Origin of the sequence: Gracilibacillus xinjiangensis (assembly GCF_042651765.1) — a bacterium.
In the GTDB taxonomy this organism is placed as follows: Bacteria; Bacillota; Bacilli; order Bacillales; family Amphibacillaceae; genus Gracilibacillus; species Gracilibacillus xinjiangensis.
In genome coordinates this window covers 115,343-230,685 of the sequence record NZ_JBHSDT010000001.1, presented here as the reverse complement: position 1 = coordinate 230,685, position 115,343 = coordinate 115,343, and the positions used below count along the sequence as shown (strand labels likewise).

The following is a 115,343-nucleotide window of genomic DNA, read 5'->3' as shown; positions in this document are numbered from 1 at the left end:
TTTATATTATCTGATGATCATGCAGTTTTTTTATATGCTTATGGGAATGGAGAGAATTCTCCAGTTAAACATATCTATTCAGATAACCAAGGAGAAACTTGGGATGAGGTTACCATTACAGAAAAAGGGCTAGGTCTCAGGTTTCGTAAAATTAAAATGCTCACAGATGATTTCTGGTATGTAGTTATTTCTGGTAGCAGAAAAATGTCCCAGGAAGGGGCATTGATTTTTTTCTCAAAGGATCAAGGTCAAAACTGGCAATCTATTAATATGCCTGCAACAACTAGATTAGTAGCAGATGGTGGATTTGTTGATGAAACAACAGCCTTCATGTCCTATGGAATGATTAATCCACAAGAGCCAGAATTATACGTAACCAATAATGCTGGTGAAACATGGAAAGAAGCGGTTTTTCACATGCCTTCTAAATATGATAGAGTGTTTGTTATGCCAAATACTCCGTATAAAGAAAAAGATCACCTGGCCATGTTAGTAGATCAAGGACCTAATGGTGATTATATGGGGGGATTAATCCAAGGAAAGTTTATTTCAACAGATAATGGTTTAACTTGGACATTTGCTGAGGAGGTTGAACCTGAAATTGAAGAAATCGGCTAGAATATTCGGTTATATCAGCTTCTTATCAGCAATTGGCTGCTTCTGCCTTCAGGCAGGAAGTTTATTCATTCAAAATAAGTATCAAGTAGAGTATATTGATGACCGGCTCTTCTATTTAATAAATATTATTTTTATTTTTTTACTGGGATTTGGGATGATATTGCTCACCCAAATAGGAAAAAAAGTATTCATTATATTCATTAGCTTTCTAGTAATCTTCTTTGGTTATAATATCTTATCATTGACAACAATTAACAATCAGATGAACACTTATCTTAGTGTTTCGCCTAATTGGAACAACGTTTTTGTTATAAAGTCCATACAACACCGGAAGGGATTACAATTTTTCATCAAGGTATGGAACAATTTTTTGGCTGGGAACAGGTTAAGCAGTATGGGACACTTGCGGTCGTCTTATCTGAAAACGATGAAGACAAATGGGCAATCGGTTTAGGGAAGCGCCACCAGGTAGAATCAGCAGGAAAAGAGCAAAAGAAAAGTAAGATTGTTTTGTATAAAGCAGAGTTGGAACAGGCAGAAGAGATTCATCTTCAGTATCAAGGAGAGGCTTATTAAATGCTTCTCTCTACATCCTGGGTAAATGTCATAGTCATTGGAGGCTTTTCTCATAGAATAATATGATAAACTACTAATAAAAAGAGGAGGATCCCACTTGGTTATAGATATTCAAGAAAAGGTCCGTAAAACGAATCGAATCCTGAGAAAGCAATCGATTCGAACAATCCTAGAACAACTAGATGATTACGTGATGGGGTTAAGCAAACAAGATCGCCGTAAGAAATATGACAAAATGAAACAAAATGCCTACAACTTTTATCGCGGCAGTGCTTATTTATTTTATTATGACGTTACAAAGATCCCTTTTGCTTTCCATACAGAGCCATCAGCTCCTACTTGGATTATGGGGGATATGCATTTTGACAATTTCAGCAGTTTTCAAGACGAAGATGGACAATTAGTTTTCGATGTGGATGATTTTGATGAAGGTTATTTAGGTTCATACTTATATGATTTACTGCGAATGGTTGTTAGTATCCGCTTGTTGACAGAACAACAAGGGTTTTCTGATTCTGCCATTCGGGATGAGCTAGTTACAGCGTTCTTAAAAGCTTACTGCAAGCAAATTAAAAGATTTGCCAATAGGGAAGAAGATCCTAGAACGACTTCTTTCACTGTGGAGAATACAAAAGGACCGGTTAAGAAAGTGTTAAAAAAACTAGAGGAACGAAAAGCGACACATGAATTAGAGAAACAAACGATCTTAAACAATGAAGGAAAGCGGGTATTTAATCGTGCGAAAGAAAAATTAGAAGAAGTTACTCAGAAAGAATATAAAGACATTAGCGGAAATTGGTCTCAATATATTGCCTCCATTCCAAAAGAAATGGTCCGGGATGAGGCACATTATCAAATTAAAGATATCGTGAGGAAACTGGGGTCAGGTGTTGCTTCAACTGGATTGAAACGCTACTATGTACTGATCGAAGGAACCAATAATAATGAAACACTTGATGATATAATATTGGAAGTAAAAGAAGCGAGACCGGCAATTCCAGCATATTTCGTTGAATATAATCAATCATTCTGGGAGCAATATGCACATCAAGGAAAACGTGTCATTCATACACAAAAAGCGATGCATCACAAGGCAGATGAATATTTAGGATATTTAACAATAGGAAATCGGGAATTTTATGTCCGGGAACGATGTGCCTATGATAAAGATATTGACCCAAAACATTTAAATGGTGTAAAGCCAATCAAACAAGCAGTAAAAGTTATGGGAAAAATTGCAGCAAAGATTCACGCAAGGGCAGATCAGGATATAAATGAAGAGTTACTAAGCTATCACAGTGAGGATGCAATTAATGAAGTGATTGAGCGAGATCGTACACAGTTTATTCAGGAGCTTGTCTCATGGTCCCGTTTTTACAAACATCAGGTGGAACGAGATTACGAGTTATTTTTAGAATGGTTAGAAACGGACTTTTATAAAAAGAACTAAAGGAGAGAACACCATGTCACAAGAACATAAAGCGGAGGCGCCCTCCTCTGTTCGTTGTAAAGTTATAACAGTAAGTGACACTAGAATCGAGCAGACAGATAAAAGTGGTAAATTAATGATAGATTATTTAGAAAAGAATCATCATTCAGTGACGGCATATGAAATTGTCAAAGATCAAAAGGCGGATATAGAACGTGCTATCAAGCATGGGATTGATCAATCAGATGTTGATGCCATCCTTTTAAATGGGGGAACCGGTATTGCGAAACGGGATGTGACAATAGAAGTGGTTGAAGTCTTGCTTGATAAAAAAATGCCCGGATTTGGTGAGATATTTCGCATCTTAAGTTACCGGGACGATATTGGGTCAGCAGCAATCTTATCACGAGCAACGGCAGGAGTTATTCATAATAAAGCAATCTTTGCAACACCTGGCTCTTCAGGTGCAGTCAAATTAGCGATGGAGCGCCTTATCATTCCAGAGTTAGGGCATGTAATGAGGGAAATCAATAAAGACCTGTAATGGAACAAAAATAAATCACTCAACATGGAATTGAGTGATTTATTCTTCTCTTCGATATGTTCCACTTTTACCACCAGTTTTCTCAACCAGATAGGTTCTCCCTATAACCATCCCTTTATCTACTGCTTTACACATATCATAAACAGTTAACGCAGTAACTGATGCAGCGGTTAAAGCTTCCATCTCTACACCGGTACTTCCCTTAGTCTTCGCTTCCACAGTAATAATTAATTCATAATTATCGTTCATAACATTCCAGTCATAATGAATATTTACGCCACTTAGGGGCAGCGGGTGACACATAGGGATAATATTAGATGTTTGTTTAGCTGCCATAATTCCCGCAACCTGTGCAACTGATAACACATCACCTTTGCCAATTTTCCGGTCAATTATCTTTGTATAAACCTCATAACTAACAATAATACTTGATCTAGCAATGGCTGTTCTGCTTGTAATAGCTTTATTCGTAATATCAACCATTTTCGCTCGACCTTGTTCATTTATATGTGAAAAATCTGTCAATTTATTCACCAGCCTTTATCATTCATTATACTATAATCAAGTATTAAAGAAAAATACGTCTGGTAAGGTTTTGATCATAAGCAATTTATTGCTCAGATTATCTCACTATTGAAATGTGGTACACTAATTAAAAAAAGTAAACATTATACGTAAATGTGCCTAAATAAACGTCAAAAATTTGTCATTTTCTCACAATGCAAACGCTACCAAACCATGTTACAATCAAGTTATTACAAATATGAAATAAAGTTGAGGAGATTACTATGAGTGATCATTTATATAGATGGCGGAATAAAGAAATACGTAAGCAAGTAGCTGTAATTGATGAAAAAGAGTCACCAACAATAATCTTGAAAAATGCTTATTATTTAAATGTCTTCTTAAGAAAATGGCTGGAAGCACATATATGGATATACAATGATCGTATTGTTTATGTTGGTAGGAAACTTCCAGAAAATTTAGTTGGCGTTAGTGTGATCGATTGCAGTGGCCAATATATTGTCCCAGGCTACATCGAGCCACACGCACACCCGTTTCAATTGTATAACCCTTATGAATTAGCTATGTATGCCGGGCAGACAGGAACAACAACCATGATGAATGACAATTTACCATGGCTTTATTTAACAAAGAGGGAGAAAGCGTTTTCATTAATGGAGGACTTAATGAAGCTGCCTGTATCCATGTATTGGTGGGCAAGGTTTGATTCCCAATCTTCAATAAATGAAGAACAAGAAATCTTCAACGATGAAGAAGTGCATGCATGGCTTCAGCACGATGCTGTAGTACAAGGCGGAGAGCTTACAGCATGGCCGCAAGTCCTTAAAGATGATGATCGAATTCTTTATTGGATGCAAGAAGCGAAAAGGTTAAGGAAGCCTGTAGAGGGGCACTTTCCTGGAGCATCTGAGAAAACCCTTGTAAAGTTGAAATTGCTAGGTGCAAGTTCTGATCATGAATCATTATCAGGGGAGGAAGTATTTCACCGATTGTCAATGGGATATCGAGTTGGATTACGCAATTCATCAGTAAGACCGGATTTAAGTAAATTACTAAAGGAATTACAGGAACTGGGGGTAACATCATACGATCACTTGTCCATGACAACAGATGGGTCTACACCATCATTTTATAAAGGTGGCATTATAAACCAATGTGTTCAAATTGCAATTGACAGTGGAGTTCCTGAAATTGAAGCATATATGATGGCAACATATAATGCTGCAGAGCAGTTTCATTTGGAGGAACGATTAGGAGCGATCGCGCCTGGAAGGGTTGCCCATCTAAATATATTAGAATCAATTGATAATGCAACACCGGTTTCCGTTATTGCTAAAGGGAAATGGTTAAAACGAGATGGAAAGCTAGTTGATCATAATGTGAAAATTGAATGGGAAAAGTACGGCCTGGGAAAACTTGAGTTAAAATGGCAATTATCTGAACGTGACTTGCAATTCTCCATGCCACTAGGGCTGAAGATGGAGAATGATGTTATTATGAAACCATATCCCATCGCAATAGATGCAAACACAGAGAAAATATTCGGGTCTAGTGATGAATCATTTCTCATGCTTGGTGATCGTGAAGGAGAATGGCGGGTTAATACAATCATTAAAGGATTCACGAAGACATTAGGCGGTTTAGCCAGTTCCTATTCGTTAACCGGAGACATTGTCCTTATTGGAAAGAGTAAATCTGATTTGATGTTAGCTTTTACACGGATGAAAGAAATCGGCGGCGGTATTGTCCTTGTTCATGAAGGTAAGGTGATCTTTGAATTGCCTTTAAATATTGCTGGAATGATGTTTGATGGTAAAATGAACGTACTTATCGATAAAGATCTGGAGTTGAAGGATATACTTATCAAACATGGCTATAAATATAATGATCCGCCATACAGTTTATTATTCTTATCATCAATGCACCTGCCTTTTGTACGTATTACGCCACTTGGCATTATAGATGTTAAGAAAAAAGATATACTATTTCCTGCGATAATGCGTTAAAGTTTGTTATAATAAAGTAGGTATTTCGACATGTATGGTCACATACATGTCGAAATTATTTTTAGAGAGAAGGTGTAGTCGGATGAAGTGTAAAATCCTTATTGTTTTGATATTCTCAATATTTTTAATTGCCTGTTCAGATAAAGAAGAACCAACTGATCAAGCAAAGGAAGAACCCGTTAATTTGCCAGTCGAAGATGAGGGGCTTGGAGAAGAGGCAAAAGAAGAGCCAAAATCTGAGGAAATAGCACCATTAACAGGTATGGAAGCAAACGGAGAATTAACCAATCGCATTGTTGCGGTAATGGTGAATAATCATCCATATGCTAGACCGCAAACAAGCTTATCAAAAGCAGACATTGTCTTTGAAATTTTAGCAGAAGGTAATATTACCAGATTTATGGCATTATTTCATAGTGAAATTCCCGATAGAGTAGGACCAGTAAGAAGTGCTAGGCCTTATTATTTTAATCTTGCAGATGATTATGGTGCAATGTATGTATATCATGGAGCGATCTATTTTATTGAGGATATGATTAAAGCTGGTGCCGCTGATGGATTAAATGGAATGTATTATGACAATGATAACGTATTATTTGAACGTTCACCAGATAGAGTAGCACCACATAATTCTTATGCCATGTTTGATGGTATTTTTCAAAGGGCAAAGGAAAATGATTATAAGATTGAGCAGACTTATGAGCCAATGCTCTTCAGTGACGTTGAAGCAGATGGAAACATTGCGGAAGAAGTACGTTTTAGCTATGGTAACTATACGGTAAGCTATGTATACGATAAAGACATCGAACAGTATATCCGTTACAGTGATGGAGAACAAACGGTTGAATATGCGGACAGTTCACTGATTAAAATTAGTAATGTGTTAATTCTGGAGGCTGCTCATCAAGTAGTTGATGATGTTGGTCGACGCGAAATTGACTTAGAATCTGGAGGGAATGCTTTATTACTCCAAAATGGTAAAGTACAAAACGTGCAATGGGAGCGAATTGATGGTAGAATTATTCCAACAATAGATGGTGAACCTGTTCCTTTCGTTCCAGGAAAAACGTGGATGAATGTGATTCCAATGAACCCAGGTATTGAAGGTGTAGAATTCACTAATTAGAGCGGATTAAAAGGGGAGTGTGTCCCATGCAAATTGATAAACTGCGTGGCAAACAACTGGATCAATTATTTGATGCAATTTTAACATTGAAAGACAGGGAAGAATGCTATCGCTTTTTTGATGATATTGCTACAATGAATGAGATCCAATCATTAGCACAACGATTACAAGTTGCAAAAATGCTGGATGAAGGAAGTACATACACAGCCATAGCGAATGAATCCAGTGCTTCCACAACAACAATATCCCGTGTCAAGAGGTGTTTAACTTATGGGAATGATGGATACCGCATTGTGCTCGATCGATTAAAGGAAAATGACGATAAGGAATAAAGGAGAGGGAAAATGATTCGTTTTGGTGTAATTGGCACAAATTGGATAACAGATCGGTTTTTAGCAAGTGCTAGCGACATTGCTGGATTTGAACTTACAGCTGTCTATTCAAGAACGGATGAGAAGGCGGAGGAATTTGCCGCGAAGTATAATGTAGAGACAACTTTCACTGATTTGGAAGCATTCGCCCACAGTGACTTACTGGATGCTGTCTATATTGCAAGCCCTACAGCATTACATGCAGAGCATGCGATTACATGTATGAATGGTGGCAAGCATGTGATTGTCGAAAAACCTTTTGCTTCTAACGTAAAAGAAGTCACTGCAATGATTGAAACGGCCAAAGCTAACAATGTTACATTAATGGAAGCGATGAAAACAACGCATGTTCCTAACTTTGATCAGGTAAAGGCGAACATGTATAAAATTGGTCCAGTGCACCGTTATGTAGCAACCTTCTGTCAATATTCTTCCCGTTACGATAAGTATAAAGAAGGTGTTGTGTTAAATGCTTTTAAACCAGAGTTATCGAATGGGTCATTAATGGACATTGGTGTTTATTGTTTATATCCTATGGTTGCATTGTTTGGGGCACCGGAGAAAGTACAAGCAAGCGGATATATGCTTGAATCAGGGGTGGATGGACAAGGCTCTGTAATTGCTCATTATCCTGAACTTAGTGGAACAGCAATGTTTTCTAAGATAACTAATTCCGTGTTACCATCTGAAATACAGGGAGAAAAAGGATCGATCGTGATTGATAAATTTGCTGATATGGCAGATGTGAAAATTGTCTACAATGATGGAACAGAAGAAAATATCTCTGTGGAGCAAAAGGAAAACACGATGTACTATGAAGCACTATCTTTTATCGAGTCAGTGAAAAATGGGGAAATGGAAAATAACATAAATACATGGGAGTGTTCCATTGAAACGATGAGAGTGCTTGATCAGGCAAGAGAGCAGATAGGATTAGTTTTCCCAGCTGATAAAAAGTAATAAAAAAACAGTCTGCTGAGGCAGGCTGTTTTTTATTACTTACAAGACAATTTTCACAATAAGCTGCAATGTTACATATATTCAGATAGAAGAGGATTTCCTACCACTAACGACATATAACTGCATCCACTGAGGGAACCCTCTTTATTCCACGATAACTCCATCTAATACTTCTTCTAGTTTCATTCCTCGAGAAGCCTTTAATAGCAGAACCGTTTGTTCGTCTAATAGGGGGAGGATCTCTTTATTTATTTCCTTCTTATCAGCAAACCTTCTTACATCAATCTTTTTATTTTTCTTCTTTACACCGTCGGCAATCTGTTCCCCTAATTCACCATATGTAAACACATAGTTTACATCATGTTTTGCAATAAAATGGCCAATCTCCTGATGAAATTCTATTTCTTTTGTACCAAGTTCTAACATATCTCCAAGCACTAAAATCTTTTTAGAGAAGTTAACTAATTGATCAACTAATGTGATAGCAGCTCGCATGGAAGTCGGACTTGCATTATAGGCATCATTTATAATCAGTGAGCCGTTTAGCCCTTTATGTGTTTCCATTCTCATTGCAGTGATGCGTAAACTCTCTAATTGTTGCTGAATAACTTTATCCGGAACATTCATATAGTTGGCAATTGCAATGGCAAATAACGCATTTTTGACATTATGCAATCCTAAAACCGGCAACTGAATGGTAGTATCAGGTAATATATTTGCCCTGAAGGAAGTGCCGTTCTCGTTCACTAAGATAGACTCTGGATAAAGAGTTGACTTCGAATCCATGCCGATCGAGCTTTTCGTAAACGGATTATAAAGATTTTGTACTTTACCTAGTAATAATGGTTCATCCCCATCAAATAAAAACAGTCCATTGGGTTTCAGACCTTTGATAATCTCGAACTTAGCTGTAGCAATATTATCTCGGGAACCTAGCTCTTCCATATGAGCTTCGCCAATGTTTGTTATAACAGCAATATCAGGTTTGGCTATGTAAGATAATTTTTCGATTTGTCCAAGTGCACTCATACCCATTTCCAGGACCATAATCTCTGTTGATTCCTCTAACGAAAGCAGTGTTAAAGGCAAACCAAGCTGACTGTTATAGTTCCCTACCGTTTTTTGTACTTTGTATGTTCCTGACAGTACTTGTGCAATCATATCTTTTGTAGTAGTTTTCCCATTACTTCCTGTGATGCCGATAATAGTTACGCCGAGTTCTTCTCGATAGTTTCTTGCTAATTCCTGCATTGCTTGTAATGGATCATCTACAAATAATAATGGAATATTTTCAGGGGGATCCGGTACATCTTTCTTCCAAAAAGCTGCACCAGCACCTGCTTGATATGCCTTTTCAACAAATTGGTGCCCATCTGCATTTGTTCCAGGCAATGGAACGAACAATTGATTATCACTAATAGATCTAGTATCAATGGAAACTCCGGTAATTCGGTTATTTCCTGTTTTAGGATCGGAAAGAACAGCATTTGACATAATTGCAATTTGGTTTAGGGTACGTGTTATCATTTTCTCGCCTCCGATCAATCAAACGTATAGCGTATTTTCGTTTTTTCTTCATGTCTTTCGATAGCCAATTCTACTAATTTATTAATTAATGAAGGATAATCTAATCCACTATGTTCCCAGAGAAGTGGGAACATACTGACAGGAGTGAAACCTGGCATTGTATTCACTTCATTAATTAAGATTTCGTTATTCTCAGTTAAAAAGAAATCCATTCTGGCTAAACCTGAACAATCAAGTGCTTTATAGGCTTTAATCGCCATATCCTGAATAGCTTTGTAAGTATCATCACTTACATCTGCTGGAATAATAAGTGCTGTGTTGCCATCTTCATACTTGGATTGGTAATCATAAAATTCTGTTTTTGGCACAATTTCACCGACTACTGAACATTCCGGCACTTCATTTCCAATGACACCAATCTCTATTTCTCTTGCTGTAACACCTTCTTCCACAATGATTCTGCGATCATATTGCAGTGCTTCAATTATTGCTTCGACTAATTTCATGCGATCACTTGCTTTATTAATTCCTACACTTGAACCAAGATTTGCCGGTTTTATGAAACAAGGGTAATTCAGTGTCGTCTCAATATTATGAATGACTCTCTCTTGATTGTCTTCCCATTCTTTCCGGATGAAACCAACGTAGCGTACTTGCGCTAATCCTGCTTGTGCAAAAATTGCTTTCATCGCAATTTTGTCCATCCCTGCTGAGGATGCCAGCACACCATTGCCGACATAAGGTAAGTTCAATAGTTCCAATAACCCTTGTACTGTTCCATCCTCGCCATTCGGACCGTGAAGTAAAGGGAATACCACTTCATTACCTTTTTCTGTAAGGGAAAGTGGTGATACGGATTCATTCGCTTGCTTATATTCTAATAGTTTGGCATCATCTACTTTTCCTTCTAGTAAGGCACCTTTATGCCAAGTTCCCGATCCATCTATATAGATTGGCTGAACTTCATATTTTGACTGGTCAACTGCATTCATAACAGCTTTAGCAGTTTGCAATGATACTTTATGTTCGGCAGATTTGCCGCCAAATAGTAAATGAATTTTAGTTCTCATAAATGAAAAACCTCCAAAATTAATATCTATATATGTGTTGAATATTATTTTCTATCCTATGAAAAGACTAGATGTCCTATACTTCTTTACAACACAATAATAAGTATACATCTAAAATGTTTAAATTCACAATAATGCCTCAAAAATTAATTAGATTGTTTGATTTTCAGTAAACCTTCGTCATCATATTAAATGGAATTTTTAAAAAATGAGAAACAAAAGACGCTGCACATCATTTATGTTAGAATAAAAGCGAATATACGTTCCTGTATTTGTTATTATAAAAATGATTTGTTATCATTCTGTATTCACTCAGATTTTTGCTATAATGAAACAATGGATAGAGAATCGTCATTATTGGAGGATTAAGATTGTGTATAATATGGAAGAATGGAAACATGTATTTAAATTAGACCCTGCAAAAGATCTGCCGGATGATATCCTTGATCAGATTTGCGAATCGGGAACAGATGCAATTATTGTTGGCGGGACAGATAATGTAACATTGGATGGTGTATTACAATTACTAAGCTATATCAGGAGATATACCGTTCCTGTTATATTGGAAATCTCAAACATAGAATCAGTGACGCCAGGGTTCGATTATTATTTCGTACCAGTGGTTTTAAATAGTAATCATAAGAAATGGCTGATGGATATTCAACATGAAGCAATTGTTGAATATGGTGATGTAATTAACTGGGAGGAAATGTTTGCGGAAGGCTACTGTATTATGAATCCAGAATCCAAAGTGTACGAACTTGCTGACTGCAAACTGCCAACAGAGGATGAAGCAATTGCCTATGCTAGAATGGCTGAGCATTTATTCCGCTTACCATTTTTTTATGTAGAATATAGTGGGAAATTTGGTGATCCGAAAGTAGTCAAACAGATGAAGAATGAGCTGAAACAAACGAAACTAATATATGGCGGCGGCATCAGCAATAAACAACAAGCTGAAGAAATGAGCGAATATGCGGATATTATTGTTGTGGGAAATGCTATTTATGAAAACCCGAAAGAAGCACTAAAAACAGTGAAAGCAGTAAAGAAATAATAAGGTGGTGTTACATTGAGTCCGATGATGCATGACTTACTAAAAGGATTAAACAGTGAACAGCAAGAAGCTGTTAGACATACAGAAGGGCCACTGCTGATTATGGCAGGGGCAGGTAGTGGTAAAACGCGTGTTTTAACACACCGAATTGCTTATTTGCTAGATGAAAAGGAAGTATCGCCTAGAAGCATATTGGCTATCACTTTTACCAATAAAGCAGCACGAGAAATGAAGGATCGAATTTCGAATCTGGTTGGACCATCTGGTAATGATATGTGGGTATCAACCTTTCACTCGATGTGTGTCCGTATTTTAAGAAGAGATATCGACCGAATTGGTTATAGCCGTAATTTTACGATACTGGACAGTGGTGACCAATTAACAGTTATTAAAAATATTGTGAAGGAGAAGAACCTTGATCCGAAGAAATTTGAACCCCGTGCTTTCTTGGGCGCAATTAGCAGTGCAAAAAATGAGTTAACAACACCAGAGAAATTTGCCGAAACAGTAGGAGACTTTTATAGCAGACAAGTTTCAGAAGTTTATACAGAATACCAGAAACGTCTTCGTAAAAATCAGGCACTTGACTTTGATGATTTGATTATGCAGACAATTCATTTATTTCAACGTGTACCAGAAGTATTGGAATATTATCAAAGGCGTTTTCAATATATACATGTTGATGAGTATCAAGATACAAACCATGCACAATACTCTTTAGTTAAACAACTGGCATCAAGATTTCAAAACCTTTGTGTTGTTGGTGATTCCGATCAGTCAATCTATGCATGGCGTGGTGCAGATATTACTAATATTCTATCATTTGAAAAAGATTATCCAAATGCTCGTGTGGTTTTCCTTGAGCAAAACTATCGCTCAACGAAATCAATCTTAGACGCTGCGAATAAAGTGATTGGTAATAATTCGGGGAGAAAGCCGAAAAACTTGTGGACCGAAAACAAAGAAGGGAATAAAATTCATTATTATCAAGCAGATACAGAACGAGAAGAGGGTTTGTTTGTAGCTGATCGTATTTCGAAATTAGTGAGAGAGGACAAATACAAACATCGTGATATTGCGATATTATACCGTACGAATGCTCAATCACGTGCAATAGAAGAAACTTTTATGAAATCCAATATTCCTTATCAAATGGTTGGTGGGACAAAGTTCTATGATCGTAAAGAGATTAAAGACCTGCTCGCCTATTTACGTTTAATTGTTAACCCGGAAGATGATATTAGTTTTGCCCGAGTTGTCAATGAGCCGAAACGAGGAATAGGAAAGACTTCATTAGATAAATTAACAGCATATGCGGCAGCTAACGATATTTCTTTGTATACTGCAGTTCAGGAAGTTGATTTTGTAGGTGTCAGTGCAAAAGCAGCAAAGGCATTAATGGATTTCGGACAGATGATTCAAAATTGGGAGAAACAACAAGAGTTTTTAACTGCAACTGACATGGTGGAACAAGTGATTGAAAAGACAGGTTATGAAGAAATGCTTATTAATGAGCGCAGCATCGAAGCACAAACGCGACTGGAGAATATTGAAGAATTCAAAACTGTTACAAAGCATTTTGAAGAAACAACAGAGGATAAAACATTAGTTAATTTCTTAACAGATTTAGCATTAATTTCTGATATTGACCGAATGGATGAGGATCCGCAGGCTGACGATAAAGTAACAATGATGACATTACATGCTGCCAAAGGGCTTGAATTTCCTGTTGTATTCCTAATTGGTATGGAGGAGAACGTTTTTCCTCATAGTCGATCGATGATGGACGAGGAAGAGATGCAGGAGGAACGTCGTCTGGCATATGTTGGGATTACAAGAGCTGAAGAGCTCTTGCACGTTTCCCATGCAAAAATGCGGACATTATTTGGTCGAACGAATATGAACCCTGTTAGTCGTTTTATTAACGAAATTCCTCCAGAATTAATAGAAGGGAAAGAAGAAGTTGAACAGTCTCTCTTTAACCGGACAAAAGTAGATATTCATGAGCAGGATCTACCTTTTGGGCAGCCAAAACGCAAACCAAAACGTACAGTCGTACAACAGAAAACAACTGGCGGTGAGAAAGAAGTTTGGAATGTTGGCGACAAAGCAAATCATAATAAATGGGGACAAGGTACTGTTGTCAAAGTAAGTGGAGAGGGAGAAGCAATGGAATTAGATATTGCGTTTCCTGCACCTACTGGTATTAAGCGACTATTAGCGAAATTTGCTCCTATCACTAAAGCATAAGGAAGGAGGCTGGCATTGATGAATGAACAAGAAGCAAGACAGAAACTCGAAAGTTTACGGGAAATTTTAAATCGATATAACTATGAATATCATGTACTAGATAAACCTAGTGTACCTGATGCAGAATATGATCAAAAAATGCAAGAATTAAGACGGATAGAAGAAGCTTTTCCTGAGCTCATTACTGCTGATTCCCCTTCGCAAAGAGTCGGAGGTACGCCGTTGGATAATTTTGAGAAGGTCACTCATCGTGTACCAATGTTAAGTCTCGGCAATGCATTTAATGAGTCGGATTTGCGGGATTTTGATAGACGTGTACGGGAAAGTTTAGATATCGATGAAGTGGTATATGTCTGCGAACTGAAAATTGACGGATTAGCAATTTCTCTTCGTTATGAAGATGGTTATTTTGTTCAAGGCGCAACACGTGGTGATGGAACGACGGGTGAAGATATTACGAGCAACTTAAAAACAATTCGCAGTATCCCGTTGAAAATTAATGATACTAGCCCGATTGAAGTCCGTGGAGAAGCTTATATGCCGCAAAGTTCCTTTTTAGCATTAAATGAAGAGAGAGAGAAGAACGAAGAGGAGCCTTTTGCTAACCCGAGAAATGCAGCTGCAGGGTCATTGAGGCAGTTGGATCCTAAGATTGCTGCTAAAAGGAACTTGAGTATTTTCCTGTATGCTGTCGGAGAGTGGGAATCAGGTGAACTGACAACACATAGTGAAAGGTTAACCTATTTACAAACACTTGGTTTCAAAACAAATCCAGAGTGGAGAAAATGCCAAGGGATTGATGCAGTAATCGAATATGTAAATAAGTGGAGCGAGAATAGAGCTTCCTTGAGCTATGATATTGATGGTATTGTTGTTAAAGTCGATAATCTAGAAGCACAAGAACAACTAGGGTATACCGCCAAAAGTCCCCGTTGGGCGATTGCTTATAAATTCCCGGCAGAAGAAGCTGTGACGAAATTAGTCGATATTGAATTAAGTGTCGGAAGAACAGGGGTTGTCACACCAACGGCTATCTTAGAGCCAATCAAAGTAGCAGGAACAACTGTTCAAAGAGCATCACTGCATAATGAAGACTTAATTAAAGAAAAAGATATTCGTATATCAGACACTGTTGTCATTAAAAAAGCTGGTGATATTATCCCGGAAGTGGTTCGTGTTGTAGAAGATATGCGGGAAGAAACAGCAGTGCCTTTCGCTATGCCAACAAATTGCCCATCATGTGGAAGTGAACTTGTCCGTTTAGATGAGGAAGTTGCTTTAAGGTGTATTAATCCTAATTGTCCAGCACAGCTTAAGGAAGGGTTAATTCACTTTGTGTCAAGGCTTGCTATGAATATTGATGGTCTTGGCGAAAAGGTAATTGAGCAATTATTCCGAGAAGGTTTGATTAATACAATCGCTGACTTGTACCGATTGCGAAAAGAAGAACTGTTAAAATTAGAGCGCATGGGCGAAAAGTCTGTAAAAAATTTATTAGAGGCAATTGAAAGTTCCAAACAAAATTCGCTGGAACGGTTATTATTTGGACTCGGTATCCGATATGTTGGTTCCAAAGCAGCAAAAACATTAGCAGCGCATTTTGGAACAATGGATAAATTACAAACAGCAACTTTTGATCAACTTATTGCAATCGACGAAATTGGTGACAAAATGGCTGATTCCATTGTTCGTTACTTTAATGAAGATAAAGTAAAGCTGTTGCTGGATGAGTTACGGGAATTAGGCTTAAATTTCACCTATAATGGTCCAAGAGTGTCTGACATACCTGAGGATACTGTTTTTAACGGGAAAACGATCGTTCTAACAGGCAAACTATCTATTTACACAAGACAGGATGCAAAACAAAAAATCGAAGCACTTGGAGGGAAAGTGACAGGGAGTGTCAGCAAAAATACTGATCTTCTTATTGCAGGGGAAGATGCTGGGTCGAAGCTAGATAAAGCGAAAAAGCTAGAAGTAGAAGTGTGGGATGAGGAAAAATTGCAGACTGTGTTAGAGGGGGAAGAGTAAGATGAAGCAAGTACGTTACGGTCTGCTAGTATTGATCTTGTTGTTAACAGCTTGTGCACCGCAGTTTGGGCAATCACCAGAAGAGACGGTTATCGATGAGACACAGGATGAAGCCCAACAAGAAACTGCGATCATACCAAAGTATAACTTATCAGAAGAAAGTTATCGTGTCCTGATTGATTCGAATCTGAGTCAGGCAAGAGGTGTTATTACAAACCAAATTGCAAACCGAGTGGATATTGATGAGTTGGAGGAAGGATTACGTAGACATTCGACAGATGTTTATAATCCCGAGACTTACTATTTCCAGGAAGGACAGTATTTGACGAAGGACATTCTATATAGCTGGCTTGAGCGATATGACGAAGATTCTGACCCTCTTGGATTAAATCCTGAAATAAATGAATCAGGCGATCCCGTGGAAAATGAAAAAGAAAACCCTAAATATTTATCTCACATTCTAGAACAAAATTACCTGACTAAGTCAGATGGTGAGGTCATGGAACTTTCAGGGATTTCAATAGGAATTGCGATGAAATCAGTTTATCGTTTTCAAACAGAGATCGGTGGCCCTTATTATTATGAGGAGATTCCAGAGGATGAAATGATGAAAGAAGCGAATGAGTTAGCTGGAGAGATTGTCCAGAGGATACGTGAAACAGAAGGGTTGGAAGATGTTCCCATCATGTTAGCCGTATATCGAGAAGCATCACAAAGTTCACTGGTCCCAGGGAGCTTTGTCGCTAAAACTAATATAGCGGGAGATAGTTCTTCAGTAGGTGATTGGCAAAAGATTGATGAAGAATATGTGTTATTCACATCTTCAAAAGGTGAGAATAATTATCCGGAAACATGGGCAACAATCGTCGACTTTGAAGCAGATATTTCATCCTATTTCCCGAATTATGTTAGTGTAATAGGAAAAGGCTTCTTTCGTGAAGGACAATTATATAACTTAGAGATTGATATTCCTGTTGCATTTTACGGCAAAGCAGAGTTAATTGGGTTTACCCAGTATGTATATGGGCTTGTTGTAGCTGCTTTTCCTAATAACTATAAATTGGAAATTAATATTACTTCAGGTGATAAAGTGGAAGCTTTAATTGTCAGGGATGCTGGAGAGGAAGAAGGATTTGTCCATATTTATCATTAAGATACAAAATCTATTTCAAAAAAACGATAAATAATGATAAAATAAACGTTATGGATTTTACTTACCGCATATAGTGAAAATTTTTGGAGGTGACAAGGAATGGCAGATATCTCAAAAGAACAAGTAAAACATGTAGCGAATTTAGCACGTCTCGCACTAACAGATGAAGAAGTAGAAAAAATGGCAAAACAACTTGGTGACATCATCAATTATGCAGAACTTTTAAATGAATTAGATACAGAGAATGTTAAACCAACAACACACGTATTAGATCTAAAAAATGTGATGCGTAGAGATGAACCAAGAGAATGGATTACCAAAGAAGATGCATTGAAAAATGCACCAGATCAAAAAGACGGACAATTCCGAGTGCCGTCAATTCTTGAATAAGGAGGAATGACCGTGTCACTTTTCGATTATACATTGAAAGAATTACAAGAAAAGCTACATAATAAAGAAATAACTGTTAGTGATCTTGTCGAAGCCTCTTATGCCCGCATTAACGAGGTAGATAATGAAGTACAAGCATTTCTAACATTAAATGAAGAAGAAGCTAAAAAACAAGCAAAAGAACTCGATGAACAACTAGGTTCAGATACATCCATTTTATATGGTGCTCCAATTGGAATTAAAGATAATATCGTAACAAAGGGTTTGCGTACAACTTGTGCAAGTCAAATCCTTGATAATTTAAATGATCCTTTATATGATGCGACAGTTATTGAGAAGTTAAAAGCGGAAAAAACAATAACAATTGGGAAATTGAACATGGATGAGTTCGCAATGGGTTCAACTAATGAGAACTCTGGATACAAAGAGACACGCAACCCGTGGAATACAGAGTATGTACCTGGTGGTTCGAGTGGTGGTTCTGCAGCTGCTGTTGCTGCAGGAGAAGTATTCTTCTCATTAGGTTCTGATACAGGCGGGTCAATCCGTCAGCCTGCATCTTTCTGTGGAGTGGTTGGATTAAAACCAACATATGGCCTTGTCTCTCGTTTTGGTTTAGTAGCATTTGCATCATCACTTGATCAAATTGGTCCAGTTACAAGAACAGTAGAAGATAATGCTCACTTACTGCAAGCTATTGTCGGACATGACAAAATGGATTCTACTTCTGCGAATGTAGAAATCCCTAACTATAGTGACGCATTTAATCAGGATGTGAAAGGTTTACGTATTGCAGTACCGAAGGAATACTTAGCTGAAGGGGTAGACCCGGAAGTAAAAGAAGCTGTTCTTCGAGCATTGAAGAAATATGAAGAATTAGGTGCAACATGGGAAGAAGTTTCCCTGCCACACTCTAAATATGCTGTTGCAGCATATTACTTACTTTCCTCATCTGAAGCAAGTGCCAACTTAGCAAGATTTGATGGGGTACGTTATGGTGTGCGTACAGAAAAACGTGTGGACATGCTAGACATGTTCAAACATTCTCGTGCAGAAGGTTTTGGAGATGAAGTAAAACGTCGTATCATGCTTGGTACTTTTGCATTAAGCTCCGGATACTACGACGCCTACTACAAGAAAGCTCAAAAAGTCCGTACATTAATTAAAAATGACTTTGAAAAAATCTTTGAAGATTATGATGTCGTTGTTGGTCCAACATCACCAACTACTGCATACAAACTAGGTGAAAAAATTGATGATCCATTAACAATGTATGTTGATGATATTTTAACAATTCCGGTAAACCTTGCAGGTGTGCCTGGTATATCTGTCCCATGCGGATTCTCTAGTGAAGGTCTTCCAATTGGTTTGCAAATTATCGGGAAACACTTTGATGAGTCTACTGTATACCGCACTGCATATGCATTTGAGCAAGCAACAGACTATCATAAAAAACGTCCTAATCTAGGGGGTGACATGTAATGTCAAACTTCGAAACAGTTATCGGTCTTGAGGTGCACGTGGAGTTAAAGACAAATTCAAAAATCTTCAGTCCTGCACCAAACGCTTTCGGTTCTGAACCAAACTCTAATGTAAACCCAATTGATTTAGGCTATCCAGGTGTCTTACCTGTTCTTAACGAGGAAGCAGTTAATTTTGCAATGAAAGCAGCAATGGCAATCAATTGTGAGATCGCAACAAATACGAAATTCGATCGTAAAAACTACTTCTATCCAGATAATCCAAAAGCATATCAAATTTCTCAATTCGATCAGCCGATAGGAGAGAATGGTTATATTGATATTGAAGTAAACGGTGAGACAAAGCGTATTGGTATCACTCGCCTTCATTTAGAAGAAGATGCAGGTAAGCTGACTCACAATGATGATGGATATTCCTTAGTGGATTACAATCGCCAGGGCACACCGCTTGTGGAAATTGTATCAGAGCCGGATATCCGTACACCGGAAGAAGCATATGCTTATCTTGAGAAATTGAAGAATATTATTCAATATACAGGTGTTTCTGATTGTAAGATGGAAGAAGGATCACTACGTTGTGATGCAAACATTTCCATTCGTCCGATTGGTCAAGAAGAATTCGGTACAAAAACAGAATTGAAAAACCTGAATTCCTTCTCTTTTGTGCAAAAAGGTTTAGAGTTTGAGGAGAAACGTCAACGTGAAGTTTTATTAAATGGTGGAGAAATCCTGCAGGAAACACGTCGTTATGATGAGAAAACGAAAGAAACTATCTTAATGCGTGTTAAAGAAGGTTCAGATGATTATCGTTACTTCCCTGAACCAGACTTAGTACCATTGTACATTGATGATGCATGGAAAGAAAGAATTCGTGCAGAGATTCCGGAATTGCCAGACGCCCGTCTTGCACGCTATGTAAAAGATTTAGATCTTCCAGCATATGATGCAGGCGTATTAACTAGCACGAAAGAAATGTCAGATTTCTTTGAAGCAACAATTGCGGCTGGAGCTGATGCGAAACAAGCTTCTAACTGGTTAATGGGTGAAGTTTCTGCCTATATGAATAAACAACAAGTTGAAATCAATGACTTGAAGATGACACCAGACGGTTTAGCAAAAATGATCAAATTAATTGCTGACGGAACTATATCATCAAAAATGGCGAAGAAAGTATTCGCAGAGCTTGTTGAAAATGGTGGAGACCCAGAAAAAATTGTAAAAGAAAAAGGATTAGTCCAGATCTCCGATGAAGGTCAACTTCGTGAAATCATTAGCGGTATCCTTGATGCCAATGAACAATCTATTATTGACTATAAGAACGGTAAGGATAAAGCACTTGGTTTCTTAGTTGGTCAAACAATGAAAGCAACCAAAGGACAAGCTAACCCACCAATGGTTAACAAAATTATATTAGAAGAAATTGAAAAACGATAAATTGAATGGGGGCTACGCAGTAACTGCGTAGCCACTTTCTATTTGTGTGGCAACATTTATGAATAAAAAAGTTTTTATTTGCAAAAATCTCCAAAACGATTATGATGTAAGATAGAATGATAAACAAGAGGAGAATGACAATGAGAAGAGCTCGAATTATTTATAACCCAACTTCAGGACGTGAAGGCTTTAAAAAAGAATTGGCTGATGTTTTGAGGCGTTTTGAAGAGGCTGGTTATGAAACTTCTGCTCATGCTACCACTTGTGAGGGTGATGCAACTAAAGCAGCGAAAATAGCTGTTGAGAGAAAATTCGATATCGTTGTTGCAGCAGGTGGTGATGGAACGATAAATGAAGTGATTCATGGTATTGCGGAACAGAAATATCGTCCAAAACTAGGTATTATCCCTGGTGGTACAACAAATGATTTTGCCAGAGCTTTAGGTATTCCCCGTGAGATTAATAAGGCAGTTAATATCATTTTGGAGCATAATGTTCGTTCATTAGATATAGGCAAAGTTAATGATCATTATTTTATGAATATAGCTGGTGGTGGGAAATTAACAGAGCTTACTTATGAGGTTCCTAGTAAATTAAAAACAATGATTGGTCAACTTGCCTATTACTTAAAAGGGATCGAAATGCTGCCATCCTTAAAACCGACAAAAGTAATGATTGAATATGATGGGAAACTTTTTGAGGAAGAAATTATGCTATTTCTCGTCTCAAATACAAATTCTGTTGGTGGTTTTGAGAAAATTGCACCAGAAGCGAAAATGAACGATGGCTTATTTGACTTGGTTATCTTAAAGAAAACAAACCTTGCGGAATTCATTCGGATTGCTTCATTAGCGACTAGAGGAGCCCATTTGGAGGATAAAAATGTTTTCTATACGAAAGCAAATCGCATTAAGGTTCATACAGAAGATAAGATGCAATTAAATCTTGATGGAGAATATGGTGGCTTGTTGCCAGCTGAATTTGTTAATTTGTATAAACATATAGAGTTTTTTGTTTCTAAGGAATTTTGTGAACGACAGGATGAATTAGAATAACTTACTAAATATTATTTCCCCAGCATATTCGGAGTTGGGGATTTTTGTTGTTCCTGGAATCCTGGAAAATCTCTTCCTTTCTATGTTTATACCTTTAAATCTGTCATCGTCAAACTCTTGAGAGGAAATATAAAGATATGGTTATAAATCGAAAGCGGTTTTTCCTAAAGGCAGTTACTTTAAACTCCAGGCGGGTGTAAGGATATTACGGTTTTTTGATGCAGTTAAAAGCAGAAATAATTCATTATTTCCCAGGAAATGATTTATTTAGACATGTAATTTCCCAATTATCATACACTATGATAAAATTTGGACAGCATATGATAATAAGAAATGTCGATTAACATAGATTAAAAACAGAACATAATAAGAAGGACGTTGATATTATGGCAAAAACTGCGCCACCAGTAAAGAAGAATGATATGATTGAACTTACGTTTGAAGACATTACCCATGAAGGGGCAGGAGTAGGAAAAATAAATGGATATCCACTTTTTGTACCATACGGTCTTCCGGGCGAAAAAGCTAAAGTAAAAGTAATTAATGTGAAGAAAAACTTCGGTTTCGGAAAATTAATGGAAACGTTGCACGAAAGTGAAGAACGCGTTACCCCGCCATGTAATGTTTATTACAAATGCGGTGGCTGTCAGCTGCAGCATATGAGTTATAAAATGCAGTTAGAGATGAAACAGAATCAAGTAAAGAATGCTTTAAAAAAGATTGGCCACATTGAAGGGATTCCAGTCCATGAAACAATTGGTATGGATGATCCTTGGCGTTATCGGAATAAAGTGCAAATTCCAGTTCGTTCAAAGGATGGAGAATTAATTACAGGTTTTTATCGTAAGAGAAGCCATGACATTATCGATGATATGGAACGTTGCATTATTACAGGGGAAATTAATGATCGGTTGGTAGGGGCCGTTAGAGAAATAGCAAACCGTCTTGGAATATCTGCATATGATGAGTCCAGCCATCAAGGTATTTTACGTCATATCATGGTTCGTACTGGCCAGGTAACGAAAGAGACAATGATCGTTATTATAACAAGGAAAGAGAAAGTGCCGGAATTGAATAGGCTCGTTGATGAGATAACGAAGACCTACCCTGAAGTGAAGTCTATTGTACAAAATGTTAATCCCGAACGTACGAATGTTATCTTAGGGAAAAAATCGAAATTATTATGGGGTGACGAATACATTTATGATAAAATTGGCGATATCCGTTTTGCGATTTCGGCAAAATCATTTTATCAAGTAAATCCACTCCAAACCAAGCAATTGTATGATAAAGCATTGGAGTACGCTTCCTTAACAGGAGAAGAAACAGTGATTGATGCTTATTGCGGAATTGGGACAATTTCATTATTTTTAGCTCAAAAAGCGAAAAAAGTTTACGGTGTAGAGGTTGTACCTGAAGCAATATCGGATGCAAAGGCGAACGCTAAGTTAAATGGAATTGATAACGCAGAGTTCTTTGTTGGAGAAGCAGAAAAAGTCATGCCATGGTGGAAAGCACAAGGGCTAAGACCAGATGTGATTGTTGTAGACCCACCGAGAAAAGGTTGTGAGGAAAGCTTTTTACAAGCAATGATAGAAATGAAGCCCAAACGGATTGTCTATGTTTCATGTAATCCATCGACATTGTCTAGGGATTTGCGAATATTAGAAGATGGTGGTTATGAGACGAATGAAGTGCAGCCTGTTGATATGTTTCCTCAAACGACACACGTGGAAGCAGTTGCTCGAATTCAACTGAAAGAATCAAAATAAAATATGCGAAACAGGTGCAGAAGGATCTTGTTAGTAAAGTAGGATGTATAGCATAAAAAATTTTTCAACGGTGATAGAAAACTTGTCCTTCTATCCCTGAAAAGGGAGGTATATTAATGCTCAATAACGATATATTAATAAGATTAAGGTACGCACTGGATATTAAAGATAAAGAGATGGTAAAGGTTTTTGAACTTGGTGGTTTAGAAGTAACAAAAGATGAAGTACAGAAAATGCTCACAAAGCCGACAGACGTATCTGACTATGAGGCTGACAAAGATTTTAATCCAGCTGATAGCGAAGAAATCATTCATGTCAATAATAGACAGTTAGAATTATTTTTGAACGGACTTATTATTCTGAAAAGAGGAAAACAAGAACCAAAACCGGGACAACCCGAAAGACCGCCACTTTCTGATGAACCAGTGAATAATATTCTTATTAAGAAATTGAAAATAGCGTTAAAATTAACTAGTGAAGATATTGTAGCAATATTAGAAGAAGTCGGTGTCGCTATTACAAAGAGTGAATTAAGTGCACTGTTAAGGAAAAAAGATCATAAGAATTTCAAAGAGTGTGGAGATAAATATGCTCGGAACTTTTTGAAGGGACTGGCTGTCAGGTATAGGGGATAAAAGCGGAGAAAATATATGTTGTCAGCTGTATACATCTATCGCTCCATAAAAGATTGAACTATCGCATTCAACACACTGTGATGTATTATTATAGAAAATTGTTAAGAAGAAGCAGGTATCAACGGAGATCCACCTGCTTCTTCTATTATTTTTAGTTTATTTGTTAATGGTTTATCAGGTGTGGTGACCATTAACGTTAGATAAGTTTATGAACAGCTAATTTCCCTCTGTTTAAATATGAATAAGTCACCTTAATTACAATAAATATTCCTGAGAGTTTTAATAAGGTCACCTATGAAGAATATGGTATATGGCGGAATTTTATTATAGGAAAAGTTTACTATAAAAATTCATTACTATTAGTGTGATATTTTTAAATATAAATTAGTTGAAAGATGCTATAATATAAGAATGACCATATGATTGAAAGGTATGGACTTATATTATTAGAGTCTAATGAAAATTAGGGGATCAAATAATTCTGCACACCAATCAAACGGTAAAAAATGTACAATTCTATTAAAAGGGTTGCCCTTTCTTATCTAAAATCACAGGACCAAGTGTCCTAGAACTTAGAAGAATAAGAGGTTTTAGTTTCAGTGTCACCTAAAAGAAGTAACATACATAGGAGGAGGGCCAATGGAGAAGATTCTCGTTAAAACTGGTACAGAAGGACTGGATAAAGTTTTGTATGGAGGAATTCCTAGAGGGAATACTGTCCTGCTGGAGGGGTTACCTGGAACTGGTAAAACTATTTTAGGTATGCAGTTTCTCTATTATGGAGCGGTAAAATACGGAGAAGCCGGTATATATATAACATTTGAGGAGTTTCCGGATCAGATTCATGAAGATATGAAGCAATTCGGCTGGGATATTAGAAAGTTAGAATTGGAAAATAAAATACGTGTTGTGACGTTAACTCCAGAAATTTTAATGGACCAAATCCATAAACCTGAAGGGATATTTGACCAGATGGTTAAAGATATGGATTGCAAAAGAGTTGTTATTGATAGCATAAGCCTTTTCCAATATTATTATTCGAATGTAGAAACTCAGCGTAAAGTCATTTATTCATTAAGAAACACGTTACGAAAATTCTCTTTAACTTCTTTGCTGCTAAAAGAGTTTACTCAAATAGAAGAAGAAAATGTTTCTTTCATAAATTATCTAGTAGACGGTGTTATCAGTTTAGATTTAAAACCGCAATTTAATAATTATCGGAAACGGATACTTGAAGTAACAAAAATGAGAGGCAGTAAAATTCAAGAAGGAGAACATCTTTATCGAATATCTGATCACGGAATTCATCTCATACCTGCACTATCAATGGTAGAGGATGAATTTGCCACAACACCTGATTATGTTGTTCCGATTGGCATACCGAAAATTGACCAAATCATTGGTGGTGGTATACACATTGGATCTTCTTACACAATTGATACGAATAGTAAATCAAATTACAGGTATTTAATTGCTACGATACAAGCAGAGCGAATACTGGCAGGAGAAAAGTTACTTATATTCCTGTCGAGCTTAACGACTATTTCAGAGCTTGAAATAACGCTCGAACAATATGATATTAATCTAGAGGAAATTGTTATAGAAGGAAGAATCATGTTTATCGAACATTATAATCGCCAAGTGCCTGAAAAGTATAAAAAGGCAATAATAAACGTTGCAGATATGGATAATCGACGATACAGACAAGTCTTGGAGGAGGAAATTTTCTCTGTTATTGCACAGGATATTGAAGAAGGCGAAAAATGGTTTGCTTATTATGATTTAAATACAATCATCTCCCAACGAGGTACTGATTTTGTCAAAAAGTATTTTGGAGAAGAAGTAGCAAAAGTAAGTTCCATTGGAATGACCATGTTGGCGTTAACTAATTTTAAAGAACTCGGAGATGAAGTATCTAGTTTTATTGAAAGGTCTAGTAATGGTGTCATTCGGACATGGGTTGATGGTAATTATCAGTATTTGCAAGTGACAAAGACTGCAAATGGAAGAATATCTGAACCCCTGCTTGTTGAGAAAATTGATGAAAAGCCGTATATACGGCTTGTATAGGAGGAAACTTGATGGATAATCCTCAATATATGCTCCCTTTACGATTGGAATGTACGTTGTATTTTGAAAATAATCCTTATGCTTATGAGACAGTTAATGGGCTTTCGATGCGTTTAGGAAGAAATCCCTCTGATCTAGTTACAATATTACAGCAACTGGTTTCACTAAACATTTTAGAGATCATAGGTGAGGGAGACTTTGCAATCTACCATTATAAGCAACCAAACTTCATAAGTGAGGCTGATTTAACATGGGAAAAAGTTTAAATCATATTCAGTCAATACAGGATGCTTACTCAAAATTAATAAATCTTGTTATCGTTATAACTGATCAAGAAGGCGAAACGATTACAGAATATTCTGGCAGAGACAAGCTAGTTGATTATTTATTAGAACATGAAGATATTGTTAAGAGAAGAAAAGAGTTGATTGACGAATTTAAAAGTATTTCCACTCCCATCATTTACGATTTTGAACCTGGGATCAAAGGAATATTAGCTCCGATAGTAATACCAGGAGACAAAAAATACTTCGTATGGACTAGCTGTATCGTAGATAGAGATGCTAAAACGTTTATACATCAATATTATGAAAAGGCTCCTAATTACGAGGAAGTATTCCAACCGATAATTGAAGAACTTGTAGAGGTTACAAGTGAAGAAAAGCAGGACCTGCTGGAGAAAATTGAAGCAATGTGTAATTTTGTCAGCCAGCATTTTACGGCTTTGTTAACGAAGGATAATAAATCAAGGGCCTTACTGTTTAGGAACATTCTAAGTGACTTTAATTCTAAGGAATCAACATTGACTTCTATTTTGAATTATATTCAAACAAATATGAACGAAATTGATTTTATAGGAATAGCAGAGAAAAAGAAAACAGATTACTTCTCAATTACCAACTTTATTGGGGCTGCAGAATTTTCCTTATTAGATAAAGAATTTTATACTGGTGAAGGTTTACTCGGGAAAGTAGTCGCGACGGGTGAAGGGAAAATCTGGGAGGAGGTTTCAAGTGACCCAAGAGTCGCTTTTTTCGTCCTGAATCAGATCAATCCTAAGTCTGTATTTGCTTTTCCTATTTTCCGCGAGTCGGAAATAATAGGAATTTTATTCGGTGGTAGTAAGGTATTTGAAAAATTCACTGGAGATTTTCAATTAATTGGGGAAATGCTTTCAAATATTGTATCAATTAAGCTACGACAAAAGCAATTAGAGGAAAAGGTAAATCAATACTCTCTCCAATTAACAACTTTTGATGAGATACTGCAACTGATGACAAACATGAATGATGTAAAAAGGATTCTATTTGTCCTTATTGATATAAGTATTAACCTGATGAACACCCCTTTTTCCTGTGTTATTATCAAACCTGCAAGAGACTCTAAGCAAGCTACAGTTGTATCTAGAGGAATGAACGATTATCAGATTAATCGTTTAGGAAGAAATATAGCAGCGCGATATTTCTCTACAAAAGATGTAAGTATCTCAAATGAGTCAACTATCGTTGAAGATGAGGAAATTGGTGGAGAGATTCTTTTACTCCCAATTAAATTTCGTGAAGAAATTATGGGTTGTTTAGCTATAGGAGTAAAAGAAAAAAAACGACTGGAAGAGACAGAGCTATTCCTCTCACATCTAGCTATGGCAGCAGGTGTGTTAATTGCTAATCAATCTAGTAACAATGCAGCTGATATGATCATCAAGGCATTGGCTCTTAGTACTTCACAGTTTAACCAATCTATGGATCAAAGATTTAGAGAAGAAGAACTATTAATTAAAGGATTTTATAAAGATGAGTCAGATCAAGAGATAAAGAATATTATTGCAGCTTCCTCTTTAAAAGAAATAGATGATCAAATTTTGAACGAAGTTCTTCCCGATCACCCTGTTACATTTTTAGTCAAGGAATTTAAACAAATTAAAAAGTGGTTTAATAAAGGGGAAAAGGAAGCATCTGAATATAGTAAACATAGCCAATTTTTGTTCTTAATTTGGCTCTTTATCCACTCTAAAAAAGACTTAAGAAAGATAGAATCGTTAACAATGATTGACGCTAGCTTAATAAAAGATTTTATTAACTTTATTACGATAGAAGAAGTAGTGGAAGTGACTATTGATCTTTCATCAAAGACAAATAACATGACAGAAAATCGTGTAGAAGCCATTCAGCACCATAATCAAATATCAAAAAGAGAGAAAGAAGTACTTGAATTAGTAATCCAGGGGTTTAGTAATAAAGAAATTGCTTCAAAGTTATTTATAAGCGATCATACGGTGAAAAATCATCTAACACATATTTTTCAAAAGTTAAATGTTACAGATCGTGCGCAGGCAATCGCAAAAGTTTATCAGCTTTCTACCCCACCAAATAACTAAATAGATAATAGAAAAAAACCTATTCTTTTAATGAGAATAGGTTTTTTTAAATGCATAAAATTTCCTTAGAATTTGCTATTAGTAAGTCGTGTTATCAAATTCCCTCCTAAGCTTGGGAATAGGAAAATATTCCTGACTTTTAAGAATGCTATCTTTATAAGAAGAATAGGCGATTTATATTTTACATTTAGTAAAGCAAAATAATGGTATGAACAGAACATAGAAGGGATGATGAAGATGTCGATTTATAAAGATATGGAAATGATTGAAACAGCATCCGAGAATATTCAAGAAACTCCTTTGGCAAAAGAATTACAAACTGCAATTGAAATGGATCAATTATTAATTGTATATCAACCGATTTTAAATCAAAAGAAAGAAATTGTTGCTATTGAGTCATTGTTAAGATGGTATCATCCTCTGTACCAATTTATTTCACCGGAAATCATTATCAAAACTGCAGAAAAGATGAATCTAATAGATGTTTTAGGTGAATGGGTACTACGGAAATCTTGTAAACAGTTAGTTCAATGGCATCAATCAGGTTATCTTCCTCGTATCAACGTAAACGTATCTCCATTGCAATTTCTAGATGAGTCACTCGATAGTAAAATAGAAAATATTTTACATGAAACTGGACTTGATTCAAAATACCTAGAATTAGAAATCACAGAAAGTAAAAATATGTTAGAAATAGAAAATATAGTAGAGAAACTAAATCGATTAAAAAGAATAGGAGTGAGCATCGCTATCGATGATTTTGGAACAGGTTACTCCTCTTTAGAATACTTACAACAATTGCCAATCGATGGAATCAAAATAGATAAGTGCTTTTTAAAGGGCCTAGATCTCAGTGATGAAAAAACGTTTGCCATTGCTAAAACTATTATTTACTTAGCAGACCTACTAAACTTAGAGATCATTGCGGAAGGTGTGGAGACAGATATACAGTATCAATTTCTGGTTGAACAAACTTGTCAAAAGTTTCAGGGTTTTTATTTTTATCAACCGATGAATAAAGATGATACTTTGGATGCTTTTAAGAGAAATCAATTTTTATATGAGGAAGGTTGAGTTAATGTTGAATATTGACCAAGAGTACGAATGGGGAGATCCCTTAATAATTTATTTCCTGATAGGCTTCCATTATAAAGCACTATACCACCTTCCTATTAAAGATGTAGCGAGTGGAACAAGATTGGATAACACAGGAATAGATAAGAATTTAATTCAGTTAACAATGAATGGAATACTAAAGGTGTATATAACACAGGGAGAAACAGGATATTATTACAATCAACCAACTATAACGTATTTAAATTTTTATAAATAGTATTAGGAAACACTTCCTATTTATATGAGTAATAAAAGAAATAGGAAGGATAGGGAGTAGTAAAATTACAAAACAATTCCTAATATAAATGTAGTACTAATAGAGTTCAATCATAAGTTAGAGGTACCACAAAAGAGGTAATCACCGATTAAAGGTTTTTACATACAAGTTGAATTTGGTCATTTACTATAAAAAAGAATCTAATTACTGGAGGATTTCGAAGTGACAATCAAAGAAATAGAAAAGGCGAGTGTAGCAAAATATATTCGGGCAATATTAGAAGCAATTGGCGAAGACCCCAATCGTGAAGGACTTCAGGACACGCCAAATCGTGTAGCAAATATGTATATTGAGGTTTTTGCTGGAATTGGTGTTGACCCAAAAACTGCTCTAACGACAACTTTCGATGCTGAGAATTATGAGGGTATGATCGTAGTAAAGGATATAGATTATTATACATTCTGTGAGCATCATCTTATCCCATTCTTTGGAAAGGTAGATATTGGATATATACCAAATGATAAAATCGTAGGTTTAAGCAAATTTGCAAGATTAACGGAAATTGTATCGAAAAGACCTCAAGTTCAGGAAAGAATGACGAAGCAAATTGCTGATGCAATTGAGGGAGTTCTTAATCCTAAAGGGGTAATTGTGTCTGTTGAAGGTCAACATTTATGCATGTGTGCAAGAGGTGTAAAAAAAACTAGTTCAGCAACTGTGACAACTTTAAAACTAGGGATATTTAAAGAAAACTCATCAATAGTTAGAGAATTTGAGAGAAGTATCTTAACAAAGTAGGAAGGGAGAGATTATATATGCTTTACTTGTCACGCAGGATTGACTTCTCCGCCATGCATAGTTATTACATAAATGAATGGACTATGGAACAGAATGAAGCAATTTTTGACATATGCAGCAATTTAAATGGTCATGGCCATAATTATAAATTAGAGGTCATGGTTAAAGGTAATTTAAATCTGCAATCGGGAATTGTTGTGAATACCACAGATATTAAACAGATTGTCGGTAAGATAATAGAAGAAGAAATAGATGGGAAATATCTCAATAAAGAACATCCATATTTCCAAAACTATATCCCAACAACGGAAAATATCGTGTCTTATTTATGGGAAGCAATTAAGCCAAATCTAAAAAACTGTGAATTATACAGATTGAAATTATATGAAAACCCTTATTTATGTTCAGAGAAAGGTGATGGTAAGATGATTTCTCTTACTAGAAAATACCACTTTAGTGCTGCTCACCGTTTACATAGTGAGAAGCTATCCGAAGAAGAAAATAAAGAACTATTTGGTAAGTGTAATAACCCTTATGGTCATGGCCACAATTACTATTTGGAAGTAACTGTGAAAGGAGAGCCGGATCCTGTAACCGGGATGATTGTACATCTATCTCATTTAGACGAAGTGGTAGAATCCATTATTCTTAATAAATTTGATCATAAGCATATGAATTTGGATATGGATGACTTTACTGGTCTCAATCCTACCTCAGAAATAGTTACAAAAGTTATTTATGATAATCTTTTCGCGCATATACCAAACTTACATAAGATCGGTTTATGGGAGACAGAGAAAAATTATTTTGAATATTTAGGGTCGGGGGAATAGGGAGATGAATCATTCACCATTACATGAAAAAGTAGTAGTGATAATAGGTGCAAGTAGAGGAATCGGTAAAGCAACAGCTGATTTATTAAGCGATTATGGTACAAAACTTATATTGGGTTCACGGAATATGATTACGAGTGAGAAAAAATCGCCAAACATTTTATTACTTACAGTAGATGTAAGTAATGAAGATTCAGTAATTGATTTTGTAAATAAAAGTATCACACATTTCGGGAAAATTGATGTATTGATTAATGCAGCAGGTTTGGGCACTTTTTCTCCTGTTTTAGAATCTAAAACAAGCGACTTTGATCAAATGATGAACGTAAATTTAAGGGGAACGTACTTAACCTGCAAGTTTTTTGGGAGACAGATGAAAAAACAGGGCAATGGGCAAATTCTAAATCTAATATCAATTGCAGGTACAACCGCATTAGCTGGGAGTGGAGGGTATGCGGCTTCTAAATTTGGACTGTTAGGACTGACAAGGGTATTACAAACGGAATTGAGGGGGGAAGGGGTTCGAATTACTTCCATTTTACCCGGAGCTATAGATAGTTCATTCTGGGATGGAATGGATCATCAGTTTGATCGTACGAAAATGATTCCAGTCCAATCAATAGCAAAACAAATAATATTCCTAATTAATCAGCCCGGAGACTCGGTTGTAGATGAAATTGCGATTATGCCTCTTGACGGTATTTTGTAGGGAAAGGTGGGGGAAGAGAGTTGAATAGATTGTTAACAAAAATACTTTCGATATCACCAGAAAAACAAAAAAAAGTGCCAACTCAAACTCTTCCACCGTTGGCACAAATAGCTTCATTTAAGGAGGTACATAATCGGTCTTTAATCGCATGGGTAGTTTACCGTATGGCTGATTTAGCTGAAATGGATTATAAAAATAAGGAAAGTCTATTTTTTCATTCATTTTCCAATTCAACTATCGATAAAATTCCAGATGAAAAAGCTAGACAATTGTTTCAACTAGCAAGATTAGGGGTTAACTGGCTCCAAAATAACGAAGTAATAGAAGAAAGACTGAAAGATCTTCCTATATCCAGAAAATACCGTGAAACATTTACTAGAGTTCTTAGTGAATTACACAACGAATCAATTTTTGAACAAGTTTCTGTTGATACTAAGAAGATGGAATGGGAAGTATATAGAGATGTCATTTATGCTGCAACAAATGGCAGTTTTTTATTAATTGACCAGGGTGAGGTCAAACAATATAAGCAAGGGGAAATCCTTACAGAAGTTCTTATCCAAGAAAGAGGGGATGTTCCAAAAGCAAGAAATGCCGCAAAGGAGGCATTCACTAAGATAGGATTAAAGTCTTCAAAAATCTTGAGTTATAACTTAATTATTTCGGAGGCAGTAACAAATATTTTAAAACATGCTGAAAATGGAAAAATGTGTATCCTTAGTGAAGAAGATATCATTAGAGTTGTAATTAAAGATAAGGGTCCCGGTTTCCCTATGAAAATACTGCCTAAAGCAACATTAATGGCAGGGTTTTCCATGAAGGAATCATTAGGACACGGGTTTACTTTAATGATGAAAATAGCAAAACAAGTGATATTAGAAACTTCATCAAGTGGATCGACACTTATCCTGATTCTAGATGGGAAGGAGTAGTTATTAATTGATTAGTATAGACCCAAATAGGACAATTCAAAAAACATTGACAACAGTCCGTTTATTTGATGGGTTTTGGGACAGATGGATAGCGCATGGTATGGAAAAAGAAGTTATTTCTCAGGTAAAAGTGAGTGTTCGGGATATTTCTGATTGGACGAATTATTTTAATTATCATGCTCAAGCCCATACAGAAAGAGCCATGTTACACAAAGCTAGTAGAGACCCTAAGAAAGCAGAGAAGCATTTTCAATTAGCTGGTTTGTATTATAACTTGATGCAATGGATTTATCCTGATGCTAACGAAGAAAAAGTATGGTGGTATAAAAAATCGATCGATTCCTTTAAAGCAGCTGACCAATTTTCAAACTTTAATTATTTTAAAGAACAACTGACCATTAATGGTGGTGAAGTTGTTGGGAGAGTTCGACCATTGGAAAATCCTAAAGGAATTATTATTATAGTCAATCCAATCGATTCGTCAAAAGAAGAGTTATTTACTTATGAAAAGCATTTCCTGGAACTAGGTTATCTGACGATAAGTTTTGACGGACCAGGACAAGGAGAAACATATATTTTTAATCGAATAAAAGCTACTAGAGATCGGTGGGAACAATTTCTAAATGTTCTGATAGATTATGCAAGTGAAAAATTCCCTAATCTACCAATCTTTTTGTTTGGTACAAGTTCAGGTGCCAGATGGTCAATTGCTGCCAGCAGACACCCTATGATTAAAAAAGCAATTGCCGTTAGCCCCGCTATAAGTGAGGATATTTCCTTACCTGAATATTTCGTAGAAAGAACGCAATTTATTTCCGATCAGTCATCGCATATGTTACCCGATATTCATGAATTAACAAAGTGCAAACCAATCTTCGTATTTCATGGAAACAAAGACGTAATGGTGAGGGACAAGGATATTTATCAACTCTATCACCGACTTCCGTCTGGTAAGAAATTAGTCGTGTACGAAGAGGAAACTCACTGTTGCAATGGGAAACTGAAAGAGATCCGGGCGATCTCTGCGAATTGGTTAATGAGTAATGAGGAGGGAAAAACATGACTTTTGAGCAATTTAGCAGGATAGTTTCTGAAATTAGTCATATTTCTATTGACCATATTCAAGAAGAAAGCTCCTTTCGTGACGATCTAGGTATTGATTCCTTACAAATGGTGAATTTATTAGTTGAGATTTCTGAAAGAATTGAATTAGATCTTAATAAAATCAACGATTCAGACACTTTTTCAACACCTGGTAAATTATTTGAATTAATTAGCAAAGGAGATACTAAGTGACTACTTTAATTGATTACTCCATACAGAAAGAATACTTAAATGAGAAAGTAATTTGTACATTTCAACAGGATTTTACGCCAAAAGAAGTGGAACAAATGTGTAATAACTTCCTAAAGATACTGGGCGGGGGAACAAGTTTATCTGGGAAAAGAGTGGCTTTGTTAGTCCCAAATACCTTTAGCTATCTTTCCTTAATATTTGCGATAAACAAATTAGGAGGGACCGTCATACCGGTAAGTCCATTATATCGGGAGGGTGACTTATCTTCTATATTATCGTGTGCAGCCCCACATGTCATTTTCACTATTAATGAATATAATGGTGTTCCGTTTGCAGAAATTATCAAGGGTTGGTTGAAAGAATCCAAAAGTGATTGTATCTTATACGAAACAATAGATGGAACGGAATGGAAAAGCAGTCACTACAAAGGTGTATTACCTAAACTTGATAAGTTTAATCGCCACTTTATCCTGTTTACTTCAGGAAGTACTGGAACTCCTAAAGGTGTCGTTTTAAGCCAAGATGCATTATTGGAAAATATCAAAATTATTACACGGATGTTTCATGCAAAGAGAGGTGACTGTATCCTTAATATACCTCCACAGACGGTAGGGTTTGGTTTAGTAGTATTATTAGGTTCCTTCCGGTATGGGTATACAGTGGCTGTTCCGGATGCATTTGATTTTCGAAAGATTGCGGACATGATGGAACGTGTAGATGTCAAGAAAATGATAACAACGCCTTCTTTATTGAAAGCAATGTATGGCCTAACAAAGCATTTAAAACCGAAAGTATTCGAAAACATACATCAATGTTTCCTTGCTGGTGAAATGGTCTCAGAAGGAGAGGTTCAAGCATATCCACTGATGCAATACACCAAGTTTTATGGTATTTACGGCATAACGGAAGGTGGAGGAATTATGACTTGTAATCTTCGTAAGAAATTGGAATGGACAGTCGCTGAAGGTATTCAATATAAAGTAGTAAATGGTGAATTTATTATCAGGTCATCCACGCTATTTTCAGGGTATTATGACAGACCTAATTTAACGAAAGAAGTAAAAACAAATGATGGCTGGCTAATGACAGGTGACCTTGTTCAACTAACTAAGGAAAGGAAAGTAGTTATTTTAGGTCGTAAGAAAGACATGATTAAAAAGGGTGGTCAGCAAGTTATTCCAGGTGAAGTAGAAGAAGTATTATCTGAACATGATTCAGTTAAACAAACTGCAGTAATTGGCGCACCCCATTCCGTCTATGGAGAACAGATAGTAGCATATGTTGTTTTAGAAAAAGAATTAGATGCCCAAGCACTCTATCAATATTGCGCGGAAAGAATAGCTAGGTTTAAAGTGCCAGACCGGATTGAATTTCTAGATGAACTTCCAGTTATTTCAGGAAAAACTGACAAAAAGGCTCTTAGAAAGTTATTTAGTATAAAGAGCTAAAGGATGGGAAAAATGACGAAGCCAGCAAAAGATAAGAAAGTTATTACATTAAGAAAACAATTTACGATCCGTATATTTATCATTTTATTCATTGTTGCTCTCGTATCTTCAGTAAGTCAGCTAGTAATGATGCAAAAGATAATAGAGGATCAAGTTAACAGGGAAGCAGACTTTATCTCTACTTCTATCCAGCAAGGTGTGATTGGAACTGATTTAGCTGCCAGTGAAATTGAACATCAAATCGATTATAAAATGGAATCATATTCTAAATCTATTGCAGAAAAATTAAATAGCCGGCCATTTGAAGAGATTTCTGATAAGGAACTGATACAAATTCGTGATGAACTTGGTATAGCAGGAATTACCTTATTTCAAAGGACTGAAAATGACTTAATAGGTGTAAAGTCAACGGAACCTTCTGAGATCGGATTTAAGATTGGAGATTTTAATCCACAAGCATCAATCGCTTTAGACAAGTTTATGGATGGGGAAATCATAGAGGAATTAAAGCAATCGGTAAGTTTTGTAACAAATCATACAGCTATTTTATATATTACACAGTCTTCTTCTGAAGATGAAGTACCTAAGTTCTATAAATATGCTTATCATCATGTACCTGGAACTGATTATTTAATAGATCCTTATATTGAGGCAAGTGAAATAGATCAATATATCCAGAAAGTAGGCCCTGAAGCTTGGATAAGTGAAGTGAGAAATATGAACAAATATGTAGAAGAAATAGCGGTTTTAAATCCAAAAGTATTTGCTGACCCGTCCTTGGAAGGTAAAATTTACCCACCATTAAAGAAAGTTGTTAATGGCCAATATGAATTGCAAAGTGAAAGCGATAAAGAGCTCCTGGTTAATATGTTGGAAGATAGGCAACAACAAAGTTTATTAGAAGTACACCATAGTAATGATATCTATAAAACCTTTACACCAATGGACGACGGACGAGTAATTTATGTTGCACTAAATTACGATCAAATGAAGGCTCCTTTTCACCGGCAAACTATTATTTTAATTCTATCTGGTTTTATATCACTAGTAGCTTTAGTTTTATTAACAACAAGTTTTTTCAACCAGATTTATGCCAATATACAAAAAATTATTGCACAAATTTTACAACTTCAAAATGGGGACTTTACTGTACGAAGTTCCGTGAAAGATAAAGGTGAGTTAAGCAGATTATCATCGAGTGCTAACCAAATGGCAAGTACATTAAATAGAGTATTATCAGAGACCAGAAATCAAGCAAATAGAACCGAGCGCTTCGCTTACTTATTAGAATCAGAAGCGGATAACTCTGTAGAGAAAGTTTACACACTGTCTATAGAATCAACGAAAATGTCAAGAGAAATGATGACAGATGTGGAAGATTTCCTGGAGCAAGTGAAAGAAGTGCTAGAAAGCAGAAATGACGCTAAAGCGAAAGAAGTTAAAAATCGTATTGATATTATTCACCAATTATGCAAAGACAGTTCGACAAATACTACAGAAATGACAATTAATCTAGCAGACTTATTAAGATCATTACATTCTCAATCAGCATCATTGTCAGAAATATCGAAGAAATTGTTAAGAAATATGGAAGAGTTTAAATTAAGTGACGAAGAATTTTAGATAGGAGCTAATATAAATGGAGGTAACGATTAAATTATCCAGAGAGTTAAAGGGAGACAGTTGTATTTTGAGAGTGGGAGGGGTACTCGATTATTCCACAATAGAACCTTTTACAGAAGAGGTACGTTCTATCAAACAGGGGATAAAGAAAGTTTCGATAGATTTTAGGGGATTAGAATTCATTGATTCTACAGGAATCGGTGCAATTATTAATCTTGTCCATGAAGCAAATTCGAAACAATTTGAAGTGGAATTGGAGGGTATTTCTTCGGATACTAGAGAAGTGTTTGAAACCATTGGGGTGTTTCAAATTATGGAAACACTTCAAAGGGAGAGTGAATAAAATGTATAAACGCGAACTGACCCTATTAAACGAACAGGTAACGGGTGAATGGAATAAGACACTCGAACGGGAAATACAACTTGCGAGAAATATCCAAATGAAATTGTTAAACGGAGAGAAACCTGTGATAGAAAATAGTGAAGTTTCTGGCAGGTCAATTCCCGCAAGATTAATTGGGGGAGATTACTATGACTTTTACCTTCTTCAAAATGGGAAATTACGCATTGTAATCGGTGATGTCATGGGAAAGGGGATTCCTGCTGCAATGCTAATGATCCTCACTCGAGGTGCATTTAGAAGTGCAGCGGAAAGTACAAAGGGCCCTGGAGAAACATTAACTGCAATGAATAAGGCAATATATGACGATCTTCGTAAATTAAGTTCTTTTGTAACTGTACTTTGTGCAGACTGGGATCCTAAATCTTATGTATTAACTTACGCGAGTGCAGGCCATAATTTCCCATTGGTTGTCCGATCAGGAAAAGGGGTTATAGAAATACCTAAAACAAAAGGTGTTATGCTCGGTGGTTTACCTCAAACTACTTATTATGTAAATTCAATAAGTCTTAACGAGGGAGATTTAGTATTTTTCTATACGGATGGTATAACTGAGGCACAAAACCGGGAGGGTGAAATGTACCGAATTGATCGTTTACAAGAAGTTCTCCTTAAAAACTACCGGTTTGATGTTGAAGAAGTGGAAAAATCTATAATAGAATCATTGGATGTATTTACGGAGAATGTACCACAAAGAGATGATATTACCATGGTATTATTAAAAGTTGCTCAAGGTAAAACGAATATCACAAGTTACAATTCTCCTGTAATCTACCCATAAGGAGGTAAAGATTATGCAGAATATTATATCAAAGGGGAAAGACATTGAAGAAGCCATTCATCTGGGATTAGAGTTACTAGCGGTTACAAAAGAGGACGTGGACATTGAGATTTTACAACAAGGGAAAAATGGTTTTATTGGAATAGGGAAGAAAGAGGCAATTGTAAAGCTCACAAAACACCATATGCAAATGATTCAGCCAGAGAAATTCAACGAGCATAAAACAGATGATTACGATAGCTTAGAGGAATTAATTGAGAATTTTTCAAAGGGAAGTTTGCCCATCAGTTCAATGAATCCTTCCTCTGAAGAGAATGGTGAAAGGCATATAGAAAAAGAGAGAGAAGGCACAGCTAGAGTAATAGATAACAAAATTTATGTGAGAGATTCACCGAATCATTATTCGATGGTGACTATCGGCAAAGGGATTAAATTAATTAAGAATAGTTCAATTGTCAATGAACATTCAACCGTTGTTTCGGAGAAAGACCAATTAGAAATTCAAATAGAGGATGGAGATAGACAAGAAACAAAATGGGAAGTCACTATAGACAACAATGGCTTAAATGTCATTTTACAAGTAACTCCTGGTTTTGAGATGAAACGGAAAGTTAGAGACACAGGTCCAGATGACCATATTGAATTAATACTTGAGGAAACTAAAGTGGTAAACAATTCATTAACGTATGAGGACGTATTAAACAAATTAGAAGTTTTACGTGTGACTTATGGAATTAACCATAGTGAAATAACAAAAGCTGTATTTACAATGGAATCAAAAGCCTTCGAAATTGCAACAGGAAAAGCCCCCAAACCAGGAAACGATGGTTGGATAGAAATGAAAGTGGATACTAATCCTCGAAATGGATTGGTAGAAGATGATTTAGGAAATATTGATTTTAAGGAAACAAAAATGATTCCAACTGCTGATAAAGGAAGGGTTATTGCTCAAATCCATCCACCGATTCCTGGGATACCTGGAATTTCAGTAAAGAATGAACCAATACCTCCAAAACAGACAAATCCGATTAAAGTGAGGGCCGGAAGAGGTATTGTGGAAGTAGATGATAAAATTGTTGCTGCCGAATCCGGTAGACCTTCGGTTGAAAAAAGAGGGCTTTTAGTTAAAGTTGCAATTGAGCCAAAGCTAGTTCATAGAAATAATGTAAATTTAGCAACAGGCAATATTCGATTTAGTGGAGATGTGGAAGTTCTTGGTGAAGTTGAGGAAAATATGACAGTTGAAGCTGGTGGAGATATTTTCGTTCACAAATCTACAAGTACAGCTAAGTTAATTACTTCTAGTTCTATTTTAGTGAAAGGACACGTGATTGGATCTGAGTTATCAGCAGGAAAGAATAATATGTTAACAGTGGAGCTCGGGCACTTGTTAGGTAGGATGAATGTGGAAATCGAGAAAATGATAAGTGTGATTCAGCAGTTAACTCAGTCAAGCGCATTTAAATCTAATGACTTCTCTGTCAGTGGTCTACAGCCATTAATTAAAATTCTTCTAGAGAAAAAGTTTAAAAAATTTACTTCTCTTGCTAAAAACTATCAAGAAATTGTAGAGAAGGGAAAGAAATATCTGGATGATGAGAAATGGGTACAAATGGGTGTATCTATAAAACAAACTTTTCTAAGTTTATCTAAAGATGTGGTTACATTGAAAGCACTCATAACTTTATCTGAAGAAATGGGGAAATTATCCGAGTTTAGTAAAACTCCTGTCGAACCTAATGCTTATATCACCATATCAGATGCAACAAACAGTCAACTTTATTCAAATGGCGACATTACAATTATTGGTAAAGGTTGTATAAATACAAAGGTTCACGCTGGGGGTCATTTGAACGTGAAGGGAGTCGTGCGTGGAGGGGAACTCTATGGAAGGCTTGGTGCAATCATTGATGAAGTAGGTTCAAGTACTGGTACTAAAACCATTATTTCGGTTCCTCATGATCAAACAATCCATATAAGAAAAGCATTAGAAGATACTGTATTAAAAATAGGGAATGTGAGTCATGTATTGATTCAAGAAACATATGACATTCGGGCTCACTTAAATCGTAATAATCAAATCGAAATTAGATAATTGGCTGGAGGAATATATTAATGCTTAAATACAAGACGATTGATAAGGAATTTAGTTTAGAGGTTTTATTACAAGGAGACTTAGATATAGAAGGAACGGAGGTAATTACCGATTCATTACTCCCGCAACTTTTAAAATCACAGGTTGTTAACCTTAACTTTAGTGAAGTCCCTTTTGTCGATTCTTCAGGAATGGGACTGTTAATCAGCTTAATTGATACTCTGAAAGAAAATAATATCGAAGTAACGATATCGAATATTGGAAAAGATGTAAATGAAGTCTTTGACCTTTTACAAATTAAAGAAATTATAGGAAACAAAATATTTATATAAATCTAGTAGAATTCATGCTAAACAATTCAAATAATGGAAGTAAGATAAAGCCGATAACTTGTTGTAGCAATGTAATTTAAGGAGAATCATTTTTATGTTTGAAAAAATAAAGAATACAATGAACTTTAATCTTATTTTTAACAGTATTTCAGACATGGTGTTTCTAGTTTCTGTGGGACCAGATGGAGGTTTTCGATAAGTTACAGCTAATCAGAAAGCTATCCATTCACTCAATTTTCCAAGCAATTTTTCCGGGAAGACAATTGAAGAAATTATGCCGGATTATTCAGCTAAGATAGTTGATGAACACTATCGACAAGCAATTACATTAAAAAGCAGTGTTACATATGAAGAAAAAATAGAATTGCCGTTGGAATCAGATCATACAAAGAAGAGAGTGGGGTGGGTTGAGTCGAGGATTACCCCATTATTCAATGATCGAGGTGAATGTGAGCATATTGTAACAGTTACTAGAGAGATTACAGAACGAAAGAACCACGAAACTGAATTAAGATATTTAAAAGAGCAATATGAATTAATTTTTAAGTGTGCTGCAGACGCAGTTTTTACCTTTGATGAAAGAGGGAATTACTTAACTGTAAATCCTAGCTTTACAAAAATGTTTGGGTGGACGATGGATGAGATTTTGATAAACTCTGAAATTAGTATACTTGAACATAGAGGAGAATTTTCAGAAATTCTTACACAATTAAAAGAAGGGAAAATAATTGAAAATCATACTTCAAAAAGACGAACTAAAAATAATGAATTTATTCATGTATTATCATCTTACACTCCAATAATGAATGGGGGTAAGATGGTCGGTGGGATTGCAGTTTATAAAGATATCACTAAAATGGATGAATTAAGAACAAAACTTAAAAAGAGCGAAGAAAAATATAAAATTATTGTGGAAAATTCTAATGATCTTATTAAAGTTTCTGATAAAGATGGACAAATTCTATATGCTTCACCATCCCACGAAAAGATTTTGGGTTTTGAATCGAATTTCCTTATAGGTAAGTCATTCTTATCCTTTGTATACAGAGAAGACATGGAAAAAGTGAGGAACTTTGTATTGAAAATAATGGAGACCGGAATGTCGAGTGAAATAGATTACCGCCGACTAAACAAAAATGGTGAGGTGCTATGGGTTAATACAAAAGGAGGACCTGTCATAAATGTTGAGGGAACCGTCGAAAATATAGTGTTTGTTTCAAGAGATATTTCTATCCGTGTAGAAAGAGAACAAGAATTAGAAGCTATAGCTTTATATGATGAGTTAACAGGATTGGCCGGTCGAACTCTGTTTCAAGAATCATTGCAAAAAGCTATGGGCATTACTGATCGTCTAGGGAAAATGACTGCACTTTTGATTTTAGATGGCGATAATTTCAAGGCCATTAATGATAACTATGGCCATAGTGTTGGTGATGAGGTTATTAAAGAGTTTGGAAAAAGAATTCACCAAAATGTACGTGTAGCAGACACTGTTTCCAGAATGGGGGGAGATGAATTTCAAGTAGTGTTACCTGGCTTAGATAGTAAACAAGAGGCACAAAAAGTCTGTCAAAGAATCATTAATTCAATGAAACAACCAATAAGGATTGGTTCAAATACGCTAATGATTACAGTGAGCATAGGGGTATCTTATTATACTAAAAAAGGAATTAGTGAAAAGAAATTAATGAAACAAGCAGATGAAGCACTATACTTTTCAAAAAGGCAAATGAAAGGTAATTTTTCAGAATTCACAGAGAAAACAATTAATATTTAAAATATATCCTTGTTATAATATATATTAAACAGGAGAAAGTAATAAGATAGTAAAATGGAAGCCGATATTAAAGAGTTTGTTAATGGCATATTATGAATAGTTTCGTCAGGTAATCCATCTCCACCGCTTGGTAGAATACGTGCTCATAAGACAACATAATGAGAAAGATGGGGGAGTAAAATATAAACTGTGTAAGTGAGAGATATCATCACTTATTCATTTTACACAAAGCTTAAACGTGAGTTCATATTGTAGATTTAGTAAAATAAGCGTATAAGAAATATTTCAATACAAAGAGGTGACATAAATGAAAGCGGTTAAATCAAAATTGGAGAAAGATAAAATCCGAATAAATGCCGTTATCGAATTCTGCGATAATGTTTTAGAAAATGGAAAAGACCGTTATAGAGAAAATCCTGTGCCATTGTTTGCTGATGGAATAAATGTCGATACCTTTGAACATGTCAAATGGCACGTTGATAGAGGTGAAGTTGTTATTTCGAACATGGCAACACAGCAGAATTTATTCAGAACTTTATCATCCATCAGTCAATTAATTGATGAACCGAAATATAAAGAGGCTGCTAAGGATGCGATTAACTATCATTTCGACCATTTGGTTGATAAGAGCGGATTATTAGAATGGGGTGGCCATAAGTTTATTGATCTAAAAACTTTGGAGCCGGTTGGTCCAGTGGAGAAAGAATACGTTCATGAATTAAAGAATTGTTTACCATATTACGATTTAATGTATGAGGTAAATCCAAAGGCAACAGAAAAGTTTATACAAGCATTTTGGAATGCCCACATGTATGATTGGAATGATCTTGATGTGGGGAGACATGGCAAATATGGACTTGAATTAGGACCAGTATGGAAGAATGAATTAGTACATCGTCCGCCATTTCGTGAATCTCTGGGTCTTTCATTTATCAATACAGGGAATGACCTTATCTATGCAGCGGCAACTCTATATCGATTGAACGGAGATAAAGGGGCACTCCGCTGGGCTAAACATCTCGCCAAACAATTTGTTTTAGCTAGAGATGAAAATACAGGTCTTGGTGCCTATCAATTTACACAACCGAAGAAAATGGAAGAGACAGATGATGATAGTAAAACGTTAAGCAGGTATGGAGATAGAGCGAAGAGACAATTTGGTCCAGAATTCGGCGAGATAGCTTTATAAGCAAGGATGCTTCGTGAAGGTGGTGCTAATTCCATTTACGGGAAAAATGCGTTAATGCAGTTGCAAATTGCAGAAGATATTGGGGAGAATGCAAAAGACATTTTAGACTGGACGCATAAAGGACAAATTAGTTTCGCGAGATACACCTACATACCTGAAACAAATTCTTTCCGAACAATGTTTACAGATGGAACCGATCTTACTGGTTATGTATTGAAGAGAAACGGATATTATGGGGAAGCCGGCAGTGAGTTAAAAAGTTATTTTGCTCATTGTGGCTACTTATTGTCATACTCCAGAGCTTTTCACCATACTGGTGACATGGAACTTTGGGAAATGGCACGATATATCGCTAAAGGAAATGGATTAGGTGAGTTAGGATCTAAGCCAGGCAATGGCTTAGATATTAATCTCGATACAGAATGTTCAGATCCAATTGCCCTATTTGCTATTATCGATCTTTTTAAAGCTACTAAATGTGAAGAATATTTGAATTTAGGGAGAGTAATAGGTGATAACATTCTCCAACGAAGTTTTCATAAAGGTTATTTTTTAATGGATTCAACTAAAATTAATGCGAAATTTGATGCGCTGGAACCTTTTGCATTAGTTTTTTTACAGGCCGCGATTGAGGATAAACTTGAAGTAATGCCGGATTTTGTGAATGGAACAGGCTTTATTTCTGGTAATTATATGTTTCCGGATGGTACTGCTGAAACAGTTTTTGACTGGGAGATTTATCGTTTAAGAAGGGGTGAAGACATATCGGCTTTGATTAAAGGGAATGGTTTGCCTGACGGGAATTAAACGGAATCTAGAAGTAACATGATATATCGCTATGACTTACTTTCTTTTTATCTTTCCTGCACGGGATAATGATTACTTGTTTAAAGTTACTTTTCAGGGGGAACGGGAGACGTATGAAGGTAATTCCATGACTTGGTGTACCTTTAATCTTTTCATTAACAGAAGAAAGGATGGGTCTGGTGAAGGCAGTAACTTTTCAAGAGAAGAAACGTGTGGAAGTGAAAGATGTTCAAGCACCGTCTATTCAGCAAAAAGATGATATGATTGTACGAATAACAGCCAGCGGGATTTGTGGCTCTGACTTACACCTGTATAATGGAGGGTTTCCTTTGCCGGAAGGTTATATCATTGGGCACGAACCGATGGGAATTGTTGAAGAAACAGGGCCTGATGTCAAAACTTTAAAAAAAGGAGATCGGGTAGTTATTCCCTTTAATGTAAGCTGTGGTCATTGCTATTATTGCAATAATCAGATGGAAAGCCAGTGTGATAACTCCAATCCTCATGGAGAAATCGGAGGTCTTTTTGGTTACTCAAAAGCTAATGGGAATTATCCTGGTGGACAAGCAGAATATCTGCGTGTGCCTTACGCAGATTTTTCCTCATTTAAGGTTCCTGAAAGCAGTGAACTTGATGATGAAAGTGTTCTGTTCCTCTCCGATGTAATTCCAACCGCTTATTGGAGCGTAGAAAATAGTGGTGTCAAAACAGGGGATACTGTCATTGTTCTTGGGGCAGGTCCTGTCGGTCTTATGGTGCAAAAATTTGCCTGGTTAAAAGGGGCTGAACGGGTCATTGCCGTTGACCAAGTTGAACACCGACTCGAACATGCGAAGAAAGCGAATAATGTAGAAACCTATAACTTTAAAGAAAATAAAGAAATTGGCAGTCTTCTGCATGAAGAGACAAAAGGAGGCGCTGATATAGTTATTGACTGTGTTGGTATGGATGGAACAGTGCCACCTGATACTACTTTCGGTTCCGAAGGAGAAAATCAGTTTGGTACGATAAGCCCTATTATTACTGCTTCTCAAGCAGTTAGAAAATTTGGTGTCGTTCAATTAACAGGGGTATACGGAACGGAAGCTAATAATTTCCCTCTTGGCGACTTTTTTACACGAAATGTTGCACTCACAATGGGGCAGGCTCCTGTCATTCATATGATGCCAGCACTATATAAGATGGTTGAAAATAAATTGATCGATCCAACAGACATTATTACACATTCGTTGCCACTTACAGAAGCAGCGGAAGCATATCGTATTTTTGATAATAAAGAAGATGGCAACATTAAAACGATATTAAAACCATAGAGTGAAAAGGAAGAATGACTGGCGTTAGGCCTCTGACCTGACGCCATACATACCTTATAACTTAAAGTTAGAAAATGAAGGACTAAGGAGAATATAACCTAAATAATATTATCCAAAAATTACTTGCTATTCCAGACTCTATCTGATATACTAAAGAAGAATTATTTTTGTTCGGTCTCTGTTTGAGAGGAAAAAAGAAGTTTTACACTTTTCACCTTTTATCAAAATTGAGCAATGATAGTATTAAACAGTGGAAATATCCACGCAGGAGGAAACAACATATGCAACAAGGTACAGTTAAATGGTTTAACGCGGATAAAGGTTTCGGTTTTATCGAAGTAGATGGCGGCGAGGACTTATTCGTGCATTTCTCAGCTATTCAAGGTGATGGGTTTAAAACTTTAGAAGAAGGTCAAACAGTAACATTTGATACAGAAGAAGGTCAACGCGGACCTCAAGCGACTAACGTTCATAAAGCATAATGATTAAAGGGCTCTATAATAGGGTCCTTTTTCTTTTTTTGCAGTACTTATGAAATTTTAATTCCCCTGCTAAAGTTTACTAAGAAGAAGAATCTTAAAAAATGAATAGAATTTTATTAGCGTGGACTGTTTAGCGAACTTCTTTCAAATGAATACGATTAATTATCTCCGTACATCTTATAAATAAAACAAATATAAATGAGGTTAAGAAATGAATGAAAGTAATTTTGAAAATTATCAGTTAAGTAATGAAGTAAAAAGAGCACTGGATGTATTAAAGTACAATCAACCGACAAAGGTACAGAGAGAAGTCATTCCCCAAGTATTAGAGAACAAGGATTTAATTGTGAAATCACAAACTGGAAGTGGGAAGACTGCTGCTTTTGCCATCCCAATTTGTGAAAAAGTAGTCTGGGAAGATAATAAACCCCAGGCATTGGTGTTAACACCAACTAGAGAGCTTGCTGTACAAGTTCGTGAAGATATTACCAACATCGGCAGATTTAAGCGAGTAAAAGCATTGGCTATATATGGCAGGGAACCATTTTCTATCCAGAAGGATGAACTGAAACAGAAAACACATGTAGTTATTGGTACCCCTGGACGTGTAATGGATCATATTGAGCAAGGTACATTAGACTTAGAACAGATAAAATATCTTGTCATTGATGAAGCAGATGAGATGTTAAGAATGGGTTTTATTGATGAGGTAGAAGCTATCATTAAACAAGTGCCACCAAACAGAGTAACCATGCTGTACTCTGCTACTCTGCCAAAAGAAATTGAAAAACTCTGCCAAAAATATATGAAAAATCCGATTAATGTAGAGATTACAACTGAAGTTACAACAGACAATATTCTGCACAGCATGTTTAGAGTCAAAAAAGATTCAAAAATGGATTTGCTAAAAGATATCACTATTGTTGAGAATCCGGATAGTTGTATTATTTTTTGCAATACTCAGGATCAAGTGAATGAAGTGATGACTGAGTTGCAACAATCGAATTACTCTTGTGAAGCGATTCACGGTGGATTGGAACAAGAGAAGCGTTTTAGTGTAATGGAAGGCTTTAAGTCTGGCGATTTTCGATATCTTGTAGCAACAGATGTAGCAGCCCGAGGAATAGATGTAGATAATGTCTCACTTGTTATCAATTACGATGTACCAATGGAAAAGGAAAGTTATGTACACAGAACAGGAAGAACAGGACGAGCTGGTAATAAAGGGAAGGCTATTACCTTCGTAACTAATTCTGGAGAAAAGTATCTGAAATCCATTGAAAAATATATTGGATTTGAACTCCATACTAGAGAAATACCTTCAGAAGAAGAAATTAAAAAGGCTAAACCAGCCTTTGATGAAAAAATGTCAGAACGGCGGATTGTGAAAAACAATAAAACTGCAAGAATTAATCAAGATATTATGAAACTTCATTTTAATGGTGGCAAAAAGAAGAAAATCCGAGCGGTTGATCTTGTCGGTACAATCTCCAACATTGAAAATGTAACAGCAGAGGATATAGGGATTATTACAATTAAAGATAATTGGTCCTATGTTGATATTCTTAATGGAAAAGGTTCGTTAGTTTTGGAAGCAATGGAACATACGACTGTTAAAGGTAAAAAGATAAAAGTGAGTAAGGCGAAAAAATAGAGTTCCGGTCTTTTACACTATGTATTGTTGGAACTCAGATATCATTCCAAACAAAACAAATGGAGTCTCTTTATTAAAAAGGTATCTGCGTAGGATACCTTTTTTCATGTTATAGAATGAATAAAAATAGGCAGAAAACCTTTTCAACGAAAAATACGGCTTGACTAGTAAAAAATAGAAAGATAAACTAAATATTCTAATACCATAGTACCAAGCATTATGGATTATGGTACTACGGTAGTTAACTCATAACAGAAGAATACTTTACCAATTAAGTCATAATAGAAGCAGGGTCCTTATTAGGGATTACCTGCTTTTCTTCAGTTGGTTAAATATAATAATTTGATAAAAGAAGAAAGGAAGTCATCATTGATTAAAGTTGTTATAGTAGACGAGGCTATATTGCTTTCAGAACAAAAGCATTTATTTGATACATTAAGAAACTTGTCATCTAATAGAGAAGAACACAGAGAGTTAACTATAAAAGCAAAAAAAAGCACTTACTTTGTAAGGTTCGAGGATATTTTCTTTATTGAAAAGGCAGATCGGAAATCGATCATTCATACTGTTGATGGTACATATCAAACAAATAAGTCGCTTTTATATTATGAAAGAAATCTTGATAATCGGTTTATGTTAGCTCATCGCTCCTTCCTTATTAATTTAGAACTAGTCAATCAGATAGAAGCTATTGGACAATCAAATATAGCCCATTTTCGTGGATATAAATTAACTGCAAAAATTTCTAAATATAAACTAAATGATGTGGAAGAGCTTAAAAGAAAAAATACCTATAAAAAATCTTCTTATGATTAAAAGAAGGTTTTTTATTTTCTTGTACTGGTAGGACAGGTTGTTTGTCTTAAAGTATGTATTTTGGTGCTGAATGGACAAAAAGGAGTCATAAAAGGAATTGGACAAGTTAGGTATAAATACTTATGATGGTTTAGATTGTTTTTATGGTTTAGTATAAAAGTTCTGTTCTGCATAACCCTTTTGGAGTCAGTCAAAATATCTCCTTATATATATCAGAGGGGGGAATTGCAAAGTATGGGAATTATTTTATTTCAGTATAAATAATAGGGAAAGAGAAGAATCTGGGGGATGAAAAATGAAAAAAAGAAATTATTTAGTAAAATTTAAGAATTGGAAGTTAAAAACAAAGCTGTTTGTGTCATTTTTGGTAATCTTATTCGTACCAAGTATGGTAATTGGGGTAAGCTCCTACAATGAGGCACAGAATGTGCTGGGAAATTACATCCTGGATTCAGCTAAACAAAATATCAATCAACTAAATGATGAAATTAATGACATATTTACTCCTAAAATACAAGACATAAGTTATCTGGCTGATTCGGTAAATCGTGAGAAATTCGAGGAAAATGTACGAATTTCTAGAGAGTTGAAACAATACAAGGAACTTCGTCCGGAGGTATCGCTTGTCTATATAGGTACAGATAATGGTGATATAATGTTGGAACCAGCACAACAACTCCCAGGCGATTTTGATCCTAGAGACCAATCTTGGTATAAAGATGCTTTCAATAACGAAGGGAAAGCGATCATTACTGAACCTTATTTAGATATAGCAACGCAGGAAATAGTAATTACAATTGCTCAAACAATCCAGGATGGTTCCGGCGTAGTAGCGATGGATATTAGCCTTGCCGAATTAACAAGTATCACTGATAAGATTAAAGTGGGAGAAGAAGGGTATGTCTTCTTACTAGATGCAAGTAACCAATACCTTGTTCACCCAACAGAAGAAACAGGAATTGTACCAACAGACGAATGGACAACCACAGTTTTTAATGAGGATGCTGGTCATTTTAATTACTTATTTAATGGGGAGAAGAAAGAAATGGTATTTTCAACCAATGAATTGACTGGTTGGAAGATTTCAGGAACCATGTACACGAGTGAATTAGAAGAAGCTGCAGAGGAGATCTTAATTACCACTATCCTTGTAATTGCGGGAACCTTAATTATCGGTCTGTTGATTGTATGGTTTATTATTCGTTCGATATCACAGCCTCTACGATCTTTAACCAGCAGTGTGAAAAAGATTAGTGAAGGAGATTTAACGGAAACATTGACAGTTGAATCGAAGGATGAAGTCGGACAACTAGTTTCCGGTGTTAAGGAAATGCAAAACAGTCTCAGAAAGATAATTCAAAGTGTTGCCACGGCATCAGAAAACTTAACAGGTCAAAGTGAAGAATTAACGCACTCAGCGCATGAAGTTAAAACAGGAACACAGCAAATAGCAACAACTATGCAAGAATTGGCTTCTGGATCTGAAACACAAGCAAATAATGCTAGTGACCTTTCATCCGTAATGGATACATTTGCTGAACAAATGCAAGAAGCTAATTATAACGGAGAAGAGGTTTACAAATCATCAAATGATATGCTGGTTATAACAGAGGAAGGAAATCAACTAATGGAAACATCTGTTAAACAGATGGCTTCAATTGACCAGATTGTAAAATCAGCTGTTAAAAAAGTACAAAAGCTGGACCATCAATCACAAGAAATCACAAAGTTAGTATCTGTTATTAAAGATATTTCGGAACAAACAAACCTCCTGGCATTAAATGCAGCAATTGAGGCTGCACGTGCTGGTGAACATGGAAAAGGCTTTGCCGTTGTCGCTGATGAAGTTCGTAAACTTGCGGAACAGGTCGGTGAATCTGTTTCAGATATTACGAAGATCGTAGAGAATATTCAAATAGAATCAAATGGTGTTGTTGAATCCCTTCAAGGAGGATATCAAGAAGTAGAAAAAGGATCCGATAAAATTAGAACTACAGGTAAAGCTTTCACTAATATTAATCAATCAGCAGAACAAATGGTAGAAAAGATAAGAACAGTTATTGACCGTTTAGCTACGATGACATCTAATAGCCAAGAAATGAATGCAGCTATAGAAGAAATTGCCTCAGTTTCTGAGGAGTCTGCAGCTGGTGTGGAACAGACTGCTGCATCAGCACAGCAAGCTAGCGGCTCAATGGAAGAAGTAGCCGATAGTTCCGACCGACTTGCAAAATTAGCTGAAGAACTGAATGGTATGATTAGTCGATTTAAATTGTAATAGATTAGGTAAACTAAACAGGATAGTCGGTACTAAATAGCTGGCTATCCTATTTAATAATCATAAAAAATTGTTAAATATGTCTTAATAAGTCAACAAAAGACACAGCCATTCTGACTTTTTTGCTTCTCACTTACAGGATTACCAAATATGTTTAAAAAAGAAAAAATGTGAAATGCTATCTGTGTATGGAGGGAATTAGTTTTATACAGGAGGAATTATTCATGGATAAAAGAATGAATTACGGCAGTGATTTCAAGTCCATTCCAGCTACGTCTATCAGCAGCGGATCCGGGATAAGTGTTTTGCCTGATTTGTATTGTCACACCATTCAAATAGTTAATATACATTTAGTTGGAAACCCTAACAGTGGCGATTTTATCTTAGTAGACGCCGGGATGCCAAATTCTGCGGATGAAATTATATCAGTTACTGAAGAACGATTTGGAAAGAACAGTCGCCCTAAAGCGATTATATTAACACACGGACACTTTGATCATGTTGGAGCAATTATTGAGTTAATTAATCACTGGAAGGTGCCCGTATATGCCCACGAATTAGAATTACCTTTCTTAACTGGTTTAAAGCGTTATCCTGAACCAGATTCATCTGTTGAAGGTGGGATGGTTGCCAAAATGTCAAAGATGTTTCCAAACGAACCTGTTAATTTAGGAGACAATGTAGAAAAACTTCCAGCAGACGGAAGTATCCCTTATATGCCGGATTTTAGCTGGGTACACACACCGGGTCATTCTCCCGGTCATATCTCCTTATTTAGGGAAAAGGATAGATCGTTGATTGCAGGTGACGCTTTCGTTACAGTAAAGCAAGACGAACTGTATAAGGTGCTGACACAGAAACAAGAAATAAACGGACCACCAAGATATCTGACAACAGATTGGATCGCTGCGAAGAATTCAGTTAGTAAACTTGCAGCATTAAAGCCGTTAGTTGCTGCAACGGGGCATGGATTGCCAATGACAGGTGATTTATTATCAGACAGCATGGAGAAACTAGTACGTGAATTTGATAATATTGCCATTCCCGATCATGGGAAATATATTGATTAAATTAATTCACAACTCTATTAGAAGTATGTACTAAAAAGTAAAGAGTATTACTCAGTAATTTGAGACATGGATCCGGTATACAATTGGGTCCATTCTTTTTTCATTCTCGACATTTTAATGGTATAGCTTCAAAAGCCAATTGGAAATGTTTAATATATTGCGAGTTATAATTGATAGAAAGTTCCTATTGTACTCATTGTTTCTGAAAAAAGCAGATTTTGTTTAAAGAAATATATTGAGCGTTCCCTTTCATAAGTGCGGATAGTATATTATAATTACTTATAATTAAAGTACTTATGTAAAGTGGGTTTTTATGTTTTCTGGAGGTAATGATGTTGGTGACGATAAAAGAAATTGCTAAGATGGCTGATGTTTCGCGATCTACGGTTTCACGCGTTTTAAATAATTCTGGTTATGTGAGTGTTGAATCCCGGAAGCGTGTGGAAAAGGTGATTGAAAAAACAGGATATGTGCCAAGTGAACAGGCTAAATCGCTGCGAACAAAAAGGACGAAAATAATCGGTGTTATTTTACCCACAATTCAAACAGAAACTCCTAGCAGAATTGTTACAGGACTAGGGAAAGAATTATCACTACATGGTTACCAAATTTTATTGGCTAATACAAATCTGGATAAAGAAAAAGAAATGGAATATTTTGATTTATTAAAGGTCAGACAGGTAGATGGTATTGTTCTTATTGCCACTAACATTAAAAGTGAATTGATCAACAAGATTAAAGAAACACGGATTCCCTTTGTGATGGTTGGTCAGGAGGCGGAAGAAATATCCCATGTTACTAATAATGATTATCATGCAGCTAGAGATATAACCAGATTTTTAATTGAAAAAGGCCATGATAAAATAGGTTTTATTGGGGTGGATGAAACCGATCGGGCTGTAGGTTATTGGCGCAAAAAGGGATTTCTGGATGAAATGGCAGCCAATGGCTTAAAGGTCGAAGAAAGCTGGGTACAACAAGGAATTTTTGATATTGATTCTGGATATGAATCAATGAGAAAAATCTTAATGAATTCATTACAACAGCCTACTGCAACATTTGCGGTAACAGACCGTTTAGCAATTGGGGCTATGAGCTATTTAAAACAGCAACAGAAACGGATTCCAGAGGATATGGCTATTGTTGGAGTTGGTGCTTCGGAAATGTCAAAATATCTAGAACCGCCGTTAACAACCATTGATTATCAAAATGAGAAGGCAGGAGAGAAAGCTGCAAAACAATTGATCGCTTTGATTAATTCGGAACCTGTCGAGGAAAAGATTGTTATAGATTATAAACTGATTATTCGAGATAGTGTATAACAACTTTGCACGAATCTTTGAATTGTTATTGATTCTAGTATTTCCGGGAGAGTTTAAAAGATGATCTTATAAAAATGGTTCCGATTTTTCTAATGATGATCGGAACCACCTTATCTATTTTAGCATTATTTGTACCTGCCTCTTCTCATGTATTATCAATGGAAATTTTCAGAAATCAGGATCGCTGAATGAAATTTTCAAACGCAATCGAACTATTTTTACTAAATCGCTGTTTTCTTGTTACTAACCATAAGTTCCTTTTAAATTCAACATCTTTGATTTTTGCTTCGCATAATAGACCTTGTTCCAGCTCACGAGTAACGGTCAGGCTTGAGACAATACTCACTCCAAGATTGGCTTCAACAGCACTTTTAATAGCTTGTGTACTTCCGAGATCCATGTAGCTTTCAATTTTATCAAGTATTTGATACTCCTTTAAAAAGTTTTCTATGATTAAGCGCGTTCCAGATGTTGGCTCTCGCCACAACATTCTCTCATTTGCTAACTCCTCCATCGTAATCGTGTCACGATCTTTCCAAGGATGGTCAGGGGAGTGAATCAGTATCAACTCATCCTCTGCAATATTTTCAGTCTGTAATTCTTTGTCAGTGATAATTCCTTCAACCAATGCAAGATCTATACCACCATTTATTAAGGTTTCTAACACACGTGAAGTATTCTCTACTAAGAGCGATACGTTTATATCAGGCATTTTCTTTTTGAACTGGCCTAAAAGCCGAGGTAGCCAATACTCACCTATTGTCAGGCTTGCTCCTACTTTTAACGATTCATGATAACCTTTATTGTTTAACTCAACAGCCTCCTTTGAACGTTTAAAGTCATCAACAATTGACTTAGCAAACGGGTACAAAATTTTACCGTTTTCTGTTAAAGTTAATCGCCCATCTTTCCGGTCGAACAGTAATGCATTATATATACTTTCTAACTGATGTATTTGTTTGGTGACGGCTGGCTGTGACACATAGGATAGTTTGGCTGCCTGGTTAACACTGCCTACATCAACTACCAGGCAGAACATTTTCAGTGTCTCGATATTCATTTATGTTTCCTCCTTAAAATTAAAACGATGAAACATGTTGCAGTTATTTATGGGGATATATCTCATAAATTTTTCTGCCTCTACATTAGTATATATTAAGTGTAGGAGAATTCAGGAGAAAATACCATTAAAAACAAGCACCCATCACAATATTATATAAATTTAGACAGATAATGATCAGGATACTAATATTAAAGACTTTTTCCACTTGCATATTGGTTAGCTTCATTACAAAGTTTGAACCAATAATTCCGCCAAGAACTCCACCTGGAACCATATAAAAAAGCATGGACAAGTCAGAATTTCCATAGCCTGTAGTGAATGCAATTAGCACTAATGCAGACAACTGCGAGAAGAAGATAATAAAGATGGAATTAATTCCAGCTTCTTTAATAGTCATTGAGAAAAGCAGGCATAAGACGGCTATATTTAGTGGCCCGCCACCAATGCCAAGGAATGCTGATAGAAATCCTAGAGAAAAGCCTACACCTAATATCATTATCTTGTTTTCTATAATAAAAGATATTAATTTGTGTTTCTTTTTAAAATAAATATAGATTAATATTAGAACCATGCCTAATATTGCTGACTGGATAATCGCTGTTATAGTTGGGATATTAAGCGATATTGTTATCAGGTTAAAGATTGCTTTTCCCGCAATCCCTCCTAATATAGAACCTGCAGCAATTACAGAACTGGTAACCTTATTAATTTTAATGTCTTTATTTGTACTGCATTTAAATAATGAGACGGTTGCCATCGATAAAACAGTTGCAGCAGATAATATCCCTATCGTAGGTAAATCAAAATGTGCGAACAGGTCTAATACTGGTTTTATAATAACCCCGCCACCTAGACCAGCAATTGCTCCAAGAGTAGAGGCAAAAAGGCCGATAATAAAATATAATATAGACATACAATCAACTCCGGTGTTCTAATCTTTAAATTAATCGTAGCAAACAATTAGAAAAAGCGAAAATAGCGTTTTTTAATAGGGTATAACGAAAAGGTATAGGAGTAGGTTAGAAGGCAAGAGTAGAGAAAGGCGAGATCTATAATATATAGAGTTGAAATGAAAAACATGATTTACTTTATAACAATAACAAGACATACTCCATCACATTCTAGAGTATGTCTTAGACACTTCGAACATATTCATACATCCGCAACACATCGAAATCCCAAATTGCCAGTAGAACTATCTATCGTGTTAGCGCTTCTTGCAGCAACCCGGTAACGATTGCAGTAAGATTTATGGCACAGATACGAACCGCCACGCATTACCTTAGGTGTCTGAATATCTATTTTATTTGATGTTGAAACATTACTTTTAGCAAACCAATTTGAACACCATTCCCAGACATTCCCTGACATATTGTAAAGACCATAGCCGTTAGGGGGGAAACTCTTAGCAGGAGCCGTACTTAAATAGCCATCTTCTAAGGTATTATGATCAGGAAACTTCCCTTGCCATATGTTGCAGTAATGTTCTCCTTCAGGGGTTAATTCGTTACCCCATGGATAATTCTTTTGTTCAAGCCCCCCTCGAGCAGCATATTCCCACTCAGCTTCTGTTGGAAGCCGTTTACCAGCCCAGTTACAAAAAGCCATAGCATCATTCCATGATACATGAACTACAGGATGATCCAACCGATCTTCAATTGTTGTTCCTGGTCCTTCAGGTTGAAACCAATATGCACCGTCTACCGCAAACCACCACGGCGTACCTGGGACCTGGCGTTCTATCTTAATGTGAGATTTATTAAGAAATTTATAAAATACAAATGACCAGCCAAAGGCCTCTGCTTCTGTCTTGTATCCGGTTTCGATAACGAATTGTTTAAATTCTTGATTTGTAACTGTATAGGAATCAATATAGAAAGAATCAACCTTTACTCTTCTAACTGGTCCTTCTCCATCTGTCTTAAAACCTTCTTCGTCATTCGTTCCCATTAAATATTCACCACCAGAAAGGAAAACCATCTTCTCTTTTAATTTTAATAGTTTTTCGCTATGTTTATTACTTTCTGCTCTCCCTTCACTTTCTCTTATAGAACTTGGCCGATTTACAGAGCAACAGGATGAGTTTTTGAGTTCTTTATTCACTGGTACCCCCCCTTTTTTCGAACAGATTGAATTTCCAGTTAATTATACCATTTAATTAGAAGCAGGATATAAATGATGATCCATCTTCGTCTGAAGCAGGAACATTCTGTTAGCAGATTTTATCTTTCTAAGAAGGAAGATTTCTTTCTATTAAGATTGGTAGCAATACAATAGAAATTTGTTTAGTGCTCACATTTTATGAAAAACCTAGACGATCTTCTCTAATCTCTTCAAAATAAAGCGGCGTATAGTTAGGGAAGTATTTATAAATAATAGAATTAATCAATTTGAAAAAGGAGATGCATCTATGTCTAATACAATTCCTCGTGAAGAAGGGATGGACAATACCTTAAGTCTGTTACGGGAAGGTTACAAGTATATTTTAAATAGGCGCCGCAGTTTTGATTCGAATGTTTTTGAAACCCGTTTGCTAGGGAAAAAAGCTATCTGTTTGGGCGGAAAGGAAGCTGCGGAACTTTTTTATGATTCAGAGAAATTCAAAAGGGAGAGTGCAGCACCTAATCGCGTAGTGCAAACATTGATGGGCAAAAAGGCGATTCAAACATTAGATGGAGAAATGCATAAATATCGTAAGGAAATGTTTATGTCGCTTATGTCCTCCGATAACGTTGAAAGATTAAAAAAAATAGTAAAAGAACAGTGGGTGGCTTCTGCGGAGAGATGGGAACAGAAGAACCAGATTATTCTTTATGAAGAGGTTCAGCAAATATTGTGCATAGCTGCTTGCCGGTGGGCAGGAGTACAAGTGCAAGAAGATGAATTAAAAGTACTAGCAAATGATTTAGAGGCATTGTATGAGTCACCTGCAGCATTGGGACCAGATCACTGGAGAGGAAGAAATGCAAGAAACCGTGTTGAAAAGCTGGTACAAGAACTTGTCGGAATGGTAAGAGATGGAGAAATTCAGCCATCTGAACATACTGCTCTATATAAGTTTACATGGCAGCGTAATTTAGATGGGGAATTATTAGACACGGAAACAGTTGCAGTGGAAGTTATTAATATTTTGCGGCCGATTGTAGCGATTTCTGTGTATATTAATTTTACTGTTTTGGCTTTGCACCATTATCCAGAAGAAAGAAAAAAACTTGCAGCAGATGATGGAAAATATGCGCATATGTTTATTCAGGAAGTCCGCCGGTATTATCCGTTTTTTCCTTTTGTTGCGGCACGCGTAAAACAGGATTTTATTTGGAAAGACTATAAGTTTGAAGAAAATACATTAACATTTCTTGATTTATATGGAACTAACCATGATCCTGAAGTATGGGAAAACCCTGACCTGTTTAATCCTCAACGGTTTGAGGATTGGGAAGGAAGTCCCTTCGGGTTTATACCTCAAGGTGGCGGTGAATATGGAATGGGACATCGATGTGCAGGTGAGTGGGTCACTATCGAAGTGATGAAAGAGAGTCTGGATTATCTAATGAACGGAATAGATTATGATATGCCTAACCAGGACTTAATGTACAGTATGACCAGTATACCAAGTATTCCTCATAGTAAGGTCATTATCCAAAACATAAAGAGGTTATAAACCCTGCAGTTTTACACCGGGCTTGCTTAACTAATCGATTCCACGGATGATAATTCCCCTGTGGCTCGGTACTACAGGGGTTTCTGCACTTTAGGAAGATAATATCTATTTGATGAAAATAGCAGTCCGCTCGGTTTAGAACAATCGCGAAAAAGATGAATGGTTTTTTAAATTGGGCAAATACTAATGATAGGTAAAAGTCCGCTCCATTCTTCTATTTATATATAAATTCAAGGAGGCATGTTCATGGAACGTGAATTAAGCAGTCAGGGAAAAGGCACGGAGATGTTAAATGGAACAAAGAATATATATTTGAAAAATCTTAGAGACCAGGTCATTGTCATTACAGGGGCATCAAGCGGAATCGGTCTGGTAACTGCAAGAATGGCAGCTGAGAAGGGGGCGAAATTAGTAGTTGCAGCAAGGAATGAAGAGTCATTAAAGGAACTCGTTAATGAATTACAGGGAAAGGGCCATTCTGCCATCATGGTAAAAGCTGATGTTGGGATAGAGGAAGATGTCAAGAAAATTGCGGATGCGGCTTTAAAGGAATTTGGACGTTTTGATACGTGGATAAATAATGCAGGTGTAACCATCTATGGTTACGCAATGGATATAAGTACGGAGGATATGAAGCGTTTGTTTGATACGAATTATTGGGGAGTTGTATACGGCTCTAAGGAAGCAGTGAAATATTTTAAAGATAGGGAGGTTCCTGGTGCACTGATTAATGTTGGGAGTATATTTGGGGATAGAGGTACCCTTATTCAATCAGCGTATGCTCCTTCCAAATTTGCTGTGCATGGATGGACGGAAAGTTTACGAATGGAGTTAGAAAAAGAAAATCTGCCCATTTCAGTGACCCTCATCCATCCAGGCAGAATCGATACACCTTATAATGAGCATGCAACTAGCTATTTAGACCTGCAACCAGTACACAGAGGAATGATTTACCCGCCTGAAGCTGTAGCAGAGGCAATCTTGTACGCGGCAGAACATCCAAAGAGGGATATGTATATTGGTTTACAAGCAAAAGCTGTTCAATTTATTGGTGCAAATCTTCCGCGATTGACAGATAAACTGATGGAACGTTTTATACCTCCAACCCAATACGATCCTAATAGACCGTCCAAACCGCGTGAAGAAAGTAATTTATATCATGCTGGGTACGGGATGCACGAGCGAGGAACAAATATAGGTTGGAAACGGTCTGGAAGTATGTATATGAAGGCATCCAAACACCCTGCCCTTTTTAATATAATAGCAGTCGGACTAGGTGTACTGGTTTGGAACACAATAAAACGGGGTAGATAGTTTTTAGCTGGGGAAATATCGAATCTTAAGGTGAGACCAGATTTTCCTTAAAGGTTCTTATTATACTTTCTCTCGTTTTGGGGAAAAATGTAGTTAGCAATTTTAGAAAGGGGTTTTTAGTAATGAAGATCTTTGTACTACACGGAAGTATGTTTGGTCACACAGAAGTATTAGGTAATGCAATTGCAGATGGGGCTAAGCAAGTTGATGGATGTGAGGTCATTTATAAATCTGTTGAAGAAACAGAACCTGAAGAACTGAAAGATGCTGCAGGCATAATTTGGGGATCATCAGGAATCTTTGGAGAACCTAATCCTAAGATAGCAACCTTTTTTTCTAAATTAGGGCAGCTATGGTTTACTGGTGGACTTCAAGGAAAAGTAGGAGGGGTTTTTGCTACAACTTCCACTCAACATGGAGGGGTTGAAAATATCTGCCGAGCATTACAAACACCAATGCAACATCATGGTATGGTGATTGTATCGAATGCTGGACCTGTAAACGCCGACCGTGCACAGTATGGAAACCCCTACGGAGCAACTGCTGTTATACCTGTAGAAAGTTCCAAAGAGGCTCCAATGAATAAGCCGAATGACACAGAAATGCAAATTGCAAGGGAATATGGGAAGTTAGTTGCAGAAACCGCTAAAAAACTGCATCAATAATTTATATTGTGAGATACCCAATTTTAAGGCAAAGGGTGCCTTATCTTAAAGGGATAGTTTGACAATCCAAAACCGAAAGATTTATTAAAAATAGCCATAACCTTTTATTATGAGGTTAGTGGCTATTTTTATTTACATACAATGTAAGATATTTTTACCTTTATCAATTTGTGTTATATTTTGTTATAAGAAAAGCTTCCATGAAAGGAGAATTTTATTTTGATTAAAGACACAAATAAACTAATCTTCAATGTGGTTATAACTTCTCTTGTTTTAAGTATAATTTATAGTTTAGTACTCATAAACATTCCTTTCTCATCAGAAGAGGGTCTAGAATCGAGCACACCAAGTGATTTTGTGATATTCGTGATTTTTTTCCTAGTACTTTACATGTTTAACTTAGTTATCAGCGTTATCAATTACATAATTATTAACATCCGAAGGATTAGTTTAAACACAAGATTATTCATTTTTAATTTTATAGGTTTAGTGATAGTAATATTGGTTTATTTGATGTTAAGAGAATTTTCTTCTTTTATGTTATTACTTACTTTTATTTTGTTGACTGCAATATCTACTTTCAATCGTGGAGAATAAGTACGTTTAGGATTATCTTTTTAAAGTGGAGGGGATAAATTATAAAAGCGGGGAAGTTTTACTAATTGACATTAACAGAGCAAAGCTAAACTCAGTGCTCCACACCCATACTCATAGTTGATGATAGGGGATACAAAGTAGCCCGAAAGGAGAGCAACAAACTGATGGTCCTTTAGCCGAGTGATGAAATGGGATTTAGAGAGTAGTATGAATTCTGATCATATAAATTTGCGTTTACATACAATTTAACAATCGATATTTTATTTAAGTGTAGGAAAGTCGAATTAATCATAGTTGCAATTTTTATACAAATTAATTGACTTAAGTCCATGTAATAAAAAGACATCAACGTTTCTACATGATGTCTTTCTCGTGCATATTATATATAAATTCGCTTATTATATGTCTTTACGGAAGGTGGTGATTACTGCCATTGTAATGTACCACCTCTGCCATATTATTTACCACCAAATGACATCGATTTTACCACAGAGTGCCAGGCTGTTTACCACCTCAAACCTCCTATATAATTAGTGAGCACACTTATTGTGTGACACTTTTTATATAGGAGGTTTGAGGTGGTACATTACAATGGCAGTAATCATTTCTTAAGTGTTAATGCGGTCTCCATTCAGAATCTACCTAACAATACTAAAATAGAACGTGGACATAAAAATATCTTATATATAAACTCATTCATTTGTTTGTTGAATTGTAAAATTCATAAAGCTGATCTGGATCTGTTGATCTAAAAATTTCTTTTCTACCATCAAAAAGTAATAAAACCGGATAATTCTCCAAATTTAGTGTTTTGTCAAATTTATAATCATCCAATTCCTTATCACTTACATCAATAAATCTTATTGAGATTAAGGGAGTCTCTACTGATTCTTCATTATTAATTTTGTATTGGTTATCAAGAACCTTTTTTCTATACGACTCTTCCAGAGACATATTATAAAAAACTATCAATTTCTTTTTGTATTCCTGGTCATCTGTTAAGTATTCAATGGCATCTTTTTCAGAATTACAACCAGTCATTAGTATGACTAACAATAAACTAACTACTAAAAAAAAATATTTATGCATATTATCACTCCTAGAAGTATGGTAGAACGAACATACATATTCTATTCATCAATGGTATGTTTTTGAAGGTATGTGGACATATATATTCTGTTGACAATTCATTTTAATATATGTCCACATACCTGAGATAGTCACTATAATATTGTAAAATTTTAGCGTTTAATTTTAACGTATTCTCTTTTCCTAGTACGATATGCTATTTAATTAGTCTTAGCATAGATATAATCGTGTGCATAGCTATCTGTTAGAGTGACCAACTGTACTGGCATATCAGAGAAAGAGTACATTGCTGCAATTTTAACATAAATACCTGTCTGTATTTGCACATTAGCATTATCTCCTGTAACATAGGACATCCCTTCAACCATATAGTTATCTAAATCTCCTGATGAATTTGTAAGAGGAATATCAATATCGTCTAGATCCCAGCGAGCAATTTGTCCATCTTTACTGGAATTAACATTATTAAGAGGTATATTTATTGTGGTACCAATTCCTGCATAAGAAATGGAGATTGGAATAAACCTCCTATTACTAATCTCTACGATGGGTACAGTATTAACTATGGCATATGGACTTGTTGTTTTATATGACTGATAACGTGCTTTTAATGTAAAAATCCCTGACTGAGACTTTATTAAGGTTCCTCTATTGCCATAAGGGTCAGTATAATTACCGAGACTACCCCAGATTGGTTGAAAATTAATTTGCATATTATTAGCGTTATTTGTCTGTAAATTAATAGTGTTCCAGCGTATATTTGAGTAGATGTAATCTCCATATTTATATTCTTTAAGGTATGGTAAATCAGCTGAAATTCCTATCTCTCCATTTATTTTTTGGTGAAAAGCACTTTGCTGTTTTGCATTTTGCTGAATACTAGATTGCATTTCCTTTAATGAAATCCATTCATTATTGTTAAAGCGAATGAATTTTTCTTTTGAAAATTCGTTTTCTTTTGAAGGAGAGGTGATTATTAAGTCACCTTACATTTTCAATTTTGTCATATCCTAACTTTAATGAAAACGACTCACCAGTTTTTAATGTTCCTTTAGCTGAAATGAGGGTTGAGTTGGACTCTTTGTCATAATCTAGAGTATATGGAATAGATTCCTCTTGAATTACTTGATTATTAGAGTCCAGGGAAAAAGAAAGTTTATCATCGTCGATAAAATCTATTCTCAAGTTTTTGTATTCTTCTAATTTTTCAAATGTTTTATAGTCGTATTCATAAACATTATTTATGCTGATTGAATCTTTGTAACTATCTACTACATCCGCAAAACTTGTAAGCGGAAACAATGTTGTGATTGCAAAAGTGGCCAGTAAACCTAACATTAAATTTTTCATTTTTAAAAAAATCCCTCCATTTTAATAGTGAGTGAAAAAATTCCTTTTACTTTCGGTGATTAGGTTGGATAAGGTTACGTTTTCTAATTCTTAAATTCCAATTAATTCCCCCTTTTGTTCTAATATATTTATGATAACAATAGTATTTTAGTGTTTCTATAGCGAATGTTAACTTCTTTTGTCGAAATTCAAAATGAGCCTAATTGTTTTTCACAATATGTGGGTAATTATTGTTGTGATCATTCTAAATTGATTTAGGAAGATGAGAGTACTCATTTAATAGGCGAAAAGGGTGTGGGATACAAAATACAATTGGAGTAATATATTGGGCTTAAGGGAAAAGAATATTAGATAAAACAAAATTATTTGTTAAGAACTTATAATTTAGACAAAATACTAACTAAACAAGATCATTATTACTCAGTACAACTATACTAATCATTAAAAACCATATAAATTTTTTCTACCTATGTTTATATTAAAATTGGAAGGAGTAGTGTAATTTCTAATAAGTATAAGTTCGCGTTAAATACAATTTAACCATTCAAAAGCTTTACCATAATAACAGCCATAAGCCTTGTCATATAAAGGTTATGGCTATTTCTAATTTTGAGATAAAGTAAAGGAAAGTCGAATTAATCATAGTTGCAAGAATATTCGTTCTAAATCAAGCTTCTTAACAGTTTTATTATAGAACAAATCACTGCGTTTTTCTCCGCTACATGTAATGCCTTCTGAAAACTTCTTTGTGTACATCGAAGAAGCACCAATGTATCTTCCTTTCTCTAACTTGACCACATCATGTATTGCTTCCATTGTTTTCTTCATTAGGGATTGGAAGGCTCTATCAAAATGAACTTGGTAGAGCCTGCTTCAATAATCTGACCATCTATTTTTTAAAATTCACGTATAACTTAATTTAAACATTTTAGTTGCTCTTTTGTGTGATAAGGGAAGATCTCTTGGTTTGCTTTCAGGCGAATAACCAAATCAGGATTGGCTATAAATAATCGCCCAAATGCAACTAGGTCCGCTTGATTTTCTTCAATAATATCTGCCCCTTCATTAAGAGCTATATTACCAACAGCTATAAGGGTTTCCCTCCAGTATTTCCTAAATAACTTATGAAGCGATCTTTGATCATTTTTAAGTGCAACACCGTAGTTTTCTACAGAGGGATGGATAATTTTTATTCGATGCTTGGAAAGGATCTCTGTGATAGAGTGTACCATTTCTTCAGGTTGCTCCCATACATATTCCCTGTCGTCATCTTTCTTTTCAGAAACCCTGATGCTAATTCTATTTTTAGGCACAACTTTCTTTACTTCTTTAATAATTAAATCTAAAAATCGCAGTCTATTTTGTAAGGACCCTCCAAACATGTCTTCCCGAGAATTTGATGTCTCACTGATAAATTGATCAATTAGATAACCATGTGCCGCATGTATTTCAACACCGTCAAATCCGGCCTCCATCGCATTTCTTGCTGCCTGTCTATAGTCATCGATAATTTGATATATTTCCGTCTGACTTAAAGGTTTAGGTGCTTGGAACGGTTTCCTTAATCTATGCACGTGGCCGCTAGCACTTATGGCTGATGGAGCGACTGGAGTATGACCTTTTAAAATTTCCTGATGACTTACTCTGCCTGCATGCCAAAGCTGGGCAAAAATTTTCGTATTATATTGATGAACTTCTCTTGTGACTTTTTTCCAACTTAGGGTTTGACGATGTGTGAATATTCCCGGAATCCCATAGGTTCCTTTGGCTAATTCATTGATGACAATTCCTTCTGTGATGATTAAGCCGGCACCGTATCTCGCTCTTTTTCCATAATAGTCGGCAATCAAGTGATTGACTTCACCAGTTTCATTATCAGCAAATCCTCTTGTCATGGGAGCCATCACAATTCTATTATCTAATGTTAAGTTCCCGATTTTGTAATCAGAGAAAATCGAACATGTCATATTTATCACCTCAAATAGAATTTTAATTCTATCCCGATTTGTTTACAATGGAATTATTAAGCTATATACTATGAAAAACTTTAAATTTTAAAGTAATGGGAAAGTGGTGAAAGCAATGTTAGATGATATCGATCATCAAATTTTAGATTTATTAAAAAGAAATTCTAGACTTACATATACGGAAATAGGTAAACAAATAAACATGTCATCTCCTGCTGTGAAAACAAGGATAGAAAGATTAGAAGATTATGTAATAAATCGTTATACGGTAGAGGTAAATTATAAAGAACTCGATAAAGGAATCCATGGTTTTGTTTTATTTAAAACAAAGAGCTGTGAAAAGTTGACGAATTATTGTAAAGAGAACCATAATATTACAGATTTATGGAGAATTAGCGGAGAGTATAATTATATGGCTGAAGTTGTATGTACAAAGGTGGAGGAGTTGGAGCAAATTTCTAAAGATACAACGCAATATGCTTTTTCCAATATACTATCTGTTCTAGGGAATTATAATGTTGGTGATGGTTAAAAATGCAAGTTTATACGAAACCAACTTAATGATTGAATCATTAAGAATAACTTTATCAGGATTGTATTATCTTGAGTGAAAGCAAATATTTCACTTTTGGAGGAAAATGCGGATATTCTTTTTGTATTGCAATAACTCCGACAATGCTATCATTTGAAGGACAAAGTCAAAGTGCTGCCGTTTTGAGAGTAGTGTATTTCTGGCCCGGATTAAGTTCGCGTTAAATACAATTTAACCATTCAAAAGCTTTATCTTAATAATAGCCATAAGCCTTGGTATATAAAGGGTTATGGCTGTTTTTTATTTAATCAAAAAGCGAAGGAAAGTCGAATTAATCATAGATGCAGGAATGTGGATATAGCCAGCACCTTACAGTCTTAAATAAAACAAACGGATCAGTTGCAGCTAACAGATCAAATTATTGAATAATTTCGATGTTATAAAAAGGAAATTATGTTGAAGTATTGAGTGTATTGTGAAAAATTTTAAAATTCTCTCAGATAGAATTATTTTACTCTCAAATGCTAACAGGAAGATCAGTGGAAGAAGACTTGCCTACCCTCCTTCCTTTATCTGGTCCCAATAAAAAATATAAAACTGACACTTTAATACAGAAAGGGTTGTTTATATAATTTAACAAAGAAGAGAAGAGGAGAGAATAATTATGGAAATATCACCAGTAGTATTAATAGGAGATAGAGTAAAGATACAACCTATGGAAGATTGTCACGTACAGGAATTATTTGAAGTGGGAAACAATCGAGTTATATGGACATACATGCCAATGAAGGTTCAATCAATTGAAGATATGAAATACCTTGTGAATGGAGCACTTCAAGCGAGAGAGCAAGGAAGCGAATTTCCATTTGTAATCTTTGATAAGGATTCGGGAAAAATTGTAGGAAGCACTCGTTTTCTTAATATATCCATACCAAACCGTAACTTGGAAATTGGTTGGACATGGTTGTCTCCGGCTTTTTGGCGAACTAGAATAAATACCGAATGTAAGTATCTTCTTTTGAAACACTGTTTTGAGAAACTTGGAACAATTCGTGTTCAGTTGAAAACAGATAGTCGAAATGTGCGTTCTCAGCAGGCAATTGAACGATTGGGGGCGGTAAATGAAGGAGTGCTTCGGAATCACATGGTTATGCCTGATGGTTATTTAAGAGACTCTGTGTATTTCAGTGTAATCGACCAAGAATGGGGGCAAGTTAAGGCCAAATTGGAGAGTATTTTACGATAATTCATTAATTTCGAAGTATTAACTCATTAAATTAAATGATGGCAGAGTTGTCAGGGCGGCGGATACAGCCCTTGAAAAATATAATATATGAAGGAGAATTTTAACTTGATTAAAGACATAAATAATCCTATGTACTTAAACGAAAGGTTTACTGTTGTGGGCACAGAAGTAATCTCTAATTAATTTCATAAACGACATTACCAAATTATGATTGATTTCAATATGAAACTACTATGTTAATGTCTTTTCTTTTGAATTTATTACTAACAAGTGGGTATGATAGTGTTATTAAAAAATTATAGAGAAAGGATGCTTTAATGAATAATCTGTTCACTATAGGAGAAATGGCGAAACTTCATAATATGACCATGAAAACACTGAGATATTATGATCAGATTGGAATACTAGAGCCAATTCAAGTTGATGCAAGTAATGGATATAGATATTATTCAACCGAACAGTTTGAACAACTGAATACGATTCAATATTTAAAGAAATTAGGTTTTACTTTGAAGGAAATCAAGGGTCACCTAGATCATAGGGATATTAATGGTTTCTTAGAATTATTAGAGACTCAAAAAAAACTTACAGAGCAAAAAATCAAGGAACTGGAACGAGTTAACCGTAGGTTTCAAAATCGTATTAACAATATTAAATTAGCTCAAGAAACAATTGAATTAGGAGTAGTAAAAATAGTAGAAATAAACGAGAGGCGAATAGTGAGGCTGGTGGAAAATATCCATTCAGAACCCGAGATGGAGGTTTCATTGAGGCAATTGGAGAAATTGGCAAACATGAATTCCTCCATTTTTATTGGTGGTGTCGGACTTACAGTAGATGTAAAAGATGTAAAAAATCAAAAGTTTGATAAATATAACTCTATTTTCATCTTAACTGAGGAAGAAGATATCCAAAGTCCATTAGTAACAACCTTTCAAAAAGGGACATATGCTTGCATATATTACAGGGGAGATCATAATGATTCATTTCAGTATTATAAAGTCCTGCTAGATTATATTCAGAAGGAAAATCTAAAAATAATAGGGGATGCCATCGAAAGAACCATCATTGACCATTACATCTCAAAAAATAAAGAAGATTATCTTACAGAAATACAAATTCAAGTTACCTATTGACCTTCCCCTTGGGGGAAGGTTTATTATTTGTAATGTTGTTTGAAAAAGGCTTTCTACATGGGAATTTTCGAATAAATTATTTCAATAAAGGAGAGAAAAAATGACTACCATTAATAATAAGATTTGGTCACTTTCGTTTATTTTCGTAGTGATTTCCAATGCCTTAGTTTTTATGATTTTTGAAATGCTATTGCCGACTCTTCCCTTATTTGTCACGTCTTTAGGCGGAGGGGCAAGCCAGGTCGGTTTAGTAACAGGAATTTTTATGTTATCAGCAATTCTAACTCGTCCGTTTGCGGGAATGCTTGCAACGAAGTTTGATAAAAAAATCCTTTTAATTTTAGGGATTCTCATTATTGCTCTATCCACAGGTGCCTATTATCTCTCTAGTAATATATCGACGTTATTACTAATTCGGTTGGTCCATGGGGCTGGATTCGGTTTAGTAACCACTTACTTTGCGACAATTGCTGCTGAAATCATTCCTAAAGACCGCCGGGGAGAGGGGATTGGCTACTTTGGTGTTGGAGAAACAGTAGCCATCTCCGTAGGTCCAATGATTGGAATTATGACACTGGAATTATATGATTTTCAACGATTATTCTTTGGTGGAATGGCCGTTCTTTTATTATCTGTTATCATGGCTGTTTTTATCAAAAGAGCACCTGAAGGAAAAGAGTTAGATAAACAAGTAAGTGGGAAATTTAAACTATTGGAGAAACGAGTTTTGTTTCCTGCGTTGCTAATCTTTTTAATTGGAATTGCAGCAGGTGGGATTATGTCTTTCTTTTCTCTATATGCGATAGAGAGGGACTTTACTCAAGTAGGACTGTTTTTCTTATTGATTGCTGCAGCAAGTTTTATCATTCGTTTACTATCAGGAAAGTTATTTGATAAGTACGGGCCATCGGTTATTTTAATTCCAGGCTCCGTTTTGTCTATTGTAGGGTTGATTATTCTGTATATAGCAGTCAATGATAGCATGTTTTTAATCGCAGCTATCTTTTATGGATTCGGATTTGGTGCAATCTTCCCAGCCGTTCAGACGTGGTGCATGAATTTAGTAGAGGAACATGAACACGAGGGTGCGATGGCTTCCTTCTTCAATTTCTTTGACTTAGGTATTGGAGGTGGCTCCTTTATCCTTGGTTTAGTCGCCACAGTCACATCTTATCAAACCGTATATCTTGTCGCATCCATTGTGTATGGTATGGTTCTAGTTATCTATGTTGCTTATGTTGTTGTGAAAGGAAAACCGAATAAACATCATGGAAAAAGTGTGCAAGTGGATAATCAAGCAATTTAGAAAAAGGGTTAGATCGGGAGCGAAAGTTGGGGAATTAATAAGGCAAAAAATAGGTTAGCAAGATCCCAGCTAGCCTATCCACCTCTTTGTCCTTGTCTAGCCACCATGCTTTATAATAGATCATCCAGTTTTGTATCTGAATAAATGGCGATTAGAATGACAGCTTTTGTGTCTCCAACATTTTTTACCATATGTGGAACACTTGCATTCCAGCTAAATGAATCCCCTTCTTCTAGTATAAATGAGTCTTCTCCTTGCTCAGCAAGTACTTTTCCTTCTAGTACTAAATGGACTTCCTCTCCTTCGTGGGCATGGGGTTCATTTTCTCCAATTGCAAATCCAGGTGGAGATTCAGTGATCATCATTCGTAGTGGACCTTTTGAGGTTATATGCTCAATGTTTATATTTTTTAACGATGACGTTCTTCTAGCATCTTTTCGGACAACACGCATGTGCTGTTTTTTTTCTAATAGTAAGTAGGGTAGTGGCACCTTCAGAAATTCTGCTATCGTATTTAATGTGTTAATGGAGGGTGACGTATTGTTGTTTTCCACGTTACTTATAAAGCCTTTTGATAATCCTGTGGCTTCACACATTTGTGCGATCGTAATTTTTTTTCTATTTCTAATTGAACGAATTTTGGTCCCTATATCCAACCTATTCACCTCTATATGTTTTCTTTTAGGAAACTTATGTTAATAGTAGCAAAATCATTGACAGTCTACAAGTCCCTTGTTATTATATGGTGAACTAATATTCCTATAGAAAAACAAAAGGATGAGGTTTATTTTTTGTGTAATAGTTTTCTTATACGAATATTATTTTCTTATTGTGTTATTATTTACTTCATCTCTAGGGGGAATTGACCGTAAGACCTCATTAAGTAAAAGGTGAAAGTTAGGGGACAAAAATTAGTTGTTGCCAAGATATAGGTTTGTGAAGAAACAAAAATAATTTATTTCTTTAGGAGGAATTAAAATGAAAAATAAACAAGTTATTGGTGCACTATTACTAAGGGTAATTCTCGGGGTTATTTTTATAGGACACGGTGCTGAAAAATTTCAAGGTGGTATTGGAAATATTGCTGGATGGTTCGAAAGTATTGGATTACCTGGATTCTTGGCTTATATAGTTGCCAGTATCGAATTGGTTGGTGGAATTGCAATGCTACTTGGTTTTGCCACACGTATCGTAGGGGGACTATTTGTCATAGTGCTTTTAGGGGCGATCGTGAAAGTACAATTCGCTGCAGGTTTTATTGGAGGTTACGCATATGATCTTGCGTTAGTAGCAATGTCTGCCTATTTCTTACTAAACGGAAGTCAACTTTATTCTTTAGATAATTATATTTCAAAAACAAGAAACAAGTAATTTATTAATAAGGGACAGGGGACAGACAGCCTAGATGTTTCACATGAGGAAAAATAGAGGGATCGTTGCAGTAAATATTATTTTAGCTATTGGAGTTGCACTATTTACTATAGGTATCCAAAGACGCTATTTATATTGCAAAACTGAAAGGCTGGTTCAGACTCTTTTTTAAGACTATAAACAATCATTTATTATTGAGATTTTGGTAGAAGTAATATTACTTCAGATGATGCCCATTATAGTAAGAAGCGGAAGTTATTAAATTGTCTTCCGCTTCTTTTGTTTAACAAATACTAGATAATCTGACGTACCACCCAACAATAAATCATTTTTTTATAAAATTAGATGTTTTATTTAAAAACTCTTCGGAGAAAAAGACATGATAAAAATTGGAATTATTACTGGAAGTACGAGAGATTCTTTATCTCGAGATTAAACATCTATATCAACAGGTAACTTTTTAATTGGTGTATATATATGGAAGGTTGAATCAATTTTTTGGATGTTATCAAAAACTTGTATAAGTTCAATATGTGAATTACCAGTCTCTTGTTTCGAAATCTTTAGAAACCTGGCATGATCGGTTTTCAGAACATCACTAATATCAAGGAGATCACCAAAATACCGGAACTTGGCACAGAACAGCTGCGGAATTTCAACTGTGAAGAAATAGGGGTTATCTATCTGTACTTCGCGTGTTATTCCAACAAGGACCTTAAAACGTGTCGAATTGGCTTGACAATCTGAATAGATCACATAGCACGAATCATTGGCTGTTTCATCAATGTTCGCTAACAGCATTTTAGAATATGATCGGATCTTTGACTTATAATCATCTATGGCTAGATCAACTTCAAAGGCAATGCCATTCACAATAATTGGCTGGAGCTCTGTTAGGGTGAAGTCTGTAACAATATCACCATTAAAGTTTTTAATTGGTCTTTTAACCAAAGAAGGTATAGGACTCGGAGCAAGGGATTTGTTTGTCTTTCTTAGAGTACTAGGTGTTATACCATATTGCTGTTTAAAGGCCCTGGTAAATGAAGCTTGTGTACCAAAATTAAGCTGATAAGCAATATCCGTGAGAGATAAGTTATCATGTTGAATTAATTTTAGCGACTCATTTAATCTTCTTGACAATATGTAATTATTTAACGAACAACCCATTATGGCGGAAAATAGTCTATGAAAATAGTATTTGGACATGTTGAAAGTATCCGAAACAGACTCCAGTGTTAATGGTTGCTGTTGCTGGATATTTTTTTCAATATAAATCATCGCATCTTCAATTACTTCATAATGGTCCATAATGCCACCTTTTTTCTTTGTATTTTTGTAACAATTATAACACAAGTAATTAATTCAAGGAGGAAATTATAATGAAATGAGACAGCATACATGGGTTATAAATTAAATTAATAAAAGAAAACTTTCGGACAAGATGTTATTTTGTCAAAAAAATATGGTGCTATATATAGTTAATTATTAATGTGAAAATACTATATATAGTTTTATTTATTATGAAAGAAATTTGAAATGTGATATAGTGAATAGGTTGCAACAAGATTCATTCATGAATCTTGTTATTATTTAAAATAGTTAGTCCAATATAAAAATATGATCGATAATTATTGAGAATTTCTTCTTATAAATTTTATGATAGGCAGAAGGAAGAATGTAGGTTTTTCGATTTTTTCAAGAGGAGTAAAGTATGATGGAAAGCTTTTATTATGATTGCTTAAAAGGAATAAAAAAGGCAAAAGGGGATAGTTCAGAGATGATCACAATAGACGGAGTAGTAGGTGTAGGCAAAACAACATTAATGGATATAGTTGTTAAGGAGTTGGGCTATACACCTTTTGAGGAACCAGTGATTAATAATCCAATATTAGATAAATTTTATTACGATCGGAAACGTTACAGTTTCCCTTTACAGGTCTTCTTCTTAAATGAGCGTTTCAACCACATAAAACATGCCAGCAAAATTAACAAGTCAGTACTGGATCGTTCTATATACGGTGACGTGATCTTTGCCAAAATGTTAAAAGATGGTGGAGAAATGTCCGAAGAAGAATTCAATATTTACTTGAGTTTGTTTAAAAATATGATAGAACATTGTGAGCCACCAACGTTAATGATTTACCTGGAAGTATCTTTAGAAGAGGCGGTTCGTCGTATTACCAGCCGTGGGAGAAGTTACGAAATAGATACAGAAATTGCATATTGGGAAAGGCTGAACAAAGAATACAGAGATTACTTTAAAGTATATAATGCATCTCCATTACTAAAGATCAATGTGGATCGACTGGATTTTGAGAACAACCAGTCAGACAGGGACCACGTATTATCCCTTATTAAAAATAAATTGCAAGCATTAAAGTAAAAGGAGGCTGCGAGATAGAGTTTAAGATTTTTAACCCCTGTAACCAGGGGTTTTTTAAATTTCCTATACTAATAAATTTCAATGATTAGTCTCAAAGGTTGGTTAATATGTTAATATAATATTATGTTTAGTTTCTATCTCTTTAGAAGGTGATTATATGAAATCAGCTGTAAATATCTTAGGAATTCCTTTCTCAAAATTGACCTTACATGATACAGCAGCACTTCTTGAAGAACATATCAACAATGCCTCTGCTTCATTTCATCACCTTAATACAATTAATTCTGAAATTTCATTTAATAAGACAAACAGCAATTCCAAAATTTATTTACTACGCGGCAATTAAGAAGGCATAGATATACATATCGCTAAAACAATCCACTCTGTAATAGACTTAAATGAAAACGAATACAAAGTAAGCGAGGATGATTTATTTGCATTGGCTTCATATCCATTATCATTCGGAAACACTCGGTATGCCTGTTCAAATGGAAGTATTATTGCCAGAGCCTTCTGGTGAAACGATACAAAAGTATCCAACTCTTTATCTTTTACACGATATAGGTGATAGCAATACAGCATGGTTGAGAAAAACAAATATCGAGAGCTATGCAGAGGAACTTTCTCTTGCAATTGTTATGCCAGTAGGACATCAGAGTTACTATACGGATATGTTTTATGGTAAAGCATACTTCACGCATGTTACGGAAGAGTTACCTGCCATTTGTGAAAGGATGTTTCCCCTATCAACAGTTAGAGAGAATCGATTTATTGCAGGAAACGGTATTGGTGGCTATGGTGCATTAAAGGCAGGTTTGTCTGCATCACATAACTTTAGTATTTCAGCATCTTTTTCAAGTCCTATAGATATAAATGGTATTGCAGATCGAATGGATAAAGTTAACCCAGTGGATATTTTTGGTCGAAGCCCAGATTTAATAGGAAGTAACCATGATCTTTATGCCATCGCTGATGTAGCCACACAGACACATTTCTATTTAGCATGTGAATTAGAAAGTGAATTTTTCCAAGAGAATTTATTATTCACCGAACATTTGAAAGGGCTTGGTCTGCCACCAACCATGATCAAAACGGAAGTAATGGAAAACAGATGGAAACGATTGGATCTGTCAGTGGAGAAGTTCGTTAAGTGGTTAAGTGATACTTGTAACTCTACTATTGGTAGAAAGGAGGAATAGCAAATGGCATTAATGGAATCACACATCCATTCCAAAGTACTCGGAATGGAAATGCCTGTAAACGTTATTCTCCCACAGGAAAAACAGCCATATAGTAAAAACGGAAAGTTGTTGAAAGTGCTGTGGTTGCTCCATGGCGGCTCTGGTGATGAATCCGCATGGATTCGAATGAGTAATATCGAGCGTTATGCTGTTGAATATGGTATTGCTGTCATTGCTCCTGGTGGGTTAAACTCATGTTTTACTGACATGGAACATGGTGGGAAATTTTATACATACATGACAGAAGAATTACCGGTCATCCTTCAACAAATATTCCCGCTGCTCTCATCAGAACGAGAAGATAATTACATAGCGGGATATTCTAATGGTGGGTATGGGTGTTTAAGGGTAGGACTAGCTCGACCGGATCTATATGCAGCAATTGGGGCATTCTCAGCTGGTGATAAGGCAGATGTTCCTTTTGTTAATGACGGATCCAGAAAAGCCAGAGGAAGAATAGAAGTTTTTGGTGATGGCGAAATTAAAGGCACAGACCATGACATAAAGTATTTAGCCATTAAAGCAATGCAATCACATGAGAAGTTGCCTAGAATTTTTCATGCGTGTGGCAGCCTGGACCCTTGGCTAGATTTAAATGAGATAATCCGGGATTTCTTTACTGAGCATAACACCTTTGACTATACCTACTACATGGAAGACGGTTACGGACATACATGGGATTTTTGGGAGATGGAGATAGTAAGATTTCTTAAGAGCCTTCACGTCAAGATAGAAAATAACAAATATATTCGCCTATAGGCAGGGGTGGTATTAATAAATTACTTCCTCTAACGAAAAGAATAGTTGAAAGCAGGTGAGTTTTTGAGTGAAAAGAAGAAGGTAATTCAAGTCGGTACAGGGGGATTTGGATTATCATGGTTAGATATATTGCATACACATTCCGAATTAGAGGTTGTAGCTATTGTAGATATAGACAGCAACAATCAAAAGAAAGCAAAAGAGATCTTACAAAACTCAAAAGTCCAGTATTTTTCAGGTTACAATCAAGCATTTAAGCAGGTTAATGCAGCATTTGCAGTAATTGTTACACCACCTCAAACACATAAGGAAATAGCAATCAGTGCATTGGAAAATGATTTGCATGTATTCATGGAAAAGCCCATAGCCCATTCCAAAGAGGATGCTATTACATTAACCGAAATTTCTAAAAACTATTCCAAAAGAGTAATGATAAGCCAAAATTACCGCTACCGCCCGGAAATTCAAGCAATAAAAAATGCAGTTTGTGAACAATTGGTTGGACCTATTGAATATGTTGAATGGAATTTCCGTAAAGCAACAAAGTTTGGTGGATGGCGTGATCATTATGAAGAAATCGTTATTGAAGATATGAGTATTCATCATTTTGATCTTATGCGCTATTTATTTAAAAAAAATGCTAAAAGTGTTTATGCTAAAAGCATGAGACCTTCATGGAGTTGGTTTAAAGGAAATCCTGCTGTTAGTGCCACGATTATGTTTGGAGATATTTTAGTTAATTATTTTGCCAGTTGGGTAACAAGTGGTCCTGAAACTTCTTGGAATGGTGATTTTATGCTATATGGGGAAGGAGGGGTGATTGCACTAATAAATGATCAACCTTGCATTTTAAAGAGTGATGGCACGAAAGAGCAATTGCCAGTTCCCGAAATGAAAGATGCTGATCGAGTGTACTCTATTTCGGAGATGATCCTGGCAATCGATGAAGAAAGAATGCCGCTTACGGATATTTCTGATAATATTCATAGCTTCCAAATAATTAGTGCTTCATTAGAATCTATTGAAAAGAAAACAGAGATACCCCTCTGAAAGATATAATGAAGAGCAGGCGTCTACCCTGCTCTTAATCTTTCATTTGTAATTTTTTAATATGATCCGGATGGAATGGGGAATCGGGATCTTCACTTACAACACTAAATAAATTATTATCTAAATCAAAGAAATCAAAACACTTCATCCCATCATAATCTTTTATTTCACTTGTTTTTACCCCCTTATTACTTAATTTAGCGTGTGCAATCCCAATGTCATCCACAAAAAAATTATAATAGGAATTTTTTTTGCTTCCTTCAATTATAAATTCAGTGGATTGAGTTGATTCAACCTTAACTAAGGCGAGTTGGGTGGAACCGCTAGACAAGCAGAATCCTATCCCATCTTCCCAATCGGAAATTCTTTGTAATTCTAAATTTTCTTCATACCATTCTATAGACTTTTTAAGATTTGTAACAGGGATAAATATACCACCTATTGAAAACATCTCTTATTTCCCCTTTTTCTGTTAGTTTGTTGTTACAGATAAATAATTCGATAATAATAGTGTAAATTCCTTTCTTGTACAAATGAAATAAAAAAAATGATAATCCGGTAAAATTATCAGGTTCTTTTTTTAGTTGAACACACGTACGGACAAATTATAATTGACGCTTATATACGCTAGATGATATGATTACTTATATATGATGTGAGTATTGACAAACGGAGATTAAACGAAATTTATTATTATTTTTTATATGATTATTTGTACAGACAAGTTAAATGCGGTTATCTAAAGTCAGCATGTAAAATTGATTGCTAGTCACAAATATCTTATCTAGCATCATATTAACTTATATTCTATTGGAGGAAAATAACATGAGTATGGATGTTAAAAAGGCAATTCAAAATGGTAAAACAGTATTAGGTATTGAACTTGGATCTACTCGTATTAAGGCCGTTCTTATTGGAGAGGATAATGCTCCCATTGCATCAGGGAGTCATGATTGGGAGAACAGTTATGTGAATAACATTTGGACATATAGTATTGAGGAGATTTGGAAGGGGATACAAGACAGCTATCAGAAAATGGCTAGTCATGTTAAACAACAGTATGGTATTAGTTTGAAACAGATTGGTGCAATCGGTTTTAGTGCAATGATGCACGGATATATGGCATTTGATAAAAATAATGAGCTTCTTGTACCATTTCGCACATGGAGAAATAATATTACGGAACAAGCGGCAACAGAGTTAACAAAACTTTTTAATTATAATATTCCCCAAAGATGGAGTATTGCTCACTTGTATCAGGCGATATTAAATCAGGAAGACCATGTTGGGGACATTGCATTTCAAACAACGTTAGCGGGTTATGTTCACTGGAAACTTACTGGACAGAAAGTATTAGGGGTTGGAGAAGCATCCGGAGTTTTCCCTATAGATGTGAAGACGAAGAAATTTAATCAAAAAATGATGGATCAATTTAATGAATTGGTTAGCTCTCGTAATTATTCCTGGAAACTTGAAGATATTCTTCCTGAAGTATTTGTAGCAGGGGATAATGCTGGAACACTTACAGAAGAAGGCGCAAAACTTCTTGATATTACTGGAGAACTGGAAGCAGGTACTCCACTTTGTCCGCCAGAGGGGGATGCAGGAACGGGAATGGTTGCAACTAACAGTGTTGCAAAACGTACGGGCAATGTATCTGCGGGCACTTCTGCTTTTGCAATGGTTGTGCTAGAAAAGGATTTGTCTAAGGTATACCCGGAAATTGATCTTGTAACAACACCTACTGGTAATCTAGTTGCAATGGCGCATTCCAATAACTGTACCTCAGATTTAAATGCATGGATTGGATTGTTCGGTGAATTTACGAAAGCGATTGGTATGGATGTAGATATGGATCAATTGTATGGAACATTATTTAACCAGGCGCTCCAAGCAGACCCGGATGGTGGTGGATTGCTATCATATGGTTATTTATCTGGGGAACATATGACACATTTTGAAGAAGGGCGACCATTGTTTGTACGTAATTCGGATAGTAATTTCAACCTGGCTAATTTTATGAGAACACACTTAATGACAGCATTTGGTGCAATGAAGATTGGTATGGATATTCTCATTAAAGAAGAAGGTGTACAGCTTGATGAGATTTTAGGCCATGGGGGAGTATTTAAGACAGAAGGTGTTGGTCAAAGTGTCTTAGCAGGTGCGCTAAACGTTCCAGTAACTGTAATGGAAACAGCTGGAGAAGGTGGTGCATGGGGTATGGCACTCCTTGGGTCATTTATGTTAAATAAAAAAGATGAGGAAACATTAGATGATTACTTAAATGAGAAGGTATTTGCAGGTCAGGCGGTAAATACTGTTTCTCCAAATCCAAGGGACGTCGAAGGATTTGAACAATTCATTGAGCGATACAAAAAAGGGCTAGATATTGAACGAGCTGCAGTAGAAAACCTAAAATAAAAAAAGATAGGGGACTTGTCCCTATCTTTTTTTATTTACATAAAGCTTCCAGCACCACTATTCTTAATGGTGGCTAAGGTACCTGCAGAACATCTATTAATTTCTTCGATATATTTTGCGAGTGATGACAGACAAATCAATAAGGCTTCCACTTACTCAATTTCATATTTTCCATGATCTTCTCCGTAGTATTTGTTGTACCGTTGTTGGAACTTGAGGAAAATATATGAACCAATAACCCTGACGATTGCATAACCGGGGATTCCAAGTATCATACCAACAACTCCGAATAAATTACCAGCTATAAGCAGAACAAGAATAATAGTTAATGGGTGAATTTTCATAGTTTTCCCCATAATATTAGGTGAAACAAAATTCCCTTCTAAGAATTGTACAACAACCCATACAATAGCAAGCTTAATTAACATAAACGGAGAATCAACGATAGCAATAATAGCTGCGGGAATTATTGCTATCATCGGACCTAAGTATGGAATAACATTTGTAACAGCAGCAATAATGGCTAATGTAAATGCATAATCTAATCCAATAATCAAATACCCTATAAATAGTAAAATACCAATAACTGATGCGACGATAATCTGGCCCTGAATATAAGAACCAACTTGATTATCGATATTATGGAAAATTTGTTTAGTGTCTGTCCGAAACTTAGGTGGAAATACCTTTATGACATAATGTTGGAACTCTTTTCCATCCTTCAGTAAGAAGAATAATATAATTGGGAAGGTAATAAGATTCACAATAGTATTTGTTACAGTACTGGCAACATTTTGTACCCCTTGAAAACCATCGGAAATAGATGTACCGATTAATTGAGGTATATCACTAAACCTGTCCATTACCCAATTATATCCCTCATCATAATAAGGAGCTAAAAATGAATTTTGAACCCACCCTGTCATACTATTACCAAATTGTTTTAATAAGTCAGGAAAGTTTTTTACTAAATCCTTTATTTGAGCTTCGATAGAAGGAGCTGTTAGTAAAATAATTCCTGTTAAAACACCGCTGATAGCCAAAATCAGAACGATAATTCCCCAAATGCGTTTTATTCGGAATTTCTCCAGTAGATCTACTACAGGGTTTAGTAGATAGTAAGCAATAAATGCTAGAATAACAGGAGGTGCGATAGTAGATAAGATCACCTCTAAAGGATAGAAAATAAAAGAGATTTTGTTATAAATATAGATAACAATACCAATTAAAATAAAAAATGCTAGTATATAAAATATCCTTTTTCCACCTATAAATCGTAAAAATCTGCTTTCTGTTTCCAATATTCACATCCCCTTTTAAGGTAATGTATCATAATATTTTCTATATTCCCAAACATATCTACTGGTATGCAAAGGAAATTAGAATCAACCTAAGAAAGCTTTTGGGAAAAGAGATATTTATATGGAATGAAGACTCAGGTATAATTGTCCCTTAACTGTCTTTATTTTCTACTCCAATTTGGTTCATACTTAATTCGTTCAAACGATTTCATTAGGTATAATTTGTAAGGATAAAAGCTTATTATTTGTATGATAAAATCTCCCCATCAACTAAAAGTACATGGTATAAACTTTTAGTTGATAGACATAATTTACTAGAAATATTATCCTATTAGAAGTTAAGGGGGAAAACCATGCGAAAATCTATAGCAAACCGGATATTATTTATCTTAATCTTTTTGACCTTACTTTTTGCATTAAATACAGTTCTTAGTGGTGTTACTAATTCTCAAGTACAACTATCTGCTAATTTAATGTCAAATTATTTTGTTAATTTGGAGAATCAAAGAGTTACACTGGCGGAAGAACTAAGTGAAATTGAAATGTCCATTCAGTCTTATCTTCTAGATGAAAAAGCAAACAATAGTGAGAATTATGAAAGCGTATTAAATGGGATCGAGAATGCTAATTCGGCAGCGGTTGAAATCGCTCGCATAACTGAAGGTTTCTCAGTGGAAGCAATGAGCGGTAAGCTAAGGGATGCATATACTATATACTATGAGGATATGGACGCATTTCTGGAACAGGCAAATTCGATTGCAGAAGGAATTGCTTCAGACAACAAAGAAACAGCTGGTCAAAATTATGTGAGGCTCCAAACTTTAGCAGAGGAAATGAATACGTCAAAAAACCACTTTTTGGAAATGCTGGATGAGAGCATTGCTCATGAGAAAGACCTTATTCAATCGAGAGTTTCCAGATCAACTGTAATTATTTGGGGTATGGCCGTACTGTTTGTTGCATCAGCTGGGATTGCTTTTCGAATATCCCGTAAAACCATTACCATACCATTAAAAAATGTGAATAATAGTCTTCATAATATTATTAAAAAACTTGAAAATAATGAAGGGGATTTAACTGTACGAATCGATAGTAAATCTCAAGATGAGATCGGACAAATGACTAATGGAATTAACAGATTTCTGGATACATTACAAAATGCCATGATATCTATAAAATCAGGTTCTCATATTATCCATACTTCTACGGAAAACATTAGCAACCATATAGAAGGGTCAAAAAAGTCTACATCTCAAATATCATTAGCATTAAATGAATTATCTGCAAGTATGCAAGAGATTAGCAGTACGATACAGACGATAGATGATGGGGCTCAAAATATTTCCACAGATGCTAATATAATAGCAGAAGATGCAAAAGAAAATTCAATTCAAGTTAGCAGTATTGCTGAAAGGGCAGGACAAATCAGCGAGAAGTCAAATGAGAGTAAAAATCAGACAGGTACAGTTATACAAGAAATCAAACAAACAATGTTACAATCAATTGAAAACAGTCGTTCAGTTGAGAAAATAAATGATCTTACATCAAATATATTAGATATATCTGCTCAAACTGATCTCCTGGCATTAAATGCATCAATTGAAGCTGCTAGAGCAGGCGATGCTGGAAAAGGATTTGCAGTCGTTGCAGAAGAAGTTAGAAAGCTGGCTGAAAGTACGAAAAAAGCGGCGAATGATATCCAGAGTATGAACACGCTGGTGACAGAGGCAGTAGAGGAACTTGCTGCAAATTCAAATAAAATAGTGACATATATTACGGATAAAGTTCTTGACGACTATGATGAGTTTGTTAATGTTACTAATAGTTATAAACAGGATATGGAAACAATCGATCAAATGTTAGCTCGTTTTAGTACAAAGTCAGATGATTTAAGGAGAATATCTAACAATATGGCCATTGGTATACAGGAAATCACATTGGCAATTGAGGAGAGTGTGAGTGCGGTGGTAGAATCCAACGAAAATACCACAACTTTACTTCATTCAATGACAACAATTACAGATGAATCCAATCATAATAGAGAAATTGTACATGAATTAAATAATCAAGTAAATAAGATCAGAAAAGTGGAGTAACCATAAATGAAACAGTCAAAGCAGGATTCGTGTTTAATGGGTTAGATATTTTGGTAAGAGCAGAAACCATTTCTGCTCTTTTTCTAGATCATAAAAACGATCATATAATCATTAAGTTAGATTATATTACAAGTGGTAAATGTTGTTTCTATCTTAAAATTGTCTTATTTTATCGAAATAAATAGAATTTATAGTAAGAAAATACCTGAATCAATAAAAAAACTCGCCAAAAGATAGGTATAAAATCCAATAAATGGATTAATATGATAAAATGATTATTTTCTTGGAAGCGCTTACGTGATATAGTTGATTTAATTAGTATAGAAAGGAGGGGCGAGGTTTAAGTACCAATGTATAAATATAATATATAAAATATTGAAAAGGACGTGAGAGAAATGAGTAGAGAAAAGTCTGTAAAAATGTTCGTAACTAGTCTCATCATTTTGCTGTCTGTTGGTATGTCTTTTCAATCCGTTTCTGCAAGTACTCCCGATTTTAGTATGACAGGTTTTGCTACTTTTGATGGTGGAACAACTGGTGGTGAGGGTGGAGATACTGTAACTGTCTCAACCGGAGATCAAATCATTCAAGCCATACAGAATAAAGATGACAATACACCATTGAAGATTTATGTAGATGGCACAATAACACCTAACAATACTTCAGATAGTAAGATCAATATTAAAGACGTTTCAGATATTTCTATTATTGGCGTGGGAACAAATGGTGAATTAGACGGAATTGGGATAAAAGTATGGCGGGCAGAAAATGTTATCATTCGCAACCTCACGATCCATGAAGTTAGTGTTGGTGATAAGGACGCAATTAATATAGAAGGCCCATCAAGTAATATTTGGGTAGATCATAATGAACTTTATGCTGATTTAAATGTGGACAAGGATTATTATGACGGTCTATTTGATGTGAAGCGGGATGCGTATAATATTACATTCTCCTGGAACTATGTGCATGATGGCTGGAAGGCAATGTTAATGGGCTCTTCTGATAGTGATGCAGGTGATCGTAATATAACTTTCCATCACAACCATTTTCAGAATTTAAATTCACGTGTTCCTTCTTTCCGATATGGAGAAGGGCACCTATATAATAATTATTTTGAAGGAATCATCGATACAGGAATTAATGCACGAATGGGTGCAGAGCTTCTTGTTGAAAATAATGTCTTCGAAAACTCTAAAGATCCATTAGGTTACTGGTATAGTGATCAACCAGGCTATTGGAATGTATCCAATAACTTGTACTTAAATAGTACAGGAAGTCAGCCAACTACTTCGACGACAAATTATACTGTTCCATATAATTACAACCTTACTCCAGTTGGAGATGTAAAAGAAATGGTGAAACAGTATGCAGGTGTAGGTATTGTACAACCATGAATATTTTCAAAATAAATAACCAATTGTTTTAATAAGGTCGATTATAAAAGACTTGAGCCCTAAACCGGCTTGAGTTTTTTTTATTAAAAAATACGTTCCATTTTCATATGTTCTTATACCTATTTAAGTGAGAAAAATTCTTAATAGTAAATATCTTAATTTTCTTTAAATTAGTAATTTATTGTATTATTTCCCTTTTTTAAGATATTGATTTTTATTGAAATGATTGGTGCAAAGGACTGTATACTTCGTAATTAGTAATAAATACCTATTGGGTATATGAGCTTTTGTATCTTGTTGACAATAATAACAAGTATTGCTAGATTTTTATAGGTAGATCAATATGGATGGATATCCATAAAGAGGGGAAGATTGGAATTTGAAAAAGTTAATATTATTTATTTTGGCGTGCTTCTTAGGTGGCATAATGGTTGGCTGCGGCAGCCAGGATACAGAAGCGCAACCGAAAGAGGAAACAAATGAACTTTCAACAGGGGAAATGAATGAGTTGGGAGTAGAGGATCCTAAGCCTGAAGAAGAGGAGAGTGAACCTGAGTCTGATGATGGAGATAACGGGAATGTAACTACAGCAACAGGCTTTTCAGAATTAATTAGTCATATGGAAGAAGTGACAGAAGGTACTGCTGAGATCCAATTTGAAGGCACTGAGTCCTTTGAACATGATATGGAAGGTGTAATAACATCAGTTGATTCGTATGTGCTTGCAAATTTAACTGATTTCCATACAGACTTCAGTATACCGTTTAATGACGAGACAGATGGAGCAGTCCTGCTCGTTCAATATACAATAAAAAATGAAACAGACAAAGATGCTTATTATATGCCTAGTTTTTATTTGACTTATACTGGTGCTACGAAATCATTTAATAATTACAGGGAGTTACTGCCTGAAGATCAGCAAATTCCATCATTGTTATCACCATCTAACGATTATTTAATTGAAGCTGGAAAATCATATACCGGTTATTTTGCATATCCTTTTGGTAAATCAATTATCCCTGATGTTTTACAGGAAGGAATTGTCTCAATTGAGGTTCCGAGACCACATGCAACAAAAGGGGATGTTAATGATAACTTTGGTTCTGAAACTACCTTTCACCTAGGATTAACGGATGAGGCAAACAAAAAAGTAACAGAAAATCAGAGTTTTTATCAAGATAAGCTTACAACGCAAAATATGGGTGAAAAAGTAATGATTGAAGAACAACAAGGTATAGGAACAACGGAGACAATTAGTGATTTCGCGATTACCCTGGATGGTTATCAATTTACTGAATTTACTCCAAACGAAGTGGAAGCACCCCGATTTGAAAATTTTACAAATGGTATGGTAATGTTAACAGTTAAATTTATGATTGAAAATAATAGTGATTCTGATATTGGCCTAAGCTCCCTCGGTTCAAAACTTACAGTTAATGATGGCGCACAGTATATGCTGGATCAGGGAATGTTACTTGATTATGGATATGACGAAGTGATTGGTGCAGGCCAAACTGGAGAACTATTGCAAATTTATGTGCTGGATAAAGAGCAATATGAAAAGATATGGAAAGAAAAGCCGTTTGAAGTGGAATTAGGCCCGATGAAAGATCAATCAGCGAAAGATATATCTAAAGGTAAAAAAGCCGTATTTACATTAAAATAAAGTGTTGTGTTTCCTCATATAGAATAAAATCATTTGGTAAAATTACAAAAGAATGCAAATAAAATCGATCTGCGATTTTATTTGCATTTTCTATTGGTATAATTATGCCTGGTATTGTCATAATATACTATTTAGAAAATATTCTCTCACTAATTAAATGAAGAAAATGTTCCCATTTTTTTTGGAATTCTGACTCGTTTGGATCTAAACCAGTGATCATCTTTGTCACTTTTTCATACAGAAGGGGATAAATTGTCAGACTGGACATCATTAGTGTGAGTAGTGCTGGATCAAGGTCTTTTGGCACTAGACCCATCTGTTGTTTAGACTTCATATCTTCCACATATGATTGAAGAACTTTTTTTCTACTTTCTTCCCCGTTTGAACTGTTTGGAATACTTTCAATCGCTTCCCATGCAGTAAACTTGAGGAATTCCATTAAGTATTCCTTATTTACTTTAAAACGAAATTCTGCAATGTCAACAGGATCAGCAGGCATGGTTAAGTTTTCTGTCGGTACAGATGCAGCAAAATCAGCTACAGTTGCGTTAATTAGCTCCTCCTTCCCCTTGAAATAATGATAAATCAGTTGTTTATTTATCCTTGCACGCTTAGCGATAGATTCTATCCTTGCACCAGAAAATCCTTTTTCAAAAAACTCTTGCTTGGCAGCAGTTAATATTTTCCGCCTCGTCCGTTCTGCGTCACGTATTTTTCCCAATATCCTCACCCTTTTTGACATAAGTATAAATCCCATCTTAATCGAACCAATAAGTAAAATCAAATATAACTTACCTTTTGTAAAATTATAACTTGATATTTGTAAAATTATCTTATAAGATACTAGTAACATAACTTTACATTTATAAAGTTATGGAAAATATCATTTGTGTGAAAGGTGGAGGTTTTAATGAGTAAAAAGGCAGGAGGGACAAAGATCCAGCAAATTTTTGTAAACTTGCCAGTAAAAGATTTAGATCAGTCAATGAATTTTTTTGAGAAAATTGGGTTTACCTTTAATCCTCAGTTCACCAATGAATCTGCAGCATGTATGGTAATGAATGAGCATATATACTCGATGTTACAATTAGAAGATCATTTTAAGACATTTACTAACAAGCGCATTATTGATGCCGATAAAGGGACAGAAGCAATTTTTTCACTTTCAGTTAGCAGCAGGGAGGAAGTCGATGAGTTAGTAGAAAAAGCCTTTCAAGCAGGTGGAAAACCCTCTACTGAACCCCAGGATCATGGATTTATGTATCAGAGAGGTTTTCAGGATTTAGATGGCCACTTATGGGAAGTTTTCTATATGGATATGAATGCAGTTAATTAGAGCGCAAATAATTGGAAAAAGTGAGGGTGGATATAAATGATTCATAAATTAGGTCAAGTGATGTTGTATGTAAATGACCAAGATCAAGCGGTCAAATTTTGGCGTGATATAATGGATTTTATCATTGTGTCTGATCAGGAGAATGGTAGTGGAATGAGATGGGTGGAAATAGCGCCATCAAGAGAATCAGGAACTACAATCGTACTGCACGATAAAGCAATGGTTGCTGAATTGGAACCGGAAATGAATTTGGGAACACCTTCCTTAATGTTCTATTCAGACAAAATTGAGTTACTCCGTGAGAAGTTATTAGAACACAAGTTTCCGGCCGGCGAAATTACGAATTTACCTTCAGGCAAAGTATTTAATTTCGCTGATTATGAAAATAATTATTTTGCAGTAATGGAGAAATTTATTGAGAAGTGAGTTAGACCTTTTCTGAAAGTTGTGATACTTAATCAATACAAAAACATGCTAAAAACCAGTGATGCTAGAATCCATTACTGGTTTTTAGAAAATTAATCTACATTTTTTAAGAAAACATAACTTACTTTTTTGTAGTCCATCTTCGTTTCATAAAAGCGATGTGCATCTTCACGTTGTAAACCGGAGGATAGTGATACAATTCCAATGTCGTTGTCCTTCGCCCAATCCTCAATATATGCTAGCAGCTTTTTGCCATAACCCATTGATCTCTTTGGATAGTCTGTTACTAAATCACAAACCCAAATAAACTTTCCGTTGTACAGGGTTGTCATTGGCATAAATCCAATTACTGCGGCGATCTCGTTTTTAGAATATAGACCGAAAAGCCTGTAATAGTGTAATTCTTTTGCACCTTTTACTAACTTTATGTAAGAAGACTCGTCTAAATTTGTACGAAGTTGATTTACCACAGGAAAAGCTTCTAACCATTCCGCCTCTGTTACTAATTCTTTTATTTGTTCTGAGACATTTTTATTCATTCATATTTCCTCCCATTTAGTTTCCTTATAATTATAAGGAAACTCTGGTATAATCAAAAGTACCAGATGTGTATAATTTAATGGGACCAGAGGTGAGGCAATGATTGAAATTACACCATTTCTAGATCAGCAGAGTAAAATCCCGTTGTATATCCAGCTATCGGATTACTTTAAACGTGAAATAATTAAAGGGAAAATAAAAGCGAAGGAAAAATTACCTTCAAAGAGAGCACTGGCAAACCATTTAGACATTAGTTTAAATACCGTTCAATCTGCTTATGACCAGTTAAGTGCTGAAGGCTTTATCGATAAAAAAGCACGTAAAGGACATTATGTCCAAGTAATTGAAGAGCATCAAGCTCTTAAGAATTCCCGACCAATTAAGCAAAATTTACTAAATGCAAGAGAGGAATTTGATTATCATATCGATTTTAACTCAGGAAAAATAGACTTAGATCATTTCCCTTATCAATTATGGCGTAAATTAACAATTGATGCTCTTTATGAGGATCATAATAAATTATTCCAAATCGGAGATCCACAAGGAGAGTACGCATTGCGAGAGGAAATTGCAGCATATTTATACCAATCAAGAGGAGTTAACAGTAGTCCGGATCAAATAGTATTAGGCGCTGGAACACAACAGTTAGTTAATTTGTTGTCCATATTAATAGGCACCGATCACAACTATGCATTAGAAGATCCAGGCTTTCATCGTACGAAACAAGTTTTACTTGATCATCATATAAATATAGTCCCCATTTCACTTGATCAGAATGGTCTGTCTATAGAAAATTTACTTAAATCAAATGCCAAAGTCGTTTATGTGACTCCATCCCACCAATTTCCATATGGAATGATCATGCCAATTTCCAGAAGAATGGAATTGCTGAAATGGGCGAAAGAAACAGGTGGTTTTATCTTAGAGGATGATTATGATGGAGAATATCGCTACAAAGGCAAACCAATTCCTTCATTACAAGGGTTAGATACGAATGGCTCCGTTATATACTTGGGGACATTTTCGAAGTCTTTAATCCCATCCATTCGAATAAGTTATGCCGTATTGCCAACAACCCTTACAATGAAGTATCAAGATAAATTAAAGATTTATAAACAAACAGTGTCAAGACTCCATCAAGATACTCTGTATAAGTTTATGGAACAAGGTCATTGGCATCGGCACTTAAATAAAATGAGGGCATTATACCGGAAAAAACAGCAAGCTTTATTGAATGCTATCGATCAATATATGGGTGGTAATGTTAAAGTGATCGGTGAAAACTCTGGATTACATATTTTACTCCGTGTGTATAATGGATGGACAGAAGAGGAGTTAATTGAATGTGCAGCATTAAAAAGTGTCAAAATATATCCTACATCTATCTACTATGATAATTATAAAGTAAATGACGAGCCAGAAGTTTTAATAGGCTTTGGTGGATTAACAATTAATAAGATAGAAGAAGGTATTCAACTATTGCAAGAAGCCTGGGGACTGTAATGGTAGTTATAGTATAGACCATTTCCGGGAGAAATGCCGCAATATTAATAAGACGATATTGTTAGAATATTTGGGTTCATTATTTTAGAATTACTTCTTCAATTTCAATATCTTTGCGAGTAATTTTTTCCCTTCAGGGGATAAATAGACATTTTTATCATGGTACAAACGATTAGCTAAACTTTTCGACATATCATAGGATTTCTTTGGTGCCAATTAAAACCCTCCCTTTACACCATATATCATATAGTATGGTAAAATAAGGGGGATGAAAAGGACAGATAGTAGAGGGGAATAGTGGAAATTTCTACAATTTGTTATTTGACCATTACTTTCAACTATTGATAAACTAAGATAGCAATAATAAACATTGAATAGAAATGATGAAAGGCATGATATTAATATGACAAGCAATCACGATAATCAGGCATTGCCACCGAAAACGTGTACAATTGATCGACTAATAACAGTCCCTGCCGATATTGACAAGGTTTTAGAAGGAAAGAAGACGGCAACAAGAAGGAATGGCCGCTATGCTGATGTTGGTGAGATTATGACATTAGAAAAGCAACAATTTCAAATAAATAAAGTTTATCAGCAAAAACTAGGTGAAGTTACGGATGAAGATGCAATCAATGAAGGGTTTGCCAATCTCGAAGAATATAAAGAAACAATTTTATCAATGCATCCAGGCATGCCATGGTTGCCTGATATGGAAGTTTGGGTCCATGAATTCAGCCCTGTAAACGAATAATACTGTTACAAAAAACGCAAAGTATGCATGAATATCCTCGTTTAAGATAAATTTAGATGGGAGGTGAAAACATGGATACTTTTTTCTATTTTCTTTTTGTATCGGCCTATGTAATCTTACTAATTTGGGCTATCCAGTCATCTAGCAAAAGCTTGTCATATAAAAGTTTTCTCTACCTTGTCATTGCTGGATTAATTTATGATAATGCTGTACTAGTATCTGGAAGGTTTATCGGCGTCGGAGATTTATTAGAGATTCTGAATGTAGCACGATATTGGGTCCATGCTATTGTTACGCCAACGCTAGTGTTGTTTTGTTATGGGGTTTTAACATCGGCAAGGATAAAATGGTTAGAAGATAACAAAGTAAAATGGGGCTTCTTCTTCATTACATTATTATTAATTGGAACGGAGCTAGTTATGGAGGCAATCCCGTTAAAATTAAAACCAGAATGGGAAAATGATGTACTTCAGTACGTATCTGCAGCTAGTAACAATCACCCGCCATATATGATCATTGCTGTTACACTTATTCTACTAGTTGCAGGGATTATAGTGTACAAAAAAACTAAATGGAAATGGATGTTACTAGGAACAGTTTTAATGGGCTTAGGCAGTACATTATCTCCATTCTTTAAAAGTGGTGCATTGACGAATGGTTTTGAATTAATCTTAATCTTTTCGCTAGTGTTAACTAAAAAACATGTGGAACAAAAATAGGTCCTTTTTGTGAAAAAATTCCAAAAATGTATGGCTATATGGTATGATGATAGAAAATAGAGGGAGGCAGTTTTCATGAATTATACATATGGAAATAGTGATAAATGGAGAAATAAAGGTATATCTTCTCTCATCAATGTACTTATTGTTTTCGTTGCATGGATAATTATATTTGCCAGCAGTCAGTTAAGCCAAGTCTTCTTTTTAATTATATCTGCGATTCTGTTATTCTTTGTCTGTTCACGAATATACAAAGCAGTATATTTCTTTCGATTGGCAAATAAAGACTATGTTATTATCGATCAGCAATCCTTAATCTTAAATGGTCAGTTTACACCCAAAAAGCAAGTTTCCTTTGCGCAAATTAAAGAAGCTGCCGAAGTAAATGAAACGCTAGTAATTAAGTTGGAAAATGGTGGAGAGGAAGTAATATATCTTGATTGGTTAGACAAAGAGGATTCCCTTAAATTATTGGAGCAACTGCAAGGAAAAATTGGTTCATTGCATCAGAGCAGTTAGCTATTTGAGAAAGGGTGTCAGATGGTGGTAAATCAGCAATTATTGTACAGAATATATCGTACTGGACTATGGTTAGTGTTTTTCATTTATTTTTGTTTAAGTTCCTATTTGTTAATATTTCAACGTGTACGGACACTTGTCTCTAATTATTGGAATGGGATATCCATCAATCCTTATGTCTATATTCCTTCAACAGGAGCTAGTTATTTTGAAACTTTTCTCGCAAATTCTAATTTAATTCCATTTAAAAACACGTTTCGATATTTAATGGAATCAGACAATTTCTCCTTCCAATTCATCTTTAATAACATTGTTGGAAATATACTGGTTTTTCTGCCTTTAGGACTATTGCTTCCACTGCTGTTTCGGCAATATAAGAGATTTCCTTTATTATTTGCCACTGTTACCTGTCTCACAATTTTGGTGGAGATTACGCAAATCACGCTGCATATTGGCCAATTTGATGTAGATGATGTAATTTTGAATATTATTGGCGGTATGATCGGTTTTTTGCTGGCAAAGTTATTAGCAGATAAAGCGAAAGTAAAATCACAACTTATTATCGGATAATGGTTGTGATTTTACTGAAGATAACAGGCATATCACAGCCTGAATGAGCAGTTATATCAATGAACTTCTTCACCTATTTCCCCTTGATTAACTCTTCTATTTCAATTCCATTGATCGTAAGTCCTGAAATATCACAATCGGTTATTTCCATGTTTGATAAATTACAATTCTTTAATTGGGTTTTTGAGAGATCACAATCTTGAAAGGATATCGGTTTATAATTTCCTTCAGGATTATAGTTATGTTCTCCCTTCATTGGCAGAACAATATGCTTAAATTCTGTACCGTATAAATGGATATGATCCAATAACGCATGACTAAAGTTTGTGTGTTGAATGGTTGTTCCACTCAGATTTACGTCATTAATATCTAATTCGGACATGTCGACATTATGCAATTTGGTTCTTGCTAAACTAACATTATCAATACTCATTTCCTGTGCGTTTACTTCTTCCCATTTTGAACGTGAAATATCTACTTTTGCAAGGTCTGCATTTTGGATCTCTAATGCCATTTTCATAACCTCCAATTATAATTTTTTTATCATAATTATAATTCGATGTGGTGGTTGGAAATCCTCTTTTAAATGCCAACTCATAAAAAAAGATGTGAAATATTTTTACCCGTTTGTGTGTTGAATCTTTATTGAAATTCTTGTTTTACCACCTGGAGTACAGAACCAATTACCTGATGCATATCATAATATTTATATGTCGCCAATCTGCCTCCGAAAATTACACGCGTTTCTTGATCAGCTAATTTCTTATACTTTTTATACATCAGATTATTCTTCTCATCATTGATAGGATAGTATGGCTCGTCCCCTTGTTTCCATTCTTTCGGATATTCTTCGGTAATCACTGTTTTTTCTTGGGTGCCAAATTCAAAGTGTTTATGTTCAATAATCCTTGTATAAGGTGTTTCCCTGTCTGTATAATTTACAACAGCGTTACCTTGGTAGTTGTCGGTATCTTCTACTCTTGTCTTAAATTCTAGACTTCGATACTCTAAAGTGCCATATTCATAATCAAAATATTGATCAATCATACCTGTATATACAATCTTGTTTGCTGATTTCATTAATTCACTTCGATGTGTGAAAAAATCAGTATTTAACTGTACTTCAATTCCTTCTAACAGCTTATCGATAATTCCGGTATACCCACCAACTGGAATGCCCTGGAACCGATCATTGAAATAATTATTATCATATGTAAACCGAACAGGTAATCTTTTGATAATAAAGGAAGGTAATTCTTTTGCAGAACGTCCCCATTGTTTTTCTGTATATCCTTTAATTAATTTTTCATATATATCCGTTCCGACTAGCGAGATAGCCTGTTCTTCTAAATTATTTGGCACAGAAATATTTGCTGATTCTTTTTGTTCATTTATCTTTTGTTTCGCTTCTTCTGGGGTAGTAACACCCCATAATTTATTAAATGTATTCATATTAAATGGGAGATTATAGATTTCGCCATAATAATTGGCAACAGGAGAATTCGTATATCGATTGAATTCAGCAAACTGATTTACATAGTTCCATATCTCCTGATTATTGGTATGGAAAATATGTGCGCCATATTTATGAACATTAATACCTTCTATATTTTCTGTGTACACATTCCCACCGATATGGTCTCTTTTATCAATAACAAGACATTTCTTCCCTCTTTTGTTTGCTTCATAAGCAAAAATCGAGCCAAATAAACCGGCTCCAACGATTAAATAATCATATAACATAATTGATCTCCCTTACATATTAGTATTAATCTGTGATAAGCTATAATTTAAACTATTTTGTATTTATATATAAAAAATAATATAGCAATTTAATTATCTTATTGTCTAGTATAATTGTGAAGAAAGATAATGTACAACAGGACAAATGATCTATTAAAAGCGATTACTATTAACTAAAATATGCTATACTTACTATATTATGACGTGCGTTAAACATGAAAGGGATTAATATGAACACAGAAGCGTTAGACTATTTCATAAAAGTTTATGAGAAAAAGAGTGTCACGGCAGCGGCTAAAGATTTATACATTACACCACAAGGCATTAGTAAAACGATCAAACAACTTGAATTAGAGCTAGAGACAGAGTTGTTTTATCGGGGGCCACGAGGGGTAGAAGCGACAGAAGCAGGCGAATTATTACATGCCAGAGCAAAGCACCTACGCTATCTAATCGAAGATATCAAAAAGGAAATCAGCATTGTAAGTGGGCGAAAAGGGGTTCTAAATGTCTTCGTCACCTATTCAACAACATTAATGATACCTGTCGACTATATGTTTCGCTTCTCGGATATTTATCCTGATATACAAGTGAAATTAAAAGAATATCCTGATGAATATCCTTTAGATAAAGTATTTCAGGAAGACGTTGATCTGGGTTTAGTGATGGATTCAGAGAAAATAGATAACAGTGAATCCGAATTAGTAGCACAAGGTGAAGCGGTAATTGTTGTTGCTAAGACACATCCATTAGCTGCTAATGATGAAATATCTATTATAGATTTAGAGAAAGAATCTATTGTATTAAAAACTGTTGGCGAAGGTAAAGAACACCGTTTTGTTGAGGTTTGCCTAGAAAAAGGCTTCACCCCAAATGTTATTCATGAATATGGAAGTATTATTAGTGCCCATAGGCTGTGTGAGACGAATGGATATGCGGCGATTTCCATTGATTTTGTAGAAGAAGCGATAGGGAATGAAAATCTTAAAATCATCCGTCTGAAAGAGAAAATTCCCCAAAATATTTATATGATTTTAAGAAAGAGAAATATTCAGTCTAAAGCAGTATCACAGTTTCAAAATTATATAAAGGAAAAAAGCAAATCGTTTTGATGGGGTTAGTTAACCATCGAAACGATTTTTTTATTTCTAAGGAAACTTTTGCAAGTTGTGTATTTCAAGAAACCTTTCGTTACTAGCCACTAACAAATGGTTGATAGTAATTTGCTTAGTTATAAGCTACGCTATGGTAAATAGTTTAATGAAAAATCAAACGGGGGTATGGAAATGAAAGAAGAGGCATTTAACCCATATTTACCAAGTTACGAATATATTCCAGATGCTGAGCCGTATGTGTTTGGGGACAGGGTCTATATCTATGGATCACATGACCGGTTTAATGGCAAACTATTTTGTATGAATGATTACGTCTGCTGGTCTGCTTCCATAAACGACCTTGCTAATTGGCGTTATGAAGGGGTAATATATCGGAAAAAGCAAGATCCTATGAATAAATTAGGAATATACCAAATGTTTGCACCGGATTTAGCAAAAGGCCTTGATGGCAGATATTACTTATACTATACATTAGGATTCCGGAGTATTATGGGAATTGCTGTTAGTGATTCACCTGCTGGAAAGTTTGAATTTTATGGTTATGTTAGCCAAGCTGATGGAGATTTATTTTGGAATAAAAGTGGTGATCCTTTCCTGTTTGATCCAGGTGTACTGGTGGATGATGATGGCAGTGTGTATTTATATTCAGGGTTTGCACCTAGAAAGGGTCTTCCCGCATTTATAACTGGTGGAAAGAAAAAAACATTTGATGGAGGATATGTCATTCCAATAGCCAATGATATGAAAACAGTCATCGGTAAACCTGAATTACTTTTTCCAAAAGCTGGTGATGCCGGTGGAACGGGATTTGAAGGGCATGAGTTTTTTGAAGCAAGTTCCATTAGGAAAATAAAGGATATCTACTATTTTGTATATTCCTCTATTAATGGCCATGAATTGTGCTATGCAACAAGCACAAGTCCAACAGGTGGATTTGTTTATAGAGGAACAATTATAAGTAATGGTGATTTATATATTAATGGCTACCATTCAGATCAGCATGCTAATAACTACATTGGTAATAACCATGGCAGTATTGTAGAGATTAACAAGCAGTGGTATGTATTTTATCATAGACAAACGAATAGACACCATTATTCTAGACAGGGTGCAGCTGAACCAATAGAAATTAAGGAAGATGGGACAATCTCTCAAGTTGAGATGACTAGTAGTGGTTTAAATAATGGACCCTTAGTTGGAAAGGGGATATATGAAGCTAGGATTGCTTGCCATCTAACATCAAGGAAAGGTGCAGGTAGATATGGTGTATATTTCGGGAATATTACGTTCAAAGATCATCCTTATTTCACTCAGAGTGGGAAGGACAGAGAAGATAATCCTGCACAATATATTGCGAATATGAAAGATGGAGCAGTAGCTGGTTTTAAGTATTTCAAGTTAAGAGATTTAACGGAAATCTCTCTCACGTTACGAGGGAGTGCGAATGGGTATATATATGTGGCAACATCAAAGGATGGAAAACCATTTGCTCAAATTAACGTAACTCCGAGTTCGGAATTTAGTAATTTCAGTGCTGAAACTTCATTAACTAATGGAACGTATTCTCTTTATTTTACTTTTAAAGGAAAAGGTGAGCTTGATTTTAAATCTTTTTCCCTAAATTAAGGAGTAAAATTTATATGACTTCGAAAGAAAAATGTTATAAAAATTTTAAAATGAGTCTTTTGAACTGCTAATCAGTGCTGATCACAAATGGAATTGGCATGTTGTAACCCCTTGCTACACAAATATTTATGAGTAACTAGGCATATATGAGTGAACCAATAGTTACTACCCCCTAACTTTTCGTTGATAGTCATCAAAATTTAGTTGAGGTATTCTAAAAATACAATCATGAAAACACATTCAATTTTCAGATTGTTTCTTTTCGTTTTGTTATCAGTGAGCAAAAAAAGGTAAAATAACAGTTTCATTGATGCAAACGCATAAATTTTTTTATTACCACAGGGGGGGAATTAGTGAGATGGCAAAGAAAAAATGGAGCAAGAAAAAATTTCGTGCCGTATGGAGCACAGTATTGAGTATTTTGTTAGTGCTTGCAATTGGAGTAAATAGTGCATTAGTTTATTATTCCGATGTTATTACAGCTTATTTCAATAAAATTGACACGACCAGCAGTGAAGCTGTTGAAGCACGTGAGAACTCAACAGAAGTTGTTGAGAAAATAACAGATGAAGGTATCATCCTTTTGCAAAATGAAGAGAATACGTTACCACTAGCAGAAGGAACGAAAGTTAATGTATTTGGTTGGAGTTTTACGAACCCAATTTACGGTGGTGGGGGTTCAAGTGGTACAGATGCATCAACTGCCATTACACCTAAAGCAGGGTTTGAAGCAGCAGGAATTGAGATTAACGAGGAATTATACAATGCTTATACAGAAACCGATTTGGAAAGACCGGAAATAGGTATTGAAGGTCAAGACTTTACCATTCCTGAGCCTAAGCCGGAATTCTACACAGAAGAGTTAATAAACCAAGCAAAAGAATTTTCTGATACAGCTGTTATCTTTATTGCTCGTTCTGGTGGAGAAGGTGCAGATCTTCCAACAAGTTTGTATGGAGAAGATACCTATGATCCGAATGGCAGTCCACAGGGACCTACCGGACAGAGATTTGGTTTTGATGATGACCAAGACCCTGACAAGCATTATCTGGAACTTACGAACAGAGAACTTGGAATGCTTGATGCAGTAACGGCTAACTTTGATAATATCATTGTCATTCTTAACAGTGCGAATACATTTGAAATGGATTGGGTTAATGATTACGATCAAATCAAGAGTGTAGTAAACATTGCAGGACCGGGACAAAGTGGATTTGGTTCTTTAGGCAGAGTACTAGCTGGTGACTTAAATCCATCGGGCAGAACAGTAGATGTTTATGCGAAAGATGTTCTTGATGCCCCTGCGGCTGTTAACTTCGGTGATTTTGATTATGTTGTTGAGAACGCGGATGGGACTTATTCTACAGCTGCAGATGCAAAAGGTGTCCCATTAAAATATGTTGATTTGGCAGAAGGAATTTATGTAGGTTATCGCTATTATGAAACCGCTGCAGAATTAGGAACAATTAATTATGATGAAAAGATCTTATATCCATTTGGATATGGTCTAAGCTATACCACATTCGAACAAGAAGTGGTATCTGACAGTTTAGTATGGGATGATTCCAATATCTCAGTTGATGTAGAGGTTACTAATACAGGTTCAGTAGCAGGTAAAGAAGTGGTACAGCTTTATTTCACTCCTCCTTACACTGGAGAAATTGAAAAATCTTCTATTAATCTAGCGGCATTTGGTAAAACGGATGTTCTTGAACCTGGTGAGTCTGAAGTAGTTACACTTTCTTTCCAAGTAGAAGATATGGCTTCATATGATCACAATAAAATATATAGTGCTGATGGTTCTTATGTGCTCGAAGCAGGTGAATATGAACTTAAGCTGATGAGAAACTCTCATGAGGAAATTGCGGATGTAGGATCGAAAACACTTCCGGAAATTGTTTATGATACTGGACGCTCTACAGATAACCAAGTAGCAGTAAACCAGTTTGATGAGGAAGTTACAGGTGAAGGAAGTATTGACACATATCTTTCTAGAGCTGAGGGCTTTGCAAATTTAAACGAGATTGACCAAAATGAAACATTTACTGTTACAGATGAAGATGGTACTACAAAAGAAGTAAAAGGTACATTAGTAGACCAAAGTTTTGTTGATATGGTTAACAGTAAGCGTTATGATGTTCCAGCTGATACACATGATACAGCACCTGTTACAGATGCTGACAATGGGTTAACATTATCCGATTTTACAGGTGTAGCTTATGATGACGAAAGCTGGGAGCCTTTACTTGACCAGTTATCTGTTAATGACTTAGTAACAATTGTGACAAATGGTGGGTATAAAACTGCTGAGATCGCATCAGTAGGTAAGCCAGCCACAGTAGATTATGACGGACCAGCAGGTATTAATAATTTCATATCCGCAGATCCTATGTCAGGTATTGGATTCCCTGCTGAAGCAATGCTTGCGTCTACATGGAATATCGAGCTTGCTATAGAAATGGGGGAAGCAGTCGGCAAGGAAGCACTAGCATATGGTGTGACAGGCTGGTATGCTCCAGCAATGAATATTCACCGTACAGCGTTTGCTGGAAGAAACTTTGAATATTATTCAGAAGACCCTTACCTTTCCGGTAAATTTGCGGCAGCTACTACAGAAGGTTATCAAAGTCAAGGTGGTTTCGTTTATGCCAAACACTTTGCATTAAATGATCAGGAAGATAACCGTACGTTAGGTGTTTTAACGTGGGGTGATGAACAAGCGATTCGTGAAATTTATTTAAAACCGTTTGAAATTGCAGTTAAAGAAGGCGGAGCAGCAGGAATGATGTCAGCATTCAACAGTATTGGTAGTGTATGGGTTGGTGCAGATGAAAGCTTGCTTAAAGAAGTTTTACGTAATGAGTGGGGCTTTAAAGGAGTTGTCAATACAGATTTCTATATTTTAGATGCCTATCCGTATATGACTGCTGAGCTAGCTGTACGTGCTGGTAATGATATTCTTCTTACAGGTGTAGCACCATATGGTGTACCAGAGATGAATACAGATAGTAATGATACATTATGGGCAATGAGAGATGCTGCGAAAAATGTTTTATATAATGTAGCGAACAGTAACGCAATAGATGGCGGATTAAGTACTGATACACCACAGTGGGTAGTTATTACGATTGTAGTTGATATTCTTGTTGGTCTAGGTATTATCCTTGGTTTCTTCTTTACTTTCCGTAATTCGAGAAATAGAGAATAAGACGAAGAAGATAGAACGAGAAATATTAATTTAATCGCATAGGGGTACAATCATCTAATTTTGAAAAAAACAAATCAGCGGTATTCCATTGGGATGCCGCTGAAAATACAAAAGAGGACTGACATATGGAAAATGTAGTTGTAACCGAAAAAAAAATATTGAAATATAGAGAAATTATCGAAAAGATGACTTTAGAAGAAAAAGCATCCTTAATGTCAGGTAAAGATTTCTGGCAAACACAAGATATAGAGCGTTTAGGGGTTAATAATATCTTCCTTGCAGATGGGCCGCATGGAATTAGAAAGCAGGCTGAAGCAGCAGACCACCTTGGGCTGAATGAAAGTATCCCTGCGACATGTTTTCCAACGGCAGCAACAGTAGCCAATAGCTGGAATACTGAATTAGGTGAGAAAATTGGCCAATATCTAGGTGAAGAAGCTGTAGCACAAAAAGTAAATGTCTTGCTTGGACCTGGTATAAATATGAAGCGTGATCCATTGTGTGGTCGTAATTTTGAATATTTTAGTGAAGATCCTTATCATGCCGGGAAAATGGCTGCAGGTTATATTAAAGGAATCCAGTCACACGGAATCTCTGCTTGTGTAAAGCACTTTGCTGCTAATAATCAAGAGGAAAGACGTATGTCGATTGATACAATTGTTGATGAGAGAACATTGAGAGAAATTTATTTAACAGCTTTTGAGATAGCGATTAAAGAAGGGCAAACAAAAACAGTGATGTCTTCTTACAACATGCTTAATGGTGCCTATACAAATGAAAATCTTCATTTAATGAGAGAGATTTTACGTGATGAATGGAAGTTCGACGGCGTTGTTGTGACTGACTGGGGTGGCAGTAATGACCGAGTTGCAGGATTGATTGCGGGTAATGAACTGGAGATGCCAACAACTGCAGGAGAAACGAATAAAGAAATAGTAGAAGCTGTGAAAAGCGGTCAAATTAATGAAGAAGTACTTGATGAATGTGTGGATCGATTATTAGATTTAATATTCACAACAGAGGAAGTTTTTGAGAAACCATATAAAAAAGAGTTTGATATAGAAGAACACCATAGTGTAGCACAGCAAGTTGCAGAGGAATCTATTGTTCTGCTAAAAAATGAAGATAATATTTTACCATTGAAAAAAGGCAAGAAAGTAGCAACGATTGGGGATTTTGCGAAAGAAGCCAGGTATCAAGGTGCAGGTTCTTCTATCGTTAACCCAACAATGCTTGATAGTACACTAGATAGTCTGGAACTATCAGGTTTAGAGAACATTGGATTCGAACCTGGTTTTGAACGTTACGGGAAAAGAAATCGAAACAAATTAGAGAAAGCTTGTGCTCTTGCAAAAGAAGCAGATGTTGTTCTTTTGTATATAGGATTAGACGAAGTAACGGAAGCAGAAGGTCTTGACCGTCAAAATATGAAGATTCCAGAAAACCAGATTGAATTATTAGAGGCAGTCTCAAAAGTGAATCAAAATATTGTTGTTGTCTTATCATGTGGGTCTGCTGTTGAGATGCCTTGGATTGATAATGTGAAAGGTTTAGTTCACGGTTATTTAAGTGGTCAGGCTGGAGCAAAGGCAATTCTTCGTGTATTAACTGGTGAAGTTAATCCATCAGGGAAACTGGCAGAAACATATCCATTTAAATATGAAGATACTCCGGCATACCACAACTTTCCTGGAAAAGAAGTGAGTGTAGAGTACCGTGAATCAATGTTTATCGGCTATCGATATTATGATACTGCAAATGTAAATGTTTTATTCCCATTTGGTTTTGGGCTTAGTTATACATCGTTTGAGTATTCCGATATAAGTGTTCACAAAGATAAAGTGACTTTCTCTATTACAAATACCGGAGATGTTGCTGGAAGGGAAGCTGCACAGCTTTATGTTTCCTGTCAATCTGACGCTATCTTTAGACCGGAGAAAGAATTAAAAGGATTTAAAAAAGTATTTTTAAATGCTGGTGAAACGAAAACAATATCAATTCCATTTGATGACAAAACATTCCGTTATTTTAATGTAAAAACAAATAAATGGGAAATTGAAGAAGCAACCTATACGATCATGATTGGGGCTTCAAGTACAGATATTCGATTAACAGATGCTCTGTTCGTTGAAGGGACAAATGCTCCCATTCCGTATGATAAAACTGTGCTACCTTCGTACTACACCGGCAAAGTTAATCATGTAGCAGTGGATGAATTTGAGCAGCTACTTGGTCGTAAAGTTCCTGTATCAACATGGGATCGAACGAAACCTTTAGGCTATAATGATACAATTGCACAGTGCAAATATGCAAAAGGAGCAGTAGCCAGGTTTGCTTATCATTTAATTAACTTTGCCCATAGCTTCTTGAAGAAAATAGGGAAAAGAGAAACAGCTAACTTAATCATGATGTCCGTCTATCATATGCCATTTAGAGGAATTGCTAGAATGACTGGTGGTATAGTAAACATGCCAATGCTGGATGGTCTGCTTATGATCGTAAATGGTCAATTCTTTAAAGGATTACGTCATTTCCTAAGGGAAAGAAGAAAGATGCTAAGGGTCGCAAAAAGTACGAATTAGTAGTGACAAATGCGACAAAGGAGAGGTAAAATTGAGTAATGAAAAAGAAACAAAATTAGCAACAGGTCCATTGGGATTCTGGGCGAGATATAAAGAAAAGCATCCAAATACTGCCCAATTTTTAGTGTTCTTTTTATTAAGTAATGGAATCACAGTCCTTCAACTTGTGTTAATGCCAGTTTTTAAGAGTATTTTTGCACAAACATCATTAGTAAGTACTAATTTTCAAATAATGCAGTTTGGTCAGAATTTTGATGGCAGTCCGTATTATGTTTTTGATTATGCAGCGGGGGCACTTTCTTCAGGTGGCGGTGGCGGACTGGCCTACTTCCTTGCTGTTCAAATTACAATAGCTATTGCACAAATTATCAACTTCTTTGCACAAAGAAGTATAACATTCAAATCAAACAGTAATATTTGGGTGGCAGCATTTTGGTATTTAGTTGCATATATTGTTATTACAATTGGTGCAGCAGCAGCACAAGGGTTCTATAAAGCGCCAATATATGATTTATTAATGAATACATGGGGTCTTGGTTCCGTTGGTGAAACAACAGCAGATGTTATCACCATGATAATTAATAGTGCGATTTCTTTCTGGGTGTTCTATCCAATCTTTAAGATTATTTTCAAACAAGAGCCAGAAAAACAGGCAGAGTAAAGGTAGTGTAAAACATGAAGTTATTATCAATAGTTATCCCTTGTTATAATTCACAAGATTATATGAGATATTGTATTGAATCACTGTTACCGGGAGGAGAATCTGTAGAAATACTGATTGTGAACGATGGTTCTGTTGATCAGACAGCAGACATTGCAGATGAGTATGCAGCAAAGTACCCCACAATTGTTAAAGCGATCCACCAAAAAAATGGAGGACATGGCGAAGCGGTTAATGCAGGTATTCGTAATGCCACAGCGAGATATTTTAAAGTAGTGGATAGTGATGATTGGGTCGATATAAGAGCATATATGAAAATACTATCAGAATTGAAAAACTTAGTATCAGAAAACAATATAGTAGATTTGGTCATCAGTAATTTTGTCTATGAAAAAGATGGAGCAAAATATAAAAAGGTTATGAGATATGAGAATGCACTTCCTGAAGAAACAGTTTTTACATGGGATGATGTAAAGAGTTTTCGTAAGGGACAATATATATTAATGCATTCAGTCATCTATCGGACTCAATTATTAACAGATTGCGGATTAACACTTCCGAAGCATACCTTTTATGTAGATAATTTATATATATACACCCCATTAGAGTATGTAAAAAGTCTCTATTATATAAATGTTGATTTTTATCGGTATTTCATTGGAAGAGAAGACCAATCAGTTCAAGAAGATATAATGATAAAGAGAATAGATCAGCAAATTAAAGTAAACAAACTTATGATCAACCAGGTTAATCTGGAGAATATTGAGAATGACAACCTGAGAGATTATATGCTAAGGCATTTAGAGATTGTAACTGTGGTTTCTGCAATACTCTTGATAAGATCAGGGACAATTGAAAACTTGCAAAAGAAGAAAGAATTGCTAAAATTCGTGAAAAGGAATAATTTGCAGTTATATCATAGTTTGAAATTTGGAATAATGGGCAGATTAATCAACTTACCAGGAAGAGCAGGAAGAAGAATTTCTGTTGGAGCATACAAAATTTCCCAAAGATTAGTTGGATTTAATTAAGAAGAAAAAGCAGGAATCTTTTAGGTTTCTGCTTTTTCTTTTGTAATAACAGTAGAAATTAGAAAAATTATGATAATATATTGATAGAAGTAAAGCGCTGTACTAAGTATTAGAAAATAGAGTCTTTCTGTAGTAGAATACAGGTGAAGTACTTATCGATAAATAACTATTTACTGTTGGAATAACAAATACATAAACGAGGAATTATGATGAAATATGGAGAACTAATTGCAGAAATGACGTTAGAAGAGAAAGCATCCTTAATGTCTGGGAAAGATTTTTGGCAAACTCAAGACATTGAGCGTCTTGGGATTAACAGTATATTTCTGGCAGATGGCCCTCATGGAATTAGAAGGCAAGCAGTTGCTTCCAATAAGATGGGCCTTAATCAAGGTGTTCCGGCAACCTGCTATCCGACTGCTGCAACAGTTGCTAACAGCTGGAATGCAGAACTTGGCGAGAAAGTTGGGGAGTATCTTGGGGAGGAAGCTGTTTCACAAAAGGTTCATGTTTTATTAGGTCCTGGCGTGAATATGAAAAGAAATCCTTTATGTGGAAGAAACTTCGAATACTTTAGTGAGGATCCCTATCTTGCCGGAAAAATGGCTGCAGGGTATATTAGAGGAATTCAAGCACATGGGGTATCGGCATGTGTTAAGCACTTTGCAGTAAATAACCAGGAAGAGAAAAGAATGACAATTGATACAATTGTTGATGAACGAACGTTAAGAGAAATATATTTAACAGCATTTGAAATTGCCGTTAAAGAAGGAAATACGAAGTCTATTATGTCATCATATAATAAGTTAAATGGTACATATACAAATGAAAATAAGCATTTAATGCAAGACATCTTAAGAAGGGAATGGGGCTACACAGGCACCGTAATTACCGATTGGGGTGGCAGCAATGATCGTTTGCAAGGTTTATTAGCGGGAAATGAATTAGAAATGCCGACAACTTCAGGAGAAACAGATCGGGAAATCATTGCTGCAATAAAAAAAGGTGAAATAGATGAGGCTATTCTGGACGAATCAGTTGATCGATTACTGGATTTGGTTTTTTCTACTGAATCCGCTATAGATCGCAGTAAAACCGAATTCGATATGGAAAAGCATCATCGTGTATCGCAGAAAGTGGCAGAAGAGTCTATTGTTTTGCTGAAGAATGATGATGATATTCTCCCATTGAAATTCGGGAAAAAAGTAGCAGTAATCGGCGACTTTGCTCAAAATGCCCGTTATCAAGGTGCAGGTTCTTCGCTTGTTAATCCAACAATACTAGATCATACAATGGATAGTTTTGAAGAATCAGGCATCTTAAGTATAGGATATGAACCTGGTTTTGAAAGATATGGAAAGAGAAATCAACAAATGATTGATAGGGCGTGTATTTTAGCTAAAAAGGCCGATGTCGTGCTATTGTATATTGGCTTAGATGAAGTGACAGAAGCAGAAGGATTAGACCGAAAAGATATGAAGATTCCTGAAAATCAGGTTGATTTATTACATGCGATACATGAAGTGAATCCCAACATTATTGCTATCATTTCTTGTGGGTCTGCAGTAGAGATGCCTTGGATCGATAAAGTTAAAGGCTTATTGCACAGCTATTTAGGTGGACAAGCAGGAGCAAGAGCTATACTGAGAGTATTATCAGGTGATGTAAATCCTTCTGGAAAATTAGCTGAAACATATCCACTAAAATATGAAGATACTCCATCTTACCGCCATTTCCCTGGCAGGGAAGCGACAGTTGAATATAGAGAAGGATTATTCATTGGTTATCGTTATTATGATACAGCAGATATAAATGTATTATTTCCTTTCGGATATGGTCTTAGCTATACAACATTTGAATACTCGGACATAAATATTGATCGGCAGGGTGTAAGTTTCCGTTTAACCAATACTGGATCAAAAGCGGGTATGGAAGTAGCACAACTCTATGTCGGATGCAGGTCTGATAAGATATTTCGGCCAAGTAAAGAACTTAAGGGTTTTACGAAAGTATTGATCAATGCAGGTGAATCGAAGACTATCCAAATACCATTTGATGATAAAACATTCCGATATTTTAATGTAGCAACAAACCAGTGGGAGAAAGAAAGTGCAGAGTATAAAATTATGATAGGGTCATCAAGTGCGGATATCCGATTAACAGATACTATTTATATAGAAGGTACAGATGCACAGCTCCCATATGATAAAGAGAAGTTGCATTCATACTATACTGGGAAAGTAAACAATGTTTCAAAAGATGAATTTGAACAATTAATTGGCAGAGAACTGCCTGACCCGTCATGGGATCGGGACAAGCCTTTAGGATACAATGATACAATCGCACAATGTCAGTATGCAAAAGGCCTTTTTGGCAGAATTGCTTATCATACGATTGTGTTTACACATCACTTTTTATGGAAAATCGGAAAAAGAAGTACAGCAAATATTATAATGATGTCTATTTTAAACTTACCGTTTAGAGGAATTGCCAGAATGACTGGTGGAATTGTGAATATGCCGATGCTTGATGGCATACTAATGATGGTGAACGGACACTTTTTTAAAGGTCTGTGGCATACTGTAAAAGAAAAAGTAAAACTGCAGAAGATTCATAAAGTAGTGAAAACAAAAGGAAGTCAGTAATATTTGTAAAAACCTAACTATCTGTTATTTATTAATAGATGGTTAGGTTTTTAACTGAGTATAGGAAAAGAGCCAGTGTTTCTTAATGGGTAAACCTCACCAAAACTAATAAGGCTAAAAATTAACAAAGAGAAGAGGCAATTTTAAATGACTGATAAAAGACATTTAAGATTTACTGCATTTACTCGGATTTCTATTGTTTTTATTTTTGCGAATATGATTTGGATTTTTATTAATTTGTTGAATACCTATGTTAGTGATGGAGAATATGACCGGTTTTCTCATTTTATGATGGGGCTTTCCATTACAACCCTCACCATACTTTTATTGGTTATTAGCTGTAGAATTGAGAATTCATCATGGTTTGAGTTAGGAATGGCAAATTTCAAATCAAATCTTTATGCATTTTTGTTCGGTCTCATTATCTGGCTTCTTCCCGCTTCAATTGGAACATTAATATTGGTCTCTCTAAATATGATCGAGATTGCGGTTATATCCAGTTGGAAAGAAATTTTTATTCATTGTTTCATATTAAGTTTTACTGTATTTTTGATAGAGGCATTGCCAGAAGAATTGATCTTTAGAGGATATATTTTCTCAAAACTTCAAAAGATGTTTAAGAACAATCTTGTTATATTATTGCAGATGTTATTGTTTACCATCTTCGGATTTATAATCGGCTCCATTTATTCTGTAGAACAGTTTTTGTTTATTCCTGGATTTGCATTTATTCTAGGATATTTCAGAGCAAAGGCACAGAATATCTGGTTGCCGATAGGGTTTCACTTAGCGATAATGACTGTAACACAATTACTGAATACAATCCATAAGCATCTAGAAGTAGATAATTTCTTTACTCTTCAGTTTGCTGCATTTATATTATTGCCGAGTACGACGGGCGCAATTTTATTGAATATGGAATGGATAAAGAGAAGAATCTTGCCACTAGTCAATAGTTGATGTAAAATAAAGGAAAATTATTAGTGGGGTGGATCAATGAACCGAATAGTGATTATTTTTTTAAAGCTGGGATTGGTTAGTGTAGGATTGACTATATTGGGGTTGAGCATTTTCGCATTGCCAAAGCTTGCAAGTTATTCAGTGACAATGTATCCAGAATATTCCCATTTGCAATACCCGGTTTTATTTGGAATATATTTAACAACACTTCCGTTTTTTTATGCCATAATTCAATCATGGCAACTGTTAAATAACGTTTCGAACGATCGGTCTTTCTCTTCGGCAAGCATTCGTTCCTTAGTAAAGATAAAATATTGTGCATTATTAATTATTGCTATCTATACTGTTGGCATGGCAGTTCTCTTAGCATATAATGCTTTACACCCAGGCATTGCTTTGGTCGGTATCGCGATTATATTTACAACATTAATCATCGTTTCTTTGACTATATTGTTTAAAGGATTGGTAGTAAACTCAAAAGAAATGAGTTCACTGTTAAAATAAAAAGCGACTGACCATGAGACTTTTAACAACAAAAACCGAACTAAGTTCGAATGGATTAATTTATTCGAAATAGTTCGGTTTTTTTATGTGATGTAAAACATACCCTGTTTGTTTTATCCCACTCTTTTATTCCTTGGAATTAATTTTGGATATACTTATTAAAAATTTCCCCAAAGTCTTTTTGGGTATTTTCGTTATAAGTTGTATGTAACCAGTCAAAAGCAAATTTCGTTGCTTTTTCAAATTCATTAGAGATAGTTCCATCATGGAATCTGTTATCTGTAAATAAAGACTTAGATAAATCCAGGCCTTCTCTAGCATAATCTTTTATTCTCTCGTTCTCATCTTGGATATGAGAGATGGCAACTAGTGATTTATATAAGTCAGCAATTGCTTCTCCTTCCCGTTTATCAATGTCTACAGAAATTGATTGACCACCAATCGTGAATTTTATTTCTAAATCTAAGTCAATTGTTCCAGCAGTTTCAATAGATACATTTTTAATTGGAAACCGATAATAATCATAGCGGAAAATATTACGCTTACTGCTGGTCGCTTTCTCCCCATCTAAATGGATGAATGCCCGGTTGGTAAAACAATACTCATCTGATTTAGATTTGATAAGAAAATGAATTTTTTCTCCGTCTTCATGTAAAACATAGTCATCTGACTCTGTTTTATCAAAATCATCTGCGCTAATAATCTTCCCAATGTCACTTAAGCCTAGAGCATCGCTGGCAATTTTTTTAAACATAAGATGAATCCTCCTTTAATTATGTATCCTAATAATTCCATTTTAGCTTAAATCGATGCTTTTAGATATATATTATCCATAAAATATAAGCAATAAAGCCTGTTTCTGAATTTGTACAATGCTATGAATTTTTTTTTATTTAGTCACATAGTATTAAACATACATTCTGAAGGGGGTATGTTTAATGAAAAAGAGAAATTGGTTAGTACTTCTTCTATCGGTTTTGATTATGTCCGCAATATTAATTGCTTGTGGTGAATCAGACAGCAGTTCAGAGAATAGTGGTGAAACAGAAGAGGAAACGGAGACAACAGAATCTGCAGAGACGGATACAGAGGAAGAGACTGCAGGTAATGAAGAAGTTGAAGAGGAAGGAACAGGAGAAAGTACGATTGAATTTCTAAGTATGTTAACTGGTGGAACAAGTGGAACCTATTATCCACTAGGTGGGGAAATGGCATCGATCATATCAGATGCAACTGGAGTACAAACAGATGCACTGTCATCCAATGCGTCAGCAGATAATGTGGTGGCACTTCAAAATGGTGAAGCTGAATTGGCTTTTGTTCAGACAGACGTAATGGATAATGCCGTTCAAGGTATTAATGCATTTGATGGGAATCCTGTAGATAATGTTCAGGCGATAGGTTCACTATATCCTGAAACGATTCAAATCGTTACAAAAAAGGACGCAGGAATTACTTCTGTCGAAGATTTAGCTGGGAAAAAAGTTTCTGTAGGTGCACCAGGTTCTGGAACCTATATTAACGCAGAACAAATTTTAGAAATACATGATATGTCGATGGATGATATCGAGGCACAAAATCTTGATTTCAGTGAATCGACTGGAGGAATTCAAGATGGCAACATCGATGCTGCGTTTATTACATCAGGTACACCAACAGGGGCTGTAGAAGGATTAGCTGCAACTGTTGATGTAGCAATTGTTCCGATTGAGGAAGATAAGATAGATGCATTAATCGAACAATATCCTTTCTATGCTAAAGATACAATTGCTGCAGGTACTTATGGTCTGGAAGAGGATGTCATAACAGTCGCAGTATTGGCAATGTTAGCTGTTACCGATAATATACCAGAAGATCTTGGATATGAAATGACAAAGGCGATTTACGAAAATGCGGAACCAATGGCACATGACAAGTCTTCTTATATCACAATAGATTCAGCTTTGGATGGGATCGGAATAGAACTCCATCCAGGCGCGAAAAAATACTTCGATGAGCAAGGAGTAACACAAGAATAATAGTAATATCAAAATGGTCGACTGTTTAAATATAACAGTCGACCATTTCATAACCAATAGCGAAGGATATCCAATAATCTTATAAAGAAGGTTAATAATGTGTCCATGAGATATATAAGTTTTAGTTGTGTCTGTTGCGTCACTATTATTGCTTTGTTCATATTTCTTGTTCCTGTCAATACAGCATTGGTTTTTTATAAAGAAAACACAGATAAAATAGAAGCATTTCTGCCGTTAGAAAAAGGGGATAAGTTTGAACTTGTATTTACCCACTCCATTCATTTAACTGATGTGATCGAGAAATATGAGATTACCAATGAATTAAGTATCAAACAGAATGAGATCGTTTATGAACATTTCGGGATTGGAATGCCTTCCAATGCAAGTGCTGGAGAAGAATTCACCATGGAAGAAGGCAAATATCATATTAAAAATCTAAATAATATTTTTCCATCAATTAACATAAGGAATGGGAAAACTGTTTCAAAGAACCGCTTAATTTGGGGAGAAGAAGGCGAGCATTTAGTCTGGTTTAACCAATATTTCGAACAAGGTGCATGGTTGAAAATAAAGGTAGAAAAACTAACGTTATGCAAATATTTAAGAGGGGTGATGATAGATGGAGAAGGAAAGTGAAACAAATACAATCTCAGCAGACAGGAAGCAAGAGTTATTAGAGAAATATGATACGGAATCAAATAATAGGAATTTAACGGGAATAATAGCTAAAGTTGTTGTCCTGACACTAATTGTGTTCTCAATGTTTCAAATATATACAGGTATATTTGGACAATACACAGCATATATCCAGCGTACAGTCCATTTAGGTTTCGCACTAGTGTTAATTTTTACTTTATTCCCTTCCATTAAGAAAAAGCGAACAGCTACTGTTCCTTGGTATGATTATATATTGATTGTTTTAGCAATTGCTGTTTGCGCATATTGGCCATTATTCTATCAAACACTTGTGCAGAAGATAGGCGGGATTGATAATATACAGATGGCTATAGGCGGAATTGCTATTCTACTTGTACTAGAGGCATCTAGAAGAGCGGTTGGTTTACCAATAACGATAATTGCGATCACTTTCTTGTTATATGCATTACTTGGTCCATATATGCCTGGTATGCTTGCACATAGGGGGTTAAGTTTTAATCAGTTAATTGATTCGATGTTCTTTACAACAGAAGGTATTTTAGGAACACCATTACAAGTCTCTTCTACTTATATTTTTTTATTTTTGTTATTTGGGGCATTTCTTGTACAAACTGGGGTAGGTCAATATTTTAATGACTTGGCATTAGCGATAGCAGGTAAAAGAACAGGAGGGCCTGCAAAAGTTGCTATATTTTCGAGTGCTTTAAATGGAACAATTTCTGGCAGCTCAGTTGCGAATACAGTGACAACAGGCTCTTACACCATTCCAATGATGAAAAAACTCGGCTATCATAAAAACTTTGCCGGAGCAGTGGAAGCAACTGCATCCACTGGTGGACAGCTGATGCCTCCTATAATGGGTGCAGCGGCCTTTTTAATGATTGAGTTTGCTGGAGAAAGTTACTGGAACATTGCAAAAGCTGCGATTATCCCGGCAATATTGTATTTTGCAGGGATTTGGATTATGACCCATTTAGAGGCAAAAAGAATAGGGATGCATGGATTAAAAAAAGAAGCACTTCCAGATAGAAAGGAAGTTTGGAAGAAAATCCATTTATTATTTCCTATTTTGGCAATAGTCCTCTTCTTATTTCAAGGAATGAGTGTCGAAAGAGCTGCTTTATACGGGATCTTGGCAACAATTATTGTTAGTTTGTTTAGAAAAGATACGAGAATTACACCAAAAAAAATATTTCTTGCATTACAACAAGGTGCTAAGACTGCTTTAGGTGTAGCTGCAGCAACCGCATGTGCTGGAATTATAGTTGGTGTTGTCACAAAAACAGGTCTTGGTTTAAAACTCGGTAATAGTCTTGTAGATATTGCTGGCTCCTTATCATTTTCTGTTTCCTCCCAACTACTTTTAACACTATTTTTTACAATGATCGCGTCAATTATATTGGGAATGGGATCGCCAACTACCGCTAACTATATCATTACATCTACGATAGCACTTCCGGCAATATTAGCTTTAAACAGTAGCTTAGACGTGGCTATCCCTGTATTAGCTGCCCATATGTTTGTATTTTATTTTGGTATTTTAGCGGATATTACCCCGCCTGTTGCGTTAGCGGCCTTTGCCGCAACAGGCATTTCAGGTGGTGAACCAATAAGAACAGGAGTTAATGCAGCGAAACTGGCAATTGCTGCCTTTATTATCCCATATATGTTTGTTCTAAATCCGACGTTATTAATGATTGATGCAAGTTACTTAGCGATAGGCTGGTCCTTAATGACCGCATTACTAGGTATGATGGTCATTGGAGCATGTATGATTGGTTTCTGGTACCGCAAGCTTCATTGGTTTGAACGGGTCATTACATTAGTTGTAGGCTTATTTCTAATGTATCCGGAAGGAATATCTGATATAGTAGGGTTAGTTGCATTTATCATACTTTTTGCTGTTCAACTTATCACAAAGAAAATAGTAAAATCTTAAATAGACAGAGTAGGTGATGTTATTTTAATCACCTGCTTTTTTGAAACAAATCTTTATTCAGAATCGTATGTTTGATATGAAGACTAAATATAATTATTCAGACAGAAAAAGAGGTACATAGAATGAACAATACACAATTAAAAAATTCGAATAAAGTGTACCAGAAAGCAGAAATCCAGGCCAGAGTTTACTTTCACGCATTACTAAATGTCATCAAATCACGAAAGGTTTTCCCAACTTTAGAAAAAAATTTGGAAGAGCTGGTGGGGAAACCACTCATTTCCAGAATTTTAACTGCACCAGCAAAATCTGTAAAGAATAAAGAATACTCCTCCTATATCCACTGGCTGGTTAAAACTGGTTCTTTAACCAGCTACTTGGACCGAAGTATTTCTTATATTTATTTGCGCGATTTAGGTAAATCATTAGATTCTGATGAAACGAGAGATAGGATAAACCATGTAGTCAAAGATCTGGAAAAATATTTGACTAAGACGAATAAGGAGCCATTTCGCTTAGTTGAACTGTATCGCTGGGCCCAAAAAGAACAGATTGAAGCAACTTTCATCTGGTTAATGGATAAATTAAAAATGGTTTCCGACCATATTCCTGAGGGTATGGACCAAGATAATGCCAAACGTAAGCTTATTAAAATAATTGCAGGGGTATTGCTTCACGAATTCGAAGAGATGGAAGAAAGTATTTCAAGTAATGAAAGGGCAAAACGATTAGATGAGGCTATTCGTCTTGGTTATTGTTATGGCTTAACATACCCATTCATCGATGACCTATTGGATGCCGACGTTTTAACAGATCATGAGAAAAAGCAATATTCTCAACTATTACGTACAACTTTTACTCAGAGAGAAGTAGCAGAATGGGAAGAATGGGCAGGGGAAAATGAGGAACTGATTCGTTTTGTTCATCAAGAGTTGGGAGAAGCATTTTCCTTTATCAATGAACGAATATCGAAAGAGGTGAAGGAAAAGTTCTTTGATCAGGTATTTATTTTTTACCAATCGCAAGAGATTGACAGAGAGAAAAACTTATCAGACCCCAACTTTACAAATGAAGAGCTCTATCTGCCAGTAATTTTAAAGTCTTCTTCCTCGCGACTACTTGTCCGATCTTTAATAGGTAATTCGGATATTGAAATCGATAATCGAACATTTTATTATGGGCTTTATAATCAATTGTCTGATGACTTTACTGATTTATTCCAAGACTATGAAAGCGGCGCAGTTACACCATACACTTATTATCTAGCTTATCATAATGATAGGAATGATTTGATTAATCCGTTTGAGCTTTATTGGGCGGTTATCTATTATTTAATTCACCATGTTTATCAATCAGATAAGAAAACTGCTCAAATTATTTTAAATCGTGCAATAAATGGATTAAAACGAAATAAAGAGAGATTAGGTGAAGGGAAATATCATCAGTTAATGAATGTATTTGCAAGGAATATGGATTCATTCCACCAATCTATTTTACAACTGATGAATAAAATAAACGATGTCGATTTTTTTGATAAGCTATTACGTGATAACATGTTAAATACGATGAAGAAAGAACGTAAAGAGAAGAAGACTTTCTTAAATCATTCCAAAACAATTAGAAATGAGCTAAACAAACGGCTGCGGATTGGCAGGAGCTACGGATTAGATGAGCCAATTACTGAAGCTGCGAATTACAGTTTAGCAAGTGATGCAAAAAGATTACGTCCTATTGTTGCCTCCATGATTGCAACAGATATATATCAACTAGACCAAGTTACCATTATTCCACTTTTAAAATCATTAGAATATATGCATACTGCCTCACTGATTTTTGATGATTTACCATCACAGGATAATGCTTCAATAAGACGAGGAAAACCAACACTGCATGAGGCATACAATAGTGCTACAGCAGAATTGACAGGTTTGTTCCTTACTCAAAAGGCATATGAGGAACAAGCAACCTTAGATCAATTTGATACAAAAACTGTCCTGGAGCTTATTCAATATTCGGCAAAAATGACTGCCGAAATGTGTAAGGGACAGGCGATTGACCTGGAATCGAAAGGGAAGAAACTGACACTTCCTGAGCTGAATCAAATGTGTTATTTTAAAACAGGGATTGGATTTGAAGCGGCAATTATGATGCCAATGATTCTTGCCCAAGCACCAGATAAAGAAAAAGAATTGATGAAAAAATATGCCTATCATGCAGGAATTGCTTTTCAAATAAAAGATGACTTGTTAGATGTAGAAGGAAAAAAAGATATTATTGGTAAGCCGATCGGAAATGATGAAGACAATGATAGCTCCACATTTGTTTCTGTTTTAGGGAAAACCGAAGCAAAAAAAGCAATGTGGGAACATTATTGTGAAGCACAAGAAAGTTTAAATGGAATGCCTGAAAGTGCAAATTTTCTAAGGCATTTACTCGATTATTTTATTAATCGAGAGAAATAATCTATTCCTGATTAAAGCGTTTGTAAATGTAAATAAACGGAAGCACCAAATTGCTAAACAATTTGGTGCTTTTTTTCAAATGTTCTTTCCTGCGCTGGGTAATTCACCTTATTATGCGGAATTTAAAAGAACTTCAGTTGGCGCGAACTATTTTTTTCGAAGTAATAAAAAGATAAAATAGGGTGCACCAATTAATGCTGTGATAATTCCAGCTGAAATATCTTCTGAATCTAAAAGATTTCGACCAAGTGTATCTGCTATCAATAACAATAACCCGCCTATTAATATAGCAATTGGAATAAAAAGGTGGTTTCTTGGACCAACGAGCGATTTAGCAATATGTGGAGCCATTAAACCAATAAATGCGATCCCCCCTGTTACAGAAACTGCTGCCGCAGCTAATGCGACTGCAGAGATTAATAAAACGATTCTTTCCTTTTCCACTTGGACACCAACACCAACAGCA

The 115,343-nt window shown here is 35.5% G+C and carries 102 protein-coding genes and 1 pseudogene (2 of these 103 running past the window's edge); 81 read left to right on the top strand and 22 right to left on the bottom strand.

Annotation, left to right across the window (positions count from 1 at the left end; genetic code table 11):
* From ACFOY7_RS01065 to ACFOY7_RS01050, 4 genes are all read left to right on the top strand, one after another.
* Nucleotides 1–618: the 3' portion of a WD40/YVTN/BNR-like repeat-containing protein gene (locus ACFOY7_RS01065; protein ID WP_390248507.1), read on the top strand. 327 nt of this gene lie to the left of the window's left edge; 618 of the gene's 945 nt are visible here — the last part of the coding sequence; its start codon lies beyond the left edge, outside the window; its stop codon occupies nt 616–618.
* A 291-nt stretch (nt 619–909) separates the two neighbouring features.
* Nucleotides 910–1,194 carry a hypothetical protein gene (locus tag ACFOY7_RS01060; RefSeq protein ID WP_390248505.1) on the top strand — a complete coding sequence of 95 codons (285 nt, stop codon included), beginning with the start codon at nt 910–912 and terminating at the stop codon, nt 1,192–1,194.
* A 97-nt stretch (nt 1,195–1,291) separates the two neighbouring features.
* Nucleotides 1,292–2,644: a DUF2252 domain-containing protein gene (locus ACFOY7_RS01055; RefSeq protein ID WP_390248503.1), complete on the top strand. Its 1,353-nt coding sequence runs from the start codon at nt 1,292–1,294 to the stop codon at nt 2,642–2,644.
* A gap of 13 nt (nt 2,645–2,657) precedes the next feature.
* Nucleotides 2,658–3,167, top strand: a complete 510-nt coding sequence (locus ACFOY7_RS01050) for a MogA/MoaB family molybdenum cofactor biosynthesis protein (RefSeq protein ID WP_390248501.1) — start codon at nt 2,658–2,660, stop codon at nt 3,165–3,167.
* Between the two features lie 39 nt (nt 3,168–3,206).
* Here the strand turns inward: ACFOY7_RS01050 and moaC are convergent, their stop codons facing one another.
* The gene (gene moaC, locus ACFOY7_RS01045) at nt 3,207–3,692 is read right to left on the bottom strand and encodes a cyclic pyranopterin monophosphate synthase MoaC (protein ID WP_390248499.1); all 486 of its coding nucleotides are present in this window, start codon (nt 3,690–3,692) and stop codon (nt 3,207–3,209) included.
* Between the two features lie 263 nt (nt 3,693–3,955).
* On the opposite strand from moaC, the gene ACFOY7_RS01040 reads away from it, so the two are divergent.
* The 4 genes from ACFOY7_RS01040 to ACFOY7_RS01025 all read left to right on the top strand — a co-directional run bounded on the left by ACFOY7_RS01040 (nt 3,956) and on the right by ACFOY7_RS01025 (nt 8,155).
* Nucleotides 3,956–5,698, top strand: a complete 1,743-nt coding sequence (locus tag ACFOY7_RS01040; RefSeq protein WP_390248497.1) for an adenine deaminase C-terminal domain-containing protein — start codon at nt 3,956–3,958, stop codon at nt 5,696–5,698.
* Between the two features lie 82 nt (nt 5,699–5,780).
* The gene (locus ACFOY7_RS01035; RefSeq protein WP_390248495.1) at nt 5,781–6,824 is read left to right on the top strand and encodes a DUF3048 domain-containing protein; all 1,044 of its coding nucleotides are present in this window, start codon (nt 5,781–5,783) and stop codon (nt 6,822–6,824) included.
* 26 nt (nt 6,825–6,850) lie between these two features.
* A complete protein-coding gene (locus tag ACFOY7_RS01030; RefSeq protein ID WP_390248493.1) occupies nt 6,851–7,156 on the top strand; it encodes a YerC/YecD family TrpR-related protein in 306 nt (101 codons plus the stop codon).
* Nucleotides 7,157–7,168: 12 nt separating this feature from the next.
* Nucleotides 7,169–8,155, top strand: a complete 987-nt coding sequence (locus ACFOY7_RS01025; protein WP_390248491.1) for a Gfo/Idh/MocA family protein — start codon at nt 7,169–7,171, stop codon at nt 8,153–8,155.
* 144 nt (nt 8,156–8,299) lie between these two features.
* Here the strand turns inward: ACFOY7_RS01025 and ACFOY7_RS01020 are convergent, their stop codons facing one another.
* Both ACFOY7_RS01020 and ACFOY7_RS01015 read right to left on the bottom strand, forming a co-directional pair.
* Entirely contained in the window at nt 8,300–9,682 is a 1,383-nt protein-coding gene (locus ACFOY7_RS01020) for a UDP-N-acetylmuramoyl-tripeptide--D-alanyl-D-alanine ligase (RefSeq protein WP_390248489.1), read from the bottom strand.
* Nucleotides 9,683–9,696: 14 nt separating this feature from the next.
* The gene (locus tag ACFOY7_RS01015; protein ID WP_390248487.1) at nt 9,697–10,752 is read right to left on the bottom strand and encodes a D-alanine--D-alanine ligase; all 1,056 of its coding nucleotides are present in this window, start codon (nt 10,750–10,752) and stop codon (nt 9,697–9,699) included.
* 373 nt (nt 10,753–11,125) lie between these two features.
* Between ACFOY7_RS01015 and pcrB the strand changes: the two genes are divergently transcribed.
* The 36 genes and pseudogenes from pcrB to ACFOY7_RS00835 all read left to right on the top strand — a co-directional run bounded on the left by pcrB (nt 11,126) and on the right by ACFOY7_RS00835 (nt 53,745).
* Entirely contained in the window at nt 11,126–11,809 is a 684-nt protein-coding gene (gene pcrB, locus ACFOY7_RS01010) for a heptaprenylglyceryl phosphate synthase (RefSeq protein ID WP_390248485.1), read from the top strand.
* 24 nt (nt 11,810–11,833) lie between these two features.
* Nucleotides 11,834–14,059 carry a DNA helicase PcrA gene (gene pcrA, locus ACFOY7_RS01005; RefSeq protein WP_390248720.1) on the top strand — a complete coding sequence of 742 codons (2,226 nt, stop codon included), beginning with the start codon at nt 11,834–11,836 and terminating at the stop codon, nt 14,057–14,059.
* Between the two features lie 18 nt (nt 14,060–14,077).
* Nucleotides 14,078–16,090 (top strand): NAD-dependent DNA ligase LigA, encoded by a 2,013-nt coding sequence (gene ligA, locus ACFOY7_RS01000; protein ID WP_390248483.1) that lies wholly within the window; start codon nt 14,078–14,080, stop codon nt 16,088–16,090.
* A gap of 1 nt (nt 16,091) precedes the next feature.
* Nucleotides 16,092–17,243: a CamS family sex pheromone protein gene (locus ACFOY7_RS00995; RefSeq protein ID WP_390248481.1), complete on the top strand. Its 1,152-nt coding sequence runs from the start codon at nt 16,092–16,094 to the stop codon at nt 17,241–17,243.
* 99 nt (nt 17,244–17,342) lie between these two features.
* Nucleotides 17,343–17,633 carry an Asp-tRNA(Asn)/Glu-tRNA(Gln) amidotransferase subunit GatC gene (gatC, locus tag ACFOY7_RS00990; RefSeq protein ID WP_390248479.1) on the top strand — a complete coding sequence of 97 codons (291 nt, stop codon included), beginning with the start codon at nt 17,343–17,345 and terminating at the stop codon, nt 17,631–17,633.
* Between the two features lie 12 nt (nt 17,634–17,645).
* Entirely contained in the window at nt 17,646–19,115 is a 1,470-nt protein-coding gene (gene gatA / locus ACFOY7_RS00985; protein WP_390248477.1) for an Asp-tRNA(Asn)/Glu-tRNA(Gln) amidotransferase subunit GatA, read from the top strand.
* On the top strand, nt 19,115–20,548 hold the full coding sequence (gatB, locus tag ACFOY7_RS00980; RefSeq protein ID WP_390248475.1) for an Asp-tRNA(Asn)/Glu-tRNA(Gln) amidotransferase subunit GatB: 1,434 nt from the start codon (nt 19,115–19,117) through the stop codon (nt 20,546–20,548). Before gatA ends, gatB begins: the two co-directional genes overlap by 1 nt.
* Nucleotides 20,549–20,688: 140 nt before the next feature.
* The gene (locus ACFOY7_RS00975; protein ID WP_390248473.1) at nt 20,689–21,603 is read left to right on the top strand and encodes a diacylglycerol kinase; all 915 of its coding nucleotides are present in this window, start codon (nt 20,689–20,691) and stop codon (nt 21,601–21,603) included.
* 386 nt (nt 21,604–21,989) lie between these two features.
* On the top strand, nt 21,990–23,375 hold the full coding sequence (gene rlmD, locus ACFOY7_RS00970) for a 23S rRNA (uracil(1939)-C(5))-methyltransferase RlmD (RefSeq protein ID WP_390248471.1): 1,386 nt from the start codon (nt 21,990–21,992) through the stop codon (nt 23,373–23,375).
* 110 nt (nt 23,376–23,485) lie between these two features.
* Nucleotides 23,486–24,010, top strand: coding sequence for a YehS family protein (locus tag ACFOY7_RS00965; protein ID WP_390248718.1), 525 nt, complete (start codon nt 23,486–23,488; stop codon nt 24,008–24,010).
* Nucleotides 24,011–24,649: 639 nt separating this feature from the next.
* Nucleotides 24,650–26,080, top strand: a complete 1,431-nt coding sequence (locus ACFOY7_RS00960) for an RAD55 family ATPase (RefSeq protein ID WP_390248469.1) — start codon at nt 24,650–24,652, stop codon at nt 26,078–26,080.
* Between the two features lie 11 nt (nt 26,081–26,091).
* A complete protein-coding gene (locus ACFOY7_RS00955) occupies nt 26,092–26,346 on the top strand; it encodes a hypothetical protein (RefSeq protein ID WP_390248467.1) in 255 nt (84 codons plus the stop codon).
* The gene (locus ACFOY7_RS00950) at nt 26,331–28,457 is read left to right on the top strand and encodes a LuxR C-terminal-related transcriptional regulator (protein ID WP_390248465.1); all 2,127 of its coding nucleotides are present in this window, start codon (nt 26,331–26,333) and stop codon (nt 28,455–28,457) included. The genes ACFOY7_RS00955 and ACFOY7_RS00950 overlap by 16 nt, the downstream gene beginning before the upstream one ends.
* Nucleotides 28,458–28,718: 261 nt before the next feature.
* A complete protein-coding gene (locus tag ACFOY7_RS00945) occupies nt 28,719–29,531 on the top strand; it encodes a putative bifunctional diguanylate cyclase/phosphodiesterase (protein ID WP_390248463.1) in 813 nt (270 codons plus the stop codon).
* Between the two features lie 4 nt (nt 29,532–29,535).
* Nucleotides 29,536–29,790, top strand: a complete 255-nt coding sequence (locus ACFOY7_RS00940; protein ID WP_390248461.1) for a hypothetical protein — start codon at nt 29,536–29,538, stop codon at nt 29,788–29,790.
* A 222-nt stretch (nt 29,791–30,012) separates the two neighbouring features.
* Nucleotides 30,013–30,588 (top strand): GTP cyclohydrolase I FolE, encoded by a 576-nt coding sequence (gene folE, locus ACFOY7_RS00935; protein ID WP_390248459.1) that lies wholly within the window; start codon nt 30,013–30,015, stop codon nt 30,586–30,588.
* A gap of 17 nt (nt 30,589–30,605) precedes the next feature.
* Nucleotides 30,606–31,421: a 6-carboxytetrahydropterin synthase gene (locus tag ACFOY7_RS00930; protein ID WP_390248457.1), complete on the top strand. Its 816-nt coding sequence runs from the start codon at nt 30,606–30,608 to the stop codon at nt 31,419–31,421.
* Between the two features lie 4 nt (nt 31,422–31,425).
* Nucleotides 31,426–32,130 (top strand): SDR family oxidoreductase, encoded by a 705-nt coding sequence (locus ACFOY7_RS00925; RefSeq protein WP_390248455.1) that lies wholly within the window; start codon nt 31,426–31,428, stop codon nt 32,128–32,130.
* A 20-nt stretch (nt 32,131–32,150) separates the two neighbouring features.
* Nucleotides 32,151–33,062, top strand: coding sequence for an ATP-binding protein (locus ACFOY7_RS00920; protein WP_390248453.1), 912 nt, complete (start codon nt 32,151–32,153; stop codon nt 33,060–33,062).
* A gap of 7 nt (nt 33,063–33,069) precedes the next feature.
* The gene (locus ACFOY7_RS00915; protein WP_390248451.1) at nt 33,070–34,125 is read left to right on the top strand and encodes an alpha/beta hydrolase; all 1,056 of its coding nucleotides are present in this window, start codon (nt 33,070–33,072) and stop codon (nt 34,123–34,125) included.
* The gene (locus tag ACFOY7_RS00910) at nt 34,122–34,358 is read left to right on the top strand and encodes an acyl carrier protein (protein WP_390248449.1); all 237 of its coding nucleotides are present in this window, start codon (nt 34,122–34,124) and stop codon (nt 34,356–34,358) included. Before ACFOY7_RS00915 ends, ACFOY7_RS00910 begins: the two co-directional genes overlap by 4 nt.
* Complete coding sequence (locus ACFOY7_RS00905) at nt 34,355–35,806, top strand: class I adenylate-forming enzyme family protein (protein WP_390248447.1); 1,452 nt, start codon at nt 34,355–34,357, stop codon at nt 35,804–35,806. The genes ACFOY7_RS00910 and ACFOY7_RS00905 overlap by 4 nt, the downstream gene beginning before the upstream one ends.
* Before the next feature lie 12 nt (nt 35,807–35,818).
* On the top strand, nt 35,819–37,429 hold the full coding sequence (locus tag ACFOY7_RS00900; protein ID WP_390248445.1) for a methyl-accepting chemotaxis protein: 1,611 nt from the start codon (nt 35,819–35,821) through the stop codon (nt 37,427–37,429).
* A 16-nt stretch (nt 37,430–37,445) separates the two neighbouring features.
* Complete coding sequence (locus ACFOY7_RS00895; RefSeq protein ID WP_390248443.1) at nt 37,446–37,772, top strand: STAS domain-containing protein; 327 nt, start codon at nt 37,446–37,448, stop codon at nt 37,770–37,772.
* Between the two features lies 1 nt (nt 37,773).
* Nucleotides 37,774–38,610 (top strand): PP2C family protein-serine/threonine phosphatase, encoded by an 837-nt coding sequence (locus tag ACFOY7_RS00890; RefSeq protein ID WP_390248441.1) that lies wholly within the window; start codon nt 37,774–37,776, stop codon nt 38,608–38,610.
* Nucleotides 38,611–38,623: 13 nt separating this feature from the next.
* Nucleotides 38,624–40,705 (top strand): flagellar assembly protein A, encoded by a 2,082-nt coding sequence (locus tag ACFOY7_RS00885; protein WP_390248439.1) that lies wholly within the window; start codon nt 38,624–38,626, stop codon nt 40,703–40,705.
* A gap of 20 nt (nt 40,706–40,725) precedes the next feature.
* Complete coding sequence (locus ACFOY7_RS00880) at nt 40,726–41,037, top strand: STAS domain-containing protein (protein ID WP_390248437.1); 312 nt, start codon at nt 40,726–40,728, stop codon at nt 41,035–41,037.
* A gap of 220 nt (nt 41,038–41,257) precedes the next feature.
* The gene (locus tag ACFOY7_RS00875; RefSeq protein ID WP_390248716.1) at nt 41,258–42,814 is read left to right on the top strand and encodes a diguanylate cyclase domain-containing protein; all 1,557 of its coding nucleotides are present in this window, start codon (nt 41,258–41,260) and stop codon (nt 42,812–42,814) included.
* Nucleotides 42,815–43,121: 307 nt separating this feature from the next.
* Nucleotides 43,122–44,810 (top strand): annotated as a pseudogene (locus ACFOY7_RS00870) (hypothetical protein).
* 179 nt (nt 44,811–44,989) lie between these two features.
* Nucleotides 44,990–46,123, top strand: a complete 1,134-nt coding sequence (locus ACFOY7_RS00865) for an alcohol dehydrogenase catalytic domain-containing protein (protein WP_390248435.1) — start codon at nt 44,990–44,992, stop codon at nt 46,121–46,123.
* A gap of 281 nt (nt 46,124–46,404) precedes the next feature.
* The gene (locus ACFOY7_RS00860) at nt 46,405–46,605 is read left to right on the top strand and encodes a cold-shock protein (protein WP_390248433.1); all 201 of its coding nucleotides are present in this window, start codon (nt 46,405–46,407) and stop codon (nt 46,603–46,605) included.
* A gap of 211 nt (nt 46,606–46,816) precedes the next feature.
* Nucleotides 46,817–48,259 (top strand): DEAD/DEAH box helicase, encoded by a 1,443-nt coding sequence (locus tag ACFOY7_RS00855; RefSeq protein WP_390248431.1) that lies wholly within the window; start codon nt 46,817–46,819, stop codon nt 48,257–48,259.
* Nucleotides 48,260–48,628: 369 nt separating this feature from the next.
* Nucleotides 48,629–49,075, top strand: coding sequence for a LytR/AlgR family response regulator transcription factor (locus tag ACFOY7_RS00850; protein ID WP_390248429.1), 447 nt, complete (start codon nt 48,629–48,631; stop codon nt 49,073–49,075).
* Between the two features lie 295 nt (nt 49,076–49,370).
* Nucleotides 49,371–51,353 carry a methyl-accepting chemotaxis protein gene (locus ACFOY7_RS00845; protein ID WP_390248427.1) on the top strand — a complete coding sequence of 661 codons (1,983 nt, stop codon included), beginning with the start codon at nt 49,371–49,373 and terminating at the stop codon, nt 51,351–51,353.
* Between the two features lie 224 nt (nt 51,354–51,577).
* Nucleotides 51,578–52,423 (top strand): MBL fold metallo-hydrolase, encoded by an 846-nt coding sequence (locus tag ACFOY7_RS00840; RefSeq protein WP_390248425.1) that lies wholly within the window; start codon nt 51,578–51,580, stop codon nt 52,421–52,423.
* A 335-nt stretch (nt 52,424–52,758) separates the two neighbouring features.
* Complete coding sequence (locus ACFOY7_RS00835; protein ID WP_390248423.1) at nt 52,759–53,745, top strand: LacI family DNA-binding transcriptional regulator; 987 nt, start codon at nt 52,759–52,761, stop codon at nt 53,743–53,745.
* A gap of 175 nt (nt 53,746–53,920) precedes the next feature.
* Here the strand turns inward: ACFOY7_RS00835 and ACFOY7_RS00830 are convergent, their stop codons facing one another.
* The 3 genes from ACFOY7_RS00830 to ACFOY7_RS00820 form a co-directional block, all read right to left on the bottom strand.
* On the bottom strand, nt 53,921–54,805 hold the full coding sequence (locus tag ACFOY7_RS00830; RefSeq protein WP_390248421.1) for a LysR family transcriptional regulator: 885 nt from the start codon (nt 54,803–54,805) through the stop codon (nt 53,921–53,923).
* A gap of 127 nt (nt 54,806–54,932) precedes the next feature.
* Nucleotides 54,933–55,721: a sulfite exporter TauE/SafE family protein gene (locus tag ACFOY7_RS00825; protein WP_390248419.1), complete on the bottom strand. Its 789-nt coding sequence runs from the start codon at nt 55,719–55,721 to the stop codon at nt 54,933–54,935.
* A 239-nt stretch (nt 55,722–55,960) separates the two neighbouring features.
* Nucleotides 55,961–56,911, bottom strand: a complete 951-nt coding sequence (locus ACFOY7_RS00820) for a formylglycine-generating enzyme family protein (RefSeq protein WP_390248417.1) — start codon at nt 56,909–56,911, stop codon at nt 55,961–55,963.
* Nucleotides 56,912–57,218: 307 nt separating this feature from the next.
* Between ACFOY7_RS00820 and ACFOY7_RS00815 the strand changes: the two genes are divergently transcribed.
* From ACFOY7_RS00815 to ACFOY7_RS00805, 3 genes are all read left to right on the top strand, one after another.
* Entirely contained in the window at nt 57,219–58,469 is a 1,251-nt protein-coding gene (locus tag ACFOY7_RS00815; protein ID WP_390248415.1) for a cytochrome P450, read from the top strand.
* A gap of 285 nt (nt 58,470–58,754) precedes the next feature.
* Entirely contained in the window at nt 58,755–59,783 is a 1,029-nt protein-coding gene (locus ACFOY7_RS00810) for an SDR family oxidoreductase (protein ID WP_390248714.1), read from the top strand.
* Between the two features lie 122 nt (nt 59,784–59,905).
* The gene (locus ACFOY7_RS00805; RefSeq protein ID WP_390248413.1) at nt 59,906–60,448 is read left to right on the top strand and encodes a flavodoxin domain-containing protein; all 543 of its coding nucleotides are present in this window, start codon (nt 59,906–59,908) and stop codon (nt 60,446–60,448) included.
* 1,293 nt (nt 60,449–61,741) lie between these two features.
* On the opposite strand, the gene ACFOY7_RS00800 is transcribed toward ACFOY7_RS00805, so the two are convergent.
* The 5 genes from ACFOY7_RS00800 to ACFOY7_RS00780 all read right to left on the bottom strand — a co-directional run bounded on the left by ACFOY7_RS00800 (nt 61,742) and on the right by ACFOY7_RS00780 (nt 65,451).
* Nucleotides 61,742–62,134, bottom strand: coding sequence for a hypothetical protein (locus tag ACFOY7_RS00800; protein ID WP_390248411.1), 393 nt, complete (start codon nt 62,132–62,134; stop codon nt 61,742–61,744).
* A 200-nt stretch (nt 62,135–62,334) separates the two neighbouring features.
* A complete protein-coding gene (locus ACFOY7_RS00795; protein WP_390248409.1) occupies nt 62,335–63,024 on the bottom strand; it encodes a hypothetical protein in 690 nt (229 codons plus the stop codon).
* 91 nt (nt 63,025–63,115) lie between these two features.
* The gene (locus tag ACFOY7_RS00790; RefSeq protein ID WP_390248407.1) at nt 63,116–63,484 is read right to left on the bottom strand and encodes a hypothetical protein; all 369 of its coding nucleotides are present in this window, start codon (nt 63,482–63,484) and stop codon (nt 63,116–63,118) included.
* Nucleotides 63,485–64,123: 639 nt separating this feature from the next.
* Nucleotides 64,124–64,312 carry a hypothetical protein gene (locus tag ACFOY7_RS00785; RefSeq protein WP_390248405.1) on the bottom strand — a complete coding sequence of 63 codons (189 nt, stop codon included), beginning with the start codon at nt 64,310–64,312 and terminating at the stop codon, nt 64,124–64,126.
* Between the two features lie 86 nt (nt 64,313–64,398).
* On the bottom strand, nt 64,399–65,451 hold the full coding sequence (locus ACFOY7_RS00780; RefSeq protein ID WP_390248403.1) for an oxidoreductase: 1,053 nt from the start codon (nt 65,449–65,451) through the stop codon (nt 64,399–64,401).
* 103 nt (nt 65,452–65,554) lie between these two features.
* Here ACFOY7_RS00780 and ACFOY7_RS00775 point away from each other — a divergent pair, with 103 nt between their 5' ends.
* The 4 genes from ACFOY7_RS00775 to ACFOY7_RS00760 all read left to right on the top strand — a co-directional run bounded on the left by ACFOY7_RS00775 (nt 65,555) and on the right by ACFOY7_RS00760 (nt 69,671).
* On the top strand, nt 65,555–65,983 hold the full coding sequence (locus ACFOY7_RS00775) for an Lrp/AsnC family transcriptional regulator (protein WP_390248401.1): 429 nt from the start codon (nt 65,555–65,557) through the stop codon (nt 65,981–65,983).
* Nucleotides 65,984–66,647: 664 nt separating this feature from the next.
* Entirely contained in the window at nt 66,648–67,229 is a 582-nt protein-coding gene (locus tag ACFOY7_RS00770; RefSeq protein WP_390248399.1) for a GNAT family N-acetyltransferase, read from the top strand.
* Nucleotides 67,230–67,546: 317 nt separating this feature from the next.
* Nucleotides 67,547–68,365, top strand: a complete 819-nt coding sequence (locus tag ACFOY7_RS00765; RefSeq protein ID WP_390248397.1) for a MerR family transcriptional regulator — start codon at nt 67,547–67,549, stop codon at nt 68,363–68,365.
* A 100-nt stretch (nt 68,366–68,465) separates the two neighbouring features.
* Nucleotides 68,466–69,671, top strand: coding sequence for an MFS transporter (locus tag ACFOY7_RS00760; protein ID WP_390248395.1), 1,206 nt, complete (start codon nt 68,466–68,468; stop codon nt 69,669–69,671).
* A gap of 110 nt (nt 69,672–69,781) precedes the next feature.
* Here ACFOY7_RS00760 and ACFOY7_RS00755 read toward each other — a convergent pair whose 3' ends face one another.
* Nucleotides 69,782–70,327 (bottom strand): helix-turn-helix domain-containing protein, encoded by a 546-nt coding sequence (locus tag ACFOY7_RS00755; protein WP_390248393.1) that lies wholly within the window; start codon nt 70,325–70,327, stop codon nt 69,782–69,784.
* A gap of 322 nt (nt 70,328–70,649) precedes the next feature.
* Between ACFOY7_RS00755 and ACFOY7_RS00750 the strand changes: the two genes are divergently transcribed.
* Nucleotides 70,650–71,042, top strand: a complete 393-nt coding sequence (locus tag ACFOY7_RS00750; RefSeq protein ID WP_390248391.1) for a DoxX family protein — start codon at nt 70,650–70,652, stop codon at nt 71,040–71,042.
* Between the two features lie 432 nt (nt 71,043–71,474).
* Here the strand turns inward: ACFOY7_RS00750 and ACFOY7_RS00745 are convergent, their stop codons facing one another.
* Nucleotides 71,475–72,350: a helix-turn-helix transcriptional regulator gene (locus tag ACFOY7_RS00745; protein WP_390248389.1), complete on the bottom strand. Its 876-nt coding sequence runs from the start codon at nt 72,348–72,350 to the stop codon at nt 71,475–71,477.
* A 406-nt stretch (nt 72,351–72,756) separates the two neighbouring features.
* On the opposite strand from ACFOY7_RS00745, the gene ACFOY7_RS00740 reads away from it, so the two are divergent.
* The 5 genes from ACFOY7_RS00740 to ACFOY7_RS00720 all read left to right on the top strand — a co-directional run bounded on the left by ACFOY7_RS00740 (nt 72,757) and on the right by ACFOY7_RS00720 (nt 76,475).
* Nucleotides 72,757–73,425 carry a deoxynucleoside kinase gene (locus ACFOY7_RS00740; RefSeq protein WP_390248387.1) on the top strand — a complete coding sequence of 223 codons (669 nt, stop codon included), beginning with the start codon at nt 72,757–72,759 and terminating at the stop codon, nt 73,423–73,425.
* 157 nt (nt 73,426–73,582) lie between these two features.
* Nucleotides 73,583–73,771, top strand: coding sequence for a hypothetical protein (locus ACFOY7_RS00735; RefSeq protein ID WP_390248385.1), 189 nt, complete (start codon nt 73,583–73,585; stop codon nt 73,769–73,771).
* Between the two features lie 88 nt (nt 73,772–73,859).
* Nucleotides 73,860–74,624 carry an alpha/beta hydrolase gene (locus ACFOY7_RS00730; protein ID WP_390248383.1) on the top strand — a complete coding sequence of 255 codons (765 nt, stop codon included), beginning with the start codon at nt 73,860–73,862 and terminating at the stop codon, nt 74,622–74,624.
* 3 nt (nt 74,625–74,627) lie between these two features.
* Nucleotides 74,628–75,425 carry an alpha/beta hydrolase gene (locus ACFOY7_RS00725; protein ID WP_390248381.1) on the top strand — a complete coding sequence of 266 codons (798 nt, stop codon included), beginning with the start codon at nt 74,628–74,630 and terminating at the stop codon, nt 75,423–75,425.
* A gap of 63 nt (nt 75,426–75,488) precedes the next feature.
* The gene (locus ACFOY7_RS00720) at nt 75,489–76,475 is read left to right on the top strand and encodes a Gfo/Idh/MocA family protein (protein ID WP_390248379.1); all 987 of its coding nucleotides are present in this window, start codon (nt 75,489–75,491) and stop codon (nt 76,473–76,475) included.
* 34 nt (nt 76,476–76,509) lie between these two features.
* Here ACFOY7_RS00720 and ACFOY7_RS00715 read toward each other — a convergent pair whose 3' ends face one another.
* Nucleotides 76,510–76,926 carry a VOC family protein gene (locus ACFOY7_RS00715; RefSeq protein WP_390248377.1) on the bottom strand — a complete coding sequence of 139 codons (417 nt, stop codon included), beginning with the start codon at nt 76,924–76,926 and terminating at the stop codon, nt 76,510–76,512.
* Between the two features lie 374 nt (nt 76,927–77,300).
* On the opposite strand from ACFOY7_RS00715, the gene ACFOY7_RS00710 reads away from it, so the two are divergent.
* On the top strand, nt 77,301–78,899 hold the full coding sequence (locus ACFOY7_RS00710) for a xylulokinase (protein WP_390248375.1): 1,599 nt from the start codon (nt 77,301–77,303) through the stop codon (nt 78,897–78,899).
* A 152-nt stretch (nt 78,900–79,051) separates the two neighbouring features.
* On the opposite strand, the gene ACFOY7_RS00705 is transcribed toward ACFOY7_RS00710, so the two are convergent.
* Entirely contained in the window at nt 79,052–80,200 is a 1,149-nt protein-coding gene (locus tag ACFOY7_RS00705; protein ID WP_390248373.1) for an AI-2E family transporter, read from the bottom strand.
* A 353-nt stretch (nt 80,201–80,553) separates the two neighbouring features.
* Between ACFOY7_RS00705 and ACFOY7_RS00700 the strand changes: the two genes are divergently transcribed.
* From ACFOY7_RS00700 to ACFOY7_RS00690, 3 genes are all read left to right on the top strand, one after another.
* The gene (locus ACFOY7_RS00700; RefSeq protein ID WP_390248371.1) at nt 80,554–82,296 is read left to right on the top strand and encodes a methyl-accepting chemotaxis protein; all 1,743 of its coding nucleotides are present in this window, start codon (nt 80,554–80,556) and stop codon (nt 82,294–82,296) included.
* 458 nt (nt 82,297–82,754) lie between these two features.
* A complete protein-coding gene (locus tag ACFOY7_RS00695) occupies nt 82,755–83,693 on the top strand; it encodes a pectate lyase family protein (RefSeq protein ID WP_390248712.1) in 939 nt (312 codons plus the stop codon).
* A 379-nt stretch (nt 83,694–84,072) separates the two neighbouring features.
* The gene (locus tag ACFOY7_RS00690; RefSeq protein WP_390248369.1) at nt 84,073–85,359 is read left to right on the top strand and encodes a DUF5068 domain-containing protein; all 1,287 of its coding nucleotides are present in this window, start codon (nt 84,073–84,075) and stop codon (nt 85,357–85,359) included.
* A gap of 127 nt (nt 85,360–85,486) precedes the next feature.
* Here the strand turns inward: ACFOY7_RS00690 and ACFOY7_RS00685 are convergent, their stop codons facing one another.
* Nucleotides 85,487–86,080, bottom strand: a complete 594-nt coding sequence (locus ACFOY7_RS00685) for a TetR/AcrR family transcriptional regulator (RefSeq protein WP_390248367.1) — start codon at nt 86,078–86,080, stop codon at nt 85,487–85,489.
* A 189-nt stretch (nt 86,081–86,269) separates the two neighbouring features.
* On the opposite strand from ACFOY7_RS00685, the gene ACFOY7_RS00680 reads away from it, so the two are divergent.
* Both ACFOY7_RS00680 and ACFOY7_RS00675 read left to right on the top strand, forming a co-directional pair.
* Entirely contained in the window at nt 86,270–86,695 is a 426-nt protein-coding gene (locus tag ACFOY7_RS00680; RefSeq protein ID WP_390248365.1) for a VOC family protein, read from the top strand.
* A gap of 36 nt (nt 86,696–86,731) precedes the next feature.
* Nucleotides 86,732–87,121, top strand: a complete 390-nt coding sequence (locus tag ACFOY7_RS00675; protein ID WP_390248363.1) for a VOC family protein — start codon at nt 86,732–86,734, stop codon at nt 87,119–87,121.
* 92 nt (nt 87,122–87,213) lie between these two features.
* Here the strand turns inward: ACFOY7_RS00675 and ACFOY7_RS00670 are convergent, their stop codons facing one another.
* A complete protein-coding gene (locus ACFOY7_RS00670; RefSeq protein WP_390248361.1) occupies nt 87,214–87,660 on the bottom strand; it encodes a GNAT family N-acetyltransferase in 447 nt (148 codons plus the stop codon).
* 100 nt (nt 87,661–87,760) lie between these two features.
* On the opposite strand from ACFOY7_RS00670, the gene pdxR reads away from it, so the two are divergent.
* Nucleotides 87,761–89,164: a MocR-like pyridoxine biosynthesis transcription factor PdxR gene (pdxR, locus tag ACFOY7_RS00665; protein WP_390248359.1), complete on the top strand. Its 1,404-nt coding sequence runs from the start codon at nt 87,761–87,763 to the stop codon at nt 89,162–89,164.
* A gap of 90 nt (nt 89,165–89,254) precedes the next feature.
* On the opposite strand, the gene ACFOY7_RS00660 is transcribed toward pdxR, so the two are convergent.
* On the bottom strand, nt 89,255–89,380 hold the full coding sequence (locus ACFOY7_RS00660) for a hypothetical protein (protein WP_390248357.1): 126 nt from the start codon (nt 89,378–89,380) through the stop codon (nt 89,255–89,257).
* Between the two features lie 187 nt (nt 89,381–89,567).
* Here ACFOY7_RS00660 and ACFOY7_RS00655 point away from each other — a divergent pair, with 187 nt between their 5' ends.
* The 4 genes from ACFOY7_RS00655 to ACFOY7_RS00640 all read left to right on the top strand — a co-directional run bounded on the left by ACFOY7_RS00655 (nt 89,568) and on the right by ACFOY7_RS00640 (nt 91,726).
* On the top strand, nt 89,568–89,918 hold the full coding sequence (locus tag ACFOY7_RS00655) for an ASCH domain-containing protein (RefSeq protein WP_390248355.1): 351 nt from the start codon (nt 89,568–89,570) through the stop codon (nt 89,916–89,918).
* 71 nt (nt 89,919–89,989) lie between these two features.
* Nucleotides 89,990–90,637, top strand: a complete 648-nt coding sequence (locus tag ACFOY7_RS00650; RefSeq protein ID WP_390248353.1) for a hypothetical protein — start codon at nt 89,990–89,992, stop codon at nt 90,635–90,637.
* Nucleotides 90,638–90,712: 75 nt separating this feature from the next.
* Complete coding sequence (locus ACFOY7_RS00645) at nt 90,713–91,156, top strand: hypothetical protein (RefSeq protein WP_390248351.1); 444 nt, start codon at nt 90,713–90,715, stop codon at nt 91,154–91,156.
* Nucleotides 91,157–91,177: 21 nt separating this feature from the next.
* Nucleotides 91,178–91,726, top strand: a complete 549-nt coding sequence (locus ACFOY7_RS00640; protein WP_390248349.1) for a VanZ family protein — start codon at nt 91,178–91,180, stop codon at nt 91,724–91,726.
* Nucleotides 91,727–91,799: 73 nt separating this feature from the next.
* On the opposite strand, the gene ACFOY7_RS00635 is transcribed toward ACFOY7_RS00640, so the two are convergent.
* A complete protein-coding gene (locus ACFOY7_RS00635; RefSeq protein ID WP_390248347.1) occupies nt 91,800–92,240 on the bottom strand; it encodes a pentapeptide repeat-containing protein in 441 nt (146 codons plus the stop codon).
* Between the two features lie 128 nt (nt 92,241–92,368).
* Complete coding sequence (glf, locus tag ACFOY7_RS00630; RefSeq protein WP_390248345.1) at nt 92,369–93,469, bottom strand: UDP-galactopyranose mutase; 1,101 nt, start codon at nt 93,467–93,469, stop codon at nt 92,369–92,371.
* Between the two features lie 230 nt (nt 93,470–93,699).
* Between glf and ACFOY7_RS00625 the strand changes: the two genes are divergently transcribed.
* The 9 genes from ACFOY7_RS00625 to ACFOY7_RS00585 all read left to right on the top strand — a co-directional run bounded on the left by ACFOY7_RS00625 (nt 93,700) and on the right by ACFOY7_RS00585 (nt 107,801).
* On the top strand, nt 93,700–94,581 hold the full coding sequence (locus tag ACFOY7_RS00625) for a LysR family transcriptional regulator (RefSeq protein ID WP_390248343.1): 882 nt from the start codon (nt 93,700–93,702) through the stop codon (nt 94,579–94,581).
* 174 nt (nt 94,582–94,755) lie between these two features.
* Nucleotides 94,756–96,210 carry a family 43 glycosylhydrolase gene (locus tag ACFOY7_RS00620; RefSeq protein ID WP_390248341.1) on the top strand — a complete coding sequence of 485 codons (1,455 nt, stop codon included), beginning with the start codon at nt 94,756–94,758 and terminating at the stop codon, nt 96,208–96,210.
* A 358-nt stretch (nt 96,211–96,568) separates the two neighbouring features.
* The gene (locus ACFOY7_RS00615) at nt 96,569–99,418 is read left to right on the top strand and encodes a glycoside hydrolase family 3 N-terminal domain-containing protein (RefSeq protein ID WP_390248339.1); all 2,850 of its coding nucleotides are present in this window, start codon (nt 96,569–96,571) and stop codon (nt 99,416–99,418) included.
* Between the two features lie 158 nt (nt 99,419–99,576).
* The gene (locus tag ACFOY7_RS00610; protein WP_390248710.1) at nt 99,577–102,000 is read left to right on the top strand and encodes a beta-glucosidase; all 2,424 of its coding nucleotides are present in this window, start codon (nt 99,577–99,579) and stop codon (nt 101,998–102,000) included.
* A 31-nt stretch (nt 102,001–102,031) separates the two neighbouring features.
* On the top strand, nt 102,032–102,661 hold the full coding sequence (locus ACFOY7_RS00605) for a hypothetical protein (RefSeq protein WP_390248337.1): 630 nt from the start codon (nt 102,032–102,034) through the stop codon (nt 102,659–102,661).
* Nucleotides 102,662–102,675: 14 nt separating this feature from the next.
* Nucleotides 102,676–103,692: a glycosyltransferase family 2 protein gene (locus ACFOY7_RS00600; RefSeq protein WP_390248335.1), complete on the top strand. Its 1,017-nt coding sequence runs from the start codon at nt 102,676–102,678 to the stop codon at nt 103,690–103,692.
* 209 nt (nt 103,693–103,901) lie between these two features.
* Nucleotides 103,902–106,337, top strand: a complete 2,436-nt coding sequence (locus ACFOY7_RS00595; RefSeq protein ID WP_390248333.1) for a beta-glucosidase family protein — start codon at nt 103,902–103,904, stop codon at nt 106,335–106,337.
* Between the two features lie 147 nt (nt 106,338–106,484).
* The gene (locus tag ACFOY7_RS00590; RefSeq protein WP_390248331.1) at nt 106,485–107,297 is read left to right on the top strand and encodes a CPBP family intramembrane glutamic endopeptidase; all 813 of its coding nucleotides are present in this window, start codon (nt 106,485–106,487) and stop codon (nt 107,295–107,297) included.
* Between the two features lie 36 nt (nt 107,298–107,333).
* Nucleotides 107,334–107,801 (top strand): DUF2975 domain-containing protein, encoded by a 468-nt coding sequence (locus ACFOY7_RS00585; RefSeq protein ID WP_390248329.1) that lies wholly within the window; start codon nt 107,334–107,336, stop codon nt 107,799–107,801.
* Between the two features lie 139 nt (nt 107,802–107,940).
* On the opposite strand, the gene ACFOY7_RS00580 is transcribed toward ACFOY7_RS00585, so the two are convergent.
* The gene (locus ACFOY7_RS00580; protein WP_390248327.1) at nt 107,941–108,555 is read right to left on the bottom strand and encodes a PH domain-containing protein; all 615 of its coding nucleotides are present in this window, start codon (nt 108,553–108,555) and stop codon (nt 107,941–107,943) included.
* A 184-nt stretch (nt 108,556–108,739) separates the two neighbouring features.
* Here ACFOY7_RS00580 and ACFOY7_RS00575 point away from each other — a divergent pair, with 184 nt between their 5' ends.
* The 4 genes from ACFOY7_RS00575 (at nt 108,740) to ACFOY7_RS00560 (ending at nt 114,877) form a co-directional block, all read left to right on the top strand.
* Nucleotides 108,740–109,819, top strand: coding sequence for a TAXI family TRAP transporter solute-binding subunit (locus tag ACFOY7_RS00575; RefSeq protein WP_390248325.1), 1,080 nt, complete (start codon nt 108,740–108,742; stop codon nt 109,817–109,819).
* Nucleotides 109,820–109,924: 105 nt separating this feature from the next.
* On the top strand, nt 109,925–110,455 hold the full coding sequence (locus tag ACFOY7_RS00570; protein ID WP_390248708.1) for a DUF1850 domain-containing protein: 531 nt from the start codon (nt 109,925–109,927) through the stop codon (nt 110,453–110,455).
* A complete protein-coding gene (locus tag ACFOY7_RS00565) occupies nt 110,439–112,415 on the top strand; it encodes a TRAP transporter permease (RefSeq protein ID WP_390248323.1) in 1,977 nt (658 codons plus the stop codon). The genes ACFOY7_RS00570 and ACFOY7_RS00565 overlap by 17 nt, the downstream gene beginning before the upstream one ends.
* 122 nt (nt 112,416–112,537) lie before the next feature.
* Nucleotides 112,538–114,877 carry a polyprenyl synthetase family protein gene (locus ACFOY7_RS00560; RefSeq protein WP_390248321.1) on the top strand — a complete coding sequence of 780 codons (2,340 nt, stop codon included), beginning with the start codon at nt 112,538–112,540 and terminating at the stop codon, nt 114,875–114,877.
* Between the two features lie 147 nt (nt 114,878–115,024).
* On the opposite strand, the gene ACFOY7_RS00555 is transcribed toward ACFOY7_RS00560, so the two are convergent.
* Nucleotides 115,025–115,343, bottom strand: the 3' portion of a protein-coding gene (locus ACFOY7_RS00555) for a FecCD family ABC transporter permease (RefSeq protein WP_390248319.1). The gene runs 683 nt beyond the window's last position; 319 of the gene's 1,002 nt are visible here — the last part of the coding sequence; the start codon falls outside the window, past its right edge — the gene reads right to left on this strand; it ends in the stop codon at nt 115,025–115,027.

What these genes read in the sequence shown, in the direction of transcription:
- ACFOY7_RS01050 (WP_390248501.1), top strand. Translation starts at nt 2,658, where the DNA reads ATGTCACAAGAACATAAAGCGGAGGCGCCCTCCTCTGTTCGTTGTAAA.
- ACFOY7_RS01040 (WP_390248497.1), top strand. Translation starts at nt 3,956, where the DNA reads ATGAGTGATCATTTATATAGATGGCGGAATAAAGAAATACGTAAGCAA.
- ACFOY7_RS01035 (WP_390248495.1), top strand. Translation starts at nt 5,781, where the DNA reads ATGAAGTGTAAAATCCTTATTGTTTTGATATTCTCAATATTTTTAATT.
- ACFOY7_RS01030 (WP_390248493.1), top strand. Translation starts at nt 6,851, where the DNA reads ATGCAAATTGATAAACTGCGTGGCAAACAACTGGATCAATTATTTGAT.
- ACFOY7_RS01025 (WP_390248491.1), top strand. Translation starts at nt 7,169, where the DNA reads ATGATTCGTTTTGGTGTAATTGGCACAAATTGGATAACAGATCGGTTT.
- ACFOY7_RS01020 (WP_390248489.1), bottom strand. Translation starts at nt 9,682, where the DNA reads ATGATAACACGTACCCTAAACCAAATTGCAATTATGTCAAATGCTGTT.
- ACFOY7_RS01015 (WP_390248487.1), bottom strand. Translation starts at nt 10,752, where the DNA reads ATGAGAACTAAAATTCATTTACTATTTGGCGGCAAATCTGCCGAACAT.
- pcrA (WP_390248720.1), top strand. Translation starts at nt 11,834, where the DNA reads ATGATGCATGACTTACTAAAAGGATTAAACAGTGAACAGCAAGAAGCT.
- ligA (WP_390248483.1), top strand. Translation starts at nt 14,078, where the DNA reads ATGAATGAACAAGAAGCAAGACAGAAACTCGAAAGTTTACGGGAAATT.
- ACFOY7_RS00995 (WP_390248481.1), top strand. Translation starts at nt 16,092, where the DNA reads ATGAAGCAAGTACGTTACGGTCTGCTAGTATTGATCTTGTTGTTAACA.
- gatC (WP_390248479.1), top strand. Translation starts at nt 17,343, where the DNA reads ATGGCAGATATCTCAAAAGAACAAGTAAAACATGTAGCGAATTTAGCA.
- gatB (WP_390248475.1), top strand. Translation starts at nt 19,115, where the DNA reads ATGTCAAACTTCGAAACAGTTATCGGTCTTGAGGTGCACGTGGAGTTA.
- ACFOY7_RS00975 (WP_390248473.1), top strand. Translation starts at nt 20,689, where the DNA reads ATGAGAAGAGCTCGAATTATTTATAACCCAACTTCAGGACGTGAAGGC.
- rlmD (WP_390248471.1), top strand. Translation starts at nt 21,990, where the DNA reads ATGGCAAAAACTGCGCCACCAGTAAAGAAGAATGATATGATTGAACTT.
- ACFOY7_RS00960 (WP_390248469.1), top strand. Translation starts at nt 24,650, where the DNA reads ATGGAGAAGATTCTCGTTAAAACTGGTACAGAAGGACTGGATAAAGTT.
- ACFOY7_RS00955 (WP_390248467.1), top strand. Translation starts at nt 26,092, where the DNA reads ATGGATAATCCTCAATATATGCTCCCTTTACGATTGGAATGTACGTTG.
- ACFOY7_RS00950 (WP_390248465.1), top strand. Translation starts at nt 26,331, where the DNA reads ATGGGAAAAAGTTTAAATCATATTCAGTCAATACAGGATGCTTACTCA.
- ACFOY7_RS00945 (WP_390248463.1), top strand. Translation starts at nt 28,719, where the DNA reads ATGATTGAAACAGCATCCGAGAATATTCAAGAAACTCCTTTGGCAAAA.
- ACFOY7_RS00940 (WP_390248461.1), top strand. Translation starts at nt 29,536, where the DNA reads ATGTTGAATATTGACCAAGAGTACGAATGGGGAGATCCCTTAATAATT.
- ACFOY7_RS00930 (WP_390248457.1), top strand. Translation starts at nt 30,606, where the DNA reads ATGCTTTACTTGTCACGCAGGATTGACTTCTCCGCCATGCATAGTTAT.
- ACFOY7_RS00925 (WP_390248455.1), top strand. Translation starts at nt 31,426, where the DNA reads ATGAATCATTCACCATTACATGAAAAAGTAGTAGTGATAATAGGTGCA.
- ACFOY7_RS00910 (WP_390248449.1), top strand. Translation starts at nt 34,122, where the DNA reads ATGACTTTTGAGCAATTTAGCAGGATAGTTTCTGAAATTAGTCATATT.
- ACFOY7_RS00900 (WP_390248445.1), top strand. Translation starts at nt 35,819, where the DNA reads ATGACGAAGCCAGCAAAAGATAAGAAAGTTATTACATTAAGAAAACAA.
- ACFOY7_RS00895 (WP_390248443.1), top strand. Translation starts at nt 37,446, where the DNA reads ATGGAGGTAACGATTAAATTATCCAGAGAGTTAAAGGGAGACAGTTGT.
- ACFOY7_RS00890 (WP_390248441.1), top strand. Translation starts at nt 37,774, where the DNA reads ATGTATAAACGCGAACTGACCCTATTAAACGAACAGGTAACGGGTGAA.
- ACFOY7_RS00885 (WP_390248439.1), top strand. Translation starts at nt 38,624, where the DNA reads ATGCAGAATATTATATCAAAGGGGAAAGACATTGAAGAAGCCATTCAT.
- ACFOY7_RS00880 (WP_390248437.1), top strand. Translation starts at nt 40,726, where the DNA reads ATGCTTAAATACAAGACGATTGATAAGGAATTTAGTTTAGAGGTTTTA.
- ACFOY7_RS00860 (WP_390248433.1), top strand. Translation starts at nt 46,405, where the DNA reads ATGCAACAAGGTACAGTTAAATGGTTTAACGCGGATAAAGGTTTCGGT.
- ACFOY7_RS00855 (WP_390248431.1), top strand. Translation starts at nt 46,817, where the DNA reads ATGAATGAAAGTAATTTTGAAAATTATCAGTTAAGTAATGAAGTAAAA.
- ACFOY7_RS00845 (WP_390248427.1), top strand. Translation starts at nt 49,371, where the DNA reads ATGAAAAAAAGAAATTATTTAGTAAAATTTAAGAATTGGAAGTTAAAA.
- ACFOY7_RS00840 (WP_390248425.1), top strand. Translation starts at nt 51,578, where the DNA reads ATGGATAAAAGAATGAATTACGGCAGTGATTTCAAGTCCATTCCAGCT.
- ACFOY7_RS00830 (WP_390248421.1), bottom strand. Translation starts at nt 54,805, where the DNA reads ATGAATATCGAGACACTGAAAATGTTCTGCCTGGTAGTTGATGTAGGC.
- ACFOY7_RS00825 (WP_390248419.1), bottom strand. Translation starts at nt 55,721, where the DNA reads ATGTCTATATTATATTTTATTATCGGCCTTTTTGCCTCTACTCTTGGA.
- ACFOY7_RS00815 (WP_390248415.1), top strand. Translation starts at nt 57,219, where the DNA reads ATGTCTAATACAATTCCTCGTGAAGAAGGGATGGACAATACCTTAAGT.
- ACFOY7_RS00810 (WP_390248714.1), top strand. Translation starts at nt 58,755, where the DNA reads ATGTTAAATGGAACAAAGAATATATATTTGAAAAATCTTAGAGACCAG.
- ACFOY7_RS00805 (WP_390248413.1), top strand. Translation starts at nt 59,906, where the DNA reads ATGAAGATCTTTGTACTACACGGAAGTATGTTTGGTCACACAGAAGTA.
- ACFOY7_RS00800 (WP_390248411.1), bottom strand. Translation starts at nt 62,134, where the DNA reads ATGCATAAATATTTTTTTTTAGTAGTTAGTTTATTGTTAGTCATACTA.
- ACFOY7_RS00795 (WP_390248409.1), bottom strand. Translation starts at nt 63,024, where the DNA reads ATGCAATCTAGTATTCAGCAAAATGCAAAACAGCAAAGTGCTTTTCAC.
- ACFOY7_RS00790 (WP_390248407.1), bottom strand. Translation starts at nt 63,484, where the DNA reads ATGAAAAATTTAATGTTAGGTTTACTGGCCACTTTTGCAATCACAACA.
- ACFOY7_RS00785 (WP_390248405.1), bottom strand. Translation starts at nt 64,312, where the DNA reads ATGAAGAAAACAATGGAAGCAATACATGATGTGGTCAAGTTAGAGAAA.
- ACFOY7_RS00780 (WP_390248403.1), bottom strand. Translation starts at nt 65,451, where the DNA reads ATGACATGTTCGATTTTCTCTGATTACAAAATCGGGAACTTAACATTA.
- ACFOY7_RS00770 (WP_390248399.1), top strand. Translation starts at nt 66,648, where the DNA reads ATGGAAATATCACCAGTAGTATTAATAGGAGATAGAGTAAAGATACAA.
- ACFOY7_RS00765 (WP_390248397.1), top strand. Translation starts at nt 67,547, where the DNA reads ATGAATAATCTGTTCACTATAGGAGAAATGGCGAAACTTCATAATATG.
- ACFOY7_RS00760 (WP_390248395.1), top strand. Translation starts at nt 68,466, where the DNA reads ATGACTACCATTAATAATAAGATTTGGTCACTTTCGTTTATTTTCGTA.
- ACFOY7_RS00750 (WP_390248391.1), top strand. Translation starts at nt 70,650, where the DNA reads ATGAAAAATAAACAAGTTATTGGTGCACTATTACTAAGGGTAATTCTC.
- ACFOY7_RS00745 (WP_390248389.1), bottom strand. Translation starts at nt 72,350, where the DNA reads ATGGACCATTATGAAGTAATTGAAGATGCGATGATTTATATTGAAAAA.
- ACFOY7_RS00740 (WP_390248387.1), top strand. Translation starts at nt 72,757, where the DNA reads ATGGAAAGCTTTTATTATGATTGCTTAAAAGGAATAAAAAAGGCAAAA.
- ACFOY7_RS00735 (WP_390248385.1), top strand. Translation starts at nt 73,583, where the DNA reads ATGAAATCAGCTGTAAATATCTTAGGAATTCCTTTCTCAAAATTGACC.
- ACFOY7_RS00725 (WP_390248381.1), top strand. Translation starts at nt 74,628, where the DNA reads ATGGCATTAATGGAATCACACATCCATTCCAAAGTACTCGGAATGGAA.
- ACFOY7_RS00715 (WP_390248377.1), bottom strand. Translation starts at nt 76,926, where the DNA reads ATGTTTTCAATAGGTGGTATATTTATCCCTGTTACAAATCTTAAAAAG.
- ACFOY7_RS00710 (WP_390248375.1), top strand. Translation starts at nt 77,301, where the DNA reads ATGAGTATGGATGTTAAAAAGGCAATTCAAAATGGTAAAACAGTATTA.
- ACFOY7_RS00700 (WP_390248371.1), top strand. Translation starts at nt 80,554, where the DNA reads ATGCGAAAATCTATAGCAAACCGGATATTATTTATCTTAATCTTTTTG.
- ACFOY7_RS00695 (WP_390248712.1), top strand. Translation starts at nt 82,755, where the DNA reads ATGTCTTTTCAATCCGTTTCTGCAAGTACTCCCGATTTTAGTATGACA.
- ACFOY7_RS00680 (WP_390248365.1), top strand. Translation starts at nt 86,270, where the DNA reads ATGAGTAAAAAGGCAGGAGGGACAAAGATCCAGCAAATTTTTGTAAAC.
- ACFOY7_RS00675 (WP_390248363.1), top strand. Translation starts at nt 86,732, where the DNA reads ATGATTCATAAATTAGGTCAAGTGATGTTGTATGTAAATGACCAAGAT.
- ACFOY7_RS00670 (WP_390248361.1), bottom strand. Translation starts at nt 87,660, where the DNA reads ATGAATAAAAATGTCTCAGAACAAATAAAAGAATTAGTAACAGAGGCG.
- pdxR (WP_390248359.1), top strand. Translation starts at nt 87,761, where the DNA reads ATGATTGAAATTACACCATTTCTAGATCAGCAGAGTAAAATCCCGTTG.
- ACFOY7_RS00655 (WP_390248355.1), top strand. Translation starts at nt 89,568, where the DNA reads ATGACAAGCAATCACGATAATCAGGCATTGCCACCGAAAACGTGTACA.
- ACFOY7_RS00650 (WP_390248353.1), top strand. Translation starts at nt 89,990, where the DNA reads ATGGATACTTTTTTCTATTTTCTTTTTGTATCGGCCTATGTAATCTTA.
- ACFOY7_RS00645 (WP_390248351.1), top strand. Translation starts at nt 90,713, where the DNA reads ATGAATTATACATATGGAAATAGTGATAAATGGAGAAATAAAGGTATA.
- ACFOY7_RS00640 (WP_390248349.1), top strand. Translation starts at nt 91,178, where the DNA reads ATGGTGGTAAATCAGCAATTATTGTACAGAATATATCGTACTGGACTA.
- ACFOY7_RS00635 (WP_390248347.1), bottom strand. Translation starts at nt 92,240, where the DNA reads ATGGCATTAGAGATCCAAAATGCAGACCTTGCAAAAGTAGATATTTCA.
- glf (WP_390248345.1), bottom strand. Translation starts at nt 93,469, where the DNA reads ATGTTATATGATTATTTAATCGTTGGAGCCGGTTTATTTGGCTCGATT.
- ACFOY7_RS00625 (WP_390248343.1), top strand. Translation starts at nt 93,700, where the DNA reads ATGAACACAGAAGCGTTAGACTATTTCATAAAAGTTTATGAGAAAAAG.
- ACFOY7_RS00620 (WP_390248341.1), top strand. Translation starts at nt 94,756, where the DNA reads ATGAAAGAAGAGGCATTTAACCCATATTTACCAAGTTACGAATATATT.
- ACFOY7_RS00615 (WP_390248339.1), top strand. Translation starts at nt 96,569, where the DNA reads ATGGCAAAGAAAAAATGGAGCAAGAAAAAATTTCGTGCCGTATGGAGC.
- ACFOY7_RS00600 (WP_390248335.1), top strand. Translation starts at nt 102,676, where the DNA reads ATGAAGTTATTATCAATAGTTATCCCTTGTTATAATTCACAAGATTAT.
- ACFOY7_RS00595 (WP_390248333.1), top strand. Translation starts at nt 103,902, where the DNA reads ATGAAATATGGAGAACTAATTGCAGAAATGACGTTAGAAGAGAAAGCA.
- ACFOY7_RS00590 (WP_390248331.1), top strand. Translation starts at nt 106,485, where the DNA reads ATGACTGATAAAAGACATTTAAGATTTACTGCATTTACTCGGATTTCT.
- ACFOY7_RS00585 (WP_390248329.1), top strand. Translation starts at nt 107,334, where the DNA reads ATGAACCGAATAGTGATTATTTTTTTAAAGCTGGGATTGGTTAGTGTA.
- ACFOY7_RS00580 (WP_390248327.1), bottom strand. Translation starts at nt 108,555, where the DNA reads ATGTTTAAAAAAATTGCCAGCGATGCTCTAGGCTTAAGTGACATTGGG.
- ACFOY7_RS00575 (WP_390248325.1), top strand. Translation starts at nt 108,740, where the DNA reads ATGAAAAAGAGAAATTGGTTAGTACTTCTTCTATCGGTTTTGATTATG.
- ACFOY7_RS00570 (WP_390248708.1), top strand. Translation starts at nt 109,925, where the DNA reads ATGAGATATATAAGTTTTAGTTGTGTCTGTTGCGTCACTATTATTGCT.
- ACFOY7_RS00565 (WP_390248323.1), top strand. Translation starts at nt 110,439, where the DNA reads ATGGAGAAGGAAAGTGAAACAAATACAATCTCAGCAGACAGGAAGCAA.
- ACFOY7_RS00560 (WP_390248321.1), top strand. Translation starts at nt 112,538, where the DNA reads ATGAACAATACACAATTAAAAAATTCGAATAAAGTGTACCAGAAAGCA.